General features: G+C 60.1%; 72 protein-coding genes, 1 pseudogene and 1 riboswitch. Of the genes and pseudogenes, 21 read left to right on the forward strand and 52 right to left on the reverse strand.

The features are described from left to right. Positions 1 to 168: 168 nt before the first annotated feature. From ABCP74_RS02530 to ftsE, 5 genes are all read right to left on the reverse strand, one after another. Entirely contained in the window at positions 169 to 741 is a 573-nt protein-coding gene (locus ABCP74_RS02530; RefSeq protein WP_343000700.1) for a VanZ family protein, read from the reverse strand. Positions 742 to 854: 113 nt separating this feature from the next. Beyond that, complete coding sequence (locus ABCP74_RS02535; protein ID WP_055251867.1) at positions 855 to 1,460, reverse strand: recombinase family protein; 606 nt, start codon at positions 1,458 to 1,460, stop codon at positions 855 to 857. Positions 1,461 to 1,637: 177 nt separating this feature from the next. After that, a complete protein-coding gene (locus ABCP74_RS02540; RefSeq protein WP_343000653.1) occupies positions 1,638 to 3,773 on the reverse strand; it encodes a ribonuclease R family protein in 2,136 nt (711 codons plus the stop codon). Positions 3,774 to 3,965: 192 nt separating this feature from the next. Further along, positions 3,966 to 4,886: a permease-like cell division protein FtsX gene (gene ftsX / locus ABCP74_RS02545; RefSeq protein ID WP_343000652.1), complete on the reverse strand. Its 921-nt coding sequence runs from the start codon at positions 4,884 to 4,886 to the stop codon at positions 3,966 to 3,968. Then, entirely contained in the window at positions 4,873 to 6,093 is a 1,221-nt protein-coding gene (gene ftsE / locus ABCP74_RS02550; protein ID WP_343000651.1) for a cell division ATP-binding protein FtsE, read from the reverse strand. The genes ftsX and ftsE overlap by 14 nt, the downstream gene beginning before the upstream one ends. A 512-nt stretch (positions 6,094 to 6,605) precedes the next feature. On the opposite strand from ftsE, the pseudogene ABCP74_RS09415 reads away from it, so the two are divergent. Together ABCP74_RS09415 and ABCP74_RS02555 are read left to right on the forward strand one after the other, a co-directional pair. Then, positions 6,606 to 6,671, forward strand: a pseudogene (locus ABCP74_RS09415) (zinc-ribbon domain-containing protein); the annotation flags it as partial. 108 nt (positions 6,672 to 6,779) lie between these two features. Beyond that, a complete protein-coding gene (locus ABCP74_RS02555) occupies positions 6,780 to 7,337 on the forward strand; it encodes a hypothetical protein (protein WP_343000650.1) in 558 nt (185 codons plus the stop codon). Between the two features lie 121 nt (positions 7,338 to 7,458). Here the strand turns inward: ABCP74_RS02555 and ABCP74_RS02560 are convergent, their stop codons facing one another. The 6 genes from ABCP74_RS02560 to rpmE all read right to left on the reverse strand — a co-directional run bounded on the left by ABCP74_RS02560 (position 7,459) and on the right by rpmE (position 15,259). Continuing rightward, complete coding sequence (locus tag ABCP74_RS02560) at positions 7,459 to 8,400, reverse strand: transketolase family protein (RefSeq protein WP_343000649.1); 942 nt, start codon at positions 8,398 to 8,400, stop codon at positions 7,459 to 7,461. A 1-nt stretch (position 8,401) separates the two neighbouring features. Further along, positions 8,402 to 9,232: a transketolase gene (locus ABCP74_RS02565; RefSeq protein WP_118079460.1), complete on the reverse strand. Its 831-nt coding sequence runs from the start codon at positions 9,230 to 9,232 to the stop codon at positions 8,402 to 8,404. A 246-nt stretch (positions 9,233 to 9,478) separates the two neighbouring features. Then, positions 9,479 to 10,369 (reverse strand): YitT family protein, encoded by an 891-nt coding sequence (locus ABCP74_RS02570; RefSeq protein ID WP_250786790.1) that lies wholly within the window; start codon positions 10,367 to 10,369, stop codon positions 9,479 to 9,481. A 168-nt stretch (positions 10,370 to 10,537) separates the two neighbouring features. Further along, positions 10,538 to 11,686, reverse strand: coding sequence for a peptide chain release factor 2 (gene prfB / locus ABCP74_RS02575; protein ID WP_343000648.1), 1,149 nt, complete (start codon positions 11,684 to 11,686; stop codon positions 10,538 to 10,540). Then, positions 11,686 to 14,493 carry a preprotein translocase subunit SecA gene (secA, locus tag ABCP74_RS02580; protein ID WP_343000647.1) on the reverse strand — a complete coding sequence of 936 codons (2,808 nt, stop codon included), beginning with the start codon at positions 14,491 to 14,493 and terminating at the stop codon, positions 11,686 to 11,688. Before secA ends, prfB begins: the two co-directional genes overlap by 1 nt. Before the next feature lie 340 nt (positions 14,494 to 14,833). Further along, positions 14,834 to 15,259: a 50S ribosomal protein L31 gene (gene rpmE / locus ABCP74_RS02585; protein WP_006235303.1), complete on the reverse strand. Its 426-nt coding sequence runs from the start codon at positions 15,257 to 15,259 to the stop codon at positions 14,834 to 14,836. A gap of 327 nt (positions 15,260 to 15,586) precedes the next feature. Between rpmE and ABCP74_RS02590 the strand changes: the two genes are divergently transcribed. The 3 genes from ABCP74_RS02590 (at position 15,587) to ABCP74_RS02600 (ending at position 18,297) form a co-directional block, all read left to right on the forward strand. Further along, the gene (locus tag ABCP74_RS02590; RefSeq protein WP_006235289.1) at positions 15,587 to 15,874 is read left to right on the forward strand and encodes an ACT domain-containing protein; all 288 of its coding nucleotides are present in this window, start codon (positions 15,587 to 15,589) and stop codon (positions 15,872 to 15,874) included. Between the two features lie 74 nt (positions 15,875 to 15,948). Next, complete coding sequence (locus tag ABCP74_RS02595; protein ID WP_343011721.1) at positions 15,949 to 17,367, forward strand: citrate synthase; 1,419 nt, start codon at positions 15,949 to 15,951, stop codon at positions 17,365 to 17,367. An 87-nt stretch (positions 17,368 to 17,454) separates the two neighbouring features. Beyond that, on the forward strand, positions 17,455 to 18,297 hold the full coding sequence (locus tag ABCP74_RS02600) for a Cof-type HAD-IIB family hydrolase (protein ID WP_343000645.1): 843 nt from the start codon (positions 17,455 to 17,457) through the stop codon (positions 18,295 to 18,297). Positions 18,298 to 18,467: 170 nt separating this feature from the next. On the opposite strand, the gene ABCP74_RS02605 is transcribed toward ABCP74_RS02600, so the two are convergent. From ABCP74_RS02605 to ABCP74_RS02620, 4 genes are all read right to left on the reverse strand, one after another. Next, positions 18,468 to 19,262 (reverse strand): Cof-type HAD-IIB family hydrolase, encoded by a 795-nt coding sequence (locus tag ABCP74_RS02605; RefSeq protein WP_343000644.1) that lies wholly within the window; start codon positions 19,260 to 19,262, stop codon positions 18,468 to 18,470. 206 nt (positions 19,263 to 19,468) lie between these two features. Next, positions 19,469 to 21,289, reverse strand: a complete 1,821-nt coding sequence (locus ABCP74_RS02610; protein ID WP_343000643.1) for an adenine deaminase — start codon at positions 21,287 to 21,289, stop codon at positions 19,469 to 19,471. A gap of 281 nt (positions 21,290 to 21,570) precedes the next feature. Continuing rightward, entirely contained in the window at positions 21,571 to 22,782 is a 1,212-nt protein-coding gene (gene tyrS, locus ABCP74_RS02615; protein ID WP_343000642.1) for a tyrosine--tRNA ligase, read from the reverse strand. Between the two features lie 96 nt (positions 22,783 to 22,878). Continuing rightward, positions 22,879 to 24,855, reverse strand: a complete 1,977-nt coding sequence (locus tag ABCP74_RS02620) for a U32 family peptidase (RefSeq protein WP_343000641.1) — start codon at positions 24,853 to 24,855, stop codon at positions 22,879 to 22,881. Between the two features lie 161 nt (positions 24,856 to 25,016). On the opposite strand from ABCP74_RS02620, the gene ABCP74_RS02625 reads away from it, so the two are divergent. Then, the gene (locus ABCP74_RS02625; RefSeq protein ID WP_343000640.1) at positions 25,017 to 27,206 is read left to right on the forward strand and encodes a transglycosylase domain-containing protein; all 2,190 of its coding nucleotides are present in this window, start codon (positions 25,017 to 25,019) and stop codon (positions 27,204 to 27,206) included. A 215-nt stretch (positions 27,207 to 27,421) separates the two neighbouring features. Here the strand turns inward: ABCP74_RS02625 and ABCP74_RS02630 are convergent, their stop codons facing one another. From ABCP74_RS02630 to yqeB, 24 genes are all read right to left on the reverse strand, one after another. Further along, positions 27,422 to 27,859: an arginine repressor gene (locus ABCP74_RS02630; RefSeq protein ID WP_022094272.1), complete on the reverse strand. Its 438-nt coding sequence runs from the start codon at positions 27,857 to 27,859 to the stop codon at positions 27,422 to 27,424. Between the two features lie 132 nt (positions 27,860 to 27,991). Further along, positions 27,992 to 29,068, reverse strand: a complete 1,077-nt coding sequence (locus tag ABCP74_RS02635) for a glycosyltransferase (protein WP_343000639.1) — start codon at positions 29,066 to 29,068, stop codon at positions 27,992 to 27,994. A gap of 119 nt (positions 29,069 to 29,187) precedes the next feature. Then, complete coding sequence (gene truA / locus ABCP74_RS02640; protein WP_343000638.1) at positions 29,188 to 30,012, reverse strand: tRNA pseudouridine(38-40) synthase TruA; 825 nt, start codon at positions 30,010 to 30,012, stop codon at positions 29,188 to 29,190. Positions 30,013 to 30,104: 92 nt separating this feature from the next. Continuing rightward, entirely contained in the window at positions 30,105 to 30,572 is a 468-nt protein-coding gene (rplQ, locus tag ABCP74_RS02645) for a 50S ribosomal protein L17 (RefSeq protein WP_006235277.1), read from the reverse strand. 30 nt (positions 30,573 to 30,602) lie between these two features. Then, positions 30,603 to 31,544 (reverse strand): DNA-directed RNA polymerase subunit alpha, encoded by a 942-nt coding sequence (locus ABCP74_RS02650; protein ID WP_195246761.1) that lies wholly within the window; start codon positions 31,542 to 31,544, stop codon positions 30,603 to 30,605. A gap of 32 nt (positions 31,545 to 31,576) precedes the next feature. Beyond that, entirely contained in the window at positions 31,577 to 32,173 is a 597-nt protein-coding gene (gene rpsD / locus ABCP74_RS02655) for a 30S ribosomal protein S4 (RefSeq protein WP_006235275.1), read from the reverse strand. Between the two features lie 19 nt (positions 32,174 to 32,192). Continuing rightward, positions 32,193 to 32,597, reverse strand: coding sequence for a 30S ribosomal protein S11 (gene rpsK, locus ABCP74_RS02660; RefSeq protein ID WP_006235274.1), 405 nt, complete (start codon positions 32,595 to 32,597; stop codon positions 32,193 to 32,195). Positions 32,598 to 32,611: 14 nt separating this feature from the next. Beyond that, positions 32,612 to 32,986, reverse strand: a complete 375-nt coding sequence (gene rpsM / locus ABCP74_RS02665) for a 30S ribosomal protein S13 (protein ID WP_022094275.1) — start codon at positions 32,984 to 32,986, stop codon at positions 32,612 to 32,614. 14 nt (positions 32,987 to 33,000) lie between these two features. Further along, positions 33,001 to 33,114 (reverse strand): 50S ribosomal protein L36, encoded by a 114-nt coding sequence (gene rpmJ, locus ABCP74_RS02670; RefSeq protein WP_006363204.1) that lies wholly within the window; start codon positions 33,112 to 33,114, stop codon positions 33,001 to 33,003. Positions 33,115 to 33,261: 147 nt separating this feature from the next. Beyond that, entirely contained in the window at positions 33,262 to 33,480 is a 219-nt protein-coding gene (infA, locus tag ABCP74_RS02675) for a translation initiation factor IF-1 (protein ID WP_035137443.1), read from the reverse strand. A 104-nt stretch (positions 33,481 to 33,584) separates the two neighbouring features. Next, positions 33,585 to 34,373 carry a type I methionyl aminopeptidase gene (gene map, locus ABCP74_RS02680; protein WP_343000637.1) on the reverse strand — a complete coding sequence of 263 codons (789 nt, stop codon included), beginning with the start codon at positions 34,371 to 34,373 and terminating at the stop codon, positions 33,585 to 33,587. After that, positions 34,370 to 34,996 carry an adenylate kinase gene (locus ABCP74_RS02685; protein WP_006235269.1) on the reverse strand — a complete coding sequence of 209 codons (627 nt, stop codon included), beginning with the start codon at positions 34,994 to 34,996 and terminating at the stop codon, positions 34,370 to 34,372. Before ABCP74_RS02685 ends, map begins: the two co-directional genes overlap by 4 nt. Before the next feature lie 18 nt (positions 34,997 to 35,014). After that, on the reverse strand, positions 35,015 to 36,301 hold the full coding sequence (gene secY / locus ABCP74_RS02690; protein ID WP_117775826.1) for a preprotein translocase subunit SecY: 1,287 nt from the start codon (positions 36,299 to 36,301) through the stop codon (positions 35,015 to 35,017). After that, a complete protein-coding gene (rplO, locus tag ABCP74_RS02695) occupies positions 36,295 to 36,744 on the reverse strand; it encodes a 50S ribosomal protein L15 (RefSeq protein ID WP_006235267.1) in 450 nt (149 codons plus the stop codon). Before rplO ends, secY begins: the two co-directional genes overlap by 7 nt. A 3-nt stretch (positions 36,745 to 36,747) precedes the next feature. Continuing rightward, a complete protein-coding gene (rpmD, locus tag ABCP74_RS02700) occupies positions 36,748 to 36,930 on the reverse strand; it encodes a 50S ribosomal protein L30 (protein WP_006235266.1) in 183 nt (60 codons plus the stop codon). Between the two features lie 2 nt (positions 36,931 to 36,932). Beyond that, complete coding sequence (rpsE, locus tag ABCP74_RS02705) at positions 36,933 to 37,457, reverse strand: 30S ribosomal protein S5 (protein ID WP_006235265.1); 525 nt, start codon at positions 37,455 to 37,457, stop codon at positions 36,933 to 36,935. Between the two features lie 14 nt (positions 37,458 to 37,471). Next, positions 37,472 to 37,840: a 50S ribosomal protein L18 gene (gene rplR, locus ABCP74_RS02710; protein WP_055252235.1), complete on the reverse strand. Its 369-nt coding sequence runs from the start codon at positions 37,838 to 37,840 to the stop codon at positions 37,472 to 37,474. 75 nt (positions 37,841 to 37,915) lie between these two features. Next, positions 37,916 to 38,452 (reverse strand): 50S ribosomal protein L6, encoded by a 537-nt coding sequence (gene rplF / locus ABCP74_RS02715; RefSeq protein WP_006235263.1) that lies wholly within the window; start codon positions 38,450 to 38,452, stop codon positions 37,916 to 37,918. A 33-nt stretch (positions 38,453 to 38,485) separates the two neighbouring features. Continuing rightward, the gene (gene rpsH, locus ABCP74_RS02720) at positions 38,486 to 38,884 is read right to left on the reverse strand and encodes a 30S ribosomal protein S8 (RefSeq protein ID WP_215694729.1); all 399 of its coding nucleotides are present in this window, start codon (positions 38,882 to 38,884) and stop codon (positions 38,486 to 38,488) included. A 119-nt stretch (positions 38,885 to 39,003) separates the two neighbouring features. Further along, positions 39,004 to 39,189 carry a type Z 30S ribosomal protein S14 gene (locus ABCP74_RS02725; RefSeq protein WP_022094280.1) on the reverse strand — a complete coding sequence of 62 codons (186 nt, stop codon included), beginning with the start codon at positions 39,187 to 39,189 and terminating at the stop codon, positions 39,004 to 39,006. A 79-nt stretch (positions 39,190 to 39,268) separates the two neighbouring features. Next, entirely contained in the window at positions 39,269 to 39,826 is a 558-nt protein-coding gene (rplE, locus tag ABCP74_RS02730) for a 50S ribosomal protein L5 (protein WP_343000636.1), read from the reverse strand. Between the two features lie 307 nt (positions 39,827 to 40,133). Beyond that, positions 40,134 to 41,447, reverse strand: a complete 1,314-nt coding sequence (locus ABCP74_RS02735; protein WP_343000635.1) for a uracil-xanthine permease family protein — start codon at positions 41,445 to 41,447, stop codon at positions 40,134 to 40,136. A 127-nt stretch (positions 41,448 to 41,574) separates the two neighbouring features. After that, positions 41,575 to 42,618 carry an XdhC family protein gene (locus ABCP74_RS02740; RefSeq protein ID WP_343000634.1) on the reverse strand — a complete coding sequence of 348 codons (1,044 nt, stop codon included), beginning with the start codon at positions 42,616 to 42,618 and terminating at the stop codon, positions 41,575 to 41,577. A 9-nt stretch (positions 42,619 to 42,627) separates the two neighbouring features. After that, positions 42,628 to 43,422, reverse strand: a complete 795-nt coding sequence (gene yqeB, locus ABCP74_RS02745; protein WP_217750840.1) for a selenium-dependent molybdenum cofactor biosynthesis protein YqeB — start codon at positions 43,420 to 43,422, stop codon at positions 42,628 to 42,630. A 102-nt stretch (positions 43,423 to 43,524) separates the two neighbouring features. Here yqeB and yqeC point away from each other — a divergent pair, with 102 nt between their 5' ends. Further along, positions 43,525 to 44,247, forward strand: coding sequence for a selenium cofactor biosynthesis protein YqeC (gene yqeC, locus ABCP74_RS02750; protein WP_343000633.1), 723 nt, complete (start codon positions 43,525 to 43,527; stop codon positions 44,245 to 44,247). A gap of 118 nt (positions 44,248 to 44,365) precedes the next feature. Here yqeC and hydA read toward each other — a convergent pair whose 3' ends face one another. The 5 genes from hydA to dpaL form a co-directional block, all read right to left on the reverse strand. Next, positions 44,366 to 45,733 carry a dihydropyrimidinase gene (hydA, locus tag ABCP74_RS02755; protein WP_343000632.1) on the reverse strand — a complete coding sequence of 456 codons (1,368 nt, stop codon included), beginning with the start codon at positions 45,731 to 45,733 and terminating at the stop codon, positions 44,366 to 44,368. Between the two features lie 9 nt (positions 45,734 to 45,742). Further along, positions 45,743 to 46,357: a nucleotidyltransferase family protein gene (locus ABCP74_RS02760; protein WP_343000631.1), complete on the reverse strand. Its 615-nt coding sequence runs from the start codon at positions 46,355 to 46,357 to the stop codon at positions 45,743 to 45,745. Between the two features lie 151 nt (positions 46,358 to 46,508). Continuing rightward, a complete protein-coding gene (gene ygeW / locus ABCP74_RS02765) occupies positions 46,509 to 47,711 on the reverse strand; it encodes a knotted carbamoyltransferase YgeW (protein WP_343000630.1) in 1,203 nt (400 codons plus the stop codon). A 201-nt stretch (positions 47,712 to 47,912) separates the two neighbouring features. Then, complete coding sequence (locus ABCP74_RS02770) at positions 47,913 to 49,298, reverse strand: YgeY family selenium metabolism-linked hydrolase (RefSeq protein WP_343000629.1); 1,386 nt, start codon at positions 49,296 to 49,298, stop codon at positions 47,913 to 47,915. A gap of 74 nt (positions 49,299 to 49,372) precedes the next feature. Then, positions 49,373 to 50,587, reverse strand: a complete 1,215-nt coding sequence (dpaL, locus tag ABCP74_RS02775; RefSeq protein WP_089573553.1) for a diaminopropionate ammonia-lyase — start codon at positions 50,585 to 50,587, stop codon at positions 49,373 to 49,375. Between the two features lie 277 nt (positions 50,588 to 50,864). Here dpaL and ABCP74_RS02780 point away from each other — a divergent pair, with 277 nt between their 5' ends. From ABCP74_RS02780 to ABCP74_RS02830, 11 genes are all read left to right on the forward strand, one after another. Continuing rightward, positions 50,865 to 51,518 (forward strand): helix-turn-helix transcriptional regulator, encoded by a 654-nt coding sequence (locus tag ABCP74_RS02780; RefSeq protein WP_089573552.1) that lies wholly within the window; start codon positions 50,865 to 50,867, stop codon positions 51,516 to 51,518. Positions 51,519 to 51,641: 123 nt separating this feature from the next. Then, positions 51,642 to 52,631: a hypothetical protein gene (locus ABCP74_RS02785; protein ID WP_343000628.1), complete on the forward strand. Its 990-nt coding sequence runs from the start codon at positions 51,642 to 51,644 to the stop codon at positions 52,629 to 52,631. 266 nt (positions 52,632 to 52,897) lie between these two features. Next, positions 52,898 to 52,988: riboswitch (SAM riboswitch) on the forward strand. Between the two features lie 8 nt (positions 52,989 to 52,996). Beyond that, on the forward strand, positions 52,997 to 53,299 hold the full coding sequence (locus ABCP74_RS02790) for a hypothetical protein (RefSeq protein WP_343000627.1): 303 nt from the start codon (positions 52,997 to 52,999) through the stop codon (positions 53,297 to 53,299). Positions 53,300 to 53,600: 301 nt separating this feature from the next. Beyond that, positions 53,601 to 53,813 carry a YlcI/YnfO family protein gene (locus ABCP74_RS02795; RefSeq protein ID WP_227561562.1) on the forward strand — a complete coding sequence of 71 codons (213 nt, stop codon included), beginning with the start codon at positions 53,601 to 53,603 and terminating at the stop codon, positions 53,811 to 53,813. A gap of 4 nt (positions 53,814 to 53,817) precedes the next feature. Beyond that, positions 53,818 to 57,051: a helicase-related protein gene (locus ABCP74_RS02800; protein ID WP_343000626.1), complete on the forward strand. Its 3,234-nt coding sequence runs from the start codon at positions 53,818 to 53,820 to the stop codon at positions 57,049 to 57,051. Next, complete coding sequence (locus ABCP74_RS02805) at positions 57,045 to 57,665, forward strand: DUF4391 domain-containing protein (RefSeq protein WP_343000625.1); 621 nt, start codon at positions 57,045 to 57,047, stop codon at positions 57,663 to 57,665. The genes ABCP74_RS02800 and ABCP74_RS02805 overlap by 7 nt, the downstream gene beginning before the upstream one ends. Then, complete coding sequence (locus ABCP74_RS02810) at positions 57,666 to 58,592, forward strand: SIR2 family protein (RefSeq protein WP_343000624.1); 927 nt, start codon at positions 57,666 to 57,668, stop codon at positions 58,590 to 58,592. Continuing rightward, positions 58,589 to 60,358, forward strand: a complete 1,770-nt coding sequence (locus tag ABCP74_RS02815) for an ATP-binding protein (RefSeq protein WP_343000623.1) — start codon at positions 58,589 to 58,591, stop codon at positions 60,356 to 60,358. The genes ABCP74_RS02810 and ABCP74_RS02815 overlap by 4 nt, the downstream gene beginning before the upstream one ends. A 3-nt stretch (positions 60,359 to 60,361) precedes the next feature. Further along, a complete protein-coding gene (locus tag ABCP74_RS02820) occupies positions 60,362 to 62,251 on the forward strand; it encodes a site-specific DNA-methyltransferase (RefSeq protein ID WP_343000622.1) in 1,890 nt (629 codons plus the stop codon). A gap of 9 nt (positions 62,252 to 62,260) precedes the next feature. After that, positions 62,261 to 65,443 carry a type III restriction-modification system endonuclease gene (locus tag ABCP74_RS02825; protein WP_343000621.1) on the forward strand — a complete coding sequence of 1,061 codons (3,183 nt, stop codon included), beginning with the start codon at positions 62,261 to 62,263 and terminating at the stop codon, positions 65,441 to 65,443. Positions 65,444 to 65,566: 123 nt separating this feature from the next. Beyond that, a complete protein-coding gene (locus ABCP74_RS02830; RefSeq protein WP_343000620.1) occupies positions 65,567 to 67,270 on the forward strand; it encodes a DUF262 domain-containing protein in 1,704 nt (567 codons plus the stop codon). Between the two features lie 29 nt (positions 67,271 to 67,299). Here ABCP74_RS02830 and ABCP74_RS02835 read toward each other — a convergent pair whose 3' ends face one another. Further along, positions 67,300 to 68,610 (reverse strand): hypothetical protein, encoded by a 1,311-nt coding sequence (locus ABCP74_RS02835; protein WP_343000619.1) that lies wholly within the window; start codon positions 68,608 to 68,610, stop codon positions 67,300 to 67,302. A 363-nt stretch (positions 68,611 to 68,973) separates the two neighbouring features. Then, the gene (locus ABCP74_RS02840) at positions 68,974 to 69,708 is read right to left on the reverse strand and encodes a 3'-5' exonuclease (RefSeq protein WP_343000618.1); all 735 of its coding nucleotides are present in this window, start codon (positions 69,706 to 69,708) and stop codon (positions 68,974 to 68,976) included. A 258-nt stretch (positions 69,709 to 69,966) separates the two neighbouring features. Here ABCP74_RS02840 and ABCP74_RS02845 point away from each other — a divergent pair, with 258 nt between their 5' ends. After that, on the forward strand, positions 69,967 to 70,092 hold the full coding sequence (locus ABCP74_RS02845) for a hypothetical protein (protein ID WP_255360338.1): 126 nt from the start codon (positions 69,967 to 69,969) through the stop codon (positions 70,090 to 70,092). Between the two features lie 296 nt (positions 70,093 to 70,388). On the opposite strand, the gene ABCP74_RS02850 is transcribed toward ABCP74_RS02845, so the two are convergent. Beyond that, the gene (locus ABCP74_RS02850) at positions 70,389 to 71,780 is read right to left on the reverse strand and encodes an ATP-binding protein (protein WP_343000617.1); all 1,392 of its coding nucleotides are present in this window, start codon (positions 71,778 to 71,780) and stop codon (positions 70,389 to 70,391) included. 591 nt (positions 71,781 to 72,371) lie between these two features. Here ABCP74_RS02850 and ABCP74_RS02855 point away from each other — a divergent pair. Then, positions 72,372 to 73,370, forward strand: coding sequence for a hypothetical protein (locus ABCP74_RS02855; protein ID WP_343000616.1), 999 nt, complete (start codon positions 72,372 to 72,374; stop codon positions 73,368 to 73,370). Between the two features lie 611 nt (positions 73,371 to 73,981). Here the strand turns inward: ABCP74_RS02855 and xdh are convergent. The 5 genes from xdh to ABCP74_RS02880 all read right to left on the reverse strand — a co-directional run bounded on the left by xdh (position 73,982) and on the right by ABCP74_RS02880 (position 83,356). Further along, positions 73,982 to 76,759: a selenium-dependent xanthine dehydrogenase gene (xdh, locus tag ABCP74_RS02860; protein WP_343001648.1), complete on the reverse strand. Its 2,778-nt coding sequence runs from the start codon at positions 76,757 to 76,759 to the stop codon at positions 73,982 to 73,984. A 12-nt stretch (positions 76,760 to 76,771) separates the two neighbouring features. Continuing rightward, entirely contained in the window at positions 76,772 to 77,251 is a 480-nt protein-coding gene (locus ABCP74_RS02865; RefSeq protein WP_343001649.1) for a 4Fe-4S binding protein, read from the reverse strand. Between the two features lie 11 nt (positions 77,252 to 77,262). Further along, entirely contained in the window at positions 77,263 to 80,262 is a 3,000-nt protein-coding gene (gene ygfK / locus ABCP74_RS02870; protein WP_343011720.1) for a putative selenate reductase subunit YgfK, read from the reverse strand. A 148-nt stretch (positions 80,263 to 80,410) separates the two neighbouring features. After that, the gene (gene ssnA / locus ABCP74_RS02875) at positions 80,411 to 81,766 is read right to left on the reverse strand and encodes a putative aminohydrolase SsnA (protein WP_343001651.1); all 1,356 of its coding nucleotides are present in this window, start codon (positions 81,764 to 81,766) and stop codon (positions 80,411 to 80,413) included. 195 nt (positions 81,767 to 81,961) lie between these two features. After that, the gene (locus ABCP74_RS02880; RefSeq protein ID WP_055285183.1) at positions 81,962 to 83,356 is read right to left on the reverse strand and encodes a uracil-xanthine permease family protein; all 1,395 of its coding nucleotides are present in this window, start codon (positions 83,354 to 83,356) and stop codon (positions 81,962 to 81,964) included. A gap of 352 nt (positions 83,357 to 83,708) precedes the next feature. Here ABCP74_RS02880 and ABCP74_RS02885 point away from each other — a divergent pair, with 352 nt between their 5' ends. Beyond that, entirely contained in the window at positions 83,709 to 84,365 is a 657-nt protein-coding gene (locus ABCP74_RS02885) for a helix-turn-helix transcriptional regulator (RefSeq protein WP_233506175.1), read from the forward strand. The last annotated feature ends 182 nt before the right edge of the window (positions 84,366 to 84,547 follow it).

Here is an 84,547-nt window from a genome sequence, read left to right on the forward strand (position 1 = left end):
GAACGATTCGTACCGTATACAAACAGCTTTTGCGGTACATTGTGCCGCATCGTGGCGCACAAAGGGCGAGCGTTCTACCGCTCGCCCCTCAAATCCGACCGCTCGGAAATACGCGCGACACAAAATAATTCAACAAGGTCGCATTATCAGAAACGGGTTTGTTACCGGCTAGCGCCTCGCATGGGCGCCGATCGGCCGAGTCACATGGCGCACCAACGCCGCTGCCAGCAATACCAACAGCATGGCGGTGACATAGCCCGCAGCATCGAATCCTAAATCGATAACGTCGAAATGCCTGCCGGGAACAAAGATCTTATGCACCTGGTCGCCAACGGAACAGGCAGCGCAAAAGAGAAACACAGGCACGCAACGGGAACACACACTCCATGGACGCCTGGAAAAGCAGACCACGATCACCGAGGCGAACAATCCGACGAAGAAAAACTCTACGGTATGGGCGACGCGACGGACGTTTGCGCCTACCCACATGCGAATGGAAGCAAGTCGACCACGCTGGACCGTCGAGGCAGCCGGATTGGTACTCTCAGTCATGCCGTCCCCCGCCTGAGTTTCACCCGTGATGCCGGTAGCCTGAACGCTCGCAGCCTGACCCTCCACCACGCGCGCGGTGGACTCGCTCAGCAACGACGTCTGCACTGCGTTTTGCTCCGTCAGCACCCAGATGCCCGCCAGCGTTGCGGCGAACAGAGCGATCGCGGTCCACCCGATTATTATCTTCATGTGCGCCAAAGGCCAACCTCCTTTTTTGAATATCAGCGAGTGTAGCCCCAAATGACATCGTCACCGTATCAAAATTTGAATCGCAACAGGAAGCAACAAAGCGACGCAAACCCCTACCCCGCCTCGCGCATCCAGCGATCAAACGTCCCCACGCACACGCCCAGGCACTTTGCTGCCTGGCTGCGGGTAATATCGCCTGCCTCATAGCTATCGCGCACTAGCTCAAACTGAGGAGGGCACGGCTTGCGAGGTCGACCGAAACGGACCCCTCGCGCCCGCGCCGCTGCAATTCCCTCCGCCTGGCGCCGATGGATATTCTCGCGTTCCACCTGCGCCACGTAGCTCAGCAGTTGCAGCACAATATCGACAATTAGGGTGTTGGTCACATCCGGCGCGCCGCTGGCCCTGACACGCGTGTCAAGCAATGGCATGTCCAACACCACAATGGCAACCCCGAGCTCCTTGGTAATGCGCCGCCATTCCTCAAGAATCTCGGAGTAATTACGACCAAGTCGGTCGATAGAAAGCACCACCAGCACGTCCCCGTCTCCCAGAACGTGCAGCAGCTCGCGATAACGCGGTCGATCGAAGTCCTTGCCGCTCGCATGGTCGGCATAAATATTCGCCGAGCCCACGCCATAGGCGCCCAGCGCATCCAGCTGCCGATTAAGATTCTGATCGCGCGAACTCACCCGCGCATAACCGTACACCGTCGCCATCTCATCCCCGCTTTCTTGTAAACCTGCCAAAAAGGGACAGGTTTATTTTGGTAGGTTCTACCTCTCAAATAGCAGGTAAGCGGGCGGCCGAGCAGACGGCAAGGTAGCCACGATTCAAATGCGAAGGGCGGTCCCGAAAGGCCGCCCTCCGCTCCCCCACCATGAGTCGGGATTTGGCTAATGGATAAGCTTAAAGTCCAAGTGCCCACGCGTGGTATTGACGCGCGAGACCTCGACAATCACGCGCTGCCCCAGCTCGTAACGAGTCCCCGTGTCGGCGCCCGTCAGCGTAAGCGCGTCCTCGTCGAACTCGAACCACTCGTTGCCCAGGCTCTTGATCGAAATCAAGCCTTCGACCTGCGTTAGATCCAAGCGCACAAAGAGGCCCATGCTGCTAACCCACGAGACGGTTCCGGCATAGCGCTCGCCCAGACGGTCCTCATAGTACTGGGCAATCTTGATCTTTTGTGTCGCATGGCTGGCGGCATCTGCCGCGCGCTCGGCATCGCTGCATGCGCGGCAGATCTGCGGCAGAATACGCGGCAGCGACTCGCGCCCCTTGCCGATCAGCCGCGGCGTACGGACCAAGGCGTCCTTGCCGCCGAGCTGCTCATAGGCCAACTGCAGTTTGAGCACGCGGTGCACCACCAGATCGGGGTAGCGACGGATGGGACTCGTAAAGTGGCAGTAGCACGGCGCGGCGAGCGCAAAGTGGCCCTCGTTGCGCGGCTTGTACAGCGCGCGCTGCATGCTGCGCAGAAGCAGCGTGTTGACGAGCGGTGCGTTGGCCGTACCGGCGGCAGCATCAACTGCAGCCTGCAGCTCATCGGGACTCCCCAGGGCAATACCGGCAGCACGGCGATCGTCGATGATGCCTAGCTGCGCCAGCGCAACGGCGGCACCGTGCAGGCTATCGGGGCTCGGATCCTCATGCACGCGATAGCAGGCCTCGATATCACGGTCTGCCAGCCACTCTGCAACGCACTCGTTGGCCAGCAGCATGGCTTCCTCAATCAGCGACGTGGCACACGAGCGCTCACGGGCCACGATCTGCACGGGCACGCCGTCCTCGTCCAACAGCGCACGGATCTCGGCCGTATCAAAGTCGACCGAACCTCGTGCGCGACGAATACGACGGCGAAGCTCGGCGAGCTCGTTGGCAGCTACGAGGAAATCCCCCAAGTCGACGTTATAGCCGCGAGCGGTCTCCTCGCACGCAAGCCCGCGCTCGAGCGCCTCCTCGCGCGAGGCTTCAACCGCGGCAACATCCTCGGCGGCACCCTCCAGCACCGAATACTCCACCGCACCGGCACGTACCAGCAGCGCCTCGGCGCCGTCATAGTCCATGCGCACGCGCGAGCGAATCACGCTGGGATAGGGATCGTAATGGCGCACGCGACCCTGCGCGTCGAGCTCAATGTCGACGGTAAACGCCAGGCGGTCCTCGTCGGGACGCAGCGAGCACAAATCGTTCGACAGGCGCTCGGGCAACATGGGCAGCACGCGATCGGCAAGATACACCGACGTCGTGCGATGGCGGGCTTCCAGATCGATATGTCCGTCCCAGGCAACATAGTGCGAAACGTCGGCAATATGGACACCCAGCTTGTAGCCACCCTCGGGCGTACGCTCCAGCGAGATGGCGTCGTCAAAGTCGCGCGCGTCGACCGGGTCAATCGTAATGACAAAGCGGTCGCGCAGGTCTCGGCGGAGCGGGTCCTTAAGTGCCGAGGCCACATCGAGCGAAAGTGCCTCGGCCTCGGCTAGCGCGGCCTCGGGATACGTATCGGTATAGCCATAGCGCGCCATCACATACTGAACGCCCAAATCGGGCGCATCATCGCCGCCAATACGGCGCTCGATCGTCACGGTGCCCGATTCCAGGCGCGTCGGATATGTCAGAATGCGTGCGACGACCGCATCACCCGGATGAACGCCCAAGCGCTCCGCCGAGGTGTCCTCCGGCAGAATAAAGAAATCGGCCTTAAGGCGAGAATCAAGCGGCTCGATCACCCCGAGCGGGCCGGCGGTCTGGTACGTGCCCACCACACTAATGGCCGCACGCTCGACGACGCCCTCGATTACGGCGCGTCGCTCGCCATGCGGGCTGTTCTTAATGCTCACGGCAACGGTATCGCCGTCCATAATCTCACGCTTACCGCGACCCATAACCTTGTAATCGCCGTTGTCGGTCACGACATAAGCGCTGTGCTCATGGAGCTGCACGCGGCCAGTCATGCTCGGACGACGCTCGCTGCGCACCGGCCCGCGTTTATTGCGTGCGCTACGCTTATGTTTGTTATTGCGCCCCATGGCGCCTCCTTACTATCGATAGCCGCTTACACCCCAAGAGTCTACCCAAATGATCCCAAGGGGACGGCAGGATTGCGGATCACTCGAATCGAACGACCCCCAAGTGATCCGTTTTCCTCCGTCCCCAGGGGATCAAAAAACGGGCCGCCCCTGGAAAGGGACGACCCGTTGCAGACGGCATATCCGCAGCGCTTACACGCGCAGATAACGGCGCATGGCGATGGCAGAGCCAAAGAGGCCGATGATCACGCCGACAAGAATCAGCGCGGCGTAGGTCACCAGATAGTACTGCATCGGCAGCGTAAACGACATCCAGCCGACACTCTCTTGCAGGCGCGGAACCAGCAGGTTGCGCAGCAACTCCAAAACACCGATGGAAAGCAGCGAGCCCAGAATGGCCTGAAGCACGCCCTCGGTAATGAACGGCCCGCGAATGAAGCCGTTGCTGGCGCCCACCAGGCGCATAATCGCAATCTCGCGACGACGCGCCGTAATGGACAGGCGAATCGTGTTGTTGATAAAGATGAACGCGATAAAGGTCAGCAGACCGACGAGCACCACGGCGGCGATACGGATGTAGTTGGTTACCTGGAACAGGCGGCTCACTTCCTCCTGGCCATACAGCACGCTCGCGTTGACGTCGCCGTCGTCCGCGATCTTTTGGAAGTCGGCGTTCTTCTTGAGCTTCTTGGCCGTGCTCTCGACCTGAGACGGATCGTCCATCTCAATCGCAAACGAGGCGGGCAGCGGGTTCTGACCGTCGAGCGCGCTCATGGTAGCGTCGGCGTTGCCCGACATCTTGCTCGTGTACTCGGCCAGCGCGTCGTCCTTGTCCTTATAGGTCACGGACTTGACGTTGCTCCACGTCTTGAGCTCGGCCTCAAAGGCCTGAACATCTGCCTCATCGGCGTCATCGCTAATGAACGCGTTGATGACAACCTGATCCTCGACGGTACCGATCACGGAGTTCAGCATCGCGGAACCCATAATGAACAGGCCGATGATAAACAGCGAAAGGAAAATCGTGATGACGGCGCCGAGCGAGGTGGTCCAGTTACGGAAGAAGTGGCTGATAGCCTCTTTGAGCGAATAGCCCACGTTAGTTGGTGCCATAGTTGCCGTAACCTCCCCTCTCCTGGTCGCGGATTACGTGGCCGCCCTCGAGGGCGATCACGCGACGGTGCATGCTATCGACCATCTCGCGGTCGTGCGTGGCGACGATCACGGTGGTGCCGGTACGGTTAATGCGCTCGAGCAGCTTCATAATGCCCAGCGAAATCGCCGGATCGAGGTTGCCCGTGGGCTCGTCGCAGATAAGCAGCGGCGGACGGTTGACCATAGCGCGGGCAACGGCGACACGCTGCTGCTCGCCACCGGACAGCTGATCGGGCAGAGAGTCCATCTGATCGGCCAGGCCGACCAGGCGAAGCACCTCGGGCACCTGGCTGCGAATGACGCCCTTGGGCTTGCCGATGCACTGCAGGGCAAACGCCACGTTTTCGTAGGCGGACTTCTGAGGCAGAAGCTTAAAGTCCTGGAACACGGCACCGATCTGGCGACGCAAGAACGGAACCTTGCGGTTCTTGATCTTCATGAGGTCCTGGCCGGCGACCAAAATGCGGCCGCTCGTCGGCTTGACGTCGCGGTTGAGCGTCGACAGCAGCGTGGTCTTACCCGAGCCGGAGTGACCGACCAAGAAGACAAACTCGCCAGGATAGATCTCGATGTTGATGTCGTCGAGCGCGGGCTTGTTGGGCTGTGCCGGGTAGATTTTGGTGACGTGCTCCATGAGGATGACGGGCTCGACACCGGCCTGCTTGGCCATCTTCTTGCGGCTGGCCTGCGGATCGATGGGCGCAAACACCGACGTAAAGTCGGGGTTGTTGAGCGCATTGTCGAGGCTTGCGACCTCGGCGGCCTGATCGCTCTCGACTACGGGAGCCGCGGGCTGCGTAGGATCGGGAATACCGGCAAAAAGGCCGGACTGCGCAGGCTGTGGCGCCGGAGTCGCAGGAGCCATGGGATCGGGAATACCGGCCATGACAGGCTGCGGCGCGACAGCGTCCGCCTGGGGCTGATCCACGCGAGCGGTCACCTTCTGCACGGGTTCAAAACCCGCGGCCTCGGAAAGCTCGACATCATTGGTGGGATTGTAGGCAAAGGGATCTGATGCCGGCTGTGCCTGATCTGCCGGCTGTGCGGGGATCGGGCTAAACAGCTGATCCTCTGAATCCGGGGTGGCGAAACGAGTGCCCGCGGCGCCTGGCTGCGTCTTGGGGGCGTCATCGCCCGCACCGGAGGTACGGAAGTGGTTACCCACTGGTGCTCCTTATCGTCGTGCGTTTAAACTACATGAGCGCTTTGTATTTTAGCAGCATTAGCTTTGCTGCACATAAGAAGCATGGCGGGGTTTCTGTTCCCGTCGGCCGGGCAAAGGGTTGCCTCCCAAATCGTCCTCGGACATGTCGGAAGCCCCGCTACGCGCTTCGCGCTGCGGGGTTTCCTCCGTCCTGCGGAAAGATTTGGGAGGCAACCCTTTGCCCGGCCTGCGGCTACTAAGGGGCCGCCGCACCAACTTGAGATGCTGCGCACACAAAGTTGGGAGGGTCTGAATTGCACTTTGTTGTGCTGGGCCCTTATCCCAATAGAAATCCTGCTTGATACGGCCTCTTTAAAAGTTGCGGTGAAATAGGGACTGTTTTAGCAGTTAAAAGCCCTAATCAGTCCTTATTTCACCGCAACTTATATTGGGGCTCATTGTTGCGCAACTCGGATTTGGATTGTCGATTTACAGTGGCCTCGATGGGAGCGCCTATGGTTGTGGGGGCCAGTATGAATTGTCCTTATTGTGGAGCTGAGTTGCGCGATGGCGTAAGGTACTGCACGGCGTGCGGGGCTGTCGTCAATAGCATCTCTGCTGATTCTGAGCTTCGAGTAAAGCCTCGGAACCACGTTGCGGTCATCCTTGCCTGCATGCTGGTAATTGGCATTGTCGGCGGTAGCTGTATGGGTCTTCATCTGCGGCAGGTGTTGTCGCACTTTGTATCCGCCCATTCGGAGCACGCCATCGTGCTGGATGTCGCGGCTGCGGGCTGGGACACCAATAACGGGGCATCGCGCGTTCCGATACATATTACGGGCAAGACCATCGACGGAATAACGGTCGACAGGATTGAGTTCGTCGCCTCCGATGGCTCTGGCATCAATCTCATACAAGGTGTCTACACGCTCGAGGCAGCAGGTTCCCCTATCGCTGCGGATGGCACGATCTATCAAATTCCATGCACGAGTGCCACACTCGTCCTCGATGATGCCTTTGCCATGGGTGAAACGATCGATCTGGCCGAGCTTGCAGAACAGGATTCGATTCTCGCCTTCTGCCCCATTGATGCCGCCGATGTGACCAATGATGAAATCTATGATGCCGCTTTGCTCGCCATGACATACCGAGGCAGCGATGCCCCCGATGTCGCTGCACTGTGCCAAGCCGCAATCAATCGTCGCGATGGAGCCAGCACAAGCGGGAACTCCTTCGGAAGTTGCGGTGGAATGCGGATTAATTGAGCCTTTAGGCTGGCAAAACAGTCCTTATTTCACCGCAACTGAAACAGGGGCGCCCTCCAAGAGAGCGCCCCTGCCGGGTTTCCATAGTACTGGCGAAGCAGTCTTTGAGATCCGCCTTGCCTTATGCCAAGAACTCCTTGGTGGTCGCCACGATGTTGGCGGCGTCCAGGCCGTACTTGTGCAGGAGCTCGGCACCCGGGCCGGACTCGCCGAACGTGTCGTTGACGCCGATCTTCTTGAGCGGCGTCGGGCACTGCTCGCACAGGACATCGGCAACGGCGCTGCCCAGGCCACCGATCACGGAGTGCTCCTCGACGGTCACGACGTGGCCGGTCTTGGTGGCGCTCTTGACGATCAGGTCGGAGTCGATGGGCTTAATGGTGTGCATGTTGATGACCTCGGCGTCGATACCCTCGGCAGCAAGCTGCTCGGCAGCCTCGAGGGCCTCGCCGACCATCAGGCCGCAGGCAATGATGGTAACGTCGGCGCCCTCGCGCATAACGATGCCGCGACCCAGCTCAAACTTGTAGGTCTCGGGGTCATTAATGACCGGCGAGGCCAGACGGGCAAAGCGCATGTACACAGGGCCGTCGCACTCGTAGGCGGCGCGCGTCACGGCGCGGGCCTCGACGTCGTCAGCGGGAACGATGACGGTCATGCCGGGAATGACGCGCATAAGGGCGATATCCTCGCAGCACTGATGCGTGGCACCATCCTCGCCCACCGAAATACCGGCGTGCGTGGCGCCAATCTTGACGTTGAGGTGCGGATAGCCGATGGAGTTACGGACCTGCTCAAAAGCGCGGCCGGCGGCAAACATGGCAAAGCTGCTCGCGAAGGCAACGCGGCCGGTGGTCGCGATACCGGCGGCAACACCCATCAGGTTGCTCTCGGCGATACCCACATCGAAGAAGCGGTCGGGGCAGGCTGCCTTGAACTTACCGGTCTGCGTGGCGGCGGCCAGGTCGGCGTCGAGGACCACAAAGTCATCGTGCTCGTTGGCGAGCTCGACGAGGGCCTCGCCGTAGCTTACGCGCGTGGCGATTTTCTTGACATCTGCCATCCTAGAGCTCCTCTCCGGCGGCCGTGAGCTCTGCCATGGCCTGCTCAAACTGTTCATCGTTGGGGGCCTTACCGTGCCAACCCACCTGGTTCTCCATAAAGGAGACGCCCTTGCCCTTTGTGGTCTCGGCGATAATGGCGGTCGGCTGACCCTTGGTGGCGCGGGCCTCGGCAAAGGCAGCGCGGATCTGGTCGAAGTCGTTGCCGTCGGCAAGCTCCACCACATGGAACTTAAAGGCGCGGAACTTGTCTGCCAGCGGCATGGGGTCGTTGACCTCCTCGACGGGGCCATCGATCTGCAGACCGTTGTGGTCGACGATCACGCAGAGGTTGTCGAGCTGCTGGTTGCCGGCAAACATGGCGGCCTCCCAGACCTGGCCTTCCTCGCTCTCGCCATCGCCCAGCAGGGCGTACGTGCGGTAAGTATCGCCCCAGTGCTTAGCGGCAACGGCCATGCCCACGGCGGCGGAAATGCCCTGGCCGAGCGAGCCGGTGGACATGTCGACGCCCGGGGTGTCGTTCATGTTGGGGTGACCCTGCAGGTGGCTGCCGATATGGCGCAGCGTCTCGAGGTCCTCCTTGGGGAAGAACCCGCGCTCGGCGAGCACGGCGTACAGGCCCGGAGCGCAATGGCCCTTGGAGAGCACAAAGCGGTCGCGATCGGCCTTGCGGGGATCGGCCGGGTCGACGTTCATTTCCTCAAAGTACAAATAGGTCATGATGTCGGCAGCGCCGAGCGAACCGCCCGGATGGCCAGACTTGGCAGCGTGCACGCCGGTGACGATGCCCTTCCTTACCTCGTTGGCAACCTTTTTGAGCTCTTCGTCGCTCATTGTGCCTTCCTTTCATCCTCTTAAGACAAGATGCGCACGGCACCGAAGGTAATCCCAACACAGCCGCAATGCACGTACGTCATTCATTATGCTGGAAACCGATGGCTTTACCAGAGTTTTTATCATTATTTGAACAATTTAGCAGGCAGAACCGCTGATGAAACGGTTTATCAATGTGAACGTCTTTTGGATGCGGTGGCTACCTCTCGCCCCGGCACAAAAATGATCCGCAAACCGAAATTCAGCCTACGCGTTAATGTCCTTGAATCCCTCACCGAAGGCTTCCGTAACGTCGGCGACCGTCACAATGGCGTGAGGATCGCGCTCGCGCACGATCGTTTTGAGGGTGTTGAGCTCTCGACGGCTAACGATCACCATGATCACCGGCTTCTCGACGCCCGAATACATACCGGTCGCCTTTAATTTGGTGCAGCCGCGGCCCAGACCATACATGATGTCGGCCGCGATATCGGGAAAGTTATCCGAGATGATGAGCACCATACGACGCTTATTGCCGCCATCGACCACAGCATCGATCACATAGCCGCTAATCACCATCGAAAGTCCTGCGTACAGAGCATTTTCGAGCGAGAAGACCGGAGCCGATGCCGCACATACGGCAACGTCGATTGCCATGACGGTCGAGCCCACCGGCAGCGAGGTGTTACGCGAGATGATTTGGCCAATCGTGTCCGAGCCGCCGGTGTTGGCGCCGGCGCGCAACACCATGCCGTAACCAATGCCCGTGATAATGCCGCCCCACATAGCGGGAAGCATCAGGTCCGCATGTGCCAGAGGCGCTACAAACGGGGCAAACAGATCGGTAAAGAAGCCCAGCAGCACAAAGCCCGTCGCCGTCTGCACTACGTAGAACATGCCACCCTCGCGCATAACGATCAGCAGCAGCAAGGCATTCATCACGATGGTCTGGATACCGACGGGAAGCGACACGCCTCGCGCTGCGCCGACTGCCTGGATAATCGTCGCAAGGCCCGTAACGCCACCGGCTGCAAGACCGTTGGGAATCAAAAACAGGTCGGTCGCGATGGCGGCCAAGGCACACCCCAACATGATCTGGGGCAGATCGTGAAAGAAGTTCATCGAAAGAATGCGCTTGATGTCCAGACGATATGCCATGCTGCCTCCCTCAAAAAAGCGCACCCCATCGGATGCGCTTTGAACTTCTTCTTGTATTCGATTCTACCGATTCGCCAAACAAAAAACCACCCCTGTGCAGGGTTTGTTCTGGATACAAAACCGCCCTGCTCGGAGGGTTTTAATCCATTTCCACATAAACCGAGCGGTTTAGGCAGACGGGGTCTCCGCGTCAGCGTTGCCGGTAGCCCAACGGTGATAGCCAATTACAAACGGATCCAGATCGCCATCGTCAAGAACGGCCTCGACGTTGCTGGTCTCCACGCCCGTGCGCAGGTCCTTAACCATCTGGTACGGGTAGAGCACGTAGCTGCGGATCTGGTTGCCAAAACCAATTGTGGTCTTGGGTCCGCGAATCTCATCCAGGGCCTCGGCGCGCTTTTCGAGCTCAATCTCGTACAGACGAGCCTTGAGGATCTGCATACAAGCGGCCTTGTTTTGAATCTGGCTGCGCTCGTTTTGACACGTGACCACGATACCGCTGGGGAAATGCGTCACGCGCACGGCGGAGTCGGTGGTGTTGACGCCCTGACCGCCCGGGCCGCTTGCGTGGTACACGTCGACGCGAATGTCATCGGGATTAATCTCGATATCGATATCGTCGGGTAGCACCGGAATGACCTCGACGCCGGCAAACGTAGTCTGGCGGCGCTTCTTGTCGTCGGTGGGGCTAATGCGCACCAGGCGGTGAACACCGGCCTCGGCACGAAGCATGCCAAAGGCATCCTTGCCTTCGACGGTAAAGGTCGCGCGATCGATGCCGATGACCTCGGCCGCGGGGCAATCGTTGATGGTAACCTTCCAGCCGCGGCGCTGGCAGTACTTCATGTACATCTTAAAGAGCATGAAGGTCCAATCCTGGGCCTCCAAGCCACCCTGCCCGGGCTTGATGGTCACAATTGCGTCGCCGTGATCGAACTCGCCGGTAAACCAGCTCGCAAGCTCAAGCTCGTCGATGGCGCGGGATAGGCGCTCCGCCGTGGCGGCAGCCTCCTCACGCAGCGCAGCGGCATCGGGGTCATCGCCCATTTCCTCGGCAAGCTCCAACGCGGCGCGCGCATCGGAGAGCTCACCGCGCGCGGTATCCACGGCGGCGATGTCCTCCTTGGCGCGTGCGATCTCCTCCATCGTGGCGCGAGCGGCATCGGCGTCGTCCCAAAAGCCCGGGGCGACGCTTTTGGCCTCGAGCTCCGCCGCGCGGGTGCGCTTCTCGTCCAAATGGAGATATGACTCGACCTCGCCGAGTCGGTCCGCAAACGCGTCCAACTCGGCGGGAGTTACCTCTAGAGTCTCGGCCATTAACGATTCCTGCCGTGGCAGTACTTGAACTTCTTACCGCTACCGCAAGGGCACAGGTCGTTGCGGCCCACGTTGACATAGGGGTCATCGCTCTCGGACTTGCGGTAGGTCGTCACCTTGCCACCGTTGTTAACGGCAGCCGGACCACCCTGGACGGCGGTGCGGGCCTGCACCTGAGCCTGCTTGCGCAGTACCGAATCGCTGTTGTCGCCATCGACCTCGGCGGGACCAGAGAAGCGCGCACCCTTAAGGGCGGGGTCCTCCTTGTGCTCCACAGCCTGCGGGGCAGCTTTGAGCTCAATGCGCAGAACAGTGCGCAGGTAATCCTCGTACATGGTATCGACGAGTATCTGGAACGCGCCGTAGGCCTCGGTCTTGTACTCAACCAGCGGGTCGCGCTGGCCGAAGCCGCGCAGGCCGATACCGGTCTTGAGGTAGTCCATCTCCTGCAGGTAGTTCATCCAGCGCGTATCGATGACGCGCAGCATGACCTGGGTATTGAGCTCGCGCATCAGGTCCTCGCCCAGGCGCTCGGCCTTCATGTTGTAGCACTTCTCAACATAGGCCAGGACATCGGCGGCCAGGGCCTCAAAGTCCTCGTCGGGGAATTGAGGGGTATCGATATGCCCGGTCAGCTCGACGACCCACTTACGCAGACCCTCAAGATCGCGCTCGCCCTCGTGGCTGTCCTTGGTGCAGAACTCCTGAACACAGCGGTACACGGTATCGTGCATGACCTCGGTGATGTGGTCGGTCAGGTCCTTGCCGTCCAGAATCTTGTTGCGCTCGGCGTAGATGACCTGGCGCTGCTTGTTCATGACGTCGTCATACTCAAGAACGCTCTTACGCATGGAGAAGTTAATGCTCTCGACCTTATGCTGGGCGTTCTCGACGGCCTTGGAGATGATCTTGTGCTGGATGGGCATGTCGTCGCCCATGTCGGCCGTGACCATCATCTTGGAGACGCGGTCCATCCTGTCGCCGCCGAACAGGCGCATCAGATCGTCCTCAAGCGACAGGTAGAACTGGGTCTCGCCCGGGTCGCCCTGACGGCCGGAACGGCCACGCAGCTGGTTGTCGATACGGCGGGACTCATGGCGCTCGGTGCCGATAACGGTCAGGCCGCCGGCGGCAAGCACACGCTCGCGCTCGGCCTTGCAGGTCTCCTTGGCCTCGGCGTTAAACTGCTCGAGCTGCTCGGGCGTCACGTCCTCCATGGTCAGGCCCTCGTACTCCAGGCGCTCGCGCACCAGCTCGTCGGGGTTGCCGCCCAGCAGGATGTCGGTACCACGGCCGGCCATGTTGGTAGCGATGGTCACGGCGCCATAGCGACCAGCCTGGGCCACGATATGGGCCTCGCGCTCGTGGTGCTTGGCGTTGAGGACCTCGTGCGCGATACCGCGCTTAGTGAGGGCGGCGGACAGTTTCTCGGAGCTCTCGATGGAGACGGTGCCCACCAGGACCGGCTGGCCCTTGGCGTGACGACGCTCAACGTCGTCGGCAACGGCGTTGTACTTGGCCTGGATGGTGCGGTACACCAGGTCCTCGTGGTCAACACGCTGCACGGGCTTGTTGGGAGGGATGACCTCGACGGGCAGCTTGTAGATCTCGCGGAACTCGGCGTCCTCGGTGAGCGCCGTACCGGTCATGCCGGAGAGCTTGTCATACAGGCGGAAGTAGTTCTGCAGGGTGATGGTGGCAAGGGTCTGGTTCTCCTCGCGCACGAGCACGCCCTCTTTGGCCTCGATGGCCTGATGCAGGCCCTCGGAGTAGCGGCGGCCTTCCATGATACGGCCGGTGAACTCGTCGACGATCTTAACCTCGCCGTTGGTGACCACGTACTGCTTGTCGCGGTGGAACATGTACTGGGCCTTCAGCGCCTGCTGCAGGTGGTTGACCAGCTGGCCGGAGAGATCGGCGTAGATGTCATCGATACCCAGGCGGCGCTCGATCTTCTTAAGGCCGCGCTCGGTGGCGGCGATGGTGTGCTTGGCCTCGTCCATGACGAAGTCGCCCGTGGGCTCAACGTCCTCGGTGGCGGTGAGCATGTCGTGCGAGACGTCCTCGCCGCGCTCAAGGCCGCGCACGGCGCGCGCGAAGTCCTTGTAGGTGCTGGCGGACTTGGTGCCGGCGCCCGAGATGATGAGCGGCGTTCTGGCCTCATCGATCAGGATGGAGTCGACCTCGTCGACGATGGCGTAATTGTGACCGCGCTGAACACGCTGCTCGGGGCGGGTGACCATGTTGTCGCGCAGGTAGTCGAAACCGAACTCGGAGTTCGTGCCGTACGTGACGTCGGCCTGGTAGGCCGGGCGCTTGAGCTCGAGCGGCATGTTGTTCTGGAGCAGACCGACGGTCATGCCCAGATACTTGTAGATGCGACCCATCCACTCGGAGTCGCGCTTGGCCAGGTAGTCGTTGACGGTGACGACGTGCACGCCCTTACCGGCGATAGCGTTGAGATAGCCGGCCAGCGTGGAGACGAGGGTCTTGCCTTCGCCGGTCTTCATCTCGGCAATGTGGCCCTCGTGCAGCGCCATGGCGCCGATGAGCTGTACATCAAAGTGACGCATGCCCATGGTGCGCTTGGAAGCTTCGCGCACGGTGGCAAAGGCCTCGGGGAGCATGTCGTCGAGCGACTCGCCGTTGGCGTAGCGCTCGCGGAACTTATCGGTCTGGGCGCGGAGCTCCTCCTCGGTCATCTTCTCAAACTGGGGCTCAAGACCGTTGATCTTGTCGACGATCTTGTAGTAGCGCTTAAGGTCCTTATCGGATCCAAAGGACAGCAGCTTTGACATGAATCCCATGTGGTTTTCCTTTTTGGCCATCGCCCACGCCGTGCAGCTGCGGGCGAGTTAAACACAGATGATTGTACTTTAGCCAAACAAGGCGCGGCCTATACGGTCGACCTCGACCGCCACGTAATAACTACGACCAACCTGCCAAAAGGGGACTGGTTTATTTTGGCAGTTTTTATCTGGGAAAACGCTGTATCTCTGCCATTTGGTGCAAACGAACCCGTCCCCTTCGCACCAATCTGGTGCAATGGGGACAGGTTAGCTTGCACCAATAAAGGAAAAGGGCCGCGCACCCAAATGGATACGCGGCCCTTTAGCCACGAATGCGAGCGATTCCTCGGCGAGCTATTTACTCAGCAGCCTCGGTGGTCTCGGCCTCGGCAGCGGCCTCCTCGACGGGAGCCTCTGCGGGAGCCTCGGCGGCCTGCTTGGCAGCCTCCTCGGCAAACTTAGCAGCACGCTTGGCCTTCTCGGCAGCCTTAGCCTCAGCGGCGGCCTTGCGAGCGGCCTCGGCCTCAGCAGCCTTGGCAGCCTTGGCAGCCTTGGCCTCCTCGGCCTTCTTGAGCTGGGCGGCAGCGGCGCCACCGAACTTGTCGGCGAAGCGCTGGACGCGTCCACCGGTGTCGACGAACTTCTGCTGGCCGGTGTAGAACGGGTGGCACTCGTTGCAAAGCTCAACCTTCATCTCGGACACGGTAGCGTGCGTCTTGAAGGTGTTGCCGCAGGAGCACGTCACCGTGCACTCGACATACTGGGGATGGATACCCTGCTTCATGGTAGGACTCCTTATTGGTCAGGCGCTGGTTACCGATCAGCGCATAAGGCGTCTTGGTTTCCGACCAAGACAACAAACTCGGCTATGGTACCACGGCGCCGCGTGTCCCACAAAAGGTTCACGGTCTTTGCGCTGTGCATCGCGCCCAAGACACAGCAGACGACACGACGAATTGCGGCAAACGGGCGCCTTTGCCCCTTCTCCCATGTTGCAGACGTGTAACGCCGCAGCAAAGGTGCCCCTTTTGGCGCCAGACAGGTACAATGATGAACACTGTACCGTAGCGGAGCGCCCCGCGCGCGCCGCAATCACGCGAAAGGGTTTCCCATGGCCGAGATCTCGTCCTCCCGTATCGTCATCACCGTCCTTGGCAAGAACCGCCCCGGCATCGTCGCCGGCGTCACCCGTGTCCTAGGCGAGGCCAACGTCGACATCCGCGACATTACGCAGTCCATTATCGAGGACATCTTCACCATGACCATGCTGGCCGACACCGCCGAGTCCAAGCTCGACTTCGCCGAGCTGCAGAAGGCACTGGCCGAGGCCGGCGAGCTTTCGGGCGTCAACGTGTCCATCCAGCGCGAGGACGTCTTCAACTTTATGTACCGCCTGTAGCGAGCAAGCCGCGTGGCGACGGCCCAAGGTGCGCCCAGGCGCAACGTCACCACATGGCCCGGAGAGGAGCGCGCATGGCCTACGACGCCAAGAAAATCTACTACCGCTTCGATGACCACCTGAGCCGCCTGGTTCTGGATTACGAGGCGAGCCGTCAGATTTCGCCCGAAAGCGAAAACCTCTACCACGGCCTGCCGACCGACCCTTATGACGAGGACCTGTTTGTCGAACACAATGTCAAGCGCGGCCTGCGCAATGCAGACGGCTCGGGCGTGGTCGCGGGCCTCACTCGCATCTCGGATGTGCATGGCTACAACAAGGTCGACGGTAAGGTCGTGCCCGATCAGGGCAAACTCACGCTTCGTGGCTACAGCATCGAGGATCTGGTCAACAACGCCCAGGCCGAGAACCGCTACGGCTACGAAGAGGTCGCCTATCTGCTCATTACGGGCTCTCTGCCCACCAAGGAAGAGCTTGACGGTTTTTGCGGACGTCTGGGTGCTTTTAGGCACCTGAGCGACGAATACGTCCGCGAGTTCCCCATGACCACGGTGTCGTCGAGCATCATGAATGTGCTTCAGCGCGCCGTGCTGCTGCTCTACGCCTTCGACGCCGAGCCCGACGCCATTACACCCGAGCACGAAATCGATGTCGCCATCTCCATGCTCGCCCGTCTCCCCCGCATCGCCGCCTTCGCGCATATGGCCTCGGTCGCCAAGCGCCGCGGCTCCGAGGTTCATGTACCGCATCCCACGCCCGGTCTCTCCACCGCCGAGACCATCCTGCAGGTGTTGCGCGGCGGCATGGCATTCACCCGCGACGAAGCCATGCTGCTCGACGTGATGCTCATGCTGCATGCCGAGCACGGCGGCGGCAACAACTCCACGTTTGCCTGCCGCGTACTATCCTCCTCGGCCACCGATCCGTATTCCGCCTACGCCGCGGCTATCGGCTCGCTCAAGGGCCCGCGCCACGGCGGCGCCAACGCCAAGGTCGTGTCCATGCACGAGGACATCCGTGCGCACGTCTCCAATTGGGAGGACGAGGACGAGGTCGCAGCCTACCTGGGCAAGATTCTCGACAAGCAGGCCTTCGACGGCACGGGTCTCATCTACGGCATGGGCCACGCCGTCTACACGCTCAGCGACCCGCGAGCCGAGGTCTGCCGCCACTACGCACGCACACTTGCCGCCAAGAAGGACCTGGGCGATGAGTTCGCGCTCATCGAGCGCATCGAGCGCCTGGCACCGCAGGTGATGCGCGACCACGGCATGACCAAGCCTATCTGCGCCAACATCGACCTGTACACAGGCTTTATCTACAAGATGCTCGGCGTGCCCGAGACGCTTTTTACGCCGCTTTTCGCCGTCGCCCGCATGGCCGGCTGGTCGGCACACCGCATGGAAGAGCTCTTCTGCGCGCACCGTATTATTCGCCCGGCCTATCGTCCGGTGATCGAGCCGCTGGAGTACAAGCCGCTCGCCGACCGCTAGGACGCGGACCGTTATAGAACTCGAGCGTGGCCAGGGCATCACCGCCCTCGGCCACGCTTTTTATGCCAGCAGAAAGGGCTGCATCGAATGATTGTTTTTTCCGATATGGATGGAACGCTGTTGACGAGTGACAAGCAGATGAGCGACGCCACTTGGGCGATGCTCGACGAGCTCGCACGTCGCGGCATTGAGTTTGTACCGTGCACGGGACGTCCGCTGTCGGGCATCTTTGAGCCCATCCTCGCCCATCCCGCCGTGCACTATGCCGTCTGTGCCAATGGCGCCAGCGTCTGGCAGCTCGACGACGATGTGCCCACCGATACCTCGCGCGCCACGCGCATCTTGAGCCGACCGCTCGATTGCGGCATTGCCCATCGCATCCACCGCATCGCCGCCGGCCACGATGTGACCTTCGATATCTTCGCGGACGGGCAGTGCTTCCTCCCCCGCTCGCTCTACACGCGCCTGGACGAATTCTGCGGCGGCGACCCCCACATCGCGGCTTCGCTCAAGCGCACACGAACACCGATCGACATGGATATCGACAGCAAGATCGACGAGGTCGAGACGCTCGAACGCATCGCCATGTACTGGCACGACCCGGCCGATCGCGACGCCATCGCGTCGGAGCTCGACTCGCTCGGAGGCATTGAGGTCACGCGTTCGTACGCCATGAATATCGAGGTCATGGGCGAGGGCGCCACCAAGGGAACGGCCCTCACGTGGCTATGCGAGCACCTGGGCGAGCGTCTCGCCGACGCTTGGGCGTTCGGCGACAACATCAACGACATCCCCATGCTGCAGGCAGCGGGCCACGGCATGGCCATGATCAACGCCGAGCCCGAGGACCGCGAGGCCGCCGACGCCATCACCGAATACGACAACGACCACGACGGCGTCGCCCGCACCATCATGGCCACCCTCGCCTAGCAACATCAACCCGGTAGTCATTGGGGACGTTCTTAAATGGCTAGTCGCTGGCGGCACTCATTTAAGTCTGTCCCCAATGAGTGGTTTTTGTCGTTGGGAACACTCTTCGCGGGGCGCCGCAAGGACTGTCCCCAGCTGCCGGCAGAAAAGGAACGTCCCCATCTGCCGGATTAGGCGAGGCTCTCCAGAACACGGCGGAGTTCCTGCTGAACGGCGTGGTCGCGGTTGCAGCCTACGACGCGATCGGCAACCGCTTTGAGCGCGGGGCGCGCGTTTTCCATCGCGCAGCCCGTGCCGACAAAGCGAATGATCTCGTAGTCGTTCATCGAGTCGCCAAACGCCATGATCTCGTCGCGTCCAATGCCGTAATGCTCCGCGAGCTGTGCGATGCCCGAGGCCTTCGACACACCGGGCTGCATGGCATCGATCCACGCGTTGCCCGAAGGTGCAAAAGTAAAGAGCTGACCAAGTTCGCGCTGTAGCACGTAGGCGCTGTCCATAACGACACCGTCATCGCAAAAGATACTCGCCTTGATGATATTTACGCTGGGATCGGGCAGCTCCCAAATACGCTCGGCATTGGGAAGGTCCTTATCGACCTCACGCACGAACTTGCACTCGTCATCGAGCAGGAAGGACTTGGTTCGGTCAAAAAGCGCAAGATGCAGATTGGGAAACGTCGCGACTGCTTGGGCGAGCTTTCGAATCGCCAGGTGCGAATACACCTCACGGTCTACCATTTTGCCGTCGGCGTAGACCTGGGCACCGTTAGCGGCGACAAAGTCCATCTTGTCGCGAACGGGCGCAAAGAACTCGCACAGGCGATCGTAGCGGCGACCTGACGATGCGGCAAAATGCACGCCATGCTCGCGTAGCGCCAAAATCAGTTCGTAGGTCTCGGGAGGCACCTGGCTGTTTTCGTCAAGCAACGTGCCGTCCATATCGGATGCAATCAGTTTAAACATGGAAAAGCTCCCTTCGGGCTTGTTGGAATCGAACGTGTATCCAATTCCAACGTACCCAAAGGGAGCTCAGGTAAGACTCCGCGGGCGCAAACGTTACAAGGACCTAGCAAATAGCTCACGCGCGTCAGAGGTCCCACGGTCGCAGCGTCAGGCAACACGTCAAAGAGTGTCGCAGGCGACTAGCCGTTTAAGAACGTCCCCGATGACTAGTCGGCGTAGGTGAAGGTTGTGACGTCGAACATGCCCTCGGGGCGGATGCGGAGCGTCGGGATAACCGGCAGGGGCAGGAAGATGATGCCCATGATGGGGTCGAGCGGCGGCTCGATGCCCATGGCGCGCGCCTTGACCATAAAGTCGTCGTGCTGCGCGGCGACATCCTCGGCCGTGCCTTCGCTCATCAGACCGCCGAGCGCCAGCGGAATGCGCGCCACGACCTCGCCGTTGCGCACCAGCACGTGACCACCCTGGCCCACAGCCTCAACAGCAGCCATCATATCGGCGGCATTGTCGCCCACCACGCATACGTTGTGCGAGTCGTGGCCGATTGTGGAGGCAATGGCGCCACCGGTGATGGTGAAGCCGCGCACCCAGCCGCGACCGATGTGCTTGCCGACAAGACCCAGGCCCGCAGGACCATCACCGTCGGCGCCCTCGGCCTGCAGCGACACACCGCGGCCGTGGCGCTCGATCAGCATAATGCGGCGCAGGCCCTCGGCGCTCTCGGGGCGAACCATACCCGTGATGGCCTTACCCGGCACCACGTCAATCACGGCCTCGCCCGGCTTAAAGGCATAGTCGAACACGTCGAGCGAAAGCTTCGGCAGCTTAACGGAGGCGCGCAGCTCATCGGCAAGGGCTGCGACCTCGGCCATCTCGGGTGCAATCTCGCCCACAAAGGTACCGTCCTGCGCCACCAGAGCACCGGCGGCATATACGCGATGCGGAGCCGTGGCAAACGTCAGGTCATTGAGCACCAGCAGGTCGGCACGCTTGCCCGGGGCGATGGCGCCGCGGAGCTCGTGCGGGTCGCGGCAGCCGTGGTCCAGGCCAAATGCCTCAGCCGTGGAAAGGGACGCCATGGAGATGGCGACCACGGGGTCGATACCGGCCTCAATCGCCACGCGGCAGGCGTTGTCGATCATGCCGGTCGCAAGCGCATCGGAAGGGGCGCGGTCGTCGGTCGCAAAGCAGCAGCGGCGGGCACGGGCAGGATTCTCCAGCAGCATCGGCGACAGGTTGGCCAGGTCATGGCTGCACGTACCTTCGCGCAGCATCACGTACATGCCGCGGGACAGCTTGTCGAGTGCCTCCTCGGGAATCGTCGACTCATGGTCAGCGATAATACCTGCTGCGGCATAGGCGTTGAGGTCCTTGCCGGCAACGAGCGGCGCGTGACCGTCAACCTGCTTGGACGGCGTCTGGTTGGCAGCGTCAATGCGAGCGCAGGTCTCGGGATCGGCCATAAAGACGCCCGGCAGGTTCATCATCTCGCCCAGGCCAAAGACATCGCCCGGATGCTCGGCAAAAAACGCCTGCATATCAGCAGCGGTGATGACGGCACCGGCCTGCTCGTCGGGCAGCGCGGGCACGCACGAGGGCATCATGTACTTGATGGAAATAGGAGCGCGACGACCGTCCTCGATCATAAAGCGCAGGCCGTCCAAGCCAGAAACGTTGGCGATCTCGTGGCTGTCGGCAATGGCAGTGGTGGTACCGCGCGTCGCCGCCATGCGCGCATACTCGGCAGGGCGGATGTTCGAAGACTCGATATGCAAGTGTCCGTCAATAAAACCGGGGGCAAGATAGCGGCCCTGGCAATCGATGACCTCGGCAGCCTCATACGTACCGGCGGCATCGTCGCGACCGTCGTAGAGCACACCGACGATCACGCCATCCTTGACGGCAACGCTACCGGGCGCCACGCGCTGGCCGTATACATCGACGATCTGTGCGTTGGCAAACAGCGTGTCAACGGGCACACGACCCTCGGCGGCCTCGATCACAGATCTCATGACCTCAACGGACATACATACTCCTTTAACCGTAGAAAAAAGCTGCGGAGCGGACAGGCCTTCACCGCAGCAAACCAATAGCCATTGTATGCCCAAACGATGGGTCAACAATACGCCTCTCCGCTTAACGGCACCGCCAAATGATCCCTTGGGGACGGAGGAAAAAAGTTGCGGTGGAATAGTTCCTACCTGGGCGCCCGTATGGCATTTTTAGGAACTATTTCACCGCAACTCAAAAGGCCGCAGTCGGGAGTTCCGGCTGCGGCCCTATTGCACATGTTAGGTTGACCTACTTGCTAGACCAACTTAAAGCCCTTGCGCTTGCCTACGGAGAGGGTGTCGCCCAGCTTGAGGACGCTGGGGTCGATGTTGTAGCTCTTGGGAGCCACGGCCTTGCCGTTGATCTTGACGCCGCCGCCGTCGATGTCGCGACGGGCCTGGCCGGCGCTCGCCGAAAGGCCCAGGTCCTTGAGCAGGCCGGCGAGGTAGATCTGCCCCTCGTCATTGACGGTCAGCTCAACATGCTTCTCAGGGAAGTCGGCGAGTTGGCCCTCCTTGAACACGCGGTCGAACTCGGCCTGAGCCTCGTCGCCGGCACCGGCGCCGTGGTAGGTGTCGCACAGGTCGCGGCCCAGAGCGCGCTTGAGCTCATAGGGATCGGCGGAGCCGTCGGCCAGAGCAGCGTCGATCTTGTCGACCTCGGCCGGGGTGAGCGAGCTCGCCAGGCGGTAGTACTTGCCGATCATCTCGTCGGGGATGGACATGGTCTTGCCGAACATATCCTTGGGCGCGTCGGTCAGGCCGATGTAGTTACCGTAGGACTTGGACATCTTACGGACGCCATCGGTGCCCTCGAGCAACGGCATGGTGAGCGCGATCTGGGGCTCCATGCCCATCTTCTCCATGAGCTCACGGCCGGCGAGCAGGTTGAAAAGCTGATCGGTGCCGCCCATTTCCACGTCGGCCTTGATCTGCACGGAGTCGTAAGCCTGCATCACGGGATACAGGAACTCATGCAGGGCGATCGGCGTCTGGGACTGGTAGCGCTTGGTAAAGTCGTCGCGCTCGAGAATACGGGCGACAGTGAACTTGGAGCACACCTGCAGCAGACCGGCCAGATCCATCGACAAGATCCAGTCACCGTTGTGCACGATGGTGGTCTTCTCGGGATCCAGGATCTTCATGGCCTGGCTCACGTAGGTCTCGGCATTGGCCTCGATCTGCTCCTGCGAAAGCTGCGGGCGGGTGGAGTTCTTGCCCGAAGGATCGCCGATCAGTGCGGTGCCGTTACCGATGATGAGGGTGACGTTGTGGCCCAGGTCCTGGAACTGACGCATCTTGCGCAGCGGCACGGCATGGCCCAGGTGCAGGTCGGGGCTGGTGGGGTCGACGCCGAGCTTGATGTTGAGGGGCTCGCCCTTCTCAAGCTTCTTGCGAAGGTCGGCCTCGGGGACGATCTGCGCGGCGCCCGAGGTGATGATACGCATTTGCTCGTCAACAGACAGCATTGGGTATCCTCCTTTTGCTATAGCACCCTCGCCGAAAACGGCGGTGCTGGAAGTCCATAAACTCTCTTATGATAACAAACTGACGCGGCGCAGCATCTACGACAGGAAAATCCTCGTCCTGCCGCATGCGTCGATGGCAACTGACAGACGTGTACCGTCACGCTCGACCAGATAGCGCACCTGCCGACGACGCAAGCAGTCGCGGCAACGGGCCTGCCCCGTCGCATCGGTGGCGCAGACGCCCTCGGCGGTCAGCAGGCAGTGCTCGCACACCATGAGCTCGGGACGGTCGGTGTCGACCGGACCCAAGACGGCGGGTTCAGCAGCCAGTTCGGCAATACGCTCCCTATCATTGCTGAGCAACTCGGCAGGCAAGTATACCCACCCCGCGCCAAGCCCGCGCAGCCAGGCAAGCGTAGCCCGATTGGCGCAGAACACCGGCGCCGCCACGTCAAACGTCGTGCCCAGCTCGCGGGCCATCGCCACCTGCCCCAGGTTGCGGCAAACAACACGCCCAGCACGTTGCATAAGCGCTCGAGTCCGCTCGGCGTCGCCTGCGCGGCACACTTCGTCGAGCACCACCGTCGCATCGGACAGATCCCGCTCATCGCGCGGATCCACGTCCATCAGCTCCCAGGCAAAGACCATGCGAGCAAAAGCCTCATGCTTTGCCGGCTCCGCCGGTCCCGCCAACTCCGTCGGCACGTCGCCATCTGCCAGAACGCCCTCAAACGGCAGCACCTCAACGGACTGCTCAGCAGGCGCGACCGCATCTGCCTCGACCCGCATGCGCTCCAACACCGTTGCCGTCTGCCCCAGCACGCCGGCACTGCGAATCAGATAGACCTCGCAGCCCGCGTCCACCTTGCGTTTGCAATGCACGACGATGCGCTCTCCCGCAGCGGCATCCACGGGGCAAGGCACCTGTGGCCAGCGCTTGGGCACATCGGGACGTGCGTCGGCACCCGGGTAAAACCTGATCTCGAGCGTATCGCCCACCGCCACGGCGGCATCAAGCTCAACCGTCACCTCTCCGTGACCCACCGCCACCAAGTGACCCACGCGCACGCCCTGGTTGATCGCGCGCTCAAAGCTCATGAGCTCGGCGCCCGAACGACCCCGCAGATACGCATCGGTAAAGCCGCGGTTGAACGACCTTCCCAGCTCGCGCTCAAGCGCCGGCACCGCATCGGCATCCCATGTGCCGTCGCGCAGCATATTGAGCGCCCGACGCCACACCCTCACCACGTTAAAGACGTAGTCGGGATTCTTCATGCGGCCCTCGATCTTGAGCGATGCCACGCCGGCGGCAACAAGCTCGGGCAGATGCGCGATGCCCAGATAGTCACGCGGACAAAGCAGGCGATCCCCTTCGACAGCGACAACACTCTGCCCCTCCTCGTCCACCAAGTCATAGGATAGACGGCACGGTTGAGTGCAATCACCGCGCATCGCAGAGCGGCCACGTCGAAGGGCAGAGAACCCGCACGCACCCGAGTATCCAATGCAAATAGCGCCGTGACAGAACACCTCGATGGGCACGCCAGTAGCGCAAAGCGTCTCAATCTCTACCACGCTCAGCTCGCGCGCAGTCGTCACGCGCTCAACGCCCAACTCCTTGGCAGCCAACTGCACGGCACCCTCGCTATGAGCGCCCGCCTGAGTGGACAGGTGAATCTCGACCCCCGGAATCGCCGCACGAAGCGCACAGGCCAGCCCGGCATCGGCCACAATCAACGCATCGGCACCCAACGCGTGCGCATGCGCCCCCAACGTCACGGCGTCGGCAAGCTCATCATCGAACACGAACACGTTGAGCGTCACGTACACACGCACGCCATGGGCATGGGCCACGGCACAACCGCGCGCGAACTCATCATCGCTAAAGCCATGCGCGCTCGCTCGAGCGTTGAATCCGTCCAGCCCCGCATAGATGGCATCGGCACCCGCCGCAATCGCCGCGAGCATCTGGTCGAGTCCGCCAGCAGGCGCCAGCAGTTCGGGCAACGCCACTTCAGCCGCCGCCAACTCGCTTTCGCATTGTCCGCTCGGTTCCATCGGCCGAATCGCCATCGGTAAACTCCTTGCCAAGGTGTGCTTTCACTCTGAAAATTGCTGCCAACCAGCATACACGAGGCCCCGCATGCCCCGATTGGTTTATCGTGTAATAACTTATGTCCATCCTGCCCGGTAGCATACCTGCCGCCTGGCACGACATACCTGGAGGTCAATATATGGGTCCTCGCCAACGACAGGGGCGCGGTCGCTCTAAGACGCATGCCCTTCCCATGATCTTGCTCTCGTTTTTGGGCTTTCTGCTTATCGCGGGCGTAGCGTTTGGCATCGGCATGATCGGCAACGTCAACCGCTGGCTGTCCGATCTGCCCGACTACACCGATGCCAACGCGTATCTGGTGAGCGAGCCCACCGACATCGTCGACTGCAACGGCAATACCATTGCGAGTTTCTACACGCAAAACCGCAAGTCCATCACCAAGGACCAAGTGTCCCCGTACGTGCTGCAGGGCACCGTCGACGTTGAGGACGAGCGCTTCTACGAGCATGGCGGCATCGACCTCTGGGGCATTGCACGCGCATCGGTGGCAACCCTCACCGGCGGCCACGAGGGCGCATCGACCATCACCCAGCAGCTGGTTCGCAACACCATCTTGCAGGAGGAACAATTCGACTCGACCATCGAGCGTAAGGTGCGCGAGGCCTATATCGCCATCAAGATGGAGGATATGTACTCCAAAGACGAGATCCTCATGATGTACCTCAACACCATCTACTACGGCCATGGAGCATATGGCATCGAGGCCGCCGCCGAGACCTATCTGTCCAAAACCGCCGCCGACCTCACCCTGAGCGAGGCCGCGCTGCTCATCGGCCTTCCCAACTCGCCCTCGCAGTACGACCCCACGGTTAATCCCGACTTGGCGCTGTCCCGCCGCAATAAGGTTCTGGACAACATGCTGCGTCTGGGCCACATCACGCAGGAAGAGCACGATGCCGCACAAGCTGAGCCCATCACGCTTAACGTGACCGAGATTTCGGGCAGTGGCGTCGATGTGTACTCTCAGCCCTACTTTGTCTCCTACGTTAAGCAGTTGCTTGAGCAGGAGTTCTCCACCGACGTGCTCTTTAAGGGCGGTCTGACCGTCAAGACCACCATCGACCCCACCATGCAGCAGGTGGCCGAGGAGGCTGTGCGCTCGCAGCTCGACACGCTTTCGCTCGACGGCCTGGACATGGGCATGGTCGTCGTTGACCCCAAGACCGGCTACATCAAGTGCATGGTAGGCGGCTACGACTACAACGCCGACGAGAATCACGTGAACCACGCTACGGCAAAGCGCCCCGTGGGCTCCACGTTTAAGGCCTTTACGCTGGCAACTGCCATCCAAAACGGTATGAACCCCAACGTCACCCTCAACTGCAACTCGCCGCTCAAGGCCAAGGGCACCACGACCGAGGTGCAAAACTACGGCAACCAGAGCTATGGCAACATCACGCTTAAGCAGGCAACGGCATACTCATCCAACACCGGCTACATTCAGGTGGCCGAAGCCATCGGCAATGACAAGATCATGTCGCTCGTCAAAAAGCTTGGCATCGATCCCGCCAAGGACAATATCGAGGACGTTCCCGTCATGACGCTCGGCACCGGGTCCATCTCACCGCTCGAGATGGCATCTGCCTACGCAACGTTTGCCAACGGTGGCTACTACCGTCAGCCCATCGCCATTACCGAGATCGACTCGCGTACCGGCTCGGTTCTGTACCAGCACACCGACAATCCCACGCAGGTGCTCACCGAAGGCGAGGCTGCCGCGGTTACCGATGTTCTATCCGGCGTCATGCAGGGCAGCGGCACGGGTGCCGCCGGCGCGCTGAACGTCAACCAGCCCTATGCCGGCAAGACGGGCACCACTGACAACACCACCAACCTGTGGTTCTGCGGCTTCACGCCGCAACTGACATGCGCCCTGTGGACCGGTTATTCCGCAGGCGAGATTCCCATCCAAAAGTACGGTTCGGACCTGCTGGGCGACAGCACCAACCTGCCCGTCTTTAAGAAGTTCATGAACACCGTTCTTGCGGGCACCGAGCGCGAGGAATTCCAGACCGGAACGGCTCCCACGTACAAGAACAATAACGTCTGGAAGTTCTACGGCACAAACAACAAAAAGAAAGACGAAGAGGATAAAGACGAGGGAAAAGAAGAGGAAGAGACCACGACCACCACAACGACAACGACAACCACGACCACTGAAACCCCGGGCGGCAACACCACCGGCGATAGCGGTACGACAGGTGGCGACGGTGGCACGGGTGGCAATGGTGGCACGGGTGGCGACGGTGGCACGCCGACGCCTACCCCCGATCCTACGCCCACGCCCGACCCCTCTACGGGCCAGTAGACGCAAAGCGGCATCTGACACCAAGGCGCCCGAGCAGCACGTACGCTGCTCGGGCGCTTCTTTATTTCGGCAGATGTCACAAGATGCCACGACGGCCCCGGCTGCAGGACCGATAGAGCAACGGGTGCCGGCATGCAAAAGGGCGCTGACCTTCGTCAACGCCCTCGGCAATTACCTATAGCAACAATCGGCACAGCAGCAGTGCCACGCATCCCCTACTTGTGAGAGTTACTCAGCTTGTTGATGAGCGCCTCAAGGCGCTCTCCGTCCTCGGCCGTCTGCGCAATGACTAAGATCGTGTCGTTGCCGGCAAGCGAGCCAAGCACGTCGGGCAGCTCCGCGGCATCGACCGCTGCGGCAATACCAGAAGCCGTACCGGGCTGTGCCTTGATCATAACCAGATTATCGGTGCGCAGTACGCCGGTAACCAGCTCGGAAACCATGCGCTGCAGATGCAGGTCCTCGGCAAGGACATAGATGCCCTCGGGGAGCTTACGCAGTCCCATGTCCGCGATGTCGCGCGAAACGGTCGCCTGCGTGCAATCGAAACCCATGGCGCGAAGCTCGTCTACCAAAACGCGCTGCGTACGTACGTCCTTATTGCGAACAATATCTCTGATGGCATCCTGGCGCCCATTGCGTTTTTTGGCCATACAAAACCTCACTCCAAAAGATGGTGGAGACAATCACTTAGTGATTGAATAGTTTAGCGCTATTTGAGGGTTTTAGTGAATAAGAACGCATTTCGAAACAATTCCATGCAATTTATTTCGAAAAACACGCTACTAGACAGTCCTGACGCCCGAACGATTGAAAAAGGCCGCCAGATGCGTATACAACGCACACCGCATAGGCTTGGCGCTAGCTATCGAACCATAGAGCAGACCTAGGCCCCGATGATTGCCCTTAAGAGCCGCAACCATCTGACGGGTACGCTGCGCTTCGAGCATATCATGCAAACGGGCCGAACGCTCTATTGAAGACACCCCATGGGGGCTCAGACACAAATTTTCGATGCAGGCAACCAGGCCGGCGTAGTAATACCGCTGGCAGACCAGCTTCAACTGATCGCCACCGCCCGCGACGGCAAGCGAGTCGGCAAGCCTGTCGAGCGCCCCGATATCATCAGAAAGCCTGGCAAACATCGTGGGGTCAAACGTCTCCGTAATCGACGGCGCCACTGCATGAAAACGGGCACGGCCACATCCCGAAACGCGCTTTGCCTGCGAAAGCGCGAACGTCAAAAAAGACACCGTGCGAAACGCATCGCCATGCGCAAGGCACGCCTCAAAGAGGGCGCGATCATATAGCACGCCGGAGGTCTGTCGGATTAAACCACAGGAAACCAATTGGGTCAGGCAAGCCGCCCGGTCCTCATCTTCAGAAACGGATGTCGCGTCCAAAACTCGGGAATGACGTTCGCGGTGAACATCGTAGCGATCGAGCGAAACAGAGGGAAACACGATGTCAGCAGAAGCGTCGCAGGAGCTTTCGACCATCTGCGAAAGGGACTGCGGCGCAAACCACTCATTGGCATTCATCGCAATGATCTGGGAGCCGCGCGAAGCCGCAAAGCCGGCACGCAGGCAGGCGCCAGGCACTGGGTCCTCAACATCAATCAAATCAATATGAATATCTCTGTCGGCAGCAACTTCGAGCGAATGGCGCACACCAGCTACCACGCCGCGGCAAACGACGACAATCTGCAAATCGTAGAGGTCTTGGTTCTGGACGCTCTCGAGAGCGCGCATCGCATAACTGGGCGAACCCTCAACAATCAGGATCACCGAAAGTCGCGGATGCGAACCACGTCGAACCAAGTTTTCCGTCCTCTCGACAGCTAGTAACAAACTGTCGTTCATGGTACACCCCGTCAATTAATACGGGCGGTCGTCCGCCGCGATGCACGTCAAGAACAGATGTTGCACACGCCCCGCCCACAGGCGCCGCACACAAAGATCGCCGTCAGGCAGTCTCATCCCTAATCGAGGACCACAAGCTCGGCGGGGTCGTAGTCCACGCCCATAAAGGTAAGACCGCATGCGGGCGCCGTAGGACCGGCAGCGGTGCGATCGCAGGCGTCAATTACCTCGCGCATCCACTCGGGATCGCGGCGATGCATGCCGATCTCGACAAGGGTGCCCACAATGGTTCGCACCATCGAATGCAAAAACGCATTGCCCTCGATGGTAAACGTGAGGATGTCCTCGCCAAAGGCGACCTCATGGCCAAACTCGGCACGCATTACGCAGCGGTGCGTAGGTTTGCCCACGGCAGAGGCGACCTTGCAAAAGCTCTTAAAGTCCTGCTCGCCCAAAAGCGCAGGGCAGGCGGCCGCCATCGCATCGACGTCGAGGGGATAGCGATGCCACCACACGGCACCGCGTGACAACACGGGCCGCGCATCACGGTCGGCAATGCGATAGGTGTACGTACGAGAGCGCGCGTCAAAACGTGCAGAAAAGCCCTTACGGGCCTTGTAGACCTCGTTTATGGCGATATCTTTGCCCAGGAGGGCATCCATAGCCCTCAGCCACCTACGGCGCGTATACGCAAGCTCAGCGTCCGTTACAGGCACGCTGATGTATTGGGCCACCGCATGAACGCCGGCATCGGTACGCCCCGCGCACGTCAGATCGATTGGGCGGCGCAGCAACGTCTCGATTGCACGGCGTAGCTCGCCCGCAACCGTCGTCTGGCCCGGCTGCTCGGCAAATCCGCTATAGGAGGAGCCATCGTAGGCCACGCGAAATACAAGGGCGGCGTCGAGCTCGGGGGTCGAATTGAAATTAGACGGCGCAGTCATGGGCGCTCCCAACAAACTAGCAACGGTATTGCGACAAAAAAAGAGGGGTACGCGAACGTACCCCTCGAATATAGCCTATGCAGACAGAATGTCTACTCAGCGGTCTCCTCAGCAGGAGCCTCCTCGACAGCCTCAACCTTCTTGGGAGCAGCGGCCTTCTTGGGGGCCGGAGCAGCCTTCTTGGCCTTAGGCGTGCAAGGCTCGGTGACGAGCTCCATGATAACGATAGGAGCGTTGTCGCCCTTACGGTTACCGAGCTTCATGATGCGGGTGTAACCGCCGTTGCGGTCCTGCCACATGCCCTGAGCAGCCTTGTCGAAGATCTCGGCAACGAGCTGCTTATCGCCGAGCTTGGCGATAGCCAGACGACGAGAGTGCAGGTCGCCCTTCTTGGCCCAGGTGATAATCGGGTCGACGACCGAACGCAGCGCCTTAGCGCGGGTCTCGGTGGTCTTGATGCGGTCGTTCTCGAAGAGGGCCTTAGCAAGGCTCTTCTTCATGGCCTTGGTGTGGCTCGCATCGGTGCCGAGCTTCAGGCCCTTCTTAACGTTGTGACGCATGGTCTAGTTTCTCCTCAAATATGCGAAGCATTAAGCCTTCAGGCTCAGGCCCATGGACTCAAGCTTGTCCTTCACTTCCTCGATCGACTTAACACCGAAGTTACGGATGTTGAGCAGATCGTTCTCCGAGAACTCAACGAGCTGACGGACCGAGTGAATGCTGGCGCGCTTAAGGCAGTTGTAGGAACGGACGGAAAGGTCCAGGTCCTCGATCTGCTTGTCCAGCTCGGCGTTGTCGTTGGTGACCTCGGGAGCGAAGATCGAAGCCTCCTCCTCGACCTCGGGGGTCTCGGCAAGGTTCATAAAGGCGGCCATATGCTGGTTGATGATATTGGCAGCCTGGACCACGGCGTCGCGCGGGGCGATGGAACCGTTGGTCTCGATCTCGAGGACAAGGCGGTCGTAGTCGGTATGCTGACCGACACGGCAAGCCTCAACGAGCTTGGCGCAACGGGACACCGGCGAGTACAGCGAGTCGACGTTGATCACACCGATGGGATCGTTGTCACGCTTGTTAGCCTCGCCAGAGACATAGCCGCGGCCATAGCCGATGCGCATGCTCATGGTGAGATGGCCACCCTCGGTGAGCGTAGCAATGTGCTGCTCGGGGTTGACCAGCTCAAACTCGGACGGAATAAAGAAGTCCGCACCGGTGACCTCGCAGGGGCCGTCAACCGAGATGGTGGCGGTCGCCTCGTCGGTCGTGCCGAGAGCCCTGAAGACGAGACCCTTGACATTCAGGACGATGTCGGTGACATCCTCGACCATGTTAGGGATGGTCATGAACTCGTGCTGCGCACCATCGATCTGAATGGCCTCGACGGCGGCACCCTCGAGCGAGGACAGAAGAACACGACGAAGCGAGTTACCCAGCGTATCGCCGTAGCCACGCTCGAGCGGCTCGACGGAGACACGAGCAGAGGTCTCGTTGATCTCTTCGACCTGAACCTGAGGCCTAATGAATTCTGACATGTATTACCTCCAGCCTCAGCAGCCCGGATGGACTACTTAGAGTAGAGCTCGACGATGAGCTGCTCGTTGATATCACCGCTGATCTGCTCACGCGTCGGCAGAGCGAGCACGTTACCAGACAGCTTCTCGATATCGACCTCGAGCCAGCCAGGGACCTCAAAGCGCTCGGAGGAAATCAGGGCCTCCTTGATGGGGAGGAGGTCACGGAACTTCTCGCCGACAGCGACGACGTCGCCGGCCTTGACGCGGTAAGACGGGATGTCCACGCGCTTGCCGTTCACGGTGAAGTGACCGTGACGGACGGACTGACGAGCCTCTTTGCGGGTGCGGGCGAAGCCAAGACGGAAGACGACGTTGTCGAGGCGAGACTCAAGGATGATCATGAGGTTCTCACCGGTGACGCCGTTCATCTTACGGGCCTTGTTGAAGTAGCCGTGGAACTGCTTCTCCAGAACGCCATAGATGAACTTGACCTTCTGCTTCTCACGCAGCTGCATGCCGTACTCAGATTCCTTGCGACGGCGCTTGGGCTGACGGATAGATTCCTTCTTGCTGCTGTAACCGAGCTCAGCGGGATCGATCCCGAGCTGACGGCAGCGCTTAAGAACAGGAGTCCTGTCGATTGCCATATTGATACGATCCTTTCAGTTACACGCGGCGACGCTTCTTGGGGCGGCAGCCGTTGTGCGGAATGGGGGTCTTGTCCTGGATGCTCGAGACCTCGAGGCCAGCAGCCTGGAGGGAGCGGATGGCGGTCTCACGACCGGAGCCGGGGCCCTTGACGAAGACGGAAACCTTCTTCATACCGTGCTCCATGGCCTGCTTGGCAGCAGCCTCGGCAGCCATCTGGGCAGCGAACGGCGTGGACTTACGGGAGCCCTTGAAGCCCACCTGGCCAGCCGACTTCCAGGAAATGACGTTGCCCTGGGGATCGGTGATCGAAACGATCGTGTTGTTGAACGTAGAACGAATGTGAGCCTGGCCCACGGAAATGTTCTTACGGTCCGCGCGCTTCAGACGGGCAGCGCGAACGTTCTTCTTAGCAGTAGCCATCTATCTAGCGCTCCTTATTTCTTCTTCTTAGCACCGATCTGACGCTTCGGGCCCTTGCGGGTACGAGCGTTAGTGTGGGTGCGCTGGCCGCGGACCGGGAGGCCCTTGCGGTGACGAAGGCCGCGGTTGCAGCCGATGTCCATAAGGCGCTTGACGTTCTGGTTGCGCTCACGGCGGAGGTCGCCCTCAACCATGATCTGATTCTTATCGATATAATCGCGGATGGCGTTAACCTCATCCTCGGTGAGGTCCTTAACGCGCGTGTCCACGTTAACGTTGCACTCGACGCAAATCTTCGTCGCAGTGGTGCGGCCGATGCCGTAAATGTAGGTCAGACCGATCTCAACGCGCTTCTCACGCGGGAGGTCGACACCATTAATACGGGCCAACGTAGTCTCCTCTCTTAACCCTGACGCTGCTTATGACGGGGGTTCTCGCAAATGACGAGGACCTTGCCGTGGCGCCTAATGATTTTGCACTTATCGCACATCTTCTTGACCGAAGGACGTACCTTCATCGTTCTTCCTTTCGGTAGCGCTCAAACTACTTCCCTACTATCTACTCGCCCAGCCGCAGGCGTTTAAAACTATGGCTGGTCTTCACACGCAAACCGACCGTAGGTTGAGCTAAGCCTGCAGTCGGAAAAGAGCGTGTATGCGTGTCGCTATTTATAGCGATAGGTGATGCGACCGCGGGTCAGGTCGTACGGGGAAAGCTCCACGACAACCCTGTCACCGGGGAGAATGCGGATGTAATTCATTCGGATCTTGCCAGAAATATTGCACAGAACCGAATGACCGTTCTCGAGCTCGACCTTAAACATGGCGTTGGGCAGCGGTTCCTTTACCGTACCCTCGAGCTCAATTGCGTCTTCCTTCTTCACAAGCAATCATCTTTCTCTAGAAAACGACAGCGATTGAATATTCTACAATACGCATGCACGTATCGTAATATCTTCGTAATGGCTCCACATCTAAGTGGAACTTGTTACATTTCTCCGCCTTGGAGGGAGCACCAAGCACCTTGGGCATCCGTGGTAAGAATCACCGGGCCGTCATTGGTAATGGCGACGGTGTTCTCGTAGTGCGCGGCGGGCAGGTGGTCGTTGGTCGTAACGATCCAACCATCGGAGCCAGTGCTCACATGATTGGAACCCATCGTAACCATCGGCTCGATGGCGATGACCATACCGGCCTGGAGGCGAACGCCCCTCCCCTTCTTTCCATAGTTAGGAACGTTGGGGTCCTCGTGCATCACGCGGCCAATGCCATGCCCCACGTAATCGCGAAGCACGCCGTAACCGTGAGACTCGGCGAGGGACTGAACGGCATACCCGACGTCCCCGATATGGTTACCGGGAACAGCCTGCTCGATGGCAGCCTTAAGGCAATCGCGCGTAACCTCGCACAGGGCCTTGGCCTCGGGCGTGGGGGTGCCGACGAAAAACGTCCAGGCGTTATCGCCGACCCAACCGTCGAGAACGGCTCCCGTATCGATGGAGATGATATCGCCATCGCGCAGGATCATATCGGGGTTGGGAATACCGTGAACCACGGCATCGTTGATTGATGCGCAAATGGTTCCGGGGAACCCGCCGTAACCCTTAAAGGCCGGGGTGCCGCCATGCATGCGGATAATCTGCTCGGCAAGCTGATCGAGTTCGAAGGTCGACACGCCGGGGCGAACCATGGCTCCAACGTGGCGGAGCGCCATCTTAGATAGCGCTCCTGCCTTCTTCATCTGCTCAATTTGCGTTGCAGACTTAATCTTGATCATAGACCGAGAGCCTCTTTGACATCCCCGTACACGGTCTCGCGAGCCTGGTCACCGTTGACCGACTTGAGCAGACCCTGGCCACGATAGTAGTCGACGAGCGGGCTCGTGGACTTCTCGTAGACGTCGAGACGGTTCTTGATGGTCTCGGGCTTGTCGTCGTCGCGCTGATACATCTCGCCGCCGCACTTGGGGCAGGTGGCATCGGCAGCCGTGCCGGTGTAACCGCAGGCGCGGCAGGTACGACGCGAAGACAGACGATCGATGATGACCTCGGGGGCCACATCGACCAGAAGGGCGCAGTCGATCTCGCGACCCATAGCGGAGAGCTCGGAATCGAGCGTCACGGCCTGGGCGGTGTTGCGCGGGAAGCCATCGAGGATGAAGCCCTGCTGGGCGTCATCGGCGGCAAGGCGCTCCTTGACAAGGTCGATCACGAGCTGGTCGGGAACGAGCTCGCCAGCGTCCATGTACTTCTTAGCCTGAATACCAAGCTCGGTGCCACCCTTGACGGCAGCACGCAGCAGGTCGCCCGTGGAAATGTGAGCGACGCCAAACTCGGCGACGAGCTCCTGTGCGACGGTGCCCTTACCGGCACCCGGAGCTCCGAGCAATACGAGGTTCATGAGCAATCCTCCTCTAGCCTATTTAAAGAATCCATCGTAATCATACATCTTGATCTGGCCTTCGAGCTTATCGACCGTGTCGAGCACGACGCCGACCATGATGAGGATGGACGTGCCGCCAAACGCCTGGATCAGATGGTTACCCGTGAAGGAGAAGATGATCGAAGGCACGATGGCGATGAGCGCCAAAAAGACAGCGCTGGGAAGCGTGATCTTGTTGAGCGCGTTCTTGATGTAGGCCGCGGTAGCCCTACCCGGACGGACGCCCGGAATAAAGCCGCCCTGCTTCTTAAGGTTGTCGGCCGTGTCATCGGGGTTGAACACCATGGAGGTGTAGAAGTACGCGAAGAACACGATGAGGACAACATTAAGCACCCAGTTGAGCCAACCGGTCGAAAGCGCTGAGGCAACTGCCTGGATCCAGCCGATGCCGGGGAAGAACACGGCAATCTGGGCCGGGAAGTACAGCAGCGCCGAAGCGAAGATGATCGGCACGACACCCGCGGTGTTGACCTTGATGGGCAGGTAGGTGGTCTGGCCACCCATCATGCGACGGCCCACGACGCGCTTAGCGTAGGAGACCGGAATGCGGCGCTGGCCGCGCTCAAGGAAAACAATCAGCGGGATAACCAGCAAGATGATGGCGCAGATGATCACCATGGTGATGATGCCACCGGCATTGCCCTCGGTGCTGGAGAAGATCGCCTGCGGCAGGCCGGCCATGATGTTCGCGAAGATGATCAGCGACATGCCATTGCCGATACCGCGCTGGGTGATGAGCTCACCAATCCACATGATCAGCATGGCGCCCGCGGTGAGCGTGCCGACGATCATGAGGTCGAAGATGATCTCGGGAGCGCCGGCGCCAGTAAAGCTGATGCCGAAGCTCTTAAAGAGGAAGAGGTAACCCACGGAGTTGAGGATTGCCAGAGCCAGGGTGAGGTAACGCGAATACTGCGTAATCTTGGTCTGACCGACCTCGCCCTCGCGGGCAAGCTCATGCAGGGAAGGCACAACGGCCTGGAGCATCTGGAGGATGATCGAGCTGGTGATGTAAGGCATGATGCCCAGGGAGAACACCGAAACATAGCTCAACGCGCCACCAGAGAAAAGATTCAGGAGGGCCATAGCACCTGCGGCGACCGAATTGTTATCGGTCGAGAAAAGGCCCAGCATCCCCTGGAAGGGAATGCCGGGCACAGGAACGTGCGCACCAATGCGGTACACGACGAGCATAGCTATGGTAAAAAGAATCTTTTCGCGCAATTCTTTGATGCGGAAAGCATTCTTAAGACCATTTAGCACGGCAGCTCGACCTTTCCGCCGGCGGCCTCGATCTTGGCCTGCGCAGAAGCGCTGACCTTGTCGACCTTGACCGTGAACTTCTTGGTGAGCTCACCATTGCCGAGCACCTTGACGGGCTCGAACTCGCTCTTGGTGATGCGAGCGGCCTTAAGAGCGGCACCGTCGATCACAGCGCCGTCCTCGAACTTGCGCTCGAGACGCTCAACGTTAACAGCGGTGTACTCGATACGACGGGGGTTGCGGAAGCCCGGAAGCTTGGGCAGGCGCATAGCCAGCGGAGTCTGGCCACCCTCGAAGCCGGCACCCTTGGTGCCGCCAGAGCGGGAACCCTGGCCCTTCTGACCGCGGCCAGAAGTGGTGCCGTGACCCGAAGAATTGCCACGGCCGACGCGCTTGCGGTTCTTGGTGGAACCGGGCGCGGGAGTAAGATCGTGAAGCTGCATTTGCTACTCCTCTACAATCTCGACAAGGTGCTTGACCTTGAAGATCATGCCGCGGACGGACTCGTTGTCAGCAATCTCGCGAACCTCGCGGATCCTGTGGAGACCGAGGGCACGGACAGTACGGACCTGGTCCTGCTTGCAACCATTGGTGCTGCGGACCTGCTTGATCTTGATGGTGTCAGCCATGCTTAGTTCTCCTTACCGACGAACATCTCGGAGACCGTCAGGCCACGGCGAGCCGCGACGTCCTCAGGGCTGGAGAGCTCCTTGAGGCCCTCGACGGCAGCCTTGATGATGTTGAGGCCGTTGTCGGTACCGAGGGACTTGGACAGGACGTTCTTGATGCCAGCAAGCTCGAAGAGGGGACGCACAGCGCCGCCGGCGATAACGCCGGTACCCTCGACAGCGGGCTTGATGATGATGCGGCCGGCACCAAAGTGACCGAGAACCTCGTGCGGAATGGTGCCCTGCTCGGTCACCGGCACGTGGAACATGTTCTTCTTGGCATCGAGAGACGCCTTGGAGATGGCCATGGGCACCTCAGCGGACTTGCCCATGCCAACGCCGACGTTGCCCTTGCCGTCGCCAACGACGACGAGAGCGACGAGGCTCATGCGACGACCACCCTTGACGGTCTTCGACACGCGGTTGATGTAAACGACGCGCTCCTCGAACTCGGAGGCCTCGCGCTGCTGCTTCTGATTACGAGCCATGTGCTACATACCTCCTAGAACTCGAGACCGGCGGCACGAGCACCGTCGGCGAGGGCCTTGACGCGGCCATGGTAGATACGGCCACCACGATCGAAAGCGACCTTGGTGATGCCGGCCTCGATGGCACGCTTGCCAACGAGCTGACCGACCTTCTCCGCAGCCTCCTTGTTCGAGGTGTGGGTGCCCTTGAACTCGGCCTCGAGGGTCGAGGCGGAGACGAGCGTCAGGCTGGAGCCCTTGCTGTCGTCGATGATCTGGGCATAGATGTTGGCGTTAGTACGGGTCACGCGAAGACGCGGACGCTCGGCGGTACCCGAGACCTTGCCGCGAACACGACGCTGACGACGCTTGAGGCCTTCCAGCTTCGCCTTATGCTTGTTCATACGTAAACTCCTAAAAAGGTTGATCTTGCCAGCACCTAACGGGGTGCTGGTCTTATGCGAGTGAGTCAGTTACGACTACTTGGCGGCCTTACCCAGCTTGCGGCGGATGTGCTCGCCAACATAGTGGATACCCTTGCCCTTGTAAGGCTCGGGAGGACGATGGCCGCGGATCTCAGCGGCGATCTGACCGACCTGCTGCTTGTTGATACCCTTGACGTTCACGTGGGTGTTGTCGGGAACCTCGAAGGTGATGCCCTCGGGAGCCTCGACGATCACGGGGTGCGAGAAGCCCAGGGAGAACTCTAGGTTCTTGCCCTTCTGCTGCACGCGGTAACCGACGCCGGCGAGCTCGAGCTTCTTCTCGAAGCCCTCGGAAACGCCAACAACCATGTTGTGGATGAGGGCGCGGGTGAGGCCGTGGCGGGCACGGGTCTCACGCTCGTCGTCGGGACGGGAAACGGTGAGGACGTTGTCCTCGACGTTGATAGCGAGCTTCTCAAAGACATCGAGCTCGAGCTGGCCCTTGGGGCCCTTGACGACAACGTTGTTGCCGTTGACTGCCACTTCGACTCCGGCGGGAATCTGGACAGGCTTATTACCGATACGAGACACGGTGATCTCCTTTCCTTCTACCTACCGAGCGAATTACCAGACGAAAGCGATGATCTCGCCGCCGACGTTGTGCTTGCGAGCATCGCGGTCGGTCATAACGCCATGGCTGGTGGAAATAATGGCGGTACCAAGGCCACCGCGGACGCGGGGCATGTCGGCAACGCCGGTGTACTTACGCAGGCCCGGCTTGGAAATGCGGCGGATGCCGTTGATGACCTTAGCCTTCTTGGGACCATACTTAAGCGTGATGTGCAGAGTCTTCTGGGGCACGGTGTCCTCGACATCGTAGCCCTCGATGTAGCCCTCCTCGTGCAGAACACGAGCGATCTCGACGAGCTTCTTGCTGCTCGGCATGGAGACCGTGGCCTTGTTCACAGAGTTAGCGTTACGGATGCGCGTAAGCATATCTGCGATCGGGTCTGTAAGGTTCATACAGATTCTCCTTCGTTCTTGATGAACACGTGCTCTTGGTTCTTCGCCGCCCTTAACGGCAAAGCCTAACTAGCGCGTTTTCCCTGTCTCAAACTGATGCTTGAAACGCTGGTAGTGACTTACCAGCTGGCCTTCTTAACGCCGGGAAGCTCGCCCTTGAGTGCAAGCTCGCGGAAGCAGACACGGCACAGGCCGAACTTGCGGTACACAGAGTGCGGACGGCCGCAGCGCTGGCAGCGCGTGTACTCACGAGTAGAGAACTTCTGCTTGCGATTGCACTTGACGATCATCGATGTCTTAGCCACTTATATCCTCCTCACATAGAGTATTGTTCGCCCCAAGCGCCGCCCCCTTGTGAGAACGGCGCTTATAGGGCAGGTGAACCTATTTCTTGAACGGGAAACCGAAGGCGTCCAGAAGGGCCTTGGCCTCCTCATCGGTGTTGGCGGTGGTCACGAAAGTGATGTCCATACCACGCTGGTGATCGACGGAGTCGAAGTCGATCTCGGGGAAGATGAGCTGCTCGGTGACGCCCATGGAGAAGTTACCACGGCCGTCGAAGCTCTTGGGGGAGATGCCGCGGAAGTCGCGGATACGGGGGATCGCGACGGAGGTCAGACGATCGAAGAACTCCCACATACGGTCGCCACGCAGGGTAACCTTGCAGCCGATCGGCATACCAGCGCGCAGGCGGAAGGTAGCGATGGACTTGCGGGCACGGGTGATCATCGGCTGCTGGCCGGTGATGGCGCGCAGGTCGCGCACGGCACCGTCGATGGCCTTGGAATCGGTAGCGGCCTCGCCGACACCCATGTTCACGACGATCTTCTCAAACTTGGGGATCATCATGACGTTCTCGTACTGGAACTTTTCCTGAAGCTGGTGCTTGACCTCGTTGTTGTACTTGGTCTTCAGACGCGGCACATACTTCTCTTCTGCCATTGTTCACTCCTTCTTGGGGTTTTAAGCACGGGGCGTGGCCACGGTGGGTTGTCCTCGTGCCTCCTGGCTGCATCCGCGCCGCTCATGGCATTTCGCGGTTTGGACTCGACGCAGCAGGAGCCGACAAAACAATCGGTACTATACGCGCATCGGGAGCGTATTTCCAGAAAAACCTCGTCTGCCTGCACAACTCCACAACTCCCCCGCACAAATGGGTCCCAAAAAGCAGTTGCGGTGAAATAGGGACTGTTTGGCGGCCTAACAGGCTTAAACAATCCGTATTTCACCGCAACTCATATATGGGGCGTTATTTTTGGCGAGGCAGGACTAGGTTGAGGACGACGGCGACAAGTGCGGCGACGGCAATTGAGGAGCCGCCAAAGACGGTGCCGACCCACGCCGGGAATCCCGCGCCGGCAAGCGCGCCGGCCGTGTGCTCGATACCCGTGCCAAAGGCGATAGAGAGACCCATGAGCGTGGTATCGCGCTGAGACAGGCCGTGGCGGGCAAACATGACCACGCCATTCATGCCGATGGTCGCGAACACGCCAATGGTGGCGCCGCCGATTACCGGCTGCGGAATGGACGTGAGCACTGCCGCGCACTTGGGCAGCAGGCCCGCGATGAGCAAGATGGCGGCGGCAAGCGTAAAGACCATGCGGTTGACGACCTTGTTCTCGGCGATAATGCCCACATTCTGGCCAAAGGTTGCCGTGGGGACGCCGCCCAAAAAGCCCGACAGCATACCGACCAGGCCGTTGGCGATCAGGCCACCCGAGATCTGGCTATCGGTCGCAGGGGTATCGAGCGCAGCGGACGACACAGCGGCAAACTCGCCCATGACCTGCACGGCGTTAACAATGGCAACAACGCCCACGACGGCGCACGCGGCCGGGTCGAACACCAGACGATGAGCTCCAAGTGCCGGCGGAGCAAACCAGCTGGCGGTCGCGATGGCCGAGAAATCGACCATTCCCAGCACCGCAGCCAAAACAAAGCCCGCGCAGATGCCGGCCAGGATGCTGCCCAGCCTGAGCGCGCCCTTGCCATAGTTGCCGGCCATAAAGGTGACGACAAACGTCACGAGCGCGACGGCCCAGTTGGTGACGCTGCCAAAATCGGCAGCGCCCTCCCCGCCCGCCATAGAAGCCACAGCGACCGGGCACAGAGACAGGCCGATCACAAAGATGACGGTGCCGAGCACCGGGGCCGGAAACAGAAAGCTTACGCGCTTAAACAGCAGGCCGAAAAGCACGACGAGCGCGCCGCCGATAACTTGAGCGCCCAGCACGGCCTCGAAGCCGAGCTCAAGGCCGACTGCCTTGAGTGCCGGCACAAAGGTAAAGCTCGCGCCCATCACGATGGGCAGGCCCGAACCAACGATGCCTTTTATGGGGAACTGTTGAAGGAAAATGTCGAGCGCCGAGAGAACCAGCGATGCCTGAATGACGGCGGCTTCCTCTTGAGGGGTAAAGCCGCAGACCGACGCAATGATGATAGCGGGCGTGACGATGCCCGCGAACGCCGCCAGCACATGTTGCAATGCATGGGGCAATACCTGCACAAACGATACTTTTCCCGTACGCTCGAACAGGGCATCCCCTGCTGCCGACTCTACCATTTGCGCCTCCCATACCCTAGGCAGCGGCCCTATGCCGCTCAACGGTCGGACATTATAGGGCATATGACACAGGTAGCATTTTGGCCCGCATGCGACAGAGGGCCGGGGCAGCTCATTTGGGATGCGATTAGCGCTTGCGGGGGACGAGTTTGGTGCGGCGCAGGTGGATCATCTCGGCGGCGATGGAGATGGCGATCTCCTCGGGGTCCTCGGCCTGAATGGCAACGCCGATCGGCAGGTGCAGCTCGTCGATCTGCTCCTGCGTAAAGCCCTCCTGCTCCAGGCGGGCGCGCACAAAGGCCGTCTTGCGACGCGATCCCAGGCAGCCTAGGTAGGCAGGCTTGGCGCGCATGGCCTGAATCACCACGTCGATATCGGACTTGTGACCCGCCGTGGCGACGACCACCAGGTCGCGCGGGCCGATGGGGCACTGCTTGATTAGGTTCTTGTAGTCGACCAGACAACGGTCGTAGACACCGGGCACCCATTCGGGGGTCAGCGTGCCGGGGCGGTCGTCGCAAACCGCGACGGCAAAGCCCGCCGCCGTGAGCACCCGCGCCGTCGCAGCGCCCACGTGGCCGCAGCCAAAGATATAGGTCAGGCCCTCGGGACAGAGCGTCTCGATGTGCGCCGCGGGAATCTCGGAGGCCGCGTTGGTGTAGGTGACCCTACTCCCCTCCTCCACCAGCGAAAGCCCGGGGCAGCCCGCAATGGTGCGGCGCGATTCCTCACCATGGTACTCGGCCACATCGCCCTCGAGCGCGCTCGCGATAAACGGCTCAAAGTCGATGACGAAGTCGCCGATGCGCCGATAGGCCAAGACGTCGGCAATTTCCTGGAACAACGGTGCCTGGGTTGCATCCAGATGCAGGTAGCACAGGCAGATGGCTCCGCCGCAGATCATGCCGGTATCGGAGTTCTCGCCGCCCATGGTGTAGCGGACCAGACGCGACTGTCCCGCGCTCAGGAGCTCGCGCGCCTCATCCTGCGCAAAGAGCTCAATCTTGCCGCCGCCGATAGTGCCCGCCTGGCCACCGTCGGCAAAGACGGCCATCCAGGCGCCCACGCCGCGCGGCGACGACCCCGCCGTGCCGGCCACGACCACGAGCTCGCACGTCTCGCCAGCACGCAGGGCGGCAAGCGCAGCATTCACCACATCGAGCTTTTCCATTGCAATTTCCTATCCCTGGAATACACCGGTGAGCATGGCGAGTGCCTCGAGCACACCGCCGCCGACCGACGTCGCCTTGTCCGAAATGTAGTTGATATAGCTGGCATCGCCGCGCGGATCGACATCGGCGCATTTAAAGCCCTCAGTCACCTGCACGCCGTTCGCCAAAAGCCCGCGCAGACAGCCATCGATCTGCGTGCACATGGGCGAATCGCCCGCGTAGCCAATCACGTCTCCGGCGCTCACGATGTCGCCGATCGCGCGGTCGGACCGAAACACGCCGGCGGCGGGGCTGTGGATAACGCGCTCTCTGCCATAGCCAGCGATAATGCCCGGCACGCCCGTGTTGGGTTGGGGCGAACCCTGGGTAATGACACGGCCCAGGAAATGCCCGCGCATGGTTTCGACCACGGCGTCGCAGTCAACCGGCGCGGTAAAGCCCGGCCCCACGGCGATGACGGCAGGCGCCATGTCGCGCGTGGTACCCAGGTTGCGCTTAGCCAGAATCGCGTCGACCACGGCAGCGGGTTTCAGCTCGCCGAGCATCTTGGCCTGGGGGTCCACCACAACGGCGACGTCTCCAGCCTCGGTAATTGCAAGCGCCTCTGCCGGCGTCTGTGCCAAGCGGGCGCGAATGCCCTCGACCTCGACCTCGCCCAAGCGAATGGCCTCGCAAAAACTGATTGTGCGACGGATGCACGTGGGGACCGCGATATCGGCCATAACGACCGACACGCCGGCGCGCACCAAACGGGCAGCGACACCCGTGGCGATATCGCCGGCGCCGCGAACATAAACGAGCATTCCCGGGGCACCTCCCTGTGCTACGGTTTGAGCAGAGCAAAAGCGGTTCGACCGCTACTCTGATGATTATTTATTATCACAGTATTATACGGCGGTGAACAGATGGAAACGGTTAGCGGCAATCTTGCCTCGGCGCTCAGGATCAAACCGGGCATTACCGCGATTATCGGCAGCGGTGGCAAGTCGACCTTGCTAAAGACGCTCGGCCTTGAGCTTATGCGCGCTGGCGGCCGCGTGCTCCTCTGCACCACCACGCACATGTTTCCCGTCGCCGGCGTGCCGTGGGACGGGTCGAGCCGTCGTCTGGACGCCGCACCCTGGAAACCGGGCGCCCTGCATGTTCCCGGCTGCACCTGCGAGGCCTGCGCGGGCATGAGCCGCGGAAGTATCTGCCAGGCGGGTGTTTTGGACCCGGAGACGGGCAAGCTCTCCGCCCCCGCCGAGCTGGCGCAGCGCTTTGACTACGTCCTGGCCGAGGCGGACGGCAGCAAGCGGCTCCCGCTCAAGGCGCACGCCCCGTGGGAGCCGGTAATTCCCTCTGGCACGGCCAACATCGTCTGGATCGTCGGCGCCTCAGGGCTCGGCAAGCCCATCAACGAAGCCGTCCACCGCCCCGAGCTCTTCTGCGAGCGCTGCGGCTGCGAGCCCACCGACATCACCACGCCCGAGCGCGTCGCCCAGGTGCTCAATTCCGAGATGCAGGCGCTGGGACTCAGCACCGCACGCGTCATGCTCAACCAAGTCGACACGCTCAACGACCCCACGATGGCCGACCGCTTTGAGGCAGCTCTCGACCGCCCCATCGTCGCCACCAGCCTCAAATAGCCGGCGCTGCCCCAGCAGACCTATAAGTTGCGGTGGAATAGTTCCTGAAACGGCCTATTTGGCGGCTAAACAGGAACTATTTCACCGCAACTGCGAAGGGAATCCGGCGCCCTTCTTGTTAGCGGGGGACGTAGCGGCCGGGTTGGGCTCCGGTGGGCTCGCCATCGCACGCGGCCAGCACGCCGTTGACGAAGACGGCCTTGGCGCGGCCATGTGCCTCAAAGCCCTCGAGCGGCGTGTAGTCCACAGCCTGATGCTGCGTCGCAGCGCTAATGGTCCAGCGCGCCTTGGGATCCCACACGCACACATCGGCATCGGAGCCCTCGGCAAGACATCCCTTGCGCGGATACATGCCAAAGACGCGCGCCGGGTTCTCGCTCATCAAGCGGCACAGATCCTCGGGGCCCAGCTGTCCCTCAAAGCTCGTAGCGATCGCGACGGGGCGATGCTCCACACCGGGCCCGCCGTTGGGAATCGCGCGGAAGTCGTCGCGTCCGCGGTCCTTTTGCCCGTGTAGGTTAAAGCTGCAGTGGTCGGTCGCAATCGTATCGATCTCGCCTGCCACAAGTGCCTCGCGCAGTGCCGCACGGTCGCCGGCATGGCGCAGCGGCGGGCTCATCACATACTTGGCACCCGCAAAGCCGTCCTCGCCCTGCTCCAAGTAGCAAGTATCGTCGAGCATCAGATACTGAGGGCAGGTCTCGACATAGATATTCTTCTGCCCGCGCGCCTTGGCGGCACGGATGGCCTCGAGCCCCAGCTTGGTCGAAAGATGCACCACGTTGACCGGTGCGTCGCCGGCCAGGTGCGCCAGATATAGCAGACGGCTCACTGCCTCGGCCTCGCACACATCCGGACGGCTGAGCGCATGGCCCTCGGGCCCGTGGATACCCTGCTCAAACACGCGCTTCTGCAGCCCATTCACCAGCGTGCCGTTCTCGCAATGCACGCACAGTATGCCGCCAATATACTTGAGCTCCTCGAGCACCTCGAGCGTCTCGGCATCGTCCAGGCGCAAATGATCGTAGGCAAAGTAGGTCTTGAACGACGACACGCCCGCCTCGCGCATGGCCGAGAGATCGGCGCGGTTGCGCTCGTTCCACTCGGCGAGTGCCATATGAAAGGCGTAGTTGGCCGTGCAGGTTCCGTCGGCGCGGTGATGCCACTCGGCCAAGGCATCGGGCATGGTCACGCCGCGATCGGCCGTCGCGTAGTCCACGATGGTCGTCGTGCCGCCGCAGGCGGCCGCGCGCGTGCCGGTCTCAAAGCTATCGGCCGTCCAATCCATGCCAGTCCAGCACTGCATGTGCGTGTGGGCGTCGATAAAGCCGGGGAACACCCAGCAGTCCGTGGCGTCCTGGACGGTATCGCCCTCGCCCGGCTCAATCGCCGCGGCGATCCGCACGATCTTATCGCCATCCATGGCAAGATCGGCGCGGCGAAGCCCCTGTGGCGTCACGAGCGCGCCGTTTTTGATGATGATCATAATTGCTCCTTATTGATTGATGCAGTTGGCCACGCGATCAAAATACGAGCAGGCGGCGATATGCTCCGCTATGCGTCGCTGTCCCTTGGCGGTATCGACGTCCCACAGCTCGTAGGCACGCGCCTCGACCAGCACCACGTCGGTACGGTCCTTGAGGATCGAACCGCCGCCGTCCTTGCCCTCAAGACACATAAGTGCATCGAACAGTTCCGCCGGAAAGAGCACCGGGCTCGAAGGCTCACCGTTGCACGCAAGACGCACCGGATGCTTGCGGCCACGCTCGTCAAATGCGCGAACCATAGCCTCAAAAGAATCCGCGCTCACAAGCGGCTGGTCGCCCGGCAAAAAGAGGCAACCTTTCCAGTTGCGTTCGACTCCCCACGAAAGGCCCGCACGGACGCTTTCGCTGCGCAGCTCGCCATCGTGCAGCACGCACGGGCAATGCTTGTCCTCGCAAATCTGGGCAACCTCGGGCCAACGCGTCGAAACCACGACGTCAAAGCCCCGGGGAACCGAATCGATGGTCCGGGCAATCAGCGGCTCGCCATAGATATCGGCAAGCATCTTGTTAGAGCCAAACCGCTTACCCTCACCCGAGGCCATAATCACGCAACCAAGTTTCATGGCGATACCTCCCCTGAAACCATCGTACCCATAACTTGCACCGCGGGGCACCTACATCGAAAGCGCTTATCCTACACGCCCGCGATGCAAAAAGGGGGCACCCCGCCGGTTGGCAGAGCGCCCCCTTTACATGGTTTACCTCAGCCCAGCTTTAGGCCTGGAACCAGCGGGCGGTGTTGCGCTCGTCGAGGGCCTTGAGGGCAGCGGCGGGATCGGCAACCTTCTGCAGGAACATCATGGCTGCGATGGCGTACGGCTTGTAGCTGGCCTCCTTGTACATGCCCACACGGTGCATGTCGAAGACGTCGGCGTTGACCTCGCCGTGCTCGCAAGAGACACCGGAGATGTCGGCGGGCAGCGGGTGCATAAAGATGGTGTCCTGGCCGTTGGCAGTCTTCTCCATGAGCGCGGTCGTGGAGCACCAGTCCTGATGGGTGGCGTTCTGGGCGAGCAGCTCCTTCTCGAGCGCAGCGATGCCGGCGTCGTCGCCCTCGGCGTACAGGTTGGTACGCTTCTCCATGGCGGCAAACGGAGCCCAGCTCTTGGGGATTACGATGTCGGCGCCCTCGAAGGCATCGGCCATGGTGTTGACCTGCTTAAAGGTGGTGCCGGACTCGGCGGCATAGCCCTTGGCGCGCTCGACGACCTCGGGCATGAGGTCGTAGCCCTCGGGGTGGGCCAGGGTGACGTCCATGCCAAAGCGGGGCAGCAGGCTGATCAGCGACTGCGGGCAGGACAGCGGCTTGCCGTAAGAGGGCGAATAGGCCCAGGTGACGGCAACCTTCTTGCCCTTGAGGTTCTCAAGGCCGCCAAACTCGTTGATGAGGTAGAGCATGTCGGCAGAGGACTGCGTGGGGTGGTCGGAATCGGACTGCAGGGAGATGAGCGTGGGACGGTGATCCAGAACGCCGTCCTCGTAAGCCTGCTGGACAGACTCGGAGACCTCGGCCATGTAGGCGTCGCCCTTGCCGATGTACATGTCGTCGCGGATGCCGATGACGTCGGCCATGAAGGAGATCATGGTAGCGGTCTCGCGGACGGTCTCGCCGTGGGCAATCTGGGACTTCTTCTCGTCCAGGTCCTGCAGCTCAAGGCCCAGCAGGTTGGCGGCCTTAGAGAAGGAGAAGCGCGTACGGGTGGAGTTGTCGCGGAATAGGGAGACGGCCAGACCCGAGTCGAAGATCTTGGGAGAGACGTTGTTCTCACGCAGCTGGCGCAGGGCGTCGGCGACGATGTAGAGCGCCTTGAGCTCATCGGTGGTCTTATCCCAGGTGTGCAGGAAGTCGCTGCCGTACATGCCCTTAAAATCGAGGCCGTTCAGCTGCTCGACGAGCTCGGTAAACTTGGCGTCCATGGAAATGTCCTTTCTAAAGATGAAACGATCGCAATGAGTAGATGCGCTCCGGCATGCGCGTGTGGCTAGAACATGCAGAGCGCTATGACGAGGACCCGCTACCGTTGAGGAAGCATGGGAGATAACGACCGCGGGCCCCAAGTCGACAGGGGGTGCCGGGGACGCGAGCGGCCCCCGGCTCAACAAAATCGAGGAATGGGACTAATCGATCTTGTTGTTGGTCAGACCGGCGCGGAACACGGTGGCGTCGCCATCGGCCTGGCTCGGATCGTAGAGGTTCAGGGCAGCCACATACATGGCGGCAGCGGTGACCAGGTCGTCCTTGTAGGTGACCTCGTTGGGAGCGTGAGCCTGAGACTCGGCACCCGGGCCAAAGCCCACGCAGGGGATGCCGTAGCGGCCCTGGATGGAGACGCAGTTCGTGGAGAAGGTCCACTTGTCGCACAGCGGACGACCGGTGCGCTTGTCCATGCTGGGCTCGCAGCCGATGCGCTCGTCACCAAACATGGCCTTGTGAGCGTCGACGAGGGCCTTGACGTGCGGAGCGGTCTCCTTGTTGATCCACGTGGGGAAGTAAGCCTCGGTCTCGTAGACCTCGCCGGTCCAGGACGGACGGTCGTACATGTACATGGAGACCTTCACGTCGTCGCCGTACTTCTTGGCGGCCGGCAGGTTACGGATCTCGTCCAGGCAGGACTCCCAGGTCTCACCGGCGGTCATGCGACGGTCGATGGAGATGGCGCAGGAGTCAGCGACAGCGCAGCGGCTGGGGCTGGTGTAGAAGATCTGGCTGACGGTGCAGGTGCCGCGGCCCAGGAAGCGGGCGTCCTCGAAGTGCTCGGGGTTGTACTTGGAGTCGAGCATCTTGACGAGACCCTTGATGTCGGTCGACTCGTCGCAGCCGTTGTTGTTGAGGGCGCGGACGTCGGCGATGATGTCGGCCATCTTGTAGATGGCGTTGTCGCCGCGGTCGGGAGCGGAGCCGTGGCAGGAGGTGCCGTGAACGTCGACGCGGATCTCCATGCGACCGCGGTGACCGCGATAGATGCCGCCGTCGGTGGGCTCGGTGGAAATGACGAACTCGGGCTTAATGCCGTCCTTGTTGTAAATGTACTGCCAGCACATGCCGTCGCAGTCCTCTTCCTGGACGGTGCCGACGACCATGATCTTATAGCCCTCGGGGATAAGACCCATGTCCTTCATCATCTTGGCAGCATAGGTAGCAGAAGCCATGCCGCCCTCCTGGTCGGAGCCGCCGCGGCCGTAGATGATCTCGTCGGTCTCGTAGCCCTCATAGGGATCGGCATCCCAGTTCTCGATGTTGCCGATGCCGACGGTGTCGATGTGGGAGTCGATGGCGATGATCTTGTCGCCCTCGCCCATAAAGCCCATGACGTTGCCCAGGCCGTCGACCTTGACCTCGTCATAGCCAAGGCTCTCCATCTCGGCCTTGATGCAGGCAACAACCTCACCCTCCTCGCAAGACTCAGAGGGATGCGAGATCATAGCGCGCAGGAAGCGAGTCATATCAGCACGATGAGACTCAGCAGCAGCCTTGATAGCGTCGAAATCGAGTTCTTTAGCCATTGTTCATAACCTTTCAAACGAAGAAATCTACCTGTGAGGTGGCGGAGCGATACCTATTTACTCCGCCCTAACGATTAGCAAGTGGGATATTCGCCTTCCCAAACAATACGGCGATACTGGTCGGGATCCGTATCGCCCTCGGTGGAGAAGCAGAGCACAGAGCTCGTCTTGTCCAGGCCGATGAGTTCCTTGAGCTCGGCGTACTCGGGATCGAGCATGAGGGTCTCGACCAGGCCGGTGGTCACAGCACCGGACTCGCCGGAGATGACGCGCGGGTCGCCCTTCTCGGGAGCGCCCAGGGTGCGCATGCCGCGAGCGGTGACCCAGTCGGGGCAGGACACGAAGGCGGTGGTGTGGTTGCGCAGGATATCCCAGCCCAGAATGTTGGGCTCGCCGCAGCACAGACCGGCCATGATGGAGGGCATGTCACCGTCCACGATGCGCGGATCGCCGTCGCCGGCGGCAGCGCCCTTGTACAGACAGGCGGCAGGCGCGCACTCGACCACGACGAAGGTGGGCGGGTTATCGGGATACAGGTTGGTGAAGTAGCCCACCACGGCGCCAGCCAGCGAGCCCACGCCAGCCTGGACAAACACGTGCGTCGGGCGGTTGATGGCCATCTCACGCAGCTGCTCGGCAGCCTCGGAGGCCATGGTGCCGTAACCCTCCATGATCCAGGACGGGATCTTCTCGTAGCCCTCCCAGGCGGTGTCCTGAACGATGACGCCGCGCTCGCAGGCGTCGGCCTCGGCGGCGGCCATGCGCACGCACTCGTCGTAGTTGACCTCTTCGATGGTCACCGTGGCGCCCTCGGCGGCGATGTTATCGAAGCGGGGCTTGGTGGAACCCTTGGGCATGTGCACGACGGCCTTCTGGCCCAGCTTGTTGGCAGCCCATGCCACGCCGCGGCCATGGTTGCCGTCGGTGGCGGTAAAGAAGGTAGCCTGGCCAAAGTCCTTGGCAAGCTGATCGGAGGTCAGGTAATCGAAGGTGCAGTCGGCAACGTCCTTGCCGGTCTCGTCGGCAATGTAGTTGGCCATGGCAAACGATCCGCCCAGAACCTTAAAGGCGTTGAGGCCAAAGCGATAGCTCTCGTCCTTAACGCACAGGTTGGACAGACCCAAGCGCGCAGCCTGACCGTCCAGGCGGGCAAGCGGGGTGACGGTATATTGAGGGAACGACTGGTGGAAGGCGCGGGCCTTCTTCACGTGGTCGAGGCTCATGATTCCCAAGTGCTTGTCATCGCTCTTGGGCATCGTGTTGCCCGCCCACTGGATCTTATCGGCCATACGGTGAACTCCTTAAGTCCTCTCTTGCCGGCCCCCGCATACGCGTTTCAGCCCGATCCCATTCACACGACTGAACTTTTATGTGGATGCCAAACAAAAAGTTTGTTAGTAATGTTCTATCACACTTTTTGATTGGTATATCTAACGAATTGTTTGTTGCCGTAATCGGTACTTTTTCGCCGCCGAACGGTCATGAATTGCCTTGTTGATGGATTTGTTTGCGGTCATGTGTGGTTTATGGCACAGTGAGCCCAAACTAATTTTTAGGAAGGTACCCATGACCCCCGCACAGATTGAGTTTTACAAGCGCCTCGCACACGGTCTGGCGCTCCAATTTGGCCCCAACTGCGAAGTCGTCGTCCACGATCTGGAGACCGAGGACGTGGACCATTCCATCGTAGTGATCGAAAACGGCCACGTCAGCGGGCGCAAACTGGGTGACGGCCCCAGCCATATCGTGTTTGAGTCCATGCACGAGGGCGCCACCGATGTACACGACCGCGAGCCGTACCTCACTAAAACCACCGACGGTAAGCTGCTCAAATCGTCGACGATCTTTATCCGCAACGATGAGGGCAAACCCGTCGGCATTTTGGGCATCAACTTTGACATTACGCTCATGAAGGCTTTTGAGCGTTCGCTCGACGCCTTTACCGGCACCGGCGGCACGGGCTATACCGAGCCCGAGCCCATTACCAAGAACATCGGCGACCTGCTCGAGGACCTGCTGCACGAGTGCGAGCAGTTTGTGGGCAAGCCCGCGGCACTCATGACCAAAGACGAGCGCATTCGTGCCATTGGCTACCTCGACCGTCGCGGCGCCTTCCTCATTTCCAAGTCGAGCGAGCGCGCCTGCGAGTTCTTTGGCATCTCCAAGTACAGTTTCTATAGCTACCTCAATGAGGCCAAGGCGGCGGCCGGCGACAAGTAGGCACTCGTCTGGATTGCCCCTCCCCTTTTGGGCGCGAGTTCTGGAAAGCACGAATCCAAGACCGAGCCGCTTGGGAAGTTCCATATAATCGATGTCATTAGTATTTCGAAAGGATGGAACAGAATGGCGTTGAGCAAGGCATCATGCACCGGTCGCGGATTGATTCCGGCAATTGGTGGACATGTGCACCGCATGTTCGATGAGGGTGAAGACGACCTGTTTTCGCTGAGCCTTGACGACGTGATGGACGATCGCCCGTGGACCGCCGACGAACTCATGGGCGGCGGTGGGGCTCGCCCGTCAAGCCCCAATCCCGCACTTGCGCCTAAGTCCGCACCTGCGCCGACTCCTGCGCAGTCGCCTGTTTCGACGCCCGCGCCCACGCCCGCACCCACTTCGGCGCCCACGACCGCTCCCCGCCCCGCAAACGACCCGTCCGAGACGGCGGCATTTCTCGCTGCGGCGACGCAGAGCAAATCGGCCGACAGCACCGTTATGTACAGCGCCCAGCAGTTGCCCGTTCCTGCGGCACGCAAGCCTCCGGTCACAAGGCTCGATGAGCCCGTCGCCCATCAGGTTGCCCACGATTCCTGGGCTGCAGCCGATCTGGATGAGACCTCTACCGGCATGCCGGCGCTCGATGTTCCAGTTAACCCGCTTTTTGCCGCCAACACGAGCGCCGCGGACTATGAGGGCGGTGCGGCATATTCCGATTATTCCGATGGCTATGCTGGCACCGGTCGCATCGAGACCGAGGATTATGGCACCGCATCGAGCGATTATCTCAACGATCCGTACGCTGCCACGCCTGCACCGGAATATGACCCGGAGGCCGCGTCCGCGCCGGCGTATACCAAAAGCACGGGCGAAGAGCGCTTCGCCGATTATTACGCCGAGGAAAAGGCGCTGCGTTTCTCGGAATTTCCGCAGGCAGTCAAGGTTGCCTTTATCGCCATTATCATTGCCCTGCTCGGTGTCATTGCGTTTGAAGGATTCCAGCTGTTCCGCGGCCCCACCCAAGCGGAGTCGGAGACCCAGCAAAAAGAGGACGATAACCAGTACCTGGACATCAACACCCTCAAGGGCGACCCCAACGACGGGGACGACGAATAGCGAGAGCTGAAGGCAGCCGCAGGATCTCGCATTCAGCACCAGCTTCTAAGTGCTGTTTTGTCATCCATCTACACTTTTCCGAAGTTTTAAGGTGCCTATTTCGACACTTTTCCGTACTTTTACACGGCTGATTTCGGCACTTTTCCGGACGAAAGCCGAATAATCACTTGGGAAACCAACGCCGTTCACGCGTCATTTCGCAGGCGGCGCTTGATTTCCGTCCGTACACGTTGATAGACTTCCTCTTGCCCGCAAGGAGCGGGCGCGTTTTATCCAGAGTCGGGGTAGAGAGTTGGCTCCACGATCCCGACGCCAACCGGCCAAGAGGCACGGTGGCCCTGCCAACATCGATGAAAGGAGTCCGTATGGACAATTTCCCTGTGCGCAGCGAGCGCAACTTCCACAACCTGGTCGTCAAACCGAATCACATGCATCTTCTGGATAAGCCAAATGGCTACGCCTCGGCCATGGTCAAGAACAGCCTCTCCCACCAGATGCGCTTTACGGTGCAGGTGCTCGAGGAAGAGCTCTGCGCCGCCGGTGACCCGTACGTGCTGCAAATCAAGCTGCTTGGAGACGATTCGCGCGAGCCGTCTAGCTGGAAGCTGTTTGCCGACGGCACGTGCGTCGCAAGCGGTTCGGGTGACTTTGCCCGCGAGTGCTTCTGAGAGAGCGCCGAGGTGTTCCTGGATCTGTGCTGCGACGCCGTCGACGCAGCCGAGCTGCGCCAGTGGAGCCAGGGGGAGTACGAGCTGCTGAGTGCCGCGCGTGGGATTGCGAGGGTGTAGGTGGGCACACCTACCACGCGATCCCGCGATAACGCCGTCGGTCAGGTTGTCCCTACCTGACTCTTTGATTCCATGCCTGGCCATATTGCCGTTCGCCTGTTCGCCTCAACAGTCGCCAACAATGCAACGCTATAATACTTTCAAACGCATTTGTATTGCATTTCGAGCGATGGGAGCGCAGATGCCTGACAGCTACAAGGAGCTCATCAAGAGCAATCCCGACGAGACCGAGATCAGAAGCTTCCTAGTGGACGGCGACCAGGTCTCCGTGACCCTGCGCATTCCCGATACCCTGCGCGACGCTGCGAAGGAGGAGGCAGCCCTGAGGGGCATGAGCTTCTCCGCCTTCGTGCGCACCTGCATGATCGAAGAGCTCGCGAAGAAGGGGGCATAAACTCATGCAGCCTGACTTCTTCGACAACAGGGCGAAGATCGTCAAGGACGACCTCGTCGCCAACATAGCCGCCGGCGATCGCGTGGCGATAGCCGCTTCGGTTTTCTCCATGTACGCCTACCAGGAACTCGCCAGCCAGCTTGAATGCATCGACGAACTGCGCTTCGTCTTCACCTCGCAGACGTTCACCAAGCAGCGCCCAGCGCGCGAGAAGCGCGAGTTCTACATCCCGCGCCTTTCCCGCGAGCAGGGCCTTTGCGGCACCGACTTCGAGATCAAGCTGCGCAACGAGCTCACGCAGAAGGCCGTCGCGACCGAGTGTGCCGACTGGATCCGCCGCAAGGCGCGCTTCCGCTCCTTCGAGGGCGAGGGGCGCATGAGCGGCTTCATGGATATCGATAAGACGGACGACAACGTGGCCTACATGCCCTTCGACGGCTTCACCACGCGCAAGCTCGGCTGCGACAACTCCGCGGACGCCCCCGACGTGACCATGCGCTTGGACGCCTCCCAATCCCGTGCCCTGCTCCAGCAGTTCGATTCCGCTTGGAACTCCGGCGAGCTTCACGACGTGACCGATGCCGTTATCGACGGCGTGACGGCAATGTATCAGGAAAACGCGCCCGAGCTCATCTACTACATGGCGCTCTGCCGCATATTCAGCGAGTTCTTGGACGACGTCTCCGAGGACGTGCTGCCCAACGAGGGGCTGGGCTTCCGCGACAGCCTTATCTGGAACAAGCTCTACGACTTCCAGAAGGACGCGGCGCTCGCCATCATCAACAAGCTCGAGACCTACAACGGCTGCATCCTGGCAGACTCGGTCGGCCTGGGCAAGACGTTCACCGCGCTCGCCGTGATTAAGTACTACGAGAGCCGCAACAAGGACGTGCTCGTGCTGTGCCCCAAGAAGCTGCGCGACAACTGGATCACCTACAACTCGAACGTCGTGAACAACCCCATCGCGGGCGACCGCCTGCAGTACGACGTGCTCTACCACACCGACCTCTCGCGCACGCGCGGCACGTCGGAGACGGGCCTGCCGCTCGACCGCCTGAACTGGGGCGCGTACGGGCTCGTTGTCATCGACGAGAGCCACAACTTCCGAAACGGCGGCGACTCGGCGTCGGAAGACAGGATGAACCGCTACCAGCTGCTCATGGAGAAGATCATCAAGCAGGGCGTGAAGACCAAGGTGCTCATGCTCTCCGCCACGCCCGTGAACAACCGCTTCCGCGACCTGCGCAACCAGCTCGCCCTGGCGTACTGGGGCGACCCCACCGGCTGGTCTGAGAAGCTGCGCCTTGAGAACGACATCGAGACGGTTTTCCGCAACGCGCAGACCGTCTACGCCCGCTGGTCGAAGCTGCCCGCCGAGCGGCGGACGACGCACGCCCTCACCGACATGCTCGACTACGACTTCTTCGAGGTGCTCGACCAGGTGACCGTGGCGCGCAGCCGCAAGCACATCCAGCGCTACTACGACATGAGCGCCATCGGGCCCTTCCCGAAGCGCCTGCCGCCGATATCGAAGCGCCCCAAGCTCTCGACGCTGGCGAACGCGATCAACTACCGCGAGATATACGAAGAGCTCGATTCCCTCGTGCTTGCCGTGTACATGCCTAGCGCCTACGTGCAGCCCAGCAAGATGGCCAAGTATGTTGAGAAGGGCGGTGGCGGAAACCTCACGCTCGGCGGGCGAGAGACGGGCGTTCGCCGCCTCATGACGGTAAACCTCCTCAAGCGCCTGGAGAGCTCGGTGTGCTCGTTCCGCCTGACGCTTGAGCGCGTGCTGGCGGCGATGAACACCGCCCTCGAGACCATAGACGACTACCGCAGCGGTCTAGCGACTGGGGCCAGTGTGGCCGACGGCGACCTGCCGGGCGGGTTCGACTTCGATCCCGACGACGAGAGCGGCTTCGAGGTGGGCGGCGCCACGAAGATCCTCATCGAGGATATGGACTGGATGAGCTGGGAGCGCGATATCAAGGCGGACGTGGACGTCATTGAGGTCCTCATTGCCATGGTCCGTGACATCGACCCTGCCCACGATGCCAAGCTCATCGAACTGTGCGAGCAGATTCGCGAGAAGGTAAAGAGCCCCATCAATCCGGGCAACCGCAAGGTGCTCGTGTTCACCGCGTTCTCGGACACCGCCGACTACCTCTACGAGAACGTGTCTGCCTTCGCGAAGCGCGAGCTCGGCCTCGAGTGCGCCAAGGTCACGGGCGACGGCTGCGCCTGCACGATAAAGGCCGTGCCCCCGCATATGCAGGAGGTGCTCGCCTGCTTCTCGCCCGTGTCCAAGGAGCGAGACGTGGTGGCTCCGCAGCTCTGCGGCTGCGACGTGGACATCGTGATCGCCACCGACTGCATCTCCGAGGGACAGAACCTCCAGGACTGCGACTACCTTGTGAACTATGACATCCATTGGAACCCCGTGCGCATCGTGCAGCGCTTTGGCCGCGTGGACCGCATCGGCTCCAAGAACGCTTGCATCCAACTCGTGAACTACTGGCCGGACGTTGAGCTGGACGAGTACATAAAGCTCAAGGCGCGTGTTGAGGAGCGCATGCGAATAACCGTGATGACCTCCACGGGTGACGATGACTACATCAACGCCGAGGAGACAGGAGACCTTGAGTACCGTCGTCAGCAGCTCGAGCAGATGCATAACGAGGTCATTGATCTGGAGGACGTTTCGGGTGGCGTGTCCATCACCGACCTGGGACTCAACGAGTTTCGCATGGACCTGGTGGGCTACTACCGCGACAACCCAGACATCGACAGGCTTCCGAGTGGCATCAACGCTGTGGTGGAGGGCGACGAGCCCGGCGTCATTTTCGTGCTGCGCAACGTCAACAGCAGGATCGACCGCGACGGGGCGAACAACCTGCACCCGTTCTATGTGGTTCGCATGGGGTCAGACGGGTCCGTTGCTCACGGGCACCTGGAGCCCAAGGCGGTGCTCGACGACATGCGCCTTTTGTGCCGCGGCAAGTCCGAGCCCGACATGGCGCTCTGCCGCGCCTACAACCGCGAGACCAAGAACGGCCGCGACATGCGCCGCGAGGCTGGGCTCTTGCGTGACGCGGTGGCGTCGATTGTGGACTCCAAGCAGGAGTCCGACGTCGACAGCTTCTTCACCGACGGCACGACGGGCTTTCTGGAGAACGACATCGAGGGACTCGATGACTTCGAGCTCGTGTGCTTCCTGGTGGTGAGGCCCAGATGCTAGGGCTTCCGAGCACGACCGAGGTGGGCCGCCGCATACCCAAGGAGGCCTTCTACGGACGCCTGAAGGTGAGCGCCGCGCTGCGCCAGTCCTTCATCGGCGACGTCGAGCGCTTCGTAATCGCGAACTCGATAAAGACCTCCACGACCGGTATTCCCGACGGCGAGCGCGTGCACGAGGTGCTCGTAGTGGAAGTGGCGCTCAAGGCTCGCCACGTCCCCGAAGAGGTGCTGGCGCTTGTGGCTCAGGCGAACCCCCATAAGCTGCTGTTCGTCTGCACCCACAGCGGTGAGGCGTGTCTCGCGGTGATGCTCAAGAGACTCGTCGTGGGGCCCTGGCGTCCGTTTGACCGCCTCACGCTCGACATGAACGCAAGCGACGTTGATGCAGTGTGGGATTCGCTTGCATCCCAAGTGGTCTACAACGACGCAGGTGGCGGTCCTGAAACCATAGAGGAACGCTTCGAGGTCGACGCGAAGATTAAAGCGCTGTACGAAGAACTTGCGCGCGTGGAGGCGCGGGGGCGCAAGGAACGACAGGTTGCGCGAAAGAACGCGCTGTTAGATAAGGCGAAGGAACTCAAACGGCGGATTGCCAAGATAGAGGAAGGACGATAGATGGACAACCAATCCGATAACGATGTACAGCTCGGCGTCTCGGATGAGCTGGTAGTTGGTTTGCGCAAAGCGCTTGGTTCTTGCTCCGTCAACTTCCTCTTCGGCGCCGGAGTGAACGGAAAAGCGTTTCCCTATTTCGCCCAATTCAAGAAAACCATCGGCGCCATGAACGAAAGGGGTCTTGATGGAAGTGATATCGAAACTGCCTTGGCCAATTGCGCAGATGGTCAAATACGGCAAGAGGTTCTCGACGCTTTCGTTGACGAATATAACAGCCACAACAATTACCGACTTTACGACGAATCTCTGTTGAACTTGAGACGAATGCTTGTAGGCTTCGCTTCTGTTGTCGGTCGGGCCGAGAACAGACATCCCGAAACCAGGCGTTTGAACGTTTTCACACTCAATTACGACCGCATAGTCGAGGAGATACTCGAGGACAGCGGGCTGTTTAGCTATACGCTCACGCAAGACAAGGCAAAGGGTCGCTTGCCCTTCGATATCGTTGGGTACAATACTTCGACCCATGCATTCGTCCCGACGTTCTGCGTCTACAAGCTCCATGGGTCTGTCGACACCAATCGCACGCTCTCTGCGAACAACATCGTTTTCCCCGGGCAAGACAAGCTCGGAAGCATACTATCTCATTTCTATGAAACTCTCTTCGCGATGAAAGGAGAGCTGCTGAAGCGCAATTCAGCGCTATTCGTTATTGGCTATTCATGGGCGGACGACCACGTTAATGGAATAATCAGTGACGCAATCGCTGGCGGGCTTACCGTGTACTGGCTCCAGTACAGAAGCGAGGACAAGTTGCCAAAGCAGGTCGCCGGCAACGTCATCGTCGTGCCTCCCAACAATAACGAGAACCCCGTTGATGCGACTAAAACCCTCGCTGATCTTCTCGAAAGAGTGGGACAACTATGATTGTGGGAAGAATAACGAAGGTTGATGGCGTAAGAGCAGCGGCGACGTTCTTCGATCGCATGCAGCCATTCATTGTGAATAACGGCCAAGCGGTAGCGTCGCCCCGTATCAATTCGTTCGTCAAAACCGGAGTCGGCCTAGATACGGTCATTTGCCAGATTGTCGGAGAACACGAGGCGGAGTACGACAGGCGAAGTGAAGTGACCCGCGAAGTCCAGGCGGCTCCCATAGGTCCCTTCGTTGTCGACCTGGAGGTGCGGGGGTACATTTCGTCAGGAGATTTCAAGGGAGGGCTTCGCTGCCTTCCCATTGTAGGAGCGGCTGTTGAGTCTTTGGATTCTGAAGACCTCAAGCTTCTGTACTCATCGCACGGATCCAAGCCATTGCGCATAGGGAGTAGCCTTTTCGACGAATCGCGCTCGGTTTATCTGGATGCTGGCAGGCTGATGGCAAGTCATATCGGTATTTTCGGAAACACCGGCAGCGGAAAATCGAACACGTTGGCAAGCCTTCTGAAAGGTTATGTTGGTTGCCTCCCGAAAGAAACCGACGCGGTGAGGATTCTCATATTTGACCTGAATAACGAATACGGCGGAGACGCCATAGTCCCCCGGGACAAAAAGACCGTCTATCGGCTGAACACGAGAAAGCAACTTGGATTGAACCGCGATCGCGTTCCCCTGTCTTTCGATTCGCTTGACGAGGATAGCTGGGGAACCATCTTGAGAGCAACCCCAAGGACTCAGATGCCCGCAGTCAGAAGAGCTTATTCAAAATGGAGAAGCGAGCCAGACGCGAATTATATATCCGAGATCAAACGGTCAATTGCCGATAAACGCGAAACGTTGTTTTTCACGCTGCGCAACTACTGCCCCGAGTTGATAAAAGGTATCGACAACTTGGCCTTTAACAGGACAAATGGTAGTTTTTATTATGACAATGGACAAGGGCGGCAATACATCAATTCTATCTCCGATGTACGGGACATAGTCATTAAACCTGGCATCGATCGTTTTCAGATGTTTTACCTTTGGCTTGCGTTGGAGGTCTCCAGAGCGGCCGAAAGTGGAATCAACTTTGAATTCGTCCAGCCGCTGCTTCCTCGAGCCAAATCTGTCATCAGAGATTTGGAGAAAATCTTTTCCGACGCGCCATGCGCTGGCCTGCAAGCGATATTCGACAACAAGCCCCTCGCAGTCGTTCAGTTGGGCGACGTCAATGAAGCGAGCAGAGAGATGCTTCCCGCTTTAATCGCGGAGCTGGTTATGAGAAGAGCTTCTGAAAACAAGGGCGACGGAACGCCGAGAGAAGTCGTCACGCTGGTTGTAGACGAAGCTCATAATCTGCTTGGATATGACGTCACGCAATCCGACTCGGTTCACGGCAACACGCTTCGCATTTTCGAGAAAGTAATCAAAGAGGGGCGCAAATTCGGCGTCTTTCTCTGCTTGGCAAGCCAGAGGCCGAGCGATATCTCTCCAACGATTACCTCGCAGATTCATAATTACTTTATTCATAAGCTTGTGAATCCGAACGATATCGAAAGGATAAGGAAGACCGTTAGCTTTATGGGGGAAACCAGCCTTTCAATGTTAAGCGTACTTGGCCAAGGAGAGTGCATCGTCAGCGGACCGTCGCTGCACATGCCTCAGTACGTCTATATCGATCAGCTTGATAGCTGCTCGAGGCCGAACAGCAACGATATTCAGTTGTTCGGCGATAACGGGCTGTTGGAACAAACCGCCTTAGAAAAATGGGAGTTTTAAATAATGGACAAGATCGAACTGGGTACACCCGAGGGCACCGCCGAGAACATAGACAAGATCGCCGAGCTGTTCCCGCAGGTGGTGACCGAGGTAGAGAACGCCGACGGCAAGCTTGCACGTGCCGTGGACTTCGACGTGCTGCGCGATCTTCTGGGTGATGTAGCGGAGGGACAGCGTGAACGCTACCAGTTCACTTGGCCCGGCAAGCGCGAGGCAAAGGCCGAGGCGCGCCGCCCCATCTACAAGACGATGATTCCCGAACCAGGCAAGTCCAAGAATTGGGACACCACGGAGAACCTCTACATCGAGGGTGACAACCTCGACGCGCTCAAGATTCTGAAGGAGACCTACGCCGGCAAGGTTAAGCTCATCTACATCGACCCCCCATACAATACGGGCCATGACTTCATCTACGACGATGACTTCGCCAAAACGCGCGGCGAATATGACGCGGAGAGCGGTGATTTCGACGAGGAAGGCGGTCGCCTGGTTGCCAACACCGAGGGCAACGGCCGGTTCCACTCAGATTGGTGCTCGATGATTTACCCGAGGTTGCTTCTTGCGCGCGATCTCTTGACTTCGGATGGTTCTATCTTGCTAAGCATTGATGCCAATGAGGTAAAGAATCTTCGAGCAATTTGCGATGAGATATTCGGAGCCCAGTGCTTCAAAAATTGCATTGCAGTTCGCAGAGGCATTAAGAACGTGCAGGCGCAATTTGACGATATTGCGGCTCTTTCGCAGGGGCATGAGTATATCTTGCTTTATTCGCGAAACGCGACCAATCGGTTCCACAAATTATCATTAGCTCATGATGGCAAGCCTGGCAAATGGGATACATTTTGGCGAGGTACGGATCGTCCATCTATGAGGTATGAGTTATTCGGCGAAACCCCTCATTCTGGACAATGGCGCTGGGAAAAAGGGCGCGCATATACGGCAGTTAGCAACTACAACACTTTTCTCAAGGATGCGGCAGGCTCGATGAGTCTAGACGAGTACTATCTCGATAATCTTGCCGCAACGAATGAGAAGATGAACTTTGTTCGAAAGAACGAAGATGGCACTGTGCAGTATTATGTGCCCCCCTCGACCGGAAAGCTGCTGAGCGATAACTGGATGGACCTGACTTTGAGCGGCAATGAGACCGATGCGTTTGATACCGAGAAGAGCGTTGCCATCATTCAACGAATTGTAGAGTGGCTAGCGCCACCAAACTCCATTGTTCTCGATTTCTTTTCAGGATCTGGAACTACTGCTCACGCAGTCATCGAAGCAAATAAAAACGACAACGGTCAAAGACGCTTCATTATGGTTCAGCTGCCTGAAAACTGCGGAGATAATCCTAGCGCAATCAAACATGGTTATAAGACGTTATGCGATCTTGGGGAAGACAGGATAAATCGTGCAGGCGCGAAAATCGCTGCAGACATCGACAAGGGAAACGAGCAGCTCGAGCTCGGCGCCGAGCCTAAACTCTATCCAGATCTTGGCTTCCGCGTGCTGCGTATCGACTCCTCGAACTTCAAGGACTTCTACCTCACGCCTGGCGAGATTTCCCAGGAGAGCCTCTTCGACTTCGCCGACAACGTGAAGGAGGGACGCTCCGACCTGGATTTGCTCTTCGAGGTACTGCCAAAGCTCGGCATCCCGTACTCTGCGAAGATCGAGGAGCGCGTACTCGCCGACAAGAAGGTCTTCTTCGTGGACGGCGACAAGTTGGCGGCATGCTTCGATGCGAACGTCGGCTCCGACACCATCGAGGAGATGGCGAAGGCCAAGCCCTGGTACGCCGTCATCCGCGACTCGTCCATGGCTGACGACGCCACGCACGCCAACTACGAGGAGCTGTTCCGCACCTACAGCCCCGACACTGTTCCCCAAGTGATTTAAGGCGTCGACATGAAGTTCAAGTTCAAAGTACAACAGTACCAAACCGACGCCGCAGACGCGGTGGCCTCGGTCTTCGAGGGGCAGCCCAACCAGGGCGCCTCCGTCTACCTGCGCGATCTGGGCCGCAAGCCCAAGCGCGCGCAGGGCGAGATCGATTTCGGCGGCGATGACCTCGAGGGCTATGCCAACGCGCCCGTCGCGCTTTCGGGCGCCGACATACTGGCAAACGTGCGCGCAGTGCAGCGACGCAACCAGATCCCCGAGTCGGAGGAGCTTTTCTGCGGCATGGGAGCCTGCCAGCTGGACGTCGAGATGGAGACGGGCACCGGCAAGACATACGTCTACACCAAGACGATGCTCGAGCTCAACCGCCTGTACGGCTGGTGCAAGTTCATCGTGGTGGTGCCATCGGTCGCCATCCGCGAGGGCGTGGCCAAGAGCCTGGAGAACACCCAGGAGCACTTCTTCTCCCAATACCACAAGAAGATCAGGTTCTTCATATACGACTCGGACAACCTGACCGAGCTTGATGCGTACTCCCAATCGAGCGACGTCAACTGCATGGTCATCAACATGCAGGCGTTCAACGCGTCGATGAAGGAGGGCGCCAAGAACAAGGCGGCGCGCATCATCTTTGACGAGCGCGACGAGTTCAGCAGCCGCAGGCCCATCGACGTCATCGCTGCGAACCGCCCCATCGTCATCTGCGACGAGCCCCAGAAGATGGGAAAGAAGGGCGGCGCAACCCAGAAGGGCATCGCCCGCTTCAACCCACTGTTCGTGCTGAACTATTCGGCAACGCACAAGGAGAAGCACGACCTGGTGTATGCCTTGGACGCCCTGGACGCCTACAACCAGAAACTCGTCAAGCGCATCGAGGTCAAGGGCTTCTCGCTCAAAAACATGCGCGGCACCGACGGCTATCTCTACCTGCGTGACATCGTTGTGAGCAAGAGCCGTGCCCCAGAGGCCGTCATCGAGTTCAAGTACATGGGCGCGGGCGGCAAGGTCCGCAAGAAGACCCAGCGTTTTTGCGAGGGCGATAGCGTCTATGACGCAAGCGGGTCCACCAAGCTCGAAGCGTACCGCGGCTACACCATCGCAAGCGGCAACGATGGCGTGGTGCCGCCGCAGGACGGGCGTCCCGGTTACGTCCGCTTCCTGGACAGCTCCATTGGCGACAATGGCCGCATCTATATGGGCGAGGTCTACTGCGACTCCGCGGCGGATGACATCCAGCGCATTCAGATTCGCGAGACTATTAAGAGCCACCTCCAGAAGGAAGAGACTCTGTTCCGCCGTGGCATCAAGTGTCTTTCGCTGTTCTTCATCGATGAGGTGGCGAAGTATCGCGACCTTTCCGGCAACGGCGAGACCGTGGGCTACGGCAAGATCTTCGAGGAAGAATATGCGGCGGCCATTGCCGAGCGCGTGGCGCATCCCACCACGGACGACGCGTATGACCCAAGCTATCTCAACTACCTGCGACGCGATGACGCCCATGCGGTTCACAGCGGCTACTTCTCGGTGGATAAAAAGGGCAACGCCGTCGAGTCCAAGGTCGAGAAGAAGGCCGAGCGCGAGGATGGTATTGGCATCAACGACGACGACGCACGGCGTGGCTATGACCTGATCCTGCGCGACAAGGAGAAGCTGCTCTCGTTCGATGAGCCCGTGCGTTTCATCTTCAGCCACTCGGCGCTTCGCGAGGGTTGGGACAACCCCAACATCTTCCAGATTTGCACGCTCAAGGAGTCGGGCTCCGAGACCTCCAAGCGTCAGGAGGTGGGTCGCGGCATGCGCCTCTCGGTTGACCAATGGGGCAACCGCCAGGATGCGGTCTTGCTGGGGCCCGATGAGGTGCACCGCGTGAACCTGCTCACAGTTATTGCGTCCGAGAGCTACGAGACGTTTGTGCGCGACCTGCAAACCGACATCAGCAAGAGCCTGCGCGAGCGTCCCAAGAAGGTCGAGGCCAACCTGTTCAGCGGGGCCGACATCGTTGTCGACGGCCGGTCCGTGCTCTTTACCGAGTACGAGTCCAAGCGTGTCTACAAGGCCCTTTACAAAGCGGACTTCATCGACGAGGACGATAGGCCAACGGACGCCTTCAGGGAGGCCGCGGGCGCGGGGGCGTTCGTTGAGCAATTCGTGTCAATGCTGCCGGAGGACATAGCGGATGAGGCGCATGCCAAGGCGGTCGAATCCCTGGTGAGGAGCGTCTATGACGCCCATGCCCTCGATGGCATGATTGGCCGGGCCGAGGAAAAGGTGACGGAGAACTCGCTCACGGACAACTTCGCCAAGAAGGAGTTCAAGGAGCTTTGGAGCCGGATCAACCGCAAGCATGCCTACACCGTGAGCTTCTCTGATGACGAGCTGCGCCGCAAGGCAATCGCGCGCATCAACAGCGACCTGCGTGTGAGCAAGCTGCAGTACGTGCTTACGATTGGCGACCAGAAGGCCGAGGCAACTCGTGGCGAGGTCGAGGGTGGCTCGTCCTTTGGGCGCACGGGTACCGAGACGCATGACGTGGATGCGGGAACCTCTACCGTTGGCGTTACGTATGACCTCGTCGGTGAGGTTGCACAAGCTGCTGCCATCACTCGTAGGAGCGCCGCCGCTATTCTCGCGAGAATTGACGCCAACGTCTTTAGGCTCTACCGCGTGAATCCCGAGGAGTTCATCAAGAAGGCCGCCGCGCTCATCGTCTCCGAGAAGGCAACGATGGTCGTGGAGCACATCAGCTACCACGAGATAGACGATGCCTATGACGAGGCGATCTTCACCGAGCGCATGCCAGACAACGCGAGTAAGGCGTACGAGGCGAAGAAGAACATTCAGCGTTTCGTGTTCCCGGATTCTGACGGCGAGCGCAAGTTTGCCGAGGACATGGACGCCGCCGCCGAGGTAGCGGTCTACGCCAAGCTGCCTCGCACATTCCAGATTCCCACGCCGGTAGGCAACTATGCCCCCGACTGGGCTATCGCCTTCAAGGAGGGCAGCGTGCGCCACGTGTTCTTTATCGCCGAGACCAAGGGAACCATGGACTCGATGGAACTTTCCGGCGTGGAGAACGCCAAAATCGCATGCGCCAAGAAGCTCTTCAACGAAATGAGCACCAGTGATGTGCGCTACCACAACGTGGCAACGTACGAGGACTTGCTCGAGGTGATGGGCAAGATGAGCTAAGCAATGATTAGGCGCCATTAGAACAGTCGGGAGGAAGCAAGCCTTCCAACTTGTGCGATATCCCTGCCATTAGCGAAATCGGCTCACCAGCAATAACCGAGAAGGATAGATAGGTCATTAAGGATGGATGCAGGAAAATCTACGATAAGCGGCGTGTTCAACGGATCGCGCCTGCTCGAAATACCCTTCTACCAAAGGGCGTACGTCTGGGGAGAAGAGCAATGGGAGCGCTTCCTTGGCGATATGGAGTTCGTCACGGCCTCTAAGCGACCTTATTTCCTTGGTTCCATCATCCTGAAGCAGGCCTCCTCCGGCAACACCTGGTCCGAGGTGTCCGAGGTTCGCACCGTCATCGACGGCCAGCAGCGCCTCACGACCATGGTCATCTTCTTCAAGGCACTCTGCGCGAGAATCGACGCCGACAGGCTGTTTGAGCGAGATTTCGTACTGGAAACCGGCGAAGTCGCCTTGAGACATGGCAAGTACGACCGGGAGGATTTCGAGAAGGTCGTCAGCGCCGCAAGTTGCGAGCCCCTCGAGGGCTCCTCGGCCATCATCCTTGCCTACAATTACTTCCTCAAGAACATCGATCCAAAGAAAATCGACAGGAACACGATCAAGTCGAATGTCCAGTTCGTTTGCATCGACCTCACCGAGGGCGAGGACGAGCAGCAGATATTCGACACCATCAACTCACTCGGAGTACGTCTGACGACGGCGGAGCTCCTCAAGAACTACTTCTTCAACCGCGAGAACGAGCAAGCGTTCAAGGAATGCTGGGAAGATGTCTTCGAGCCTTCGGCGGAAAAGAGGGAGTATTGGGAGCAGGAGGTCATGACCGGACGCATCAAGCGCACGCTCGTCGACCTGTTCTTCGACGCGTTCCTCCAGATCCTGGTTCAGGACAAGAAGCGCGGCGTCACAACCGAGGACAAGCTCTTCTATTCGCGCACGTCCAACCTCTTCCAGTCCTACAAGGACTTCATCAGCAGGTACTACAACGGAGACAAGGACGAGATCCTCAGCAGCATGAAGGCGTATGCCAAGGTGTTCGAGTCCACGTTCAACCCAAGTTGCTGCGACGCGGACATCCCCTCCGCCCCCGGCGTCGAGCGCCTGAACGTGCTGATATTCGGCCTTAAGAACTCTACGCTCATCCCATATGTGCTCTACGTTCGCAAGAACGCGAAGTCTTCTAGCGAGGAATCCGAGGTCTACGCCCTGCTCGAGAGCTACATCGTCCGCCGAATGCTGGTTCAAGCGACCACGAAGAACTACAACAGGCTGTTCACCTCGCTGATCCTGAACGAGGTGAAGGACGCGAAGGCGCTGAGGAAGGCTCTCGAAGCCAATGACGAGGCGACGACGTACATGCCCGGCGATGCCGAGGTTCGAAGGGCGTTCAAGGAATCGTGCCTGTACAACCTTCAGTCCAAAGGCGTCCTTTATCTGCTGGAAAGCGCCATACGCCCGGGCATGAGCAGCACAGCCCTGCTCGGATTCAACCAGTACACCCTCGAGCACATGATGCCCAAGAAGTGGCGAAACAAATGGGGAACCCTCGACGACGAAGCCGCAACGCGAAGGGACCGGAAGCTCCTCACGCTCGGCAACCTCGCCATCATCACGCATTCGCTCAACGCCTCCATCCGCGATGCCGATTGGACCACCAAGAAGCAGGGAAAGGGATACAAGGACGGCTTGGCCCTCTGCGCCGCCGGCCTTGCGACCATGGCCGACGCCTTGGAGAAGAAGTCTTGGGACGAGGGTGACATCGCCGAACGCGCAGAATGGCTTGCGGACAAGGCGTTGGAGGTCTGGCGCTAAGCCCTACATGCGCCCCATCTCGAAGATATCTACACAATCACTTCCTCAGAACCATCGCCCGTCTCGGCATTCTCCTCTACCACCTTGAAAATTGTGACGTTGTCGGGTCCGATGACAATCGTGTCAGCCTCATTGAAGGCGAAGTTTATCGTTTCAAGCTCCTCCTCATTTTGATCGGCAATTTCTCGGACAACGTTTTCGTTTGAGACCACATCCTGCAGCTTTGCGCGCTTCTCAGAGATGTCCGCCTTCGCCTTAGCGCGCATGCGCATCGGGTTGAGGCGGTTCACGTTTTTTCCCGCTTCGCGGAGCAGCCCCAGGACAACATTCTCGACCTCACGGTCGTCTTCCGAGCGCTCAGCGATAGCGAGCGGTTTTCCTCCCACTTTGGAGTTTTTCTCCGAAAGAGCGAGCCTCGCTTCCCCTCGAACGGAAGAAAACCCGTCCGCCATCCGTCTTGTTATCTGCCTGTCGGTTTCAATTCTCTGCCTCGTGTAGTCGCCCTCGAAACGCATGCCTATCTGCTGAGCCATAACGAAAAGCTGGAATGCCACGGCGGCTCGCGTTTCCATCGCGGAGAGCTTCTCCGCCTCCTCGGCTATCTTTTCCGCCGAGAGGCGCTTCCTTGCCCGCACCTCGGCTGAAAAGTCCTTCATGCACTCGAGTTCATAGTTCCACGCCTTGTTTGCCTCATGCTGTGCGTCCTCAATAATCTGCAGCGCGACTTGACGCTTCTCGGCGCTGGCGCCGTACTCCTGGCACTTGAGAGTAAGGCGATCAAGGGCGTCATATGCCGCTTTGAGCTCGGCATCGCGCTCGCGCTGCATATCTCGTTGAATCGCCTCGATGCCGGACTGAAGACCGTCAAGTTTCTCGTTTATCTGGTTCATATACGCCATGCCCACCGCCACCGCGGCACCCTGAAGCGCAAGGTTTGCCACCGCAGCGGGTTGAAGACCAGCCTGCTTGATACCAGCCATCTCGTTGAACTTACCGTCACTGCCAAAACTGGAAAGGAGCTTATAACCATCCCATTCGGGTGCCTTGCGTGAACAGAGGTCCGCCCAGCCCACGCCCTCTGGGAACCTGACCATCGCCATGCCGATCTCGTTAACGCCCTGTGCGACGTTGGCGCCAAACGGTATGAGAGCATCTGCCGCGATAGCTGCCTTGCTTCCTACAGGAAGCCTAACGGTCCTCACTGCAGAATCCTTGAGAGCCGCCAACTCATTTTCGGCTATCCTCGAGAGAGCTTGCTCCTGTGCGAGCGCGATGGCGGCAACGTCATTGGCGGATTCATCGGCCTCTTCGGTACCGAAGAGGCGGTCTAGGAAAGACATGAGGCAGCTCCTAATGGGACGGATGCAGTTGCGGTTATTATCCCACCGCCGTCGAGGTCAGAAGGCGGGAGAACGCATCGGCTCTCGTGGCGGCAGAGCGCGCGGCGAAGGTCAAACAAACGAGAGCGGTGTCCATACCTGACACCAGGGTTAAGTCCATCTTGATGACGGAGAGGGGCCAAAGCTAATTAAGCCTACAGGTAGGGCAGCATGAAAATGGCGGGCAAATAAGATAACTGGCCCCGCAAGCCCACTAACAGCGCCTTCGGCGATTGAATCTCGGCACTATTCAGCCCATGAAAATGGCGTACAAAAAGAATTTGGGCCCGATAACTTGAGTCAGAGTTCATTCCGGAGCCCTGCCTACCTCCCCTCCGCCTTCAGCTTCAGCAGCAGGCCACCCAGCTCGGGGCATTTGCTGGAAAGGCGCGTCTGGGCTCGCTCGCCCATCCCCCACCGTTGGCGGACTTCTTGGGCGCGCGGACTCACGTGATAGTCCCCCTCCATCATCTGCTTGAGCAGCTTGGCGGTTACGCGCGCATCGGCTAAGGCGCTGTGGGCGTGACCCGTCGACTCGTCGAACTCGATGCCAAACCACGTCGCCGCGTCACTCAAAGAGATGCGCCCGTGGCTGCCCACGTCCATGATCGAGGTGTAGAACGCCTGCAGGTCGGCCCAGTCCGTAGGAAATGCGGAAAGGTCGATGTGTTTTGCCTGGCACTCAGTCAAAAGCTGTCGACGGTCCGTCCCGCTCCAGCAAACTATCTGGGCGGAGTAGCGACCGATCCAATCGCTGAGCCTTTTGATCACCATGTAGAGCGGATCGGCCATCGCGGTGTCCACAGCCGATATCCCTGTAAGCTCGCGGACGGGGAACACAACGCCTTCGGTAAATTCCGTCTGCACAAACTGCGAGAACTCGCCCATAACGTTGCCGTGGTAATCGAGTTTGACGGCGCCGACCTCGATAATCTCGTTGCGCAGTCCACGACGCTGGCGCTGCTTTGGCACCGGCGCAAACTCAAAGTCCAGCACAATCTGGCGCGCAAAGTTCGTCGTATCGATGGCCGAGATACCCGGCGTCTTTTCAGCTGACACGGTTAGGGCCTTTCTCCGTCAACTGCCGCTTGCTACATAAGCGGCTACATTGCCGTAAGGATAGGCGCCCGTGCGGACATGAAATCGCACAGCACGGCTTTCCGGCATCCTTGCGTAAAGCCACACTTTGAGAGAATCACGCCACTGTTATTATCGAACATATATTCGTATTTATAGCAGTACTTTGATAGAATTGCAGTTGTTGACGGCAGTTCCATGTGCCGGGCAGCGCCCTCCATGCGACGGGAGGTGATGCCCATGACCGATCTGACTGATTTCGTGAAGCTCCTGACCGCTTTGGTCTCGCTCCTCACGGCGCTTATCGGACTTACCGAGGCACTCAAGCAGCGTACGAAGCAGAAAAAGAGGGGTCGACGCCTCTAAGGCATTGACCCCTTAATCGAAGTAACGGCGCTGCCCAGCTATCACCCTTGGGCTGCCGTCGACCTTATTCTACCCACGGGTGCCAGGTTTAACAAATGGATTTTCGGTTACGAAGTCCGGAGCTCGCCCCTCTACTCCAGCGGCGTTGCGCCGGATTCTGGGACGCACTTTCCGCCCCATGCCTCTATCGGAAACGGCATCCCATCCTGAAGCGGGAATCCGGGACGTAGTTTCCGCCAAAGGCCGCCAAAGGGAAAGCGCGTCCCATTCCGAGCATCACATCAGAGCGCGCTTGGTTATCTCCGCTCACACATCTCGGCAAACGAGATCAGCTTGACGTCTCCCCTACTCTCCGCGGCATCCCGACATCCCTGCGTAAAGCCGCTTTTTGAGAAAAGTGCATAGCTTTTTCGTTGCCGTCTAAAGAGCTCGCTTCGGTGCACGAGCTTTTGCAGCACGTCTTCGCCCGCCGGTTCATTGCGCCATTTGCACTCCGCAAACAGCGCAGCGCCCTCGCCATCGTCAACAATCAAGTCGATTTCTTCCTGCGTATGCGTGCGATTGTCCGTCCCCCACCAGCGCCCGACACTCGCCGGAACCACATCGAGCTGGCCCGCGCGCGCGAGTTCGTACACGTATTGTCTGCATATAATCTCAAAGATCGTACCCATGTAATCCGATACGTGCGGCTCAATGCGCTCATACGCCATCTCGGCCATATCGTTTTGAATCAGCCCAATGTTCTGCGGCACAAACTTGTACCAGAACCTAAACATCTGATCGCTCAGCAGATACACGGCTCGCTTATTGCTCGTCTCGTTTAGGGGCAGCTCGCGCTCGACAATCCCGAGCGACGCCAGCTTATCCACATAGCTCTTTACGTTGCTCGCAGGGATTCCCGTAGAGCTCGCAATCTCCGAGATCTTCGAGCGCCCCTGAGCAATTGCTTGCACGATCGCATCATATTGCTCGGGATTGCGGCACTCTTGCAATAGCAGGTTACTCGGCTCCTCAAAGAGATAGCCCGTAGGAGTAAGAAAAAGACGTTTGATGTTGTCCTTGAGCGGCGCGGCAGGATCGACTTTCTCGATATATGCAGGAATGCCGCCCGTCATGCCATAGCAAACCGCAGCGTCTTCGCGACTCATGCCCTGCCACAGGCCGAGGGTCGTCGTAAAATCGAGCGGCATGATCTTAAACTGGGCCGTACGCCTACCGTATAGCGGACTCTCGTAGCCCAGCACCTGCTCTTCCATAAACGAAAGCGACGACCCGCACAGGATAAGCATGAGCTTGGTCTCTTTGTACAGGTGATCGATCTTGTCTTGCAGCAACGAGCTGATTTCGGGATTCGATTGGGCGAGATAGGGATACTCGTCAATCACGACAACCAAACGTTCCGTGCGAGCCATGGTGGCCAATGCATCGAACGCTTCGTCAAAACTACGAAACGACACGCCTGCAGCACCAACCGAGCCTGCAAGTATCGCCTGGCTAAAGCCGTGCAGGTTTGCCTCCGCATTGGTACGACGAGCTTGAAAGTAAATAGCCTTCTTGCCTTGGATGAATTCTGTGATGAGACGCGTTTTGCCCACGCGACGGCGGCCGTAAATCACAGGCATCTCAAAGGAGCCCGTGCCATACAGTCGATTGAGCTCGGACATTTCCGCCGTTCTTCCGATAAACATAGGGCCATCCTTCCTTTGCGTTATAGCTAGCTATATTATACCTTCCTATAATATAGCTAGCTATAACGCAATTCGACAAGCGGCGCACGAAAAAGGGCGATACACCGCCGCACGTGGACCGTTCCGGAAAATGTATCCCGTTCTGGAACCAAAAACTGGGCCGTAGTTTCCGCTAAGCATGCCATCCGGAAAGCGTGTCCCGTTCTGAGCCTGAATTCTGGGATGCACTTTCCGCTGAAGCTTCTACCGGAAAATGCATCCCATTCCGAGCGCTCATTCCGGGTCACAGCTTCCGCAGATACAAGACGACGATCCGCAGCCCTTATCACATGCCTTCAAATATGCGATCCAGAAACACAAAACAGCAGATAGAATGCTCTTTTTCAAAAAAGTACACGTTCCGAAACTTACCAAGACTTCATATCCAGCTACCGTTCACGGTCGCCGATTACCGCCCACCGATTCAAACAAGAAATATGTCGTCAAAAGCATGTCATCTACCTGCATGGTTAGATTTTGGTCAGCTTTTGGTCAGCTGAGCGGCAAGTTCCAGCTGATACGTTTTTGCTACCCAAAAGGAGGCGGTAGCTCATGACCCATTGCAATGACCAGCTCATCGACCAACTGCTCACTCAAGCCGAACAAGAGGGGCGCTGTCTGATTCCCCCGAGCACGGCGATCCGAAAAGCGCTCCTTCGGCGCACCGGCGGCACGGTTGTCTCGCCCATGCCGGGGTTGTTTGCGCGAAAAACGCGCTGGGATGAACTCAACCGAGCGCAACGCCATTGCGAGATTATCCGCGCCCTTGCGATCATCCATCCCGATTGGACGTTCTGCTCGTTTTCGGCAGCTTGCCTGCTGGGGCTCGAGGTCTCGTGGCGACACCTGAACGTCGTGCATGTTTGCAGCTCGACAAAGCCGTCGGCTCGTCCGGGCGCACATATTCAGCGACACCAGATTAAGCCGGCCGGAGCAATACGCAGAGCCGGCATATCGGTAACGCCGCCCATCCAAACGGCCACAGATTGCCTGCTGCAAACTGGTTTTGCCGACGGCATGCCCATTGCCGATTCGGCGATCTCAAAGCTCGGCCTTGCGCCGGAACAGCTGATGGAGGCCGTTGAGCAACGAGCGACTGCCCGCAATGGTCGCGCGATTCGCACCGCCCTCACAACGCTTCAATATGCCGACGCCCGCGCCGAAAGCGGCGGGGAATCGGTCGCCCGAGCCATCATGATCGAGACGGGCTTTGCGCCCGACTGGCTTCAATACGAGCTGACGGACCCCTTCGATTCGACCGAAACCATGCGAACGGACTTTGCCTGGGAGCGCCAGGCACGAGAACTCACGCTGGGTGAGCTCGACGGGCTCATCAAATATACCGACCAGACCATGCTGGCCGGACGCACCACCGCCGAGGCGCTCGTTGCCGAACGACAGCGCGAGGCACACCTATCGCTCTATGGCCACCCTCTGCTGCGCTTTACCATGAACGAGGTCCGCTCGGCAGGCATGCTCGCGAAAAAGCTGCAGACGGCAGGCATCCGGCAGACCGCGCTGCCGACATGGCTCAACGAGGTGGACCTGTAGGAGCTGCTAGGCCGCGCATCGCCGGATCGCACCCCCCCTATCTGGGCCGCATTTTCCCAACGGCCACGCCAACGGAAAGCGTGTCCCATAATCGAGGGTCAGAACGGGACAGACTTTCCGGATGAAGCGCCCAGCGGAAACTGCATCCCGGAATAGACGCTCAAACTGGGACGCAATTTCCGCTGAGGTTCCATCCGGAAACTGTGTCCCACTCCGAGCGCCAATTCTGGGATGAACTTTCCGCCAGAGGGTTCAGCCGGAAACGTCATCCCACTCTGAAGCGAAATTCTGGGACGCAGTTTCCGGTTGAGGGCTGTTCCGGAAAGTGCGTCCCATTCCAGGCGCGGATTCCGGGATGCACTTTCCGTTTGAAGCTCCAACCGGAAAGTGCATCCCACTCTGGAGCCAAATTCCGGGACACGCTTTCCGCTAGAGGCTCAAAAGGAAAGCGCATCCCATTCTGAGCGCCAAATCCGGGACACAGCTTCCGCATGCGGAGGCGCTCCAAACAAAAGGCCCCGGCTCTCGATGGAGCTGGGGCCAAAGGCGCAGCGTATGTAGTTGATGCTCAGCGCGAACAGCCCATCAGCAATGACTGTCCGCGCCCTACCCTACCCGCGGTGACGGGCGCGGCTGTACGGCGTATCCGCCATGGGCAGATCCGGACGCAGCTTGCCGTCAAACGCGCGATAGGCGTTCTGCACGGCGGGCGCCGTGGGGATCGTTGCGATCTCGCCGATGCCCTTGCCGCCGTATGCCACGGGCAACAGTTCGTCCTTCTCCACGTAGATGGCGTGGATATCCGGAATCTCGGGCGCGCGGAACAGCCCGAGCGTGCCGTACCTCGCCTGGGGCACGCAGTCCTTGAGCGGCCAATCCTCGGTAAGCGCATAGCCCATACCCATGAGCACGCCGCCTTCGATCTGACCCTGGATGGAGATGGGATTGACCACCTTGCCGGAATCGTGCGCGGCATAGACCTCGCTCACGCGGCCGTCGTCGTCCAAAATGACCACATGCGTGGCAAAGCCGTAGCAGATGTGACTCTTGGGGTTGGGAACATCCGCACCCAGCTTGTCGGTCGGCTCCAGGTACACGTAGCCAAACTCGCATCCCTCGAGTGCCTTGATAGCAGCCGCGGGATCTTGAGGATACATACCCTGGCCGGCGACGAGTTCCTGCGTGCGCAGCTGATAGGCGCGACCGTCGTCGTACTCGATCTTGACGCCATCACCATGCGCACTCACGGGAGCATCGGGCGCGGGCTTGCCGGCCTCGATGTCAAGCATGGCGTCGCGCAGCAGGAAGGCGGCGCCGCGCACGGCCTCGCCAGTCACGACCGTCTGACGCGAGCCAGACGTGGTGCCGGAGTCGGGAGCGTTCTCGGTGGAGCACTCGCCATTGGCAATGCAGCTCAGCGGCAGACCGCAGGCCTCGGCAACGTCCTGCAAAAAGACCGTGTTGCAGCCCTGGCCGATGTCGGACGTAGCGGCGTAGACCACGGCGCGGCCATCCTCGACGCAAATCTTGCAGCGGCCGGCGTCGGGCAGGCCAACGCCCACGCCAGCGTTCTTCATAGCGCAGGCAATGCCGGCGTGGCCGGGATGCGCATAGTAGGCATCCTTGACCTCGAGCAGCGTCTCCTTAAGCGCCGTGGAGCAGTCGGCAATCTGGCCGTTGGGCAGAACCTCACCCGGCTCGATGGCGTTTCTGTAACGAATCTCCCACGGATCCAGGCCGACCTTCTCGGCCAGCAGGTCGATCAGGCTCTCGAGCGCAAACTCGGACTGGCAAACGCCAAAGCCTCGGTACGCACCGGCGGGCGGGTTGTTGGTGTAGTAGCCAAAACCGCGAATGTCGGTGTTCTGGTACTTGTAGGGGCCGACGGCATGCGTGCAGGCGCGCTCGAGCACCGGGCCGCACAGCGACGCGTAGGCGCCGGTATCAAAATTGATCTCGCAATCCAGACCGGTAAAGTTGCCCTCGACGTCGCAACCCAGTGTAAAGGTACCGTCCATGGCGTGGCGCTTGGGATGGAATGCAAGCGACTCGGCGCGCGTGAGCTTGCATTTCACAGGACGCTGGAACTTATATGCGGCGAGCGCGGCCAGGTGCTGGATCGAAACGTCCTCCTTACCGCCAAAGCCGCCGCCCACGAGCATGGTCTCGACGACCACGCGCTCGGGCTCGTTGTCCCAGCCAAACATGTGGGCACACTCTTTGCGCGTGTCGTAGGCACCCTGGTCGGTCGACTGCACCTTGACGCCGTTCTTGTACGGAAATGCCACGGCGCACTCGGGCTCCAAGAAGGCATGCTCGGTAAAGGGCGTGGTAAAGCGCTGCGTCACGGTAAACGCGCTCTCCGTCAGCGCCTTGGCGGCGTCGCCGCGCGTCACGTGACGGCTCTGACACACGTTGTCCTTGAGCTCCACTGTGTTGCCAAAGGCAAAGAAGCTGTCGTGCAGGCGCGGGGCGTCGGCAGCCCTGGCCTCGACAATGTTACGCACGGGCTCCAGCGGCTCGTAATCGATCTTTACGAGCTTCTTGGCCTTCTCGAGCGTCGCCTCGTCCTCGGCGACCACCAGCACGATGGCATCGCCCACGCAGCGGGTGATATCGCCCGCCGCGATCATGACGTCCCAGTCCTGGATAAGGTGGCCGACCTGGTTGACCGGCACGTCCTCGGCGCGCAGGATGCCCACCACGCCGGGCAGGGCCTCGGCTTTGGAGGTGTCGATGGAGAGCACACGGGCGCGCGGATACTTGGAGCGCACGGCGCTGGCATAGGTCAGGCCCGGCTGATCGAGCTCGTCGATGTCGTCGGGATACTTGCCCTCGCCGAGCACCTTCTTGCGCACGTCGATACGGAAGGCGCGCTTGCCCACGCCGTAGTCATCGCCGCGCTCCAGATCCTCGTCGATCTGCTTTTCGCCGCGGAGCACCGCAGCGGCCAGCGAGATACCCTCGATAATCTTTTTGTAGCCGGTGCAGCGGCAGACGTTACCGCGAATGGCGTACTTGATCTGCTCCTCGGTGGGCTCGGGGTCCTCGGCGATGAGCGCTGCACCCGCCATGACCATGCCGGGGATGCAAAAACCGCACTGCACGGCGCCCACGGCGCCAAAGGCGTACACAAAGGCCTCGCGCACGTCCTGGGGCAGGCCCTCAACAGTCACGATGTTGCGACCGGCGGCAAGAGCAGTGGTCAGAACGCACGCCTTCACAGCCGCACCGTCCACATGGATGGTGCAGGTACCGCAGGCGCCCTCGGAGCAGCCATCCTTGGCGGAGTGAATGTGCAGGTCGTCGCGCAGGTAGCGCAGCAGCGGTTTATTCTCCGTCGTTGTGCGCTCGACACCGTTAACGGTAAAAGTGAATTCCTGTGCCATGGTGATTCCCTTCTACACGCCAGCGGCGATGCCGGTGCGGTCGTGGATGGCGCCATGCGGGCAGACGACGGCGCACATGCCGCACGACAGGCAATCCGCACCGTCGATATGGGCGCAGTTGTCCTCGATGCGGATAGCGCCGGCAGGGCACTTTTTGGCGCACATACCGCAACCGATGCAGCTCGTGTCGCAGACCTTGCGCGCAATGGCACCCTTATCGGTGTTGTTGCAGCGCACCAGAATGTTCTGGTAGCCGGGGACGAAGGCAATCACGCGCTGCGGGCACGCCATGCCGCACAGGCCACAGCCCGTGCACTTGGAGCGGTCCACGCGGGCGATGCCATCGACCAGCGCAATGGCGCCGTGGGGGCAGGCCGTGACGCAGGCGCCACAGCCAATGCAGCCTTCGCTGCAGCGGGCGTCGCCGCCTGCGGAGGCACAACCACTTCCGCAGGCAACGTAGGCCACGTTATGTTGAATGGATTTGGCCATAAGAGACTCGCCTATTTCTTAAGAAGGTACGAATAGTTGTCGCGCACAGCCCTGATGGTCAGGCGGACGGCCTCGGGAAGACCGGTGTTGACGGCATCGACCGAGACGGTGCGGACCGTGCCGGCGACGCGAACCTTAAAGTGGTCCTCGTCCACGGCCAGGAAGCCCTCGTTCTCGGAGTTCTCCATGTCCTCCTCGCTCCAGAACAGGGTGAGCTTGTCCTTGTAGGGACGACCCTCCTGGTAAGGGCAGAACACGGCGCAGTTGCCGCACTCGTTGCACATGCCGTCGACATGGACGACCTGATGCTTGGCCAGGCCCGGCACCTTAATTGCCACGTTGGCGCGGTTGGGGCACACGTCGCAGCAGACCTCGCACACCGAGCCGCAGCCCAGGCAGCGGGTCTTGGTGCAGTTGCGCTTGTCGCGGCACAGCGACCCCTTGCGCTCGTAGCAGGTGTCCTCGCGGCCGGCCTGAGCATTCTGGTCGGCGTACTTGTTAAAGTCCACGCCGGCGATGGCACGGGCAACCTCGGCGGCATCGGCGATGGCCTCGACCACGGTGGCAGGACCGCGACGGCAGTCGCCCGCAGCCCAGACGCCCTCGACGCCGGTGGAGGTGGCGGCAAGGCGGCCGCGACGGTCGTGCTCGACGCCCGCGGCATCGTACAGGCTGGCGTCGATGCCCTCGCCCACGGCGCAGATCACCGTGGTGGCGGGAAGCTCGACGGTCTCGCCCGTGGCGACGGGGCTGCGACGGCCGCTTGCATCCGGCTCGCCAAGCTCCATAACATCGCAGGTCAGCACGGCGCCGTTGAACGCCTTGGGCGCCAGCAACTCGCAGAACTCAACGCCGTCGGTAAGAGCAAGATCGAGCTCTTCCTCGTCAGCGGGCATCTGCTTCTTGGTGCGGCGATACACCAGGCGCACGTTCTTCACGCCAGCCAGACGCTTGGCCACGCGGGCCGCGTCCATGGCGGTGTTACCGGCGCCAATGACCACGACGTCCTCGCCCAGCTCGAGTTTCTCGCCCTTCTTGGCGGCCTCGAGGAACTCCAGCACGTCGAGCTCGGCACCCTCGCCTAGGCCCGCAGAGCCGGGCATCCAGGCACCGGTGGCCACGACCACGTCGGTAAAGCCCTGGGCCTTGAGCTCGTCAATGGAATCAACGCGAGCGTTGAGCTGCACCTTGGCGCCAAAGGCCAGGCAGAGCTCGGCATCGTGGGAGATATCGTCGCTCGCGATGCGGAACTCGGGAATCACGTGACGGACCACGCCACCGAGCGAATCGCGGGCCTCAAAGATGGTGACGGGCACGCCGGCGCGCGTCAGGAAGAACGCCGTCGCCAGGCCGGCCGGGCCGCCGCCGATAACGGCAACGTTGCGCTCACCGTCGTTGGCGATGGCCTGGGCGCGCAGCTTGGGCAGCACGGCGGTCATGGCCTCACGGGCGGCCTTGAGCTTGCTGGCGCGAATCTGGGCACCCTCGGGCTCGTAGAACGCACGCTCGCAGGCACGACCGCAGGGATGCGGGCAGATGGTGCCGGTAATAAACGGCAGGGCGTTGCGCTCGATGATGATGTTGAGTGCGTCCTCGTAGCGGCCCTCGTCAACAGCCGCCAGATAGGCGGGAATATCCTGTTGGATGGGGCAGCTCGTGCGGCACGGCGTGGTAAAGCAGTCGGAAAGCGGGCTCTTGCCGGCGACCTTGCGGTCGGGCAGCGGACGCAGCGGCTTCTTGTAGAGCGGGTTGGTGAGCGAGTCAGCCTGAATCGCGGTCACAGCCTTGAGAGAGACGCCCGCGAACGGCTTGCCGTTCAGATCGCCAAATTCGCCGGCCATCTGACTAAAGCGCTCGTAGCCACCAGGCTTGAGTACGTCGGTCGCCAGGGTGACGGGCCAAATGCCGGCATCGTACAGGGCGCGGATGTTGTAGACCGTGGCACCGCCGGAGTAACTGATGCGCAGCTTGCCATCGAACTGCTCGGTAATGCGACGGGCGGCCTCGATGGTCAGCGAGAACAGCGAACGGCCCGACATGTACATCTCGGTGGAGGGCAGCTCGTTCCTCGTCACATCGACAGGGAAGGTATTGGTGAGCTTGACGCCAAACTCCAGGCCGCGCTCGGCGCACAGGGCAATCAGGCGCTCGAACATGGGCACGGCGTCGGCCCACTGCAGGTCCTCGCGGAAGTGCGTGTCATCGAAGACGATGTAGTCAAAGCCCAGCTCGTTCAGACGCTGGCGGGCAAACTCATAGCCCAGCAGCGTGGGGTTGCACTTGATGTAGGTGTTGAGACCCTTCTCGGTAATCAGATAGGTCGCGATGCGCTCGATCTCCGCCGGCGGGCAGCCATGCAGCGTGGACTCGGTAATGGAGTTGGAGACGCGCGCCGGGATGGACTCGACAAACGCAGCATCGACATGCTCAAACTTGTCCAGGTTAGCGAGCGCCCACGTGCGGCACTCGTTCCAAACCTCGGAGCCGCTGGCGTCCTTCATGCCCTCGATGTAGGCGTCGACCTTGGGGCTCTTGATGCCCTCCAGGTCATAACCCACCGACATGTTAAAGACAAAGCCGTCCGGGCTGCCCAGGCCGTACTCGCGAGCGATCAGGTGGCAGGCGAACCATGCCTTCACGTACTCGGCAAAGGCCTGCGGAACCTCGAGCTCGGTCGACCACTCGCAGTTGTAGCACTCGTCCTGTGCCACGATACAGGGCTTGTTAACGCACTTGGAGAGCTCCTCGCCGTCCATAACCTGAACGGTCTTGAGCTCAAAGAAACGAGAACCGGCCACGTAGGATGCCACGATGTTCTGGGCCAGCTGCGTATTGGGACCGGCGGCCGGGCCAAACGGAGTCTCGATGCGCTCGTCAAAAATGGGAAGCGCGCCCTCCTGGTTGGTCGTGACCATCTTGCGCACGCCAAAGATGGCGCCCTGAGTCTTGTGCTCCTCGATGATCCAGTTCATCAGCTGCGAAAACGGGATCGGCCTCATGATGTCGCTCATAATGAGCTCCTCTCTGTAACGCCCGGCGAGACCGCGCGGCGGGCGCAAATACGGTGTAGCGCTAGCACAGCGCCGGCGACCCCGCGGAGGCCGCCTATACGCGCGCCGGATGCGGCGAAACATCCGACGCGCGTGAATCTACTTGTAATTAGTAGGCGCGATCGTTGAGCGTGCTCCAGAGCTTCTTGGACTCGGCCATGGTCCACGCGTTGATCTTGTCCTCATCAATGCCAACGAACTCGCGATCCTTGTACAGGACGCGGCCGTTGATGATGGTGGTGCGGCAGTTTTTGCCCATCATGCCAAAGAGCATGTGGCCGTCGATGTTCTCCTCGCTCAGCGGCGTAAAGGGCTTGTAGTCCATGACGATGACGTCGGCGGCAGCGCCGGCCTCGAGCACACCGAGCTTGCGATCGAAGTACTTGCTGGCCATCTTGGCGTTGTTCTCGAACAGCATCGTCATTGCCTCGCACCAGCCCACGTTGGGCATAGCGGCGTTGTGACGCTGAATGATCAGGAAGACCTTGAGGCTCTCGAGCATATCGTGGGTGTAGGCGTCGGTGCCCATGCACACGGGGATGCCGCGGCGGAAGAACTCGAGCACGGGGGCGCAGCCCACGGCGTTGCCCATATTGGATTCGGGGTTGTTGACGAGCCAGGTGCCGGACTCCTTGACGATATCCATCTCGGCAGGCGTCACGTGGATGCAGTGGCCCAGCATGGTGTCGGGACCCAGCAGGTTGTGCTGCAGCAGGCGCTCGACGGGGCTGATGCCGCCGCGGTTGAGGCGGGAATCCCACACGTCGTTCATGCCCTCGCACACATGGATGTGGAAGCCGGTCAGGCCGTTGTTGGCCTCGGCCATCTTATCCATGGTCTCGTCCGAAAGCGTAAAGGTGGCATGTCCGCCAAACATGGCGGCGATCATATGGTTGTCGTTATCGCGACGCTCCTTGGCGGCCCACTGGGCAAATTCGGCGTTCTCGGCAATGGCCTGGTCGCATTTTTCCTGGCCGCGGCGATCGGAGACCTCGTAGCACAGGCACGAACGCATGCCCAGCTCCTGAGCTGCGTCCTTAATGGTAAAGAGGCTACCCGGGATCTCGCAGAAACTCGCATGGTGATCGAAGATCGTGGTGACGCCATCGCGGATGGAGTCCAAAATCGTGGCATAGGCGCTGGCCTTGGTGCCGTCGAGCGTCAGGTTGTCGTCGATCTTCCACCACTGCTGCTCAAGATTCTCCAGGAAGTTGGTGGGGTTGCAGCCCTTAATGGCGAGGCCGCGGGCCAGACCCGAGTAGATGTGGGTGTGGCAGTTGATGAGTCCGGGCATGATGAGGTTGCCCCGGGCATCGACGTACTCGGCATCCGGGTACTTGGCCTTGAGCTCGCGCTCGGGGCCCACTTCGACGATCGTATCTCCGTCAATGGCGACCGCACCGTTTGGAATGAACGGGGCCTGAGCGTTGCGGGTAAAGACGGAACCGTTAGCGACCAGAAGCATGGATGCTCCCTTCAACATCAGAGGCGGGGTTTGACACCTCTGACATGGCGGAGTGCGAAGCGCCGGCCTACACCGGAAACGGGCCCTCTCCCGTCAACGCTTCACCAAAGGGACAAACCCTTTGAAGTGCGGCTTGGTGCCGCATGGCGTCGGCGGACGAGGCGATGCGTCCGCCGACGAATAGCACCGAATTGGTTACTTCTTGCTCTCGGGCAAGACCAGATCCACGGCAGCGTCCTTGGCAGCATCGATGTGCTGAGCCACGACCGGCGTCTGCGGAAGGATCAGGTTAAGGACAATGGCCATGATGGCGGTGGGGGTTACGGCATTGGAGCCGATGACGGTGGACACCCAGGCGGGCATACCCTCGCCGGCAAGGCAGCCGCTGGCCATCCAGATACCCAGGCCAAAGACGACGGAGGTGCCGACGATGGTGGTAGTGCGCTGCGTGAGGCCCTCGCGGGTGAACATGCGCACGCCGTTCATGGTGATGGTGCCAAAGACGCCGACGGTCGCGCCGCCGATGACGGGCTGCGGGATAGCGGAAAGGACGGCAGAGAGCTGCGGGAACAGACCGGCGATGGCAAAGACGGCCGCAATGATCACAAAGACCCACTTGTTGACGACCTTGTTGGAGCAGATGATGCCCACGTTCTGGCCAAGGGCGCTGGTGGGAAGACCGCCCAGCAGGCCGCCGACCATAGAGGTGAGGCCCTGGGACACAATAGCGCCGGAGAGCTCGCGCTCGGTGGGCATACGGTCGATGGAGCCCAGGCAGGCGGCGGAAACGTCACCGATAACCTGGATAGCAACCATGGGGAACACGACGGCGAGGGTAATGCAGACCTCGGGATCAAACTCGAGCGCGTAGGGCATGAGCTTGGGAAGGGCGAAGACCTGAGCGGTGGCGACGCTGGAGAAGTCGATCATGCCAAAGGGGATGGAGACGATCATGCCAACGATCATGCCAAAGAACACGGATCCCAGCTTGAGCGTGCCCTTGCCAAAGTTGGCGAGCGCAAAGACCACGGCGAAGGTGATAAGAGCGACGCACCAGGCCTGCGGGGTGCCCCACAGCGGCGTACCCATACCGCCGGCCATATACTTGACGGCCGTGGGATACAGCGAAACGCCGATGGAGAAGATGACCGTACCGGTCACGACGGGCGGGAACAGCCACTTGATCTTGCTGTAGGCCAGACCAAAGAGGACCGCGACGGCGCCGCCGACGATCTCGCCACCCAGCAGCGCACCAAAGCTAAAGCCCGAGGCACCCATGGCCTGCAGGGCCGGCAGGAACGCGAACGAAACGCCCATGACGATGGGCAGGCCGCCGCCGATGCGACGGAAGGGAGCGAAGGCCTGAAGGGCCGTGTCGATCGCCGAAAGAATGAGCGCGACCTGGATGATGTCGGTACTCTGCTGGCTATTAAAGCCGTAGACGCCGGCCATGATGACCGCCGGGGTAATGATGCCGGCAAACGATGCCAGTACGTGCTGAAGGGCACACGGGATCATTTCCTTAACGGGAGGCATGCCTTCGCGAGTGAACAGGGCTTCAGTGCCGTTCGTAACCGTCTCCTGGGTCATTTGACCACCAATCCTCGAAGTAGTTGTTTTCGCATCTAACGCTCTATTGTGACGCAGTGCGGGGTTGAGGTTGTGCCTTCATTGCATATCGTATTAAAGATGATTCTCATTCTCAATAATAATTTTTTGTTATCAGACTATTCTTCAGCTGAAATAACGCATTTCCGCAGGTCAGGAAAGTGTCTGGTCAAAATAACATCTAACTTTTCTTTTGGTCAACCGTTTACCGCTAAATTCCTACCGTTCGTCTGCATTACGCAATGTACCTGCGGATATACGAGATGATGGGCAGCGTGTTACCATGAGAAAAAATTGTTATGAACATTTCCGATTTCACCCAAAGGAGTTGCCCGTGAACGAGACCGTACGTCGCTTTTTGCCGATGGTCGATTTTCTGGAGCAGATACTCGGCAAAAACAGCGAAATCGTGCTGCACGATTTCTCGGATCCCGACCACGCCATCGTCGATATTCGCAACGGCATCGTAAGCGGCCGCAAGGTCGGCGGTCCCGCCACCGATCTGGCACTCAAGATCATGCACGACGCCAAGTATCGCGACCTGCCGTTTATTACGGGCTACGAGGGGCGCGGTGCCGGCGGCAAGACGTTGGAGTCAGCGACGTACTTTATCCGCGAGAATGATGAGATCGTCGGTATGCTCTGCGTCAACACCGACCTCTCGACCGTGCGCTCCATCAACGCCATGGCGCAGCAGCTCATGGCGTGCTTCGACGCGGCGCCGACGCGCACGGAGCCCGCCCCTATCGAGGTCGAAAGCCTTTCGGAGTCTACACAGGAGCTCATCGACCGCAGCATTGCCGAGTTGCTGAGCGCGCGCGGGCTGGATGTAGCGTCGCTTGGTCAGAGCGACCGCGTGGACGTCATTCGCCACCTCAACGGTAACGGGGTGTTCATGCTCAAGGGCGCCGTGGCCTGCGCCGCCGCCGCGCTGGGCATCTCAGAGCCCAGCGTCTACCGCTACCTGCAAAAAGTCCGCAAGGAAGGCTAACGAGCAAAATGGAGTGCGGCTCCACAAGCGATCCGTCACTTGATAAAAGACCCTGCAGCTCGCACGCTGAACTGCACCCCAAAACTTGGACGGCTTAAATAAAAGCTACGCCGCAAGGGACTGTCTCCGGAACTCCTCCGGGGTCAGTCCCTTCAGTTTAACCTGGCGCCTCCTCGTGTTCC

The sequence above is a fragment of the Collinsella aerofaciens genome, assembly GCF_039062315.1.
Classification (GTDB): Bacteria; Actinomycetota; Coriobacteriia; order Coriobacteriales; family Coriobacteriaceae; genus Collinsella; species Collinsella aerofaciens_BG.

Excerpts from the sequence above, each read along its gene's own strand:
- ftsX (WP_343000652.1), bottom strand. The coding sequence starts at position 4,886 with ATGGCACCAACTAACGTGGGCTATTCGCTCAAAGAGGCTATCAGCCAC.
- ABCP74_RS02785 (WP_343000628.1), top strand. The coding sequence starts at position 51,642 with ATGGCGTTGAGCAAGGCATCATGCACCGGTCGCGGATTGATTCCGGCA.
- ABCP74_RS02595 (WP_343011721.1), top strand. The coding sequence starts at position 15,949 with ATGGCCTACGACGCCAAGAAAATCTACTACCGCTTCGATGACCACCTG.
- rpsH (WP_215694729.1), bottom strand. The coding sequence starts at position 38,884 with ATGAACCTTACAGACCCGATCGCAGATATGCTTACGCGCATCCGTAAC.
- yqeB (WP_217750840.1), bottom strand. The coding sequence starts at position 43,422 with ATGCTCGTTTATGTTCGCGGCGCCGGCGATATCGCCACGGGTGTCGCT.
- tyrS (WP_343000642.1), bottom strand. The coding sequence starts at position 22,782 with ATGCTGTCTGTTGACGAGCAAATGCGTATCATCACCTCGGGCGCCGCG.
- map (WP_343000637.1), bottom strand. The coding sequence starts at position 34,373 with ATGATCAAGATTAAGTCTGCAACGCAAATTGAGCAGATGAAGAAGGCA.
- ABCP74_RS02800 (WP_343000626.1), top strand. The coding sequence starts at position 53,818 with ATGCAGCCTGACTTCTTCGACAACAGGGCGAAGATCGTCAAGGACGAC.
- rpmJ (WP_006363204.1), bottom strand. The coding sequence starts at position 33,114 with ATGAAGGTACGTCCTTCGGTCAAGAAGATGTGCGATAAGTGCAAAATC.
- ABCP74_RS02815 (WP_343000623.1), top strand. The coding sequence starts at position 58,589 with ATGATTGTGGGAAGAATAACGAAGGTTGATGGCGTAAGAGCAGCGGCG.
- ABCP74_RS02565 (WP_118079460.1), bottom strand. The coding sequence starts at position 9,232 with ATGAGCGACGAAGAGCTCAAAAAGGTTGCCAACGAGGTAAGGAAGGGC.
- ABCP74_RS02555 (WP_343000650.1), top strand. The coding sequence starts at position 6,780 with ATGGGTCTTCATCTGCGGCAGGTGTTGTCGCACTTTGTATCCGCCCAT.
- secA (WP_343000647.1), bottom strand. The coding sequence starts at position 14,493 with ATGGGATTCATGTCAAAGCTGCTGTCCTTTGGATCCGATAAGGACCTT.
- ABCP74_RS02830 (WP_343000620.1), top strand. The coding sequence starts at position 65,567 with ATGGATGCAGGAAAATCTACGATAAGCGGCGTGTTCAACGGATCGCGC.
- rpsK (WP_006235274.1), bottom strand. The coding sequence starts at position 32,597 with ATGGCTACTGCTAAGAAGAACGTTCGCGCTGCCCGTCTGAAGCGCGCG.
- rpmD (WP_006235266.1), bottom strand. The coding sequence starts at position 36,930 with ATGGCTGACACCATCAAGATCAAGCAGGTCCGCAGCACCAATGGTTGC.
- rplR (WP_055252235.1), bottom strand. The coding sequence starts at position 37,840 with ATGAACAAGCATAAGGCGAAGCTGGAAGGCCTCAAGCGTCGTCAGCGT.
- ABCP74_RS02795 (WP_227561562.1), top strand. The coding sequence starts at position 53,601 with ATGCCTGACAGCTACAAGGAGCTCATCAAGAGCAATCCCGACGAGACC.
- truA (WP_343000638.1), bottom strand. The coding sequence starts at position 30,012 with ATGACTGCGCCGTCTAATTTCAATTCGACCCCCGAGCTCGACGCCGCC.
- ABCP74_RS02650 (WP_195246761.1), bottom strand. The coding sequence starts at position 31,544 with ATGTCAGAATTCATTAGGCCTCAGGTTCAGGTCGAAGAGATCAACGAG.
- rplQ (WP_006235277.1), bottom strand. The coding sequence starts at position 30,572 with ATGCGTCACAACGTTAAGAAGGGCCTGAAGCTCGGCACCGATGCGAGC.
- ABCP74_RS02835 (WP_343000619.1), bottom strand. The coding sequence starts at position 68,610 with ATGTCTTTCCTAGACCGCCTCTTCGGTACCGAAGAGGCCGATGAATCC.
- ABCP74_RS02820 (WP_343000622.1), top strand. The coding sequence starts at position 60,362 with ATGGACAAGATCGAACTGGGTACACCCGAGGGCACCGCCGAGAACATA.
- ABCP74_RS02590 (WP_006235289.1), top strand. The coding sequence starts at position 15,587 with ATGGCCGAGATCTCGTCCTCCCGTATCGTCATCACCGTCCTTGGCAAG.
- ABCP74_RS02850 (WP_343000617.1), bottom strand. The coding sequence starts at position 71,780 with ATGTTTATCGGAAGAACGGCGGAAATGTCCGAGCTCAATCGACTGTAT.
- ABCP74_RS02610 (WP_343000643.1), bottom strand. The coding sequence starts at position 21,289 with ATGTCCGTTGAGGTCATGAGATCTGTGATCGAGGCCGCCGAGGGTCGT.
- ABCP74_RS02805 (WP_343000625.1), top strand. The coding sequence starts at position 57,045 with ATGCTAGGGCTTCCGAGCACGACCGAGGTGGGCCGCCGCATACCCAAG.
- ABCP74_RS02880 (WP_055285183.1), bottom strand. The coding sequence starts at position 83,356 with ATGACCCAGGAGACGGTTACGAACGGCACTGAAGCCCTGTTCACTCGC.
- ABCP74_RS02740 (WP_343000634.1), bottom strand. The coding sequence starts at position 42,618 with ATGGAAAAGCTCGATGTGGTGAATGCTGCGCTTGCCGCCCTGCGTGCT.
- ABCP74_RS02845 (WP_255360338.1), top strand. The coding sequence starts at position 69,967 with ATGACCGATCTGACTGATTTCGTGAAGCTCCTGACCGCTTTGGTCTCG.
- ABCP74_RS02810 (WP_343000624.1), top strand. The coding sequence starts at position 57,666 with ATGGACAACCAATCCGATAACGATGTACAGCTCGGCGTCTCGGATGAG.
- ssnA (WP_343001651.1), bottom strand. The coding sequence starts at position 81,766 with ATGCTTCTGGTCGCTAACGGTTCCGTCTTTACCCGCAACGCTCAGGCC.
- ABCP74_RS02790 (WP_343000627.1), top strand. The coding sequence starts at position 52,997 with ATGGACAATTTCCCTGTGCGCAGCGAGCGCAACTTCCACAACCTGGTC.
- ABCP74_RS02600 (WP_343000645.1), top strand. The coding sequence starts at position 17,455 with ATGATTGTTTTTTCCGATATGGATGGAACGCTGTTGACGAGTGACAAG.
- ABCP74_RS02770 (WP_343000629.1), bottom strand. The coding sequence starts at position 49,298 with ATGGCTAAAGAACTCGATTTCGACGCTATCAAGGCTGCTGCTGAGTCT.
- hydA (WP_343000632.1), bottom strand. The coding sequence starts at position 45,733 with ATGATCATCATCAAAAACGGCGCGCTCGTGACGCCACAGGGGCTTCGC.
- ABCP74_RS02635 (WP_343000639.1), bottom strand. The coding sequence starts at position 29,068 with ATGAACGACAGTTTGTTACTAGCTGTCGAGAGGACGGAAAACTTGGTT.
- ABCP74_RS02865 (WP_343001649.1), bottom strand. The coding sequence starts at position 77,251 with ATGGCCAAATCCATTCAACATAACGTGGCCTACGTTGCCTGCGGAAGT.
- ABCP74_RS02630 (WP_022094272.1), bottom strand. The coding sequence starts at position 27,859 with ATGGCCAAAAAACGCAATGGGCGCCAGGATGCCATCAGAGATATTGTT.
- ABCP74_RS02570 (WP_250786790.1), bottom strand. The coding sequence starts at position 10,369 with ATGGCATATCGTCTGGACATCAAGCGCATTCTTTCGATGAACTTCTTT.
- ABCP74_RS02620 (WP_343000641.1), bottom strand. The coding sequence starts at position 24,855 with ATGGCGATTCGGCCGATGGAACCGAGCGGACAATGCGAAAGCGAGTTG.
- rplO (WP_006235267.1), bottom strand. The coding sequence starts at position 36,744 with ATGCAGCTTCACGATCTTACTCCCGCGCCCGGTTCCACCAAGAACCGC.
- dpaL (WP_089573553.1), bottom strand. The coding sequence starts at position 50,587 with ATGGCCGATAAGATCCAGTGGGCGGGCAACACGATGCCCAAGAGCGAT.
- ygfK (WP_343011720.1), bottom strand. The coding sequence starts at position 80,262 with ATGAGCGACATCATGAGGCCGATCCCGTTTTCGCAGCTGATGAACTGG.
- ygeW (WP_343000630.1), bottom strand. The coding sequence starts at position 47,711 with ATGGACGCCAAGTTTACCGAGCTCGTCGAGCAGCTGAACGGCCTCGAT.
- ABCP74_RS02560 (WP_343000649.1), bottom strand. The coding sequence starts at position 8,400 with ATGGCAGATGTCAAGAAAATCGCCACGCGCGTAAGCTACGGCGAGGCC.
- ABCP74_RS02625 (WP_343000640.1), top strand. The coding sequence starts at position 25,017 with ATGGGTCCTCGCCAACGACAGGGGCGCGGTCGCTCTAAGACGCATGCC.
- rplE (WP_343000636.1), bottom strand. The coding sequence starts at position 39,826 with ATGGCAGAAGAGAAGTATGTGCCGCGTCTGAAGACCAAGTACAACAAC.
- yqeC (WP_343000633.1), top strand. The coding sequence starts at position 43,525 with ATGGAAACGGTTAGCGGCAATCTTGCCTCGGCGCTCAGGATCAAACCG.
- ABCP74_RS02540 (WP_343000653.1), bottom strand. The coding sequence starts at position 3,773 with ATGGGGCGCAATAACAAACATAAGCGTAGCGCACGCAATAAACGCGGG.
- ABCP74_RS02685 (WP_006235269.1), bottom strand. The coding sequence starts at position 34,996 with ATGAACCTCGTATTGCTCGGAGCTCCGGGTGCCGGTAAGGGCACCGTC.
- xdh (WP_343001648.1), bottom strand. The coding sequence starts at position 76,759 with ATGGCACAGGAATTCACTTTTACCGTTAACGGTGTCGAGCGCACAACG.
- ABCP74_RS02825 (WP_343000621.1), top strand. The coding sequence starts at position 62,261 with ATGAAGTTCAAGTTCAAAGTACAACAGTACCAAACCGACGCCGCAGAC.
- rpsD (WP_006235275.1), bottom strand. The coding sequence starts at position 32,173 with ATGGCAATCGACAGGACTCCTGTTCTTAAGCGCTGCCGTCAGCTCGGG.
- ABCP74_RS02780 (WP_089573552.1), top strand. The coding sequence starts at position 50,865 with ATGACCCCCGCACAGATTGAGTTTTACAAGCGCCTCGCACACGGTCTG.
- ABCP74_RS02530 (WP_343000700.1), bottom strand. The coding sequence starts at position 741 with ATGAAGATAATAATCGGGTGGACCGCGATCGCTCTGTTCGCCGCAACG.
- ABCP74_RS02605 (WP_343000644.1), bottom strand. The coding sequence starts at position 19,262 with ATGTTTAAACTGATTGCATCCGATATGGACGGCACGTTGCTTGACGAA.
- rpsE (WP_006235265.1), bottom strand. The coding sequence starts at position 37,457 with ATGGCTCGTAATCAGAAGCAGCAGCGCGAGGCCTCCGAGTTCGAGGAG.
- rpmE (WP_006235303.1), bottom strand. The coding sequence starts at position 15,259 with ATGAAGCAGGGTATCCATCCCCAGTATGTCGAGTGCACGGTGACGTGC.
- ABCP74_RS02535 (WP_055251867.1), bottom strand. The coding sequence starts at position 1,460 with ATGGCGACGGTGTACGGTTATGCGCGGGTGAGTTCGCGCGATCAGAAT.
- ABCP74_RS02855 (WP_343000616.1), top strand. The coding sequence starts at position 72,372 with ATGACCCATTGCAATGACCAGCTCATCGACCAACTGCTCACTCAAGCC.
- prfB (WP_343000648.1), bottom strand. The coding sequence starts at position 11,686 with ATGGCCGAGACTCTAGAGGTAACTCCCGCCGAGTTGGACGCGTTTGCG.
- ABCP74_RS02760 (WP_343000631.1), bottom strand. The coding sequence starts at position 46,357 with ATGAAACTTGGTTGCGTGATTATGGCCTCGGGTGAGGGTAAGCGGTTT.
- ABCP74_RS02735 (WP_343000635.1), bottom strand. The coding sequence starts at position 41,447 with ATGGTAGAGTCGGCAGCAGGGGATGCCCTGTTCGAGCGTACGGGAAAA.